Consider the following 112,369-nt stretch of genomic DNA (forward strand, 5'->3'; position numbering starts at 1 on the left):
CGTACGGTCCCTGCCGGCGGCGGGCGAGGCCGTTGCCGACGGCGAGCGCCTGCGTGAACCCGGTCTCCCGCACCGCGACGCGCACCCGGCGGCTGGAGTAGCCGTAGGGATACGCGAACGAGACGGGTACCGCGCCGAGTTCGTCGGCGACGATCTCCATGCACCGGACCAGCTCCGCGCGCAGGCTGTCGTCGTCGAGCTGGTCGAGCTGCGGGTGGGTGTGGCTGTGGCCGCCGATCTCGACGTCGGCGTCCGCGAGTCGGCGGATCTGGTCCCAGTCGAGCATGGTGTCCAGGCCGCCCCCGGTGTCGTGGGCGCCCCGGATCCAGCCGGTGGAGACGAACAGGGTGGACGCGAAGCCGTGTTGGGCGAGTGCGGGCAGCGCGTGCCGGTGCACGCCCTCGTAGCCGTCGTCGAAGGTGATCAGGACCGGACGCTCCGGCAGCGGCTTGCCCGAGCGCCAACTGGCCGCCAGATCGGCGGTGTTGATCGGGGTGAAGTGCAAGTCCCCGAGCAGCGCCATCTGTTCGGCGAACGCCTCCGGCGCGACGGACAGGGCGCGGGTGGCGTCGTTCGGGGCGGCGGCGACGGAGTGGTACATGAGGATCGGCACCGGTGTGTCACTCATGTGTGTCCCCCCGCTCGATCCCGGCCACCACGAACGTGGCCCCGCCCCGCCGTGCCCGCACGCTCCCGACGACATACCCGCCCGCCGCCGTGAACACCCCGGCGACGATCGCGCCCGCCCGGCCCGCGCCGCCCGGCCGGGCGAACACGAAGTCCCGCAGCCCGCGCGCCACCCCGGCCGGCAGGACCCGGGTGGTGTAGCGGCGCTCCGACTCAAGTCCCTTGTCGGCGCCGACACTTCGGGCCACCAGCGCCTTCGACAGGCCCTCGGCATAGGCGCGCGTACGGAAATACCCGAAGTGCTCGCGCACCTCCGGCACCCGGTGGTGGATCACCGCCCGGTCGTCGATCAGCAGCACCGCGTCCGGTCTGGCCCGCGTGAGCCGGATGCACAACTCCGTCTCCTCGCAGCCCAGCGGACGCTTGTCGCCGTCCCGCCCGATACCGGTCGCGAACCCCCCGGCCGCGTCGAACGCCGTACGCCGGAACGAGGCGTTGCCGCCCAGGACGTTGCGCACCCGCACCCGGCCCGGCGGCAGGCCCCTGTACGTGCAGCCCACCACCCAGTCGAACTCCTCGGGGAACCAGGCCGGCCGGCGGCCCGACGCCCAGATCGGCATCGTACGGCCGCCGACGGCCATGACCCTGGGGTCGGCGTACGCCTCGGCGAAGTGCCGCAGCCACTCCCGCTCGGCCACGGCGTCGTCGTCGAGGAAGGCGACGACCTCGCCGCGCGAGACGGCGATGCCCGTGTTGCGGCCGGCGGACAGCCCGCGGGGGCCCGCGTTCGCCAGCACGCGGACCTCGCCGCTCTCCGCGAAGTCCTTGTACTCCCTGGTGAGTCGGTCCAGGAGAGCGGGGTTGTGGTCGACGACCAGCAACGTCTCCAGCGCGGGCCGCGACTGCGCCCGCACCGAGGAGACCGCCGCGAGGATGTCCTCCCAGCGGTCCTCGGTGTAGACGCAGATCACGACAGAGATGCCGGGACCGCTCAAGACACCTCTCCCCGGACCGAGGTGGGCTGCGGGTCGAGACCGTCGATCATCGTGGAGTGCGAACGGCTGCGCAGCGCACGCCGGTTGGAGCGCTCCTTGAGGATCACCTTGAGCACCCGGATCCCGTCCCGCACGGCGCGCAGATTGCTTGTGCCGTGGATGCGGAGGTACTCGTGGCTGGGGATCTCCTGCACCTTGAGGCCGGCCTTGACCACCCGGATGTTGATCAGGGTCTCGATCTCGAAGCCGGTGCAGTCGAGGTCGATCTTGTCGAGGCAGTGCCGCCAGAACGCGTTGTATCCGTAGCAGAGATCGGTGTAGCGGGCGCCGAACTTGCGGTTGACGATCGTGCACAGCGCCCAGTTGCCGAGCTTGCGGATGAACGTCATGTCGTCCGTGCCGCCGCCGTTGGCGAAGCGGGAACCCTTGGCGAAGTCCGCGCCCGAGACGAGGGCGGAGACATAACTGACGATCTCGTGGCCGTCGGCCGAGCCGTCCGCGTCGACCATCACGATGATGTCGCCGCTGCACGCCTCGAACCCGGTGATCAGGGCATCCCCCTTGCCCTTTCCCTGCTGTTCGACGACCTTCACCCCGGGCCACAGTTCGCGGGCCACTTCCACGGTGTTGTCGGTGGAATTGCCGTCCACAAGAACCACTTCGTGTATCCACGCGGGCAGTGTCTTGAAGACGTACGGGAGATTCTCCGCCTCATTCATGGCGGGAATCACCACACTCACCGGCGGTGCGATGGCCAGGTGAGAAGAGATCGGCCGGTATTTGGCCGACATTAATGGATCTTGGCCCGATGTGGCTGGGCGCAGAACAGAACTCACGAGTCTGGTCCCTCTCGTCCGGCGGACCGCCCGCCCCTGGGCGGCCCGGCTCTGTGCTCCGGTTCGAAAGGGGGGTTCTCACAGGCGCCACGGACAAAGGAATCTCCGTGCACGCGTGGTGAGCTGGCAAAGCTGGTCGACCCCCGAAAGGCGTGAAAGCCGGCCGCGCGGCACGACTCGGTCACACGTACGGTCACCGAGCACGGCACCCCCCTACCGCGCCCCGCTCCGGTTCATCGCGGTCCTTGAGCCCTCCCCTAGAGCCGCTCGATGATGGACCGGTGCGGGTGAGATTACGACGGTATTGATGATTGAACCCGTATGGCAAGGCCTGAAACGTGGCCTCACGTTTTTGTTGGTTTGACCGTTACACTCCTTTGTCATCCGTTGTACGGCGGCGCATATGCCGCACGAATACCGATAGTGCGGTCAGGCCACTGATCACCGCCACCGCGACGATTCCCCCGTCGACCGACCACCGGTGCACGGCCAGCATTCCCTGGGCGACCAGCATGTCGACGACCACCGCGCCCGCGACCGACGCGAGAAGGCGGCCGTAGGGATCAAGTCCGCGCAACGCCGCCGCGATCGCCGAGGCCGGCGCGGAGAAAAGGAAGAACAGCGCGAACGGTCCGCGCAGCGGTGATCCGGAGCCGGTGAGCGCGTACGCCGCGCCGACCGCCCCGACGGTCACGGCCGCACCGGCGAAAAGCGCTGACAGGTCCCTCCCTGGTCCTGGTCGCGCCCGCTCGGTGTCGGCGGTGGATGTTCTCTTGATACCTATGGTCTGCATTGGCGACTTTGCCCCCCAGCGCGCCGGATGCCGGGTTTCAATGTGGCGCAGCCCGACCGGGCACGTCAAGGTGCGGAAGGCGCTTGCACCGGTTCTCGTGCATCTCCGAATAGGTGTTCCCCGGAGGCGCCTGCTGCCTCCGGGGAACACCTGTTCAGCTGGGACGGACGGGTTTTACGGGACGATCTTCAGCAGCTTGTTCGGTGAACCGGTGCCCGCGCTGGTCACGACATTCGACGTGGCGCCGTTCACCAGGGCCGTGGCGACCTGGGCCGGAGTCGACGAGGTGTGGCCCGCGAGATAGACGGCCGCGGCGCCCGCCACGTGCGGGGTCGCCATCGAGGTGCCCGACAGGGTCGCGGTGGCGGTGTCACTCGTGTTGTAGCCCGCCAGGATCGAGGACCCGGGCGCGAAGATGTCCAGCACCGAACCGTAGTTGGAGTAACTGGCCTTGGCGTCCGTGCTGGTGGTCGCGCCGACCGTGATCGCGGTGGCGACCCGGGCGGGGGAGTAGGAGGAGGCGTTGGCGGAGCTGTTGCCCGCCGCGACCGCGTAAGTCACGCCGCTGGATATGGAGTTGGCGACCGCCGTGTCGAGCGAGGTGGAGGCGGAGCCGCCGAGCGACATGTTGGCGACCGCCGGGGTGGTGTGGTTCGAGGTCACCCAGTCGATGCCCGCGATCACACCGGCCGTCGTTCCCGAGCCGCTGTTGTCGAGCACCCGGACCGCCACGATGTTCGCCTTCTTGGCGACGCCGTACGTCGAACCCGCGATCGTCGTGGCCACATGGGTGCCGTGGCCGTTGCCGTCGGAGGCGGTGGTGTCGCCGTCGACCGCGTCGTAGCCGTAGGAGGCACGGCCGCTGATCTGGGTGTGGGTGATCCGCACACCGGTGTCGATGACGTACACGGTCACGCCGCTGCCGGCGGTGTCGGGGTAGGTGTACGTCCCCGAGAGCGGCAGCGCGGCCTGGTCGATGCGGTCCAGGCCCCAGGGCGCGCTGGACTGGGTGGTGTCGGTCAGGTGGACGCGCTGGTTCTGCTCCACCGCGGCGATCGCCGGGTCGGCGGCGAGTCTCGCGGCCTCGGCCGCGGAGAGGCTGGCCGTGTAGCCGTTCAGCACCGTGCCGAACGTCTTCGTGACCGTGCCGCCGTACTCCTTGACCAGCCCCTTGCCCGCGGCCGAGGACGCCTTGAGGCCGGCGCTCTTCTTGAGGGTGACGATGTAGCTGCCGTCGACGGCTGTGGGGGAGCCGGCGGCCAGAACCGTGCCCGTGGCCGGGGCGGCCTGGGCGGGGAGTGCGGTGAGCCCGCCGACGAGGGCGGCCGTGGCCGCGCCGGTCATCGCGGCGAGCCGGAGCTTCTTGCTACGCAGGAGTGCCATTGCGAGGGAGTCCTCCTCCAGGCGGCGCGCCCGGGTCGGCGCGCGTGTGTGGGGGTGCGCGCGTCGTCGTGCGCACAGCCGTGGAGCGTTGCGTTCCGCACCAAGGCTAAGTAAAGAATGGGTCATGTACCGGTGTGGTTCAAGGGAGTTGACGGCCTGTCACACACCTGTCATGAACACGCAATCAATGACTCGGGTGGCCTCTCTATTGGCATGGACACTTCCCGTCAATGCGCGTAGTTGGTACGACAGTTGTGGCAGAGATCCTGCTAAGGGAGGTTCCATGAGACGTTCCCGATTTACGGCATACGTGACCTCGCTCCTCCTCGCCGCCGGACTCGCCCTCACCGGGGCGATGACGGCGCAGGCGTCCCAACTCGCCGCCACCGGCGGCTATGTGGCCCTCGGCGACTCCTACTCCTCGGGCGTCGGCGCGGGCAGCTACATCGGCTCCAGCGGCTCCTGTGACCGCAGCACCAAGGCCTACCCCTACCTCTGGGCAGCCGCCCACTCACCCTCGACGTTCGACTTCACCGCTTGCTCAGGCGCCCGAACGGGTGATGTTCTGGCGAGTCAACTCGGCCCGCTCACCTCGGCCACGTCCCTCGTCTCGATCTCCATCGGCGGCAACGACGCCGGCTTCGCCGACGTCATGACGACCTGCGTCCTCCAGTCCGACAGCTCCTGCCTGACCCGGATCGCCACCGCCAAGGCGTACGTCGACTCGACGCTTCCCGCCCAACTCGACAAGGTCTACTCGGCGATCAGCGCCAAAGCCCCCGCCGCGCACGTGGTCGTGCTCGGCTACCCGCGCTTCTACAAGCTCGGCACCACCTGCCTCGGCCTCTCCGCGACCAAGCGCAGCGCCATCAACGGCGCGGCCGACTACCTCGACGCGGCCCTCGCCAAGCGCGCCGCCGACCACGGCTTCACCTTCGGCGACGTACGCACCACGTTCACCGGCCACGAGATCTGCTCCGGCAGCTCCTGGCTGCACAGCCTCAACCTGCTGAACATCACCGAGTCGTACCACCCGACCGCGGCCGGCCAGTCCGGCGGCTACCTGCCCGTGTTCGCCGGCGCCGCCTGACGGATCACCCGCCAGAAGGCGACGCCGAGTCCGACGCGGAGGCCCCGTCCGACGGGGTCTCCGTCAGGCAGGTCACCGAGAACGGCACCGAGTTGGACGTCTTCTCCACCGGGCTGCGGACCTCGACACTGATCTCGTTCCTGAACGTCCCGCTGGTCGAGTACGTCGTCAGGAACACCCGGTCCTGCTTGGTCTTCCCGCCGCCCGACGGGAACGAGAGCGTCTTCCAGCCGGGGTCCGAGACCGAACCGCTCTTCAGCACCCACCGGTAGGACACCTCCGCGGGCAGCTTCCCCACCGTGAAACTCGCCGTGAAGGTCGGCGCGTCCGTGTTCGACGGCGGACAGCTCCCGGAGTAGTCGGTGTTGGACCCCGCCACGGACACCTGCACCGACTGCGGCGCCGACGAGGACTTGCTCGCGCTCGGGCTCGGCGTCTCACTGGCGGCCGTGGTCTCGCTGCTCGCGCTGGGCGAAGTCCCGTCCGAGGGCTGGCTCTTGGGGGTGCTGGTGCCCTTGCCCGCGTTGTTGTTGTCCCCGTTGTCCCGGTTCAACAGCGCGTACGTCAGTCCGCCGATCGCCAGGGCCAGCGCGATCACTCCCGCGATGATCACGACGGCCGCCCGCCGGTTGCGGTGCGGTTCGTCCGCGGCCGTCGGCGTCGAGTAGGAGGTGGGCGGCGGCCCGAAGCCCTGCACGGGCTGTGGCGGCGTCCGCGACTCCTGGTGGGAGAACGGGTCCTGCGGGTACCCCGCCATCGTCTGCGTGTACGGCGTCGTGGGCGCGGTGCTCGCGCGCGGCGTACCGCCCGCCGCGACCAACCGCAGGTCCTGTTCCGCCTGTTCGGCCGTCAGCCGCTCGGCCGGGTCCTTGCGCAGCAGCCCCTCGATGACCGGGGTGAGCGGTCCCGCCCGCCGCGGCGTCGGCAACTCCTCGTCGACGATCGCGCGCAGCGTGCTCAGCGGGGTGTTCTGCCGGAACGGCGAACTGCCCTCGACCGCCGCGTACAACAGCACACCCAGCGCCCACAGATCGGACTCGGGCCCCGGTGTACGGCCCAACGCCCGCTCCGGTGCGAGGAATTCGGGCGAACCGATGACCTCGCCGGTCATGGTGAGCGCCGAACTGCCCTCGACCATCGCGATACCGAAGTCCGTCAGCACGACCCGGCCGTCGTTCGACATCAGCACATTGGCCGGTTTCACATCGCGGTGCAGCACCCCGGCGTCGTGCGCGGCCCGCAGCGCGGCGAGCACCTCGGCACCGATGTGCGCGGCCCGCTGCGGTGTCAACGGGCCCTCGGCGTCCAGGAGATCGGCCAAGGACACGCCCCGCACCAGCTCCATGACGATCCAGGGGCGGCCCTCCTCCATGGCCACGTCGTACACCGTCACCACATTGCGGTTGGCGACCCGCGCCGCCGCCCACGCCTCGCGCTCCAGCCGGGCGTACATCCGCTCCACGTCACCGGAGGCCAGTCCGGCCGGCGCGCGCACCTCCTTGACGGCGACCTCGCGCTGCAAGACCTCGTCGCGGGCCCGCCACACCGTTCCCATACCGCCCTCGCCGAGGGGCGACAGGAGTCGGTAGCGGTCCGCGATCACACGTTCAGTGCCCGGTTCTTCGGGCATGGGCGCTCCCCATTCGCATCCGGGCCAATCCTCCACAAACGTAGCTCAGCCGAGTGCGGATGCCGCCCCCTTGAGCACCAAACCCACCCCAAGGGCCACGACGACGAGCGCCGATGCCAACGGCAGGGTCCTGCGGACCAGGGCTGCCATGGGGCTGGTGGTCCAGCGGGGGCGCCGGTCCAGCACCCGGTTCATCCCTGTACCCAGCTTGACGACGGCGAATCCGGCGGCGGTGAGGGTGAGGGCGAGCCCGACGCCGTAGGCGACGACCAGCAGCAGCCCGAACCAGGCCTGACCGAGCGCGGCGGCCCCCACGAGGACGACCACGGCGGACGGGCTCGGCACCAGACCGCCGGCGAAGCCGAGCAGGATCGTGCCGCGCAGGGTGGGCGCGGTGGAGTGGGTGTGCGTGAAGCCGCCGTGCGTGTGTTCCAGGGCGTGGTCGTGGTCGTGCGTGTGGCCGTGCTCGTGCTCGTGCTCGTGGTCATGGGGGTGGGGGTGGTCATGGCCGTGGTCGTGACCGTGGGCATGGTCGTCGTCGTGGCTGTGGGGGTGCGGGTGGGCCTCGGTGAGCGTGTGCGTGGCACCGGCCTCGGTGTGCGCGGACGCGAGGACCAGGGAGCGCTGGGGGGACTTGGCGGTCTCGTGACTGTGATCGTGATCGTGACTGTGGGGATGGGGATGGGGATGGGGATGGGGATGGGGATGGGGGTGCGGGTGTTCGTGCGAAGTGGCCTGTGGGCGTGGGCGGTTGCGCCAGGCGCGGCGGAGGAGGTTGCCGCCCGCGAAGAGGACCAGGACGCCGCTCGCGATGCCCAGCCAGGCGATCACCGAGGGCGTCGCGGCGGAACCGGCCGTGACCAGGAGGCCCAGGGCGATCACGCCGAGGGTGTGGGTGACCGTGACCGAGGCGGCGAGCGGGAGCACGTCCTTGAGACGGGCGCGACCGCCCCGGGCCGCCGCCGTGGCCGCCATCAACGTCTTGCCGTGGCCGGGGGCGAGCGCGTGCATCGCGCCCAGGGCGATCGCGATGAGCAGGGAGAGGGCCGCGAAGCCGACACTGAGGTGGTGGCGGGCGACCATGTTGGTCAGGGCCTCCGTCCAACGGTCCACGCCGCGCGGCAGGATGGCGGACGCGGTCGAGTCCGCCTGCGACTGGTCGTCGTCGGTGAGGGCCGGGCCGCCGGGACGCGCGCGCAGCGACGCCTTCGTGATGTCGGCGGGCGAGGAGAGCAAGTCCTTCGGATAGCTGGTCAGTTCGTGCGACACCGACTTCTTCGGTACGTCCGTCCCGGTCAGCGTCATCCGGTCGGCGCGCGCGGTGATCTCCCGCCAGCCGGGCCCGGTGGTCAGGCCCGCGCTGTGGAAGCCCAGGGCGACCGTGCTGCCCTTGGGGAGCGGTGCCGTCGAACTGCACTCCAGCCGGAGGGTGTTGAGCCCCGCCTGCCCCGGGCGCAGCCGCGCGGTGCTGGTGCCGGTCGTGAGCGCGACGGTACGTCCGTCGACGGTGACCTTGCTGCCCTCGGCGGCCTTGTCGCACCGCTGTCGGGCCCACTCGGTCATGCCGAGCCGCTTGATGTCCGGCTTGGCCTGGGTCGCCGGGATCTCCGCGAGGTCCTCTATGTGAGTGACGCGCAGGACGCCCGGAGCGACGACGAGACCGTCGTAGCGGTTGACCGTGAAGTTGCCCAGCGGGTGCGCGCTCGCTGCCGCCGTGGGGACGAGCAGGAGCGCGCCGGTGGCCGTGAAGACGGCCGCGGCGGACGCGAACAGACGGCGGACGGGCCTCACTTGGTCGCCTCCAGTGCCTTACGGGCCTTGGCCGCACCCAGCGGTGAGAAGCCCGGGTTCAGCTTCAGGGCCTTGGTCAGGTGGGCCCGGCCGTCCGCCGTGTGACCGGTGGCGAGCTCGATCATGCCGAGGTGGTAGATGAACGAGGCGTTGTGGTAGTTGGTCGCCGTGGCCTGACGGGCGTACTGAAGGGCCTCCGCGTCGCGGCCGTTGACGTGCAGGGCCCAGGCCAGCGCGTCCGCCGTGTGCACGGTGTGCCGGCGGGCCCACTCGGCGCGGGCCGCCTTCAGGGCCGACTTGATGTCGCCGTGGTCGGCGGCGGCGAGCGCGGTGTCGAGGTCGGCGTTGACGCCGTTGGCGCGGGCGAGCGCGATCCAGGCGTCGACGAGGGCGTACTGGTCGTCGGCCTTCGCCTTGTCGCCCGCGGCGCCCCGGCTCTCGTACAACTCACCGAGTTCCACGAGGGGTTGGGGCAGCGGATAGCGGGAGACGACCAGCTCCAGGCCCTTGATGGCGTCGGCGCGGTCGCCCAGGGCGGCCTGGGCGCGGGCGCGGCCCTCCAGGGCGGGGAGGTAGTTCTCGTCGGCGGCGAGCGCACGGCCGTAGTAGTCCAGCGCGGTCTTGTAGTCGCCCTGGTTCCAGGCGAGTTGGCCGAGCGTGCCGGCCACGTACGAGATGTCGCCGGGGGAGGTCGCGGCGGCGAGCGCCTGCTCCAGCACGGTGCGGGCCGTCTTGACGTCGCCGCGCAGCTCGTGGACGTAGGCGTAGCGGGTGAACACCGGGACGCCGGGCTTGCGGGCGTCGGCCAGGTCGGCGGCCTTCGACGCCTCGTCGTAGCGGCCGAGTTCGACGAGCGCGTCGATACGGGAGCACAGGGCGCGCTCGCTGTAGGGGTTCTCTTTGAGGACCTTGTCCGCGTAGCTCAGGGCCTCCGCGAACTCGTGCCGGGCGGCGGCCAGCGCGGCCCGTCCCTCAAGGGCGTTCTCGTTGTTCGGCGATATCTTCAGCGACCGCGTGAAAGCGGCCTGCGCCTGCGGGTAGCGGGAGGGGTCGCCCTTGGTCCTGGCCTGCTCCACATAGGCGAGACCGAGCGTCGCCCAACCGTCGAAGTCCTTCGGCTGGCCGCGGAGATGGGCCTGGAGCGCGGCGATGCTCGCGTCCAGGCTCCCGCTGGCCAGCAGGTCGGGCGACACGGCGCTGGAGACGTTCGTGACGCCGGTGGCACCGCTGTCCCTCGCCGCGCCGATCGCGATCGCCCCGGCGGTCATCGCCACGGCCAACAGGGCGGCGCACCCGGCGAGTTGCACGACCCGCCAGCGACGGCCCGCGGCGCCCAACCGGCGTACGGCGGCGATGCGTTCATCGGCCGCCGCGTCTCCGGGCGTGCCGGGGTGGGGGGCGTGATCGTCGTGGTCGTGAGCGTGGGGGTGGGGGTGGTCGTGGGAGTGCGGGTGCGGGTGCGGGTGGGGGTGGTCGTGCCCAGGCGATGGGGCTGCGGCTTCGGTCGGTCCTGCTTCGGGCTCGATCTCGGGCGCGGGGGCGATCTCGGCCTCGGGCTCGATCTCGGGGTCGGCCTCGGCGCCGGAGTCGGTCGTGCTCTCGGAGTCGGCCCCGACATCGGAGTCGGCCTCGGCTTCGGAACTGACTTTGGTGTCCCTGGAGTTGGCCTCGGCCTCGGAACTGGCCCTGACATCACCAGAGTTGCTCTCGGTCCCGGAACTGACCTCGGCCTCGGAACTGATCTTGGTGTCACCGATGTTGGCCTCGGCCTCGGAACTGGCCCTGACGTTGCCGGAGTTGGCCTCGACGTCGGAACGGACCTTGACGTCCCGGGAGTTGGTCTTGGCGTTGGAACTGGCCCTGACGTCCCCGGAGTTGGTCTTGGTCTTGGAACTGACCTCGGCTGCCTGGGGGTCGGCCTCGTGCTCAGGGCCGGTCCCGGCCTCGGCGTCGGTCTCGTCCTGTGCCCACACGCGTTCCCACTCGCGTTCCCGCTCCGCCGCCACCGGCGTCTCGCCGGGCTCGCCCTCCGTCGGCTTGTTGTCGTGCTCGCGCGGGGCCATGCCGTTCCTCCATCGCCTGGGGTGATTCAAGTGCCGTATTGCCGTGGGGGGTTGTCACGCAGGGGTGGCGCGGCCCGCACCGTGGGGGAAGAAGCTGTGCGGGCCGCGCCAGTCGGTGGGGGTTTAGTACGGGCGGTGGGTCATCCGGCGGCGCCACCACGCGACGCCCGCGCCGATCAGCAGGACGCCGGCCACACCCGAGGCCGCCGACGCGGTGATCAGCATCATGTTGTTGCTGGAGGACGAGCCCGCCGGCTGGAGCGCGTCGCCCAGCTGGTTCTTGACGTCACTGCCGCTGCTCGTGCCCTTGGCGAGCGGACCGCGCGAACCCGAGGTCGGCTCGGCGACGTAGGGGAAGTACTTCTCGAAGCCCTTGTCGTTCTTGTCGACCGCGTCGCCCAAGTCGTTCTTGGAACCGACGAGTTCACCCTCCATGACCTGGAGCGCCTCGTCGATCACGTCGTCGGTGAGCCGACGCCCGTTCGGGAAGCCCGCGTTGTCGCCGTCCAGGACACCGAGCCGCTTGGGGTGCGCGGTCGGCGGGATCGACGTGTTGAGGCGCAGCATCTCCGACGGCTTCGTGTACGGCTGAAGCGTGTTGAGGTCCTTGACGCCGGTGAGGAACACGCTGACGAGGTCGTTGCGCGGCTCCTTCGGCGCCTTGATCTTGTAGATCGACTCGATCAGCTTCGGCAGCTCCGGGTTGGTCACGTTCTTCAGGAACTGCGCGTCGTCCTTGGGCTCGGACGCGTTGAACTTGTCCTTGTCCTTCTGCGGGTTGACGACCTCGTTGACCAGCGGGTTGCCCAGGCGCGAGACCTGCGTGTAGTAACCCTTGGCGTTCTTGCGCTGGGTCGTCGAGTAGATGCCGACGGTCGGGTGGTTCTTCGACTGCCGGATCAGGTCGTTCGGCACCTGGAGGGCGATGGTGTTGACGTTGTAGCCCTTGAGCGTGTCGTTGCCGACCTCGCTGAGGTTGCCGCCGTAGAGCAGGTCGAAGACGCGCAGGTCGGCGAAGAACGGGTCGTCGGCCTGGCCCGCGAAGGTCGCGCCGCCGTTCGCCGTCTTGTAGATCGCCTGCGAACGCAGCTTGGCGTAGTCCGGCATCGACGCGTCGCCGACGTCCGAGGGCGCCGCGGGGATGTCGTCGGCGATCTTGGTCTTGTAGACCGCCTTGCCCTTCTTGAGCTTGATCAGCTCGACGTCGTACGACTGCGTGACGTTCAGGTCGGGGTCGGTGAGGCTGGTGACCGCGCCCGTGTTGTACAGGAACGTCTTCTTGTTCTTGATCTGGGTGTTGAAGGTGTAGCGGAAGATGAAGTCGTCCAGTGCGTCACCGTTGTTGTCGATGTGGATGTCGTACTGGGCGTCGTCCGCGAACTGGTAGAAGTTCGGGCCGCCGGCGGGCTCCTCGAACGGTATCCAGTTCGCCACGATCGTCGTGGTGTTCGGCTTGTCCGGGCTGACGAACGCGTACAGGTCCGTGTTGTCGTACTGGGGGGTCCCCGAGATGAGGGGCGCCTCCCGGTGGGAGGAGGCCGAGGCCACTCCCGGTTCCAGCGCGGCCGTGCCCGCGGCAGCGAGCCCCCCGGCGGCCAGTGCGCCACATACGAGGGCCGCAAGCTTCTTGCGTCCCGCACCGCTCCTGGAGATAGGTGTCATGCCGTCCGTCCTCGTTGCCAACTTGCCTGACGCTCGGGGATTCGGAGCTGGTGCCGGGCCGGATTGGTCGAACCTGAAAAGTTTTTTTGGGGGACTCCAATCCGGCTCGTGACCCGCGTTTTAAGTCCGCTGATCCGTAACCCATCCTTGGAGGCATCCGCTTCGAATGCCTCGTGTGACGGGATGCGAAGTGACTGACCGCGTGCGGTCGAGGAGGAGGGGCCGCGTGCGGTCGACGAGAGGGGGACGGGTGGGGGCGGACGAACTCCTGGTGCAGGTCGCCGGAGGGGACCAGCAGGCCTTCGAGGAGCTCTACGGACTGGTGTCCGGGCCCGTGTTCGGACTGGTGCGCCGGGTGGTGCGCGACCCCGCGCAGTCCGAGGAGGTGTCCCAGGAGGTGCTGCTCGAACTGTGGCGGTCCGCCGCCCGCTTCGATCCCGGCCGCGGCAGCGCCCTGTCCTGGGTCCTGACCCTCGCCCACCGCCGGGCCGTCGACCGGGTGCGCAGTGCCCGCGCGGCCGTCGACCGCGAGCAGCGCGAGGCCCGCCGCTCCCACAACCCGGCCTTCGACCAGGTGACCGAGGAGGTCGAGGCAGGCCTGGAGCGCCAGTTGGTGCGCCGCTGCCTGGACCGGCTCACCGCCCTTCAGCGGCAGTCCGTGACCCTCGCCTATTACGACGGCTATACGTACCGTGAAGTGGCCGAGCGGCTCTCGCTGCCGCTGGGCACGGTCAAGACCCGTATGCGTGACGGACTCACCCGGCTGCGCGACTGCCTGGGAGGTGCCGCATGAGCGTCCTCGCCCGACTCTTCCGCCGGGGCGATCTCCACTCGCTCGCCGCCCCCTACGCCCTCGACGCCCTCGAACCCGGCGAGCGCGCCCAGTTCGAGAAGCACCTCAAGAAGTGCGAGCGCTGTGCCTTCGAGGTCCGCGGCCTGACCGAGGGCGCGGCCCGCCTCGCCAGGTCCATGGCCGCCCAGCCGCCGCCCGCGATGCGCGACCGGGTGCTGTCCGCGATCCGCAACACCCCGCAGGAGCCCGGCCCGCTGCGCGAGCGCGGGCGGGAGACGCGGGAGTACACGCCCCGGCTGCCGGCCCATGTGTGGGGCGCGGAGCCGCAGGCGTCACGCGCCCGCGTGCCCCAACGGCGGCCGTTCTTCGTGCCGTTCGCCACCGCGACGGCCGCCGCGGCCCTCGTCGTGGCCTCGCTCTTCGCCGTGCAGGCGAACCGGACACAGGACAAGCTGGACGCCGCCCAGGCGCAGTCGCGTGAGATCGCACACGTTCTCGCGGCTCCCGACGCCCGTGCGACCACCGGCGCGGACACCGCGGGCCGGAGCATCGGCGTGATCGCCTCCGCGTCGGAGGGGCGCGCGGTCGTCACCCTGAGCGGATACGGCGCACTGCCCAGCGGGCGAGTGCGTCAACTGTGGCTGATGCGCCCCAATGTGCAACCGCGCTCCCTCGGGCTCTTCAAGGACGACACGCCCTTGGTCACCACCGGACTCGACAAATCAGCAACATCACTCGCAGTGACCGTCGAGCCCGACGGGGGCTCACCACAGCCCACAACGCAGCCAGTTGTCCAACTCGCCCTGAAATCGGTTGGATTCGGAGAGTAATCAAGGAGGGGTCGTCAACCCCCTTACGGGGAAGGTGAATCCTGAGACCTCGATACACGAGTGCCCGGTTGGGGCGATAGGGTTACCCTGCCCGGGCCGGGTGGACTCGTACGGGTGGGGAGTGACATGGAACAGATAGTGCGCAGTAGGGCAAGGGTCCCTGCGATCACGTGCGGGAGCAGCGCGACGAGTTCGCGCCTCGACCGCCATCTCTCGGTGCTAGGCGGCCCCGTCGTCCCGCAGCGCGAGACGGCAGAGGCGACCTCGCTGATGCGCGAGCTCACCTCGCGCGACACCACGCAGGAACGCAGCGCCAGGGGCGCGCGAGTGAGCAGGGTCTCGCTCTTCGCACCGCTGCGCAGGCTGCGCCGTTCGCTGTTCGGCGGGCGCTGAGCAAGTCCTCGGCGTCCCCGGGGAGTTCCCGGGGGCCCGCGCTCAGGACGCCACACCGTCCCGGCGCAGTGCTGCGATCTCCACGTCCGCCATCCCCACGGCACGCAGCAGCGCCACGGTGTGCTCCCCGAGCGCGGGCACGTCACCCATCCGCGCCTCGCCTCCGCCCGGCAAGGTGATCGGAGGCAGCAGCGCCCGCAACGGCCCGACCGGCGAACCCACTTCCCGCCACCGCTCCCGGGCCGCCAACTGCGGGTGCTCCGCCACCTCTTGTACGTTCCTCAGGTGCGCGCAGGCCACGCCCGCGCGCTCCAGCCGCGAGACGGCCTCGTCGGTGGCCAGCCCACCCAGCACCGCACCGACGAGGGCGTCCGTCCGCTCCCGGTTCACCACCCGCTCCGCGTTGGTCGAGAAGTCCGGATCCGTCCCCAACTCCGGCCGCCCCAGCAGCTGTTCGGCCAGCCGCTGCCACTCCCGGTCGTTCTGCACCGCGAGCAGCACCTGCCCGCCGTCCGCCGTGGGATAGACGTCGTACGGCGCGATGACGGCGTGCGCAAGTCCCGTGCGCGCCGGGGGAGTTCCGCCGTGCATCGTGTGATGCAGCGGATGCCCCATCCACTCCACGACCGCGTCCAGCATCGAGACCTCGACGGGTCCGCCCCGCCCGGTGGTGCCGCGCCGCACGAGCGCCGCGAGCACGCCGGAGAACGCGTACATCCCCGCCGCGATGTCGGCCACCGGGATCCCCGCCTTCACCGGCCGCTGAGGCGTCCCGGTCACCGACACCAGCCCCGCCTCGCACTGCACGAGCATGTCGTAGGCCCGCTTGTCCGCGTACGGCCCCGACGCCCCGTACCCCGAGATGTCCACCGCGACCAGCCGGGGATGCGCGGCGCACAGCGTCGCCGCGTCCAGCCCGAGCCGGGCGGCGGCCCCGTGCGCGAGGTTCTGCACGAACACGTCCGCGTCCGCGACCAGCCGCCGTACGACATCCAGTCCCCGCGGGTCCTTCAGGTCCAGCGCGATCGACTCCTTGCCCCGGTTGCACCACACGAAGTGCGAGGCCAGCCCGCCTGCCGCGGTGTCGTAGCCGCGCGCGAAGTCACCGCCGTCGATCCGCTCGACCTTGATCACCCGGGCGCCCAGATCGGCGAGCTGCCGGGTGGCGAAGGGCGCGGCGACGGCCTGTTCCACGGCGATGACGGTGACGCCCTCAAGGGGCAGCGGCATGGGCTCCATGCGAGGGATCATGTCCCGCGCCCGGCGCCTTTGTCATGCGGGGCTTCAGCGCTCGCCGCGCGCGTACCGGCGTACGGCGAGCGGCGCGAACACAGCGATCAGCGCCGTGCACCACGCCAGCGACCCGGCGATCGGATGGGCCACCGGCCAGGCGGCGCCCTCGGGCACGGGCGAGTTGCCGAACAGATGTCGCAGAGCCGTGGTCACCGCACTGATCGGGTTCCACTCGGCCAGAGTGCGCAGCCAGCCCGGCAGCCGGTCGGTAGGGATGTACGCGTTGGACAGCAGCGGCAGCATGAAGGTCGCGCTGCCGAGCTGGCCGGCCGCCTCCTCGCTGCGCGAGGCCAGCCCGAGCAGGATGCCGACCCAGGCACAGGCGAACCGGAACAGCAGCAACAGGCCCACAGCGGCGGCGGCTTGGGCCGCCGACCCCTCTACCCGCCACCCCACCGCGAGACCGACCAGCAGGAACGGCACGGTCCCGGCCGCCGTGACGACCAGATCGGCACTCGCCTGCCCGAGCGGTACGGCCGCCCTGCTCATCGGCAGGGTGCGGAAGCGGTCGCTGACACCCCGGTGCGAGTCCTGGGCGGCCTGGAACATGCCGGTCATGATGCCGTTCGCGGCGGTCGCGACCAGCAACCCCGGTACCAGGTACGAACGGTAGGCGTCGCCCGGCATCGCCAGCGCGCTGCCGAAGACGTAACCGAAGAACAGCAGCATGGTGATCGGCATGGTCTGGGTGAGGATCGCCAGCGCCGGACTGTTCCGCACCCGCCGCAGCTGCCGGCCGAGCATCGCGGTGCCGTCGTACGCCAACGCGCTCATGCCGCTCGCTCCTTACGGTCCGTCAGGCGCAGGAACACGTCGTCGAGCGTCGGCGGCCGCATGCTCGCGTCGAGCAACGGCACGCCCGCCGCGTCGAGTTCGCGGACTAGCCGGGGCAGGGTGAGGGTCGGGTCGCCGGTGACCGCGCCGACGGTGTTCCGCTCGTGGTCGAACGACGGCTCGGTGCCCGTGAGTCGGTCGAGGACACCGGCCGCCTTCGCGAGCGCGTCCGGGTGTGCGACGACGACCTCGGCGTACGTGCCGATGAGCGCTTTGAGTTGGGACGGCGACCCGCTGTGCGCGACCCGCCCCCGGTCCACCAGGGCGATGTCGTCGGCCAGTTGGTCGGCCTCCTCCAGGTACTGCGTGGTCAGCAGCACGGTCGTACCCTCCCTCTTCAGGTCCCGTACGGCGTCCCAGATCCGGTTCCGGCTGGCCGGGTCGAGGCCGGTCGTCGGTTCGTCCAGGAAGAGCACCTCGGGGCGTCGTATCAGGCTCGCCGCCAGGTCGAGGCGGCGGCGCATCCCGCCGGAGTAGGTGGACGCGGCGCGGTCGGCGGCCTCGGTGAGACCGAACCGGTCCAGCAGCTCACCGGCCCGCTCGGCCGGCCCCCGCACCCGGTGCAGCCGCGCGAACAGGCGCAGGTTCTGCCGGCCGGTGAGGTCGCCGTCGACCGACGCGTACTGCCCGGTGACGCCGATGCCGCGCCGTACGGCCGCAGCCTCCCGGACCAGATCGTGTCCGGCGATCCGCGCGGAGCCCGCGTCGGGCCGCAGCAGCGTGGTGAGCAGCCGGACGGCCGTGGTCTTGCCCGCGCCGTTGGGCCCGAGCACCCCGCAGACCGTGCCCCGCGCCACCGCCAGGTCCAGCCCGCGCACGGCGTGCACGGCGCCGAAGCGCTTCTCCAGACCTTCACTAAGTACAGCGTACGTAGTAGTCATGGGTCGACCATAGCGCACTACGTACGGTGTACGTAACTAGGATGGTGGTCGAGGTGATGATCAATGGCGGACCGGGCGGCCGTACCCGAAGTGATCTGGGCGCGCCCCGAGCGGGCGGGGCGCGGGCCCAGGCCCGCGTACAGCCGCGCGGACATCGCGGCGGCGGCGGTGCGGATCGCCGACGGCGGGGGGCTGGACGCCGTGTCCATGCGGCATGTCGCGGCCGAGTTGGGGTGCGGCACGATGTCGCTCTACAACTACGTTCCCCGCAAGGAGGATCTGTACGAGCTGATGGTCGACGCGGTCAGCGGGGAGCACGAGGAGTGGGAGCCGTCGGGGGACTGGCGGGCCGACATGGTCCGGGTGGCCCATCAGACGCGGACGTTGATGCATCGGCATGCCTGGCTGCCGCGGCTGATGTCACCGGTGTACGGGTTCAGTCCGAACGCGCTGAAGTATCTGGAGCACTGCCTCGCCTGTCTCGATCCGGTCGAGGCGACGTACGGCACGAAGATGCAGCTTGTCGGGATGCTCAACGGGGTCGTGACCATGTACGTGAGCAATGAGTTGGCGACTGCTGAGCGGTCGCGGTCGTTGCCGTGGTCGGAGGAGCAGGAACACGCGGTGCGGATCGCGTACTTGGGGAGTCAGATCGCGGGTGGGGCGTATCCGCGGATGGCTGCGGCGTTCTTGGAGGACCCGGGGCCCATTGATCTGGACGCGATTTTTGATGTGGCGGTGGGGAAGGTTTTGGATGCGTTTGCGCCGTAGTTGGGTGCGGGTGCGTTGGGGCTGGTCGCGCAGTTCCCCGCGCCCCTGGGGAGTTGCAGGTGACCTAGATTAGAGCGAACTGTCCCTCTGGGCCTTCCTCGTGGTGGTCCAGGACCGAGGCCGGGTGGCGCGACCACTCCGGGGCCGGGAGGACGCCCGCCTTCCGAAGCTCGGCGGAGGTGATGGGGTCGGTCACCGTCAACTCCTCCTGCTGTGGGCCCAGTTCCGCGAGCAGTGCCAACACCGTGATCAGCTCCAGCAGTTCCGACGTCCATGTCTGTTGCCATGTCGGCGGGCGGATCGCCGCCAGTGTGCCCGGTTCGGCGGACTCCGACGTCCGGGACGTGAACCACTCCTCCAGGACGCGTACCCCGCTCACCTCGAAGTCCCAGGACTCGGGCGGTACCGGGGAGATGCGGCCCTCGTCGAGGTGGAGGGTCTCCTCGTCGCGGTCGTAGTGGAGGGTGAGGGGGAGGGGCGGAAGCGGGGCGCGGACGTAGGGGCGTCGGCCGCCGGGGAGTTTGGGGCGGTCGCCGTCGCGGCGGGTCAGCCAGAGGATGCGGTGGCCCAACTCGACGCCGTGGGACCAGAGTTCAGTGTCCGCCGTCAGGGGGACGGTCGGGCCGGGGCGTACCGTCGCCACCGTCCAGGCGAGGACGTCCACAGCGGTGGGGGAGTGGCCCAGGCGGTCGGCGAGGTGTTCCAGCAGGCCCGGTGCCAGGTTCGGTTCCTCACCGCCGGGGCGGCGGTACAGGGGGCGGACGCGGCCGGGACGGAGGACCGGGAGGAGAGATGACGTGAGGACGGGGGGTCCGGCGGTGTTCGGGGACGTCTCCACCACGAAGACCTGGTGTTCGTCCGCGACCCGCCACAACTCCGGGCGGGCCACGTCGATCAGGCGGTGGTCGGGGATCAGCCACTGCTCGTCGAAGGGGGCGTGGAGGACGCGGACCGGTTCCGGGCAGGGGCCGGTGGCGCGGACCAGTTTCTCCGTGCCGCTGGACTGGCCCGGGAGTTGGGTCACCGCGGAGTGGAGGGTGCGGGAGCGGGTCGGCTCGAACAGGGTTTCCCGGTCCGGGACTTCGGCCTTCATCAGGGCGTCCCAGCGGGCTCTCAGGGTTGCCGCGTCAGGAGCCGTCGGCCACCCCCGGCCGAGCCGGATCGGTGCGACGGACCACGGCATGAGGTCCGCGAGCAACGGAGCGTCGTCGTGCGTCACGCTCGGCATCGTACGACGACCTCAGTTCGCGACGTCGAGCGTGACAGAGAAGGAGAATCGATCCCCCCGGTAGTGGATGACGGCCACGTCCAGGACTCTGCCCCGTGTGTCGTAGGTGATGCCCGTGTAGTGCAGGATCGGGCTGAGCAGCGGGACCTGGAGGAGGCGGGCGGTCTCCGGGTCGGCGAGCCGCGCCTCCACCGTGTCCGTGATGCGGCTGATGTCCGCGCCCACGACGTCCCGCAGCACCTTGGTCATCGGCCGGCGGATCAGGTCGTCCGGGTCGAGGCGGGCGGCCAGCTCGGGGCGGATGTGGTTGCGGGCGTGGTTCGTGGGCTCGCCGGTCTTCTCGTCGCAGCGGAGGCGGTGGTACGCCGCGACCTCGGTCAAGTCCGGGAAGTGCTCGGCCAGTTCGGGCGGCACCTGCACCGCACCATGCTCCAGGAGCTCGGTCGTCATGCCGGACTGCTGGGCCACGATCGCGTCGACCGAGCCCAACAGCCGGACCGGCGTGGCCCGTCGGACGTCCGGCTCGATGAACGTGCCCCGGCGGCGGTGCCGGGTGATCAGCCCTTCGTCCTCCAGTTCCTTCAGCGCCTGCCGCATGGTGAGCACGCTGACGCCGTAGTGCCCCGCGAGCTGCTCCTCCGTGGGCAGCCGCAGCGGGTCCTGGGGCGAGCGGCCGAGTATCGAGGCGCGCAGGGACTGCGACACCTGGTACCAGAGCGGCAGCTTGCGGTTCAGGACGATCGAATCCGGGGCGAAGGAGGTCACGGGGCCATCCGTACCGGTAGGGAGGGATCGGTGCAAGGGCCGTGGGCCGGTGGGGAGTTGTCAGTGTGTGGGGCGGAAGTGGCGCTGGAGGCCCTGCCAGACGTCGTCGTAACCCTCCTGGAGGTGGTCGGCGTGCGCCGCCTGGGCCGTGGCCGTCACCGGCCAGCGGGTCTCGAACATGAACGCCAGGCCGTCGTCGATCTTCTGCGGGCGCAGTTCGGCGGCGCTCGCGCGGTCGAAGGTCTCCCGGTCCGGGCCGTGCGCCGACATCATGTTGTGCAGCGAGCCGCCCCCGGGCACGAAGCCCTCGGCCTTCGCGTCGTAGGCGCCCTCGATGAGCCCCATGTACTCGCTCATCACGTTCCGGTGGAAGTACGGCGGCCGGAACGTGTCCTCGCCCACCAGCCAGCGCGGGGCGAACACCACGAAGTCCACGCCGGCCAGGCCCGGGGTGTCCGACGGGGACGTCAGCACCGTGAAGATCGAGGGGTCGGGGTGGTCGTAGGAGATGGAGCCGAGCACATTGAAGCGGCGCAGGTCGTAGGCGTACGGCACATGGTTGCCGTGCCAGGCGACGACATCGAGCGGGGAGTGGTCGTAGGTCGCGGTCCAGAGGTTGCCGCAGAACTTGTTCACCACCTCCACCGGGCCCTCGACGTCCTCGTAGGCGGCGACCGGCGCGTGGAAGTCCCGTGCGTTGGCGAGTCCGTTGGCGCCGATCGGGCCGAGGTCGGGGAGCTGGAAGGGCGCCCCATAGTTCTCGCACACATATCCGCGGGCTGAAGCATCCAGCAGCTCCACACGGAAGCGCACCCCACGGGGGATCAACGCCACCTGTCCCGGCTCCACATGGAGGAGCCCGAACTCCGTGCGCAGCAGCAGCCCGCCGCGCTCCGGGACGATCAGCAGCTCGCCGTCCGCGTCGCTGAAGACCCGGTCCATGGAGGCGTCGGCGTGGTAGAGGTGCACGGCCATGCCGGTGCGCTGGGTCGCGTCGCCGTTGCCGCCCAGGGTCCACAGGCCGGCCAGGAAGTCGGTGCCGGGTGCGGGTACGGGCAGCGGGTTCCAGCGCAGCCGGTTCGGGTCGGGCACCGACTCCGTGAAGGGCGCCGTACGGATCGCGCCGTTGTCGACGCGGGTGAAGGGCGGGTGCGCGGCGGAGGGGCGCACGCGGTAGAGCCACGAGCGGCGGTTGTGCGCCCTCGGCTCGGTGAAGGCCGAACCGCTGAGCTGCTCGGCGTAGAGGCCGAGCGGTGCGCGCTGCGGGGCGTTGCGGCCCTCGGGCAGGGCGCCCGGCACCGCCTCCGAGCTGTGTTCATTTCCGAAACCGGTGAGGTAGGTCAGTCCCTCGGCGGTCTTGCGGACTTCCCCGCTCATCTCTGCTCCTCGCCATCCGAGCCGTCTCATTCCTATGTATCACCGTAGGATTGCGGTTTCGCGGGCGCAAGGGGACGACGAAGGTCCCGCCGAAATCCGACCTTCGGAGGCGAAGAACCAGCCTCAAGGGGGATCCGGCTGTCAGACCGGTGTTCTAGTCTCCCCGGCATGTCGTGGTCGCGCGCACTTCTCACCGCGCTCGCGGTCTGTGCCCTGCTGCTGGCCGGATCGGCGGGCTGCGGTTCCGGTGATGCCCGGGCGCGGAAGGGCGACCGGGTGTCGCCGTCCCCCGTGGGCAAGGTGCTCGACGACACGGACGAGCAGGGCCGGCACTACCGCGAGGTGGGCAAGAAGGGCGCGCCCGAGGTCGGTATCGAGGTGGAGCCCGACGCCTCCGACGACAGCTGGGACGTCCGGCTGACCGTCCACGACTTCCGCTTCTCGCCCGCCGGCGTCAAGCCGGTCGCGGTCGCGGGCCGCGGCACCGTCCGCCTCCTGGTGGACGGCCGTACCGTCGCGCGGCTCCGCGTCCCCGAGTACCGGCTCGCGTCCGACCTCGTCCCGCACGGCACCCACCACGTCACCGCGCGCCTGTACGCCGACGACGGCACCGTGTGGGCCGTACACGGCAAACCGGTGGAGAGCACGGCGGACATCACGGAGTCGGCGGTGCAGGCCACGCCCGACGGCAGCAAGACGCCAGGTTCCGCGCCGACGCGGGGGCCGGAATGAGTGCTATGGGCACCCAGTTCCGTACTGAGGTGCGAGCTTCTCCTGGCCGCGACGGAAAGGCATCATGAAGCCCGTGCCCCACACGACATCGCTCCGTCGTGCGCCCGTGCAGCGGCGCAGCGCCGAACGGCTGACCAGGATTCTCGACGCCTGCGCCGACCTCCTCGACGAGGTCGGCTACGACGCGCTGAGCACCCGGGCCGTGGCCGTGCGCGCCGGCGTCCCCATCGGCTCGGTGTACCGCTTCTTCGGGAACAAGCGCGCGATGGCCGACGCCCTCGCCCAGCGGAACCTGGAGCGCTATACGGAGCGCGTCACCGAGCGCCTCAAGGAGGCCGGTGGCGGGGAAGGGTGGCGGGCGGCGGTGGACGCCGTCCTGGACGAGTACATCGCCATGAAGCGCACCGCGCCCGGCTTCTCCCTCGTCGACTTCGGCAACCAGATCCCGGTCGGCTCGGGCCACGCGGAACCCAACCACCGCGTCGCCGACCGCCTCACCGACCTGCTCTCCGGCTATCTCTCGCGCGAGCCCGACGAGGACCTCCGCCGCACCTTCCTCATCGCGGTGGAGACCGCCGACTCCCTCGTGCATCTCGCCTTCCGGGTCGCTCCGGAGGGCGACGAGAAGGTCATCGAGGAGACCCGGGCCCTGCTGCGGGCGTATCTGGCGCGGGTGCTGGACTGACCCACGGTCCGACAGTCGGGTGGCCCGGCAACCCGGCAGCGGCCGGGCGCCGAGGTCTTGCGGGTATCCGACCTCACCCCGCCACCCCCTCGCCACCATCCGTACCGGTCGGTATGCTCACCGCAAGAGGCAACGACGCCCTTGGGAGGCCCCGTGTCCCGCACCGCCCTGCGTATCTGCCCCCTGTGCGAAGCCACCTGCGGGCTGACCCTCACCATCGAGGGCACCCGGGTGACCGGCGCCCGTGGCGACCGCGAGGACGTGTTCAGCAAGGGGTTCATCTGCCCCAAGGGCGCGTCCTTCGGTGCCGTCGACGGCGACCCCGACCGGCTGCGCACCCCCCTCGTCCGCCGTGACGGCGAGCTGCGCGAGGCCACCTGGGAGGAGGCGTTCGACGCGGTCGCGGCCGGCCTGCGCCCGGTCGTCGAGCGGTACGGCCCCAGCGCCGTCGGTGTCGTCCTCGGCAACCCGAACGTGCACACCATGGCCGGCGCCCTCTACCCGCAGGTCCTGCTCGGCGCCCTCGGCACCCGCAGCGTCTTCACCGCCTCCACGGTCGACCAGATGCCCAAACACGTCTCCTGCGGCCTGCTCTACGGCGACGCCAACGCGATCCCGGTGCCCGACCTCGACCACACCGACCATCTGCTCCTCATCGGCGCCAACCCCCTTGAGTCCAACGGGAGTCTGTGCACCGCCGCCGACTTCCCCGGCAAGCTCAAGGCGCTCAGGGCCCGCGGCGGCACCCTCACCGTCATCGACCCGCGCCGCACCCGCACCGCCAAGCTCGCCGACCGGCACATCGCGGTCCGCCCCGGCACCGACGCCCTGCTGCTCGCGGCGATGACGTACGTGCTCTTCGAGGAACACCTGGTGGACCTGGGGGAGTTGGCCCCGCATGTGCAGGGTGTCGATGAAGTCCGGCATCAGGTAAGGGAGTTCACCCCGGAGGCCGTGGCCGAGGCGTGCGACGTGGACGCCGACGAGATCCGAGCCCTCGCCCGTGAACTCGCCGCTGCCCCAACTGCCGCCGTCTACGGCCGCATCGGCAGCTGCACGGTCCCGCACGGCACCCTCGCCAGCTGGCTCGTCGACGTCCTCAACATCCTCACCGGCAACCTCGACCGGCCCGGCGGCGCCCTCTTCCCGCAGGCCGCGACCGACCGGACACCCCGGCCCGCCGGACCGGGCCGCGGCTTCGCGCTCGGGCGCTGGCACTCCCGGGTGAGCCAATACCCGGAAGCGAAGGGCGAGTTGCCGCTCTCCGCGCTCGCCGAGGAGATCGACACCGCGACCGCCGAGGGCGAACCGATCCGCGCGCTGATCGCCGTAGCCTCCAATCCGGTGCTCTCCGCACCGGACGGCGCCCGCCTCGACAAGGCCCTCGACTCGCTCGACTTCATGGTCAGCGTCGACCCGTACCTCAACGAGACCGCGCGCCACGCCGATGTCGTCCTGCCGCCGCCCCCGCCCTCCCAAAGCCCGCACCACGACTTCGCGTTCAACACCCTCGCCGTCCGCAACCAGGTCCGCTACTCCCGCCCCGCGGTCCCGCTGGAGCCCGGCCGGATGGCCGAGACCGAGATCCTGGCCCGGCTGATCCTCGCCGCGACCGGCATGCACGGCGCCGACCCGGCCGCCGTCGACACGATGGTCGTCGACCAGACCCTCGCCAAGGCCGTCGAGGACCCCAACTCGCCCGTCCACGGCCGCGATCCGCACGAGGTCGCCGCTCAACTCACCGGCGACACCGGCCCCGAGCGCCGGCTCGACATGATGCTGCGCCTGGGCCCCTACGGCGACGGCTTCGGCGTACGACCGGACGGGCTCACCCTCCAGCAACTGCTCGCGCACCCGCACGGCATCGATCTGGGCCCATTGACGTCGCGCCTGCCGCAGCCGTTGAAGACCCGTAGCGGGAAGGTCGAACTGCTGCCGCAGCCGATCGCCGACGACCTGCCCCGGCTCCGGCAGGCCATGAGCGAGCGCGCGGACGGGCTGGTCCTCGTCGGGCGGCGCCACCTCCGCTCCAACAACAGCTGGATGCACAACGTCCCCGCCCTCACCGGCGGCACCAACCGCTGCACCCTGCACATCCACCCCGAGGACGCGGAACGCCTCGGCGTGACCGACGGAGCGCCGGTCCGGGTGAAGGGCGCCGGGGGAGAGGTGACCGCCCCGGCCGAGATCACGGACGGTCTGCGGCGCGGAGTGGTGAGCCTTCCGCACGGCTGGGGACACGACCGCCCCGGCACCCGGCTGGGCCACGCGTCCGCCGATCCGGGCGTCAACGTGAACCAGCTGCTCGACGGCAGTCTCCTCGACCCGCTGTCGGGCAACGCGGTGCTCAACGGAGTGCCCGTGGAGGTCGCCGCGCTCAGCGCACCGCTGTGACCTGGAGTTTTGCGCTTATTGCTCGCGCGTCAACATCTTGTTAACGCAGCTTTGCGCGACCTAACGTCATCGCACTGCCGTCCCTGGTGGGAGTTCAAAGGCGAACGTTAGGTGTTCCACTCATGCTGACCATCCTCGGCTTCACCATGATCGCGACCTTCCTGGTCCTGATCATGCTGAAGAAGATGTCGCCGATCGCGGCGCTCGTCCTGATACCGGCGCTGTTCTGCGTCTTCGTCGGAAAGGGCGCCAGGCTCGGCGACTACGTCATCGACGGCGTCACCAGCCTCGCGCCCACCGCGGCGATGCTCATGTTCGCGATCGTCTACTTCGGTGTGATGATCGATGTCGGCCTGTTCGACCCGATCGTCCGGGGGATCCTGAAGTTCTGCAAGGCGGATCCGCTGCGCATCGTGGTCGGTACGGCGGTCCTCGCCGCGATCGTCTCCCTGGACGGCGACGGCTCGACCACCTTCATGATCACCGTCTCGGCGATGTACCCGCTGTACAAACGCCTGAAGATGAGCCTGGTCGTGATGACCGGTGTCGCCGCGATGGCCAACGGCGTGATGAACACGCTCCCCTGGGGCGGCCCGACCGCCCGCGCCGCGACCGCCCTCAAGCTCAACGCCAGCGACATCTTCGTCCCGATGATCCCGGCCCTCGCCGTGGGCCTGCTGGGCGTCCTCGTCCTCGCCTACGTCCTCGGCCGCCGCGAGCGCAAGCGGCTCGGGGTGCTGACGCTGGACGAGGTCCTGGTCGAGCAGCCCGCCGAGTCGGAGACGGTGCTCGTGGGAGCCGGCGGCGGAGAGGGCAACAAGCGGGCGCGGACCGGCGGTTCGGGCTCCGGCACGGACGCGGAGGCCGAACTGCCCGACGAGGACGACGGTTTCCGGGGCCTCGACCCCAACAGGGCGACCCTGCGCCCCAAGCTCTACTGGTTCAACGCGCTGCTCACGGTCACCCTGCTCACCGCCATGATCATGGAGTGGCTGCCGATCCCGGTCCTGTTCCTGCTCGGTGCCGCGCTCGCCCTGACCGTCAACTTCCCCCACATGCCCGACCAGAAGGCCCGCCTCGGTGCCCACGCGGAGAACGTCCTCAACGTCTCCGGCATGGTCTTCGCCGCCGCCGTCTTCACCGGCGTCCTCCAGGGCACGGGCATGGTCGACCACATGGCGACCTGGCTCGTCGACAACATCCCCGACGGCATGGGCCCGCACATGGCCTTCGTCACCGGTGTGCTCAGCATCCCGCTCACGTACTTCATGTCGAACGACGGCTTCTACTTCGGCATCCTCCCGGTGCTCGCCGAGGCGGGCCAGGCCCACGGCGTCTCCTCGCTGGAGATCGCCCGCGCCTCCCTCGTCGGCCAGCCCCTGCACATGTCGAGCCCGCTGGTGCCCGCCGTGTACGTCCTGGTCGGCATGGCCAAGGTGGAGTTCGGCGACCACACCAGGTTCGTGGTCAAGTGGGCGGCCCTGACATCGCTCGTCGTCCTCGGGGCAGGAATCCTGTTCGGCATCATCTGACTTACACGACAAGGGACTTGACCATGACGCCCGGCAGGAACCGCGGCTGGCTGCTGCGCCTCGTCATCGCCTTCGGCTTCGCGCAGGGGGCGGTGTCGATGGCCCGCCCCGCGGTGTCCTACCGGGCCCTCGCCCTCGGCGCGGACGAGCGGGCGATCGGTGTCATCGCGGGCGTGTACGCGCTGCTCCCGCTCTTCGCCGCCGTACCGCTCGGCCGCCGCACCGACCACGGCCGCTGCGCACCCCTGCTGCCCGTCGGCGTGGTCCTGATCTCCGGCGGCTGCGCACTGAGCGGACTGGCCGACTCCCTCTGGGCGATGGCCATGTGGAGCGGGGTGATGGGCCTGGGTCACCTCTGCTTCGTGATCGGCGCCCAGTCGCTTGTCGCCCGTCAGTCCGCGCCGCACGAACAGGACCGCAACTTCGGCCACTTCACCATCGGCGCCTCGCTCGGCCAACTCGTCGGCCCCATCGCCGCGGGCGCCCTGATCGGCGGCTCCGACATGGCCGGCACCAGCGCCCTCGCCCTGCTCGTCGCGGGCGCGGGCGCCGCCGTGTCGTTCACGTCCCTGTGGCGCATCGAGGACCGTACGGCCGTCAAGTCCCGTACGGCACAAGGCGATCGCGTGCCCATGCGGAGCATCCTCGGCGCCCGGGGTGTCCCCGCGGGCATCTTCGTCAGCCTCTCCGTGCTGTCCGCGACCGACATCCTCACCGCCTACCTCCCGGTGGTCGGCGAACACCGGGGCATCGCGCCCTCGGTGATCGGTGTGCTGCTCAGCATCCGCGCGGCGGCCACCATCGCGTGCCGCCTCGTCCTCACCCCGCTCCTCCAACTCCTCGGCAGGGCAGCCCTGTTGACGGCGACCTGCCTTCTCGCGGGCATCCTGTGCGCGGGCATCGCGCTGCCGGTTCCCGTGTGGGCGATCGGCCTGATGCTCGCCGTGCTCGGCTTCTGTCTCGGCGTCGGCCAGCCGCTCTCCATGACGACGGTCGTCCAGGCGGCTCCCGACGGTGCCCGTTCCACCGCGCTCGCGCTGCGCCTCACCGGCAACCGGCTCGGCCAGGTCGCCGCGCCAGCCGGCGCGGGCCTCGTCGCCGGGGTCGCGGGCGTGGCGGCGCCGTTCGTGATGCTCGGCGCGCTGCTGGTGCTCTCGGCGGGCGCCGCGCTGCGGTCGCCGGGCGGTGCCGTCCGAGAGCGGACGGCGACCGGCGGCGAGCGGCGCGGGCGGCCGTCCTTGAGCCGGAAGGGCGATATCTAGGGCTGTCTGACGGCGCGTACGGCGCTGCGCACACATTCGGCGGGCCGGATGTGAGAGGGAATCAGGCTAAAGAGTAATTCGTACGATAATCGCCTGATTCGGAGGGCTGTTCATGCCGACCTCATTCCTGCCCCGTCGAGCCGCCGCCTGGACGGTGCTCGCCGCCGCGGCGACCGTCGTCTCCGGCGCGCCCGCCGCGGTCGCCGCCCCCGGTGACAACGGAGACGTCAAGATCCACGAGGTGGGCACGCCCTTCGACGACCAGCGCAACGAGCCGAAGGTCTGCGACTTCTACCTCGACGCGTTCAACTTCGACACGGTCCAGCAGGTCACCTGGTCCATCGAGACCCAGCCGCCGGTCCTGGGCGGCGCGACCCGTACCGGCTCCATCACGCTCACGACCGGCACCGGCCACACCATGCCCATCGCGACGCTCCCGAACGGCATGTACAAGCTGACCTGGAACTTCGTCGGCGAGCACGGCGCGGGCAAGCACAAGGTCTTCAAGGTCGACTGCCCGACGCCACCGCCCGGCGGCGGTCCCGGCGGTGGCACGGGTGGTGGCACAGGCGGCCCCGGTGGCGGCACCGGCGGACCGGGTGGCGGACCCGGCGGTCCCAACGGCGGCCCGCCGGCCGGTGGCGGCGGCCTGGCCCGGGAAGCGGCCCTGACCCCGCTCGCGGGCGCCGCCGCGGTGGGCCTGACCGCGGTCGGCGGAGTGGTCTGGTTCCGGCTTCGCCGCCGTCCCCACGGTGCGTCCTGAGCGGATGCGATGAATCCGAGTCCCACCCCGCGCCCCACCCGGGCGCGGGGCGCCGACACCGTGCGCCTGCGCCAGGGGCCGCGACCGTCCGTCCAGGGTCGGCGGCCCCCTGAGCGCGCCTTCCGCCAGGTACCGGGCCGCACCGCCACCCGCGGGACACCGGGCCGATCCACCACCCACATGGTGCGGCGTCGCCGTCCCTGGTATCGGACGCGTGCCTACCGGCTCGCGCGGACCGTCGTGCTGGCCGTTGTGGTGATGGTCGGCGGTGCCCGGTGCGCCGGGGGCGTGGGCCCCAGCGGCCAGGCCCGGGCGACGCCGTCTGTCACGGACGCCTCAGGCCCGGACCGGGAGGCCGCGTCGGCCATGGGCGCTTCCGGTCCCGCCCCGGCGGCTGCATCACCCACGGGCACCCCCGGTCCACCCGGGGTGGCTCCCTCGGTCCCGGACACCCGCACCGACGCGCGCGGCGGGCAACACCCGCCCCCGGCGCACCCCGTGACCCGCCCCGGCCGCCCGGCATCATCGCCGGGCCCCCTCCCGCGCTCGGCCGCGACCGGTCTCGTCATCCCCTACCTCGATGTCGACGCCCCGGTCGTCCCGCTCCGGCTCGGCAGCGGACGACGCATGTCCGCGCCGCCGGACGACGACTCCAAGCAGGTGGGCTGGTACGCGGACGGGCCCGCCCCGGGCGAACAGGGCACCGCCGTCGCCGTCGGGCATCTCGACACCATGACCGGCCCCGCCGTCTTCGCGGGCCTCGGCGAACTCAGGCCCGGCCGGCTGATCGAGGCCCGCCGCGCCGACGGCCGGACCGCCGTGTACACGGTCGACGCGGTGAAGACGTACGAGAAGGCGCACTTCCCCGACCGGGAGGTGTACGGCGCCCGCGGCCGGCCCGAGCTCCGCCTGATCACCTGCGGTGGCAGCTTCGACCACCGGACCGGCTACTCGGGCAACACCGTCGTGTTCGCCCACCTCACCGCGACCCGCGAACACGGCCGTACGCGCTGAACGTGATCGTCCGTTTTCTCACCACCCGGACCGACCCGCCCGATCCCGTCCGGTCTCTTCCCCCGGGCGCGCACATTCCGTTAACTTCCGTGACTCACAAGCCTCGTACGACCCGTACGGGGCGGTCCGACCGCGGAGCCCCCGGGGGCACTCGTCATGACACGCGCCATCTCCCTGCACGACGTGAGCAAGGCCTACCAGCGAGGCGCCCGCGTGGTGGACCGGCTGTCGCTGGACATCGCGCCGGGGGAGTTCCTCGTGCTGCTCGGGCCGTCCGGGTGCGGCAAGTCGACCGTGCTGCGCATGATCGCGGGCCTGGAGGAGATAACGGAGGGCGAGTTGCGGCTCGACGGCGAGTACTCCAACGAACTCGCCCCCTCCGAACGGGACATGGCGATGGTCTTCCAGAACTTCGCCCTCTACCCGAGCATGACCAGCCGCGACAACATCGGCTTCCCGCTGCGCATCGAGGCCCCCGGCACCGACCCGCGCCCGCGCGTGGACGCCACCGCCCGCATGCTCGGCATCGAGGAACTCCTCGACCGCTTCCCCAGCCAGCTCTCCGGCGGCGAACGCCAGCGCGTCGCGATGGGCCGGGCCATCGCCCGCCACCCCTCCGCGTTCCTGATGGACGAACCGCTCTCCAACCTCGACGCCAAACTCCGCAACCACCTGCGCGCAGAAATCTCCTCCCTCACCCGCGAGTTGGGCGTCACCACGGTCTACGTCACCCACGACCAGGCCGAGGCCATGTCGCTCGGCGACCGGGTCGCCGTCCTGCGCGGCGGAGTCCTCCAGCAGGTCGGCAGCCCCCGCTCGGTGTACGCGCTGCCCCGCAACGTCTTCGTCGCCGCCTTCATCGGCACCCCCCGCATCAACCTCCTGCGCGGCCTGGTCCGGGCCCCGTTGGACGGCGCGATGACCATCAGCCTCGGCAAGCAGTACCTCAGACTGCCCGAACCCCTGTGCCTGGACCACCAGTTGCTCCGCGTCCAGCAGGGCCGCGAGGTCATCGTCGGCCTGCGCTCCGAGGCGATCCGGATCGCCAAGCCCGCCGCCGCCCGCCCCGGCGAGGTGGCGATCAGCGGCCTGGTCGAGCACGTGGAGTTCCAGGGCCACGAGGTCCTCGTCCACTTCAACACCGGCTCCCGGCCCGCCGTCGTACCGGAGTTGGAGGCCCCGCGCCCCAACCGCCCGGCCCGGCGCCGCCGACGCGAGGGTGGTGTCCTGGGCCGGCTGCGGGAGCGCGCAGGCGTGCTGCGCGCCGGGCCGGTCGTCGTACTCGACCACCCCACGGACAGGGAACCCGAGCTCGTACCGCCCGAGGGCCGCCTCCCCGGCGACCTCGTCGTCCGCACCACCCCGGACATCCAGCTCCGCCACGGCATGCAGGTCCCGCTCCTCGTCGACATCGCCCACCTGTTCGTCTTCGACCAGCACGGCGAACGGATCTCGCCCGCCCCGGCGCGGCTGCCCGACCTGGACGAGTGAGGACCGGTACGGATGGGCGCATGAACGTGCACCTCACCCGAAACCGGGCAGCCCTCGCGATCGCCGGCCTCCTCCTGGCCGCGGCAGCCCCGACCGCCTACGCGGGCTTCGACACGGAGACCGCCCCCGCGCCGACGCGCGGAACGCCGTACGTCGAGACGCAGCTCTTCTTCGGCACCGACCGGCCGGACGGTGGACCGGCCGTCACCGACCGGCAGTTCATGGCCTTCGTCGACAAGGAGGTCACGCCGGACTTCCCGGACGGGCTCACCGTGCAGAGCGGGCGCGGGCAGTGGCGGGACGCGAACGGGCGGATCGAGAAGGAGCGGTCGTACGAGCTCATCCTGCTGTATCCGGTGACGGCGGCGGGTGCCGGCGACCGGAAGATCGAGGAGATCCGGCGGGCGTACGAGAAGGCCTTCGCGCAGGAGTCGGTGGGGAGGGTGGACGACCGGACCCGGGCCGATTTCTGACCCGGCCGCGCGCCCGTGACCGGGGACCTCCGGACACTCGTGACCGGGGTCTCTGGCGCCGGAAAACTAACACCGCTAGTTTGTGGGGCGGACGACGCAGCCACGCCCGGGAGGCAGCACGATGAAGGCACACGACGGCATGTACATCGACGGCGCCTGGCGCCCCGCCGCGAGCGAGGACACCATCGACGTGGTGAACCCGGTCGACGAGCAGGTGATCGACCGCGTCCCGGCCGGCACCGCCGCCGACATCGACACCGCCGTACGCGCCGCCCGTGCCGCCCTCCCGGGCTGGGCCGCCACCCCGCCCGCCCAACGCGCCGCAGTCTTGGGGGCGTTGAGGGACGCGCTCGTCTCCCGCAAGGACGAGATCGCCGAGACGGTCACCGCCGAACTGGGTTCCCCGCTCGCCTTCTCGCGGGCCGTCCACGCGAGCGTGCCGATCGCGGTCGCGGGCTCCTACGCCGAACTCGCCGCGACCCACGCCTTCGAGGAGAAGGTGGGCAACTCGACGATCTACCAGGAGCCGATCGGCGTGGTCGGCGCGATCACCCCCTGGAACTACCCGCTGCACCAGATCGTCGCCAAGGTCGCCCCGGCGCTCGCGGCGGGCTGCACCGTCGTACTCAAGCCCGCCGAGGACACCCCGCTCACCGCCCAGTTGTTCGCCGAAGCGGTCGACGAGGCGGGTATCCCGGCGGGTGTCTTCAACCTCGTCACCGGCCTCGGCCCGGTCGTGGGACAGGCCCTCGCCGAGCACCCGGACGTCGACCTGGTCTCCTTCACCGGCTCCACGGCGGTGGGCCGCCAGATCGCCGTCACGGCGGGCGCCGCGATCAAGAAGGTCGCCCTCGAACTCGGCGGCAAGTCCGCCAACGTCATCCTCCCGAGCGCCGACCTCGCCAAAGCCGTCAACGTCGGCGTAGCCAACGTGATGTCCAACTCCGGCCAGACATGCAGCGCCTGGACCCGGATGCTGGTCCACCGCGACCAGTACGACGAGGCGGTGGAGCTGGCCGCGACCGCCGCCGCCAAGTACGGCGACCGCATCGGCCCGGTCGTGAACGCCAAACAGCGGGCTCGGGTGCGGAGTTACATCGAGAAGGGCGTGGCCGAGGGCGCGCGCCTGGTGGCGGGCGGGCCGGAACACCCGTCCCCGCAGGGCTACTTCGTCGCCCCGACCGTCTTCGCCGACGTGACCCCGGACATGACGATCGCGCAGGAGGAGATCTTCGGCCCGGTCCTCTCCGTCCTCCGCTACGACGACGAGGACGACGCCGCGCGCATCGCCAACGGCACGGTCTACGGCCTGGCCGGTGCCGTATGGGCCGGCGAGGAGGCGGAAGCGGTCGCGTTCGCACGGAGGCTGGACACCGGGCAGGTGGACATCAACGGCGGACGCTTCAACCCCCGTGCCCCGTTCGGGGGTTACAAGCAGTCGGGCGTGGGCCGGGAACTCGGTGCGCACGGGCTGTCCGAGTACCTCCAGACCAAGTCCCTTCAGTTCTAGCTCTTTCAGGAGTCCTCGCATGGTCCGCGCAGCCGTACTGCCCGCCGTGGGCGCTCCGCTGGAGATCGCCGAGATCGACCTTCCGGACCCCGGCCCCGGCCAGGTCCGCATCCGCCTCGCAGCCGCCGGGGTCTGCCACTCCGACCTGTCCCTGAGCGACGGCACCATGCGCGTGCCGGTCCCGGCGGTCCTCGGCCACGAGGGCGCGGGCACGGTGCTGGCCGTGGGGGAGGAGGTCACCCACATCGCACCCGGCGACCGCGTCGTCCTCAATTGGGCCCCGTCCTGCGGCACTTGCCACGCCTGCACCCTCGGCGAGGTCTGGCTCTGCGCCAACGCGCTGGGCGGCGCCGCCGACGTCTACGCCCATCGCGCCTCCGACGGCACCGATCTCCACCCCGGCCTGAACGTGGCGGCGTTCGCCGAGGAGACGGTCGTGTCCGCGGCCTGTGTCCTGCCCCTCCCGGACGGAATTCCCTTGACGGACGCGGCACTTCTGGGTTGCGCGGTCCTCACCGGCTACGGCGCCGTGCACCACTCGGCGCAGGTGCGGGAGGGCGAGACGGTCGCGGTGTTCGGTGTCGGCGGAGTGGGGTTGTCGACGCTCCAGGCGGCCCGGATCGCGGGCGCCACGAAGATCGTCGCCGTCGATGTCTCCCCGGAGAAGGAGGAGTTGGCGCGCGCGGCCGGAGCGACGGACTACGTGGTCGCCTCCGAGAACACGGCCCGCGAGATCCGCGCCCTGACCGGCAAACAGGGTGTCGACGTCGCCGTGGAGTGCGTGGGCCGGGCGGTCACCATCCGCACCGCCTGGGAGTCCACCCGCCGCGGCGGCCGCACCACGGTCGTCGGCATCGGCGGCAAGGACCAGCAGGTCACCTTCAACGCCCTCGAACTCTTCCACTGGGGCCGGACGTTGAGCGGCTGCGTCTACGGCAACTCCGACCCGGCGAAGGACCTGCCGGTACTCGCCGAACACGTGCGGGCCGGACGCCTGGACCTGGGCGCGCTGGTGACGGAACGGATCGAACTGGCCGGGATTCCGGCTGCGTTCGAGAACATGGTGGCGGGGAAGGGCGGCCGGGCGCTGGTGGTGTTCTGAACCGCCTTGCCTACGGCACCTGTTCGGGCTGCGGCTCCGTGGGGGTCGCAGCCCCCTCCGCCCTCGCGCGCGGCCGGGACCGCGACACCGCCACACCCGCGAGACACAGCACCCCGCCCGCCAGCGTGAGCAGCCCCGGCACCTCGCCGAGCGCCAGCCACGACATCAGGACGACCAGTGCGGGCACGGCGTACGTCGTCGCGCCCATGCGGCTGGCCGTCGTACGGGCGAGGGCGTAGGCCCAGGTGGTGAAGGCGAGGGCGGTCGGGAAGATGCCCAGGTAGACCATGTTGAGCGTGGCGGAGACGGGCGCGTCGGCCGCGTCGTGGACGAGCTGCCCCGCGAACGGCAGGCACAGCACCGCCCCGATGAGACACCCGAACGTCGTCACCTGGAGCGCGCCGGCACGGCCGAGGGCCGGTTTCTGGGCGACGACACCGCCGGCGTAGGCGACCGCCGCGAGGAGACACAGCACCACACCGAGTACGGACGAACCGCCGTTGCCCGACATCGACAGTCCCACGGTCACCGCACCGGCGAAGGACACCGCCATGCCCGCGAGCAGCCGTGGCGGCATCGCGTCACCGAGCAGCCGTGAGCCGAGCAGGGCGATGAGGATCGGCCCGATGTTCACGACGAGGGCGGCCGTACCGGCGTCGACCTGCTGCTCGCCCCAGTTCAGGACGACCATGTAGAACCCGAACCACAGCGCCCCCGAGATCGCGATCCCCCGCCACGCGGACCGCGGCGGCACTCCTTCCCGCCGTACGAGACAGAGCACTCCGAGTGCCAGCGCCCCGCTCGCGAGCCGGCCGAGCGCCAGCGCGCCCGGTGAGTAGGCGGCGCCCGCACTCCGGATGGACACGAACGCGGAGGCCCACAGCATGACGGTGACGACGGCGGCTGCCGCGGGGCGGAGGGAGTTGTTCATGGCCCGAGGTTAGGCGGGAGCGGGGCGGTGCGGCTGGCGGAAATCGGACGTCAGGGCTCGCGTTGTGTGCCGGGTGCGGGTGCCACGTGGCCGGTCGCGCAGTTTTCCGCGCCCCTGCGGAGCGTGTCCCACGTGCACCTGCCGAGTCACGTTCCGGCCACCCCCTTACCTGCCTACCAGCTCCTCGAACTGCCCCGCCAACCCATCCAGCAACGCAGCCAACCCCACCTCAAATGCCCGCTCGTCAACCTTCTCCTGCTGCTCGGCCAGAAGATGCGCCTGTCCGAGATGCGGATAGTCGGCAGGGTCGTACGCACTCTCGTCGTCCACGAACCCCCCGGCGAACGACCCCAACGCCGACCCCATGACGAAGTACCGCATCAACGCCCCGATCGACGTGGCCTGCGCCGGCGGCCACCCCGCCTCCACCATCCCGCCGTACACCGCGTCAGCGAGCCGCAGCCCGGCCGGCCGCCGCCCGGGCCCGGTCGCGAGCACCGGCACGATGTTCGGGTGATCCCGCAGCGCGGACCGGTAGGACACGGCCCAGTCGTGCAGCGCGGTACGCCAGTCGCGGCCGTCCTCGAACATCGACAGATCGACCTGCGCGCTCACCGAGTCCGCGACCGCCTCCAGGATCTGGTCCTTCGTGCGGAAGTGGTTGTAGAGGGACGGCCCGCTCACCCCCAGCTCGGCGGCGAGCCGACGCGTGGAGACGGCCGCCAGCCCTTCGGAGTCCACCAGCAGACGAGCCGTCTCGACGATCCGGTCGGTGCTGAGGAGGGGCTTGCGCGGTCGGGCCATGGCGCACATAGTAGGGCTGCAACCAAGAAACTAGCAGTGCTAATTTAAATGTGGGGTGATCGCGGGTGGACCTGGGACTCAGCGAGGAGCAGACCGCCGTACGGCAGCTCGCCAAGGACTTCGTCGAGCGCGAGATCGCCCCGCACGTCATCGCCTGGGACCGCGCCGAGGAAGTCGACAGGGCGATCGTGAAGAAGCTCGGCGGGGTCGGCTTCCTGGGACTGACCATCGACGAGGAGTACGGCGGCTCGGGCGGCGACCATCTCGCGTACTGCCTGGTCACCGAGGAACTCGGCCGCGGCGACTCCTCCGTGCGCGGCATCGTCTCCGTGTCGCTCGGCCTGGTCGCCAAGTCGATCGCGGCCTGGGGGAGCGAGGAGCAGAAGCGGCGCTGGCTGCCGGGGCTCACCTCCGGCGAGTACGTCGGCTGCTTCGGCCTCACCGAACCCGGCACCGGTTCCGACGCCGGCAACCTCACCACGCGCGCGGTCCGCGACGGCGACGACTACGTCGTCAACGGCACCAAGATGTTCATCACGAACGGCAGTTGGGCCGATGTGGTGCTGCTCTTCGCGCGCTCGACCGACGCCCCGGGGCACAAGGGCGTCTCCGCCTTCCTCGTGCCCACCGACACCCTCGGCCTGACCCGCCGCACCATCCACGGCAAGCTCGGCCTGCGCGGCCAGGCCACCGCCGAGCTGGTCCTCGACAACGTCCGTGTCCCCGCCTCCGCGATGCTGGCCCCCGAGGGCAAGGGCTTCTCCGTCGCCATGTCGGCGCTGGCCAAGGGGCGGATGTCGGTCGCGGCGGGCTGCGTCGGCATCGCCCAGGCCGCGCTGGACGTGGCGGTCCGCTACGCCGGTGAACGCGAGCAGTTCGGCAGGCCCATCGCTCACCACCAGCTCGTCCAGGAACTCATCAGCGACATCGCCGTGGACGTCGACGCGGCCCGGCTGCTGACCTGGCGGGTCGCCGACCTCATAGAGCGGGGGCTTCCCTTCGCCACCGAGTCCTCCAAGGCCAAGCTCTTCGCCTCGGAGGCCGCCGTGCGCGCCGCGAACAACGCGCTCCAGGTCTTCGGCGGCTACGGCTACATCGACGAGTACCCGGCCGGGAAGCTGCTGCGCGACGCCCGTGTGATGACCCTCTACGAGGGCACCAGCCAGATCCAGAAACTGCTCATCGGGCGTGCGCTGACGGGCGTTTCGGCTTTCTGAGTACGGGAGTTGAGTATCCGTACGGATACCGGGACGGCCGTATGGGCGGACGCTTGTCCCCATGAGCGAAGCATCGGGCAAACCGCAGAACACGGCCGCCTTCTACGGCCAGGCCGTCGCGTCCTTCTCCGTCGCCATCGCGGCGACCGCCATCGGCATCTTCAAGTTGCAGGCCGACGCCTGGGTGCGGGCCTTCCTCGCGATCGCCGTCCTGTACCTGGTCACCTCCTCCTTCACCCTCGCCAAGGTGATCCGCGACCGGCAGGAGGGCGCGCGCGGCACCTACAACCCGTTCGAAAAGCTCTGAGCGGGGAGACTAAGCGCTCGCTCAGGTTCGGCGGTATGGTGGAGCCCTTGTCATCGAGAGGGGCTTACGAGCGATGAGTACGGCGGAGGAGACGACCGCGGGCGACCCGCAGGCCTGGGCAGAGGTCACGCCCGACGCGGCCCGGCGACTGCTGATCGCCGCCGTGGAGGCCTTCGCCGAGCGCGGCTACCACGCGACGACCACCCGGGACATCGCCGGCCGCGCCGGGATGAGCCCGGCCGCGCTCTACATCCACTACAAGACCAAGGAAGAGCTGCTCCACCGGATCAGCAGGATCGGCCACGAGAAGGCCCTCGACATCCTGCGGACGGCGGCGGCGCGCGAGGGCAGCGCCGCCGAGCGGCTCGCGGACGCCGTGAGCTCCTTCGTGCGCTGGCACGCGGGCGGCCGCACCACCGCGCGGGTCGTGCAGTACGAACTCGACTCGCTCGGCCCGGACGCCCGCGCCGAGATCCTCGCGCTGCGCCGGCAGGTCGACGCCGAGGTGCGCGGGATCGTCGAGGACGGAGTCGCGGACGGCTCCTTCGACGTGCCGGACGTGAAGGGCACGACCCTCGCGATCCTGTCGCTGTGCATCGACGTGGCGCGCTGGTTCAGCCTCGACGGACCCCGGACGCCCGACGAGGTCGGCGCGCTCTACGCCGACCTCGTGCTGCGGATGGTGGGGGCCAACTAGCCTCTGCCGTACGGGAGTCGGCTGCTCAGAGGTAGTAGCGCGACACCGACTCGGCCACGCACACCGGCTTGTCGCCGCCCTCGCGCTCCACGGTGAACGCGACGGTCACCTGGACGCCGCCCGGCACGTCGTCGACGCCGGTGATCGTCGCGGTGGCGCGCAGCCGGGAGTCGACCGGGACCGGGGCGGGGAAACGGACCTTGTTCGTCCCGTAGTTGACGCCCATCTTCACGCCCTCGACCTTGATGAGCTGCGGTCCGAAGAGCGGGAGCAGCGACAGGGTCAGATAGCCGTGCGCGATGGTCGTCCCGAACGGTCCCGCCGCCGCCTTCTCCGGGTCCACGTGGATCCACTGGTGGTCGCCCGTCGCGTCCGCGAACAGGTCGATCCGCTTCTGGTCCACCTCCAGCCAGTCGGTGTGCCCCAACTGCTCCCCGACCGCCGCCCGCAGGTCGTCGACGGAGGTGAAGATCCTCGGCTCTGCCATGTCCCGGCCTCTCACGTCATCCAGCATCACGCGTCTCGAAATGTCTAAGCAACTGCTTAGCATGGTCGTATGCCGGGCCGCTGTCAACGGAACACCCGTGCCGGTGGATGGGTAGGGTTCGAGGGGTGCCCCAGATTCCCGAGAAGATCCACGAGCTGACCGTCGGCCAACTCGCCGCGCGCAGCGGCGCCGCCGTCTCCGCCCTGCACTTCTACGAGGCCAAGGGTCTGATCAGCAGCCGCCGCACCACGGGCAACCAGCGCCGGTACACCCGTGACACCCTGCGCCGGGTCGCCTTCGTACGGGCCGCCCAGCGCGTCGGCATCCCGCTGGCCACCATCCGCGAGGCGCTCGCCGAACTCCCCGAGGAACGCACTCCGACCCGCGAGGACTGGGCCCACCTCTCCGAGGCCTGGCGCTCCGAACTCGACGAACGCATCAAGCAGCTCAACCGCCTCCGCGACCACCTCACCGACTGCATCGCCTGCGGCTGCCTCTCCCTGGCGACCTGCGTCCTGTCCAACCCTGACGACGTGATCGGCGAACGCGGCGCGGGCTCCCGCCTGATGCCCGAACCGGGCACCCGCAGGCCTCGGGGCCGGGGGACGGGACCCGGCCCCGAGGAGCGCGACTGAGGGCACCGCCGGCGGGGGGCGTCACTCGTACTCCGTGCCGCCCTTCCGCGTCAGGTACGCCGGACTCACCGCCTTGGCGATCGTCCGGCCGCCGGTGACGGGGCTGTAGCGCTCCACGGCGGGGCGGATCACGACGCCCTCCCGGAGGTGCAGTTCCCGTCCCGACACGGTCTCCCGGCCGCTCGCGACCTCCAGCACTCGCCCGATGTCGTACGGCCCCTCGTACAGCCGTGGCACCAACGGCAGCTCCCCGTCGAGGAGTTCGGCCGGGTCCAGCCAGCGCACCGCTCCGTCGATCTCGGCGGAGACGTCGAACACCGCGTAGCCGATCGTGCTGCGTTGCCCGTCGGCGCCGTAGGTGAGGTCCTGTACGCCCGCGCCGAACACCTCGCCGAAGATGCCGACCCGGCGCGCGCCGAGTCGTTCGGCGAGGCGGGCGGCGGTCTCGGGGACGCCGTGGCCGAGGACGGCCCGCCAGTACAGATTGCGCGGATCCTCCTTCAGGGCGAGGGACTTGGCGCCGAAGCCCTTCGAGGAGACCTGGACGCGGCCGTCCTCGGCGAAGTACGTGAGCAGGCAGGCCGAGCCGTGCAGTTTCTCGGTCAGGACCACAGCCTCGCCCGGTTCGAATATCCCGGGAAACCGCTGGATGTTCTCGATGTCCACCCAGGGCAGCAGATCGGGCGCGGACTCGACATCCCCGTCCATGGTGGGCGGGATCGGCGGCACCCACTTGACGATGCCGAGCAGTTCCGCGAAGTCGATGCCGTCCAGGGCGGCCCGGGCCAGATCCACGTCCGCGAGCGCCTTGGGCCGGCACACGATGCCCTGCGACAGCTCACCGCGCAGGCGCACCGCCCTGACCCGGTCGGAGTTGCTCCCCGCGAGGCGTCCGGTCAGCCCCAACTCCTCGATCAGCGCGGCCGGGAGCACGGACTGCTCGGGGATGTAGACGGCGGTGTCACCGGTGCGGTACGCGCCCTTGGCGACGACGGCCCGGTACAGACCGACCTGGGCCAGTTCGAGGGCGTCGGCGTTCGGGTGTTCGTGGACGGTCAGCACTTCGGCGGTGACGCGCAGCGTCGACATCGGGACTCCTCGGGTTCCTCAGTTCGGTTTCATCGCCCTCAACTGTCCTGATACGAAATCGGGTTGAGCGAGCGGAATATCGGCTGCTTGACTTCATGGCCTGTGTTTCCATTCCGGAGTGAACATTCGGGAGAGGGCCGACGGCGATGTCGCGCAGTGCGTGCGGATCCTCGCGGACGTGCACGCGCACGACGGCTATCCGGTCAACTGGCCCGACCGGCCCGGTGAGTGGCTGACACACGGCCCCTCGCTGGGCGCTTGGGTCGCCGAGCTCGACGGCCGCCTCGTCGGGCACGTCGGTCTGTCGCGGGTCGGCGAAGGCGATCTGGCACCGGTGTTGTGGGGCGAGCGGACGGGGGTGCCGCCGGGTACGGCCGCCGTCGTCGGCAGACTGTTCGTCGCCCCGCAGGCGAGGGGACATCGGATCGGCGCACTGCTGATCGGCCGGGCCGTCCAGGAGGCGCGGCGGCACGGACTGCACCCGGTGCTCGACGTCGTCACCACCGACACCGCCGCGGCAGCCCTGTACGAACGGCTGGGCTGGGAACTGCTGGCCACGGTCGAGCAGCGATGGAGCGCCCAGCAGACGGTGGCCGTCAGTTGTTACGCGGCGCCCTCCTGACGTCCGTACTGCACCAGCGCCTCGGCGACCAACTGGGCGTTGGACAGGGCGCGTTCGCCGTCCGGCAGGAACAGCGTGTCCTCCAGACCCATTCGGGTCGCGAGCCCCAGCCGCCCCGCGAGCCGGAGCACCGGCCAGGCGCCACCCTCCTCACCGTGCAGCAGTACCGGGCGGCCGTGACCGGTGCCGAGTTCGGAAAGAAGCGCTCGCGCGGACGCTTCCGCCGTGTCCGCGTCCGGGTCGGTCACCTCTGCCAGGACCCGCAGCACCTTCGTGCGGAGCGGTGAGACGGCGAACCGGGCCGCCCCGTCCGTACCGGACCAGATGCCGGCCTCCACACCGACGCCCCGGTCCAGCAGCACCGCCGCGACCTCCTCGGCGCCCGGCTCGTGCCAGTTGACCGAGGCGTGGTCGGGCAGCACGGTCCAGCCGCGCACCCGCTCCAGCCGGGCGGCGGGATCCGGCTCGGCCCAGGCGCCGGTGGTGACACCGACCGGTACGGCCACCCGCGCCCGTATCACGTCGAGCGTCACCGCGAGGACGCGCGGCGACAACGTGTCGTCCCCGCAAGGGGACTTGGGGTGGACGTGTACGTCCGTGGCCCCCACCGCGACGGCCTCGGCCGCGGCGTTGGCCATCGCCCCCGGCGAGACCGGCACCATCACCCCGTCGACGGCCCCACGGACCCCGTTGAGACAGACCTGCACCATGCCTCGATGGTGCCACCCGCCACTGACAACGCCCGCCCGCCGGCCGACGACGCCTGCCCGTCACGGATGACGCCTGCCCCTCGGCCGACGACGCCCGCTGGTCAAGTGGCGACGCCCATCCCTCGGCGATCACGCCCCCTCGGCCGATGACGCCTGTCCCTCGGGCGACGACGCCGCTGGTCAAGTGGCGACGCCCGTCCCTCGGCGATCACGCCCCCCTCGGCCGATGACGCTTGTCCCTCGGGCGACGACGCCCGCTGGTCAAGTGGCGACGCCCGTCCCTCGGCCGACGAAGCCTTTTCGTCCACCGACCAAGCCCACCCCTCGGCCGACGAAGCCCGCCCCTCAGCCGCCGGGCCCCCTCACCCCCTCATCCCCTCACCCCCACACCCACCGAATCCCCACCCGGCAGGGCCCCACCCCCAACGCCACCGCGTGCACCGACCCCGACGCGTCCACCCGCAGCCGCTGCTCCCTGGGTCGCGAGGAACCGGCGTGGGCGTCGAGGCCGTTCGTGCGGAACGAGTAACACGCGCGCGGGAGTGCCCCCTTCGCGAACCGGACCTCCAGGAGGTGTTCGCGCATCGGCACGTGAATGGTCGTCTCGGCGCGCAGGGAGTACGGGGGCGGGTCCCGGTGCTCGACCGTGTAGTCGACGATCACGGTCTCGCCGCGGGCCAGCGGGCGGTCGAAGAGCAGCTCGGCCGCGACGAGTCCCTCGGCGGGCAGTTCGACCACGGTGCCCAGCCGGGCCGGGGCCGCCGGGCGGAACCGCGGCAGCGGGCCGGGGGCGTCGAGGCGGTACAGGGCGATCCAGCGGTCGGCGCCGTCCGCCTCGGCGCGCAGCAGCCGGCGGCTGGTCATCGAGCGGACGCTGCGGTCGGCGTCGACGTCGACCCGGTTGTGGCAGCTGAGCCGGGTCAGGCTGTCGTCCCAGCGGGTGTCCAGCGCGGCGAGGACCGCGGTGAGGTCGCCGTGGTCCGACCAGACCCGGGCCAGATCCGGGTGGTCGCCGACCGGTGGCAGCCAGCGGCCTCGTGGCCGGGGCGGGCCGAGCAGTCCGGTGAGCGCGCCGGGCGGCAGTCGCAGGACGTCCTCCAGTACGGTCAGCGCCGCCAACGACCGTTGCCGTTCGGGCTGGTAGCGCCCGGACTGCCAGGAGCTGAGCGTCGCCGACGCCACCGGCGTACCGCGCCGCAGCAGCCGGTCCTGGATCCGGTCCAGGCTCAGCCCGCTGGCCGCGATGGCCGCGCGCAGCGCCTCGTGGAACGGCATCGCCCCGGTGCCGGGCGTCGCGTACTCCGGTCTGGAAGTCACGCACTCCAGCTCAGGTCAGCGCGGCCGTGGGGCGGAAGACCGTTGCCCCGAAGTTTGGTCAGTCTTGCCCGGCGGTTGATCAAATTTGAATGAACCTGTCAGATTTCTCAGTTGTTGCGCCGTCAATTCCCTCAAGACTGAAGGGCCTTGACCGTCTTGCCATGCTCATGAGGCCTCGCGGAAGCTGCTGTCCACTGCCGTCACGGCAGTCCCCCCACCCCCTCGAATGACGGAGAGTCATGTCCCCGAGATCTTCCGCCGGGTTCGTTCTCGTCACCGCCGCAGCCCTCACCGCCGCCCTGGCCACACCTTCGCTCGCCGCCTCGAACACCCCTGCCCAGCTCACCCAGTCCATAGCGAGCCACGAGAGCCACGCACTGCACGGGCTCGCGCAGCCGGGCAAGGCCAACGCCACCGTCTCGTCGACCAACTGGTCCGGTTACGCGGCCACCGGCTCGACCGGCGCCTACACGTCCGTGACCTCGGCGTGGACCCAGCCGACCGTGACCTGCGGCTCGGCCACCACGTACTCCTCGTTCTGGGTCGGCCTCGACGGCTACAGCAACTCCGCGCTGGAGCAGACCGGTACGGAGGCCGACTGCATCGGCGGCAAGGCCACCTACGGCGCCTGGTGGGAGGTGCTGCCCGCCTCCGAGAGCGCGTACTCCGGAGTCACCGTCAAGGGCGGCGACAAGTTCACCGCGACCGTGACCTACACCGGCTCCACCTTCACCATGACCCTCGCCGACTCCACCGAGGGCTGGACCAAGACCACCACGCACGCCGGCTCGTCCGGCTTCAAGAACGCTTCCGCCGAAGTGATCGCCGAGGCCCCCGAGGTGGGCGGCTCGGTCGCGAGCCTCGCCAACTTCGGCACCGTGACCTTCACCGGCGCCAAGGCCGACGGCAGCAACCTGGACACCTTCTCGCCGAACGAGATCGTCATGACGAAGAGCAGCAGCTCCGCCGTACGGGCCCAGCCGGGCGCGATCTCCGGCGGAAGTTTCGCCGACGTCTGGAAGGCCAGCTGACTCCTGCCGGCACCTGCGGCGCACCACTCGGGGGCTGTCGACGGATCGCCGTCGGCAGCCTCGGCCGTTGCGGGAGCAAGGGCAAACCGGCTTGCTCATAAGGGGGTGCGGCATCCCCGGCGCACCCCTGGCGCCCTTCTTCGATTGCCCCGGTTCAGGCCGACATCAGCAGCCGTCCGCGCCTGGCGTACGCCAGGGCCTCGGGCGTGAGCACCGGACGCGGGACGACGATGCCGCAGTCCGTGCAGACCGGGCCCGAGGAGGGTTCGTGGGCCAGGTCGTACTTCCACAGGAGGCGCTCCCCGGCGCACACCGGGCACACGGAACCCGGTTCGCGCTCCAGGGCGGCGATCAGCCGTCGCAGCACCTCGGCCAGTGGTTCATGGGGGTGGAGACGAGGGTCGTCGCACCAGGCGACACCGAAGCCGCCCCAGGTCAGCCGGTGCCAGTCGTCCACGCTGCCCGGGCGGCGCAGCCCGTCGTGCTTCTCCTTCTTGCGGCGCTCGGCGAACCCCGCCTCGTAGGCGAGCCAGACCTTGCGCGCCTCCTCCAGCTCGTCCAGTGCGGCCACGAGCCGCGCCGGGTCGGGGGAGCGGTCCTCGGGTCCGAACCCGGCCCGGGAGCTCAAGTGGTCCCAGGTCGCCCTGTGCCCATAAGGGGCGAACCGCTCAAGGCACTTGCGCAGCGAGTAGCGCCGCAGCGCCAGATCGCACCGAGGGTCTCGCACCTGTCTCGCCAGACTCCGGAAACCGGCCATCGCCCTGCACCTCCGTCACACCTGCACCTGTACTTCGGTCACCTCGGCGTCGTCGTACGGACGTCGCCGAATAGACGTATCGACAAGCGATTTGGCTCCATCCGATTTCCGATGGCCCCCATAAGCCGCTCCTGCTCATCCAAAACTTGACGCATGTTCATCTTCAATCCCGGGGATACCGGCGGTAACGTCCGGCCACACCCCCGTCGGTAGGAGCCGCCATGCCTCGGCGCACCCCACGTAACTTGCTCGACAGACTGAGAACTCCCGGCAGATTCCCCGGGTTCCTGAAGGCCGCATCCGTATGCGCCCTCATTGCCGCCCTTTTGTCTCCTCTTGCCCAGGGGACCGCCACGGCCGCGACCGCCTCGAACGACTACTGCGGCGGCCAGTGCTCGGACATCCTCCCGGCCGGCGAGAACGGCAACGCGACCCTCGCCCAGATCCTCCTGAACCAGGCCTTCGGTTCCCAGCCCGCGCACGCCGAGGACCAGCTCGGCCCCTACGCCAACCTGGCCACGGGCGCTTCCACGCTCACCGACGCGAAGATCAACACCTTCTTCAACGACGCCTCGTTCGGGGTCCCCGCCGCCAACGTCGCCTCGACCGAGAACCCCAGCGGCCGGACCGATGTGACCATCGTCCGCGACAAGGCGACCGGTGTGCCGCACATCACAGGCACCACGCGCTACGGCACCGAGTACGGCGCCGGCTACGCGGCGGCCGAGGACCGGCTCTGGCTGATGGACGTCTTCCGGCACGTCGGACGCGGCCAGCTGACCACCTTCGCCGGCGGCGCGAGCTCCAACCAGGGCCTTGAGCAGGAGTTCTACCGCAACGCCCCCTACTCCGAGGCCGAGCTCCAGTCCCAGATCGACAACGCCGTCGCCAACAACGGCGCCCGCGGCCAGCAGGCCCTCGCCGACGCCAACGCCTACCTGGCCGGCATCAACGCCTACATCGACGCCTCGGACAGCGGCCGTTACTTCCCCGGCGAGTACGTCCTCACCGGTCACAAGGACTCGATCACCAACGCCGGCACCATCGACCACTTCAAGATCACCGACCTGGTCGCGCTGGCCTCCGTCATCGGCTCGCTCTTCGGCTCCGGCGGCGGCGGCGAGGTCAACAACGCCATCTCGCTGCTCGCCGCCCAGGAGAAGTACGGCGTGACCGAGGGCACCAAGGTCTGGGAGTCCTTCCGCGAACGCAACGACCCCGAGGCCGTCCTCACCGTCCACAACGGCGAGAGCTTCCCCTACGGCACCAAGCCCACCACCGCGCTTGGCGAGGCCCTGCCGGACGCCGGTTCGGTGACGACCGAGCCGCTCGTCTACGACGCCACCGGCACCGGCGCCGACCAGAGCGCCTCCGCCGCCTCCGCCGCGGCGACCGCCACCGCCCTCAGCTCCGCCAAGCGCGGGATGTCCAACGCCCTTGTGGTGAGCGGCAAGTACACCGCGAGCGGCCACCCGATCGCCGTCTTCGGACCCCAGACCGGTTACTTCGCACCGCAGTTGCTGATGCTCCAGGAGATCCAGGGCCCGGGCATCAGCGCCCGCGGCGCGTCCTTCGCCGGCCTGAGCATGTACGTCGAACTCGGCCGCGGCCAGGACTACTCGTGGTCCGCCACCACCTCCGGCCAGGACATCATCGACACCTACGCCGTCGAACTCTGCACGGACGACTACCACTACCTCTTCCACGGCACCTGCACGGCCATGGACGAGATCGAGCAGAAGAACTCCTGGACGCCCACCACGGCCGACGGCACCGCGGCCGGGTCGTACACGATGAGAGTGTGGAAGACCAAGTACGGGCCCGTCGAATACAGAGCGACCGTCGGCGGGAAAAAGGTCGCCTACACCACCCTGCGCTCCTCCTACATGCACGAGGCCGACTCGATCATCGGCTTCCAGATGCTCAACGACCCGGACTACGTGAAGAGTCCACAGACCTTCCAGACCGCGGCCCAGCACATCAACTTCACGTTCAACTGGTTCTACGCCGACTCCCAGCACACCGCGTACTACAACAGCGGCAACAACCCGGTGCGGGCCAGCGGCGTCGACCCCGAGTTCCCGGTCTGGGGCCAGGCCGCCTACGAGTGGCAGAACTGGGACCCCACCACCAACACCTCCGACTACACCCCGGCCTCCGCGCACCCCAACTCCATCGACCAGGACTACTACATCTCCTGGAACAACAAACAGGCCCTCGACTACACGACGGCCAGCTGGGGCGACGGGTCCGTCCATCGCGGCAACCTCCTCGACGACCGGGTGAAGAAACTCGTCGCGGCCGGCGGCGTCACCAGATCCTCGCTGGTGAAGGCCATGTCGGACGCCTCGCTCACCGACCTGCGCGCCGAGGACGTCCTGCCCGACCTGCTGAAGGTCGTCAACAGCAGCACGGTCACCGACACCACCGCGGCGGCGGCCGTCACCAAGCTGCAGACCTGGCTGACCGCGGGCGGCAAACGCACGGAGACCTCGGCCGGGTCCAAGACCTACGCCAACTCCGACGCCATCCGGATCCTGGACGCCTGGTGGCCGCTGCTGGTGAAGGCCGAGTTCCAACCCGGCCTCGGTGACAGCCTGTACACCGCGTTCACCAACAACCTGTACATCGACGAGACCCCGTCCGCCGCCCACGGCCCGACCGGGTCGCACGCCGGCAGCTCCTTCCAGTACGGCTGGTGGAGCTACGTCGACAAGGACATCCGGTCGGTGCTCGGACAGACCGTGTCGGGACCGCTCGCCGAGCAGTACTGCGGCGGCGGCAGCCTCAGCGCCTGCCGGGACATCCTCATCAGCACCCTGAAGACGGCGGCCGGCACCAGCGCGTCCACCGTCTACCCCGGGGACTCCCTGTGCTCGGCGGGCGACCAGTGGTGCGCCGACTCGATCGTCCAGCGCACCCTGGGCGGCATCAAGCACTACAACATCAGTTGGCAGAACCGGCCCACCTTCCAGCAGGTGGTGGAGTACACGTCACACCGGTGACGCCGTAGCGGCGGTGGGCCGGCCGATCCGGCCCGCCGCCAGCACCACCCGGGCCAGCTCCGGGTGCACGATGTCGCTGTGCGCCCCACTCGGGGCGCCACCGTGGCACACCACCGCGCACGCGTCGACGTTCACACAACCCGACGTGGGCAGCGGCGAGTCGAGAGCCTCCGCCAAGGTCAGCGCCAGAGTGCCGGGCACCGCCTGCACCCCGTCATGACCCATCGCGCCCCACTTGTCGCCCAGCACCCGGCCGATGTCGAACGCGGCGAACGAGCGGTCGTCGTCCGCCATCCGCGAGGCCAGCGGATAGATCGTGCCGAGCGCCGAGTCGAAGTGCGAGTAGCAGCACACCAGCGGACCGTCGACCCGGTTCTGCTGCCCCTGGAGCACACCCCCGGTCCGCGCGTCGTCCGGCAGCCGGGACGCGAACGCGTAGTGCGAGAAGGCCCCTTGGAGCAGTGTCACCGACTTGACCGAGTGCACCCCCTCGGGCAGACCCCGCAGCGCGAACGACACCAGGCGCCCGCCGAAACTGTGCCCCACCAGATGCACTCGCACCTCCGGCGCCACCCCCGCGAGCCGCCCGATCGCCGGACCGAGCCCCCGCTCGCCGACCGTGCCCGCCCGCCGCTTCATCGCGTAGTACGCCGCCTGCCGCAGCAGCTCCCGCGCCCCCTTCCAGGGGTTCGGCAGCGTGAACTCCGCGGTGGCGCCCGGAGGTTGGGGCGCCGCGAGCTGCTCCAGGGCCTGCGCGAACTGGTCGCACACCTCGGCCGCGCAGCCGACGGCGAGCATCCGCAGCTCGTCCTGCGGCAGCCCACCCGCCAGCGTGTCCGCGCCGAACTGCGCCTGCGGTCCGGGCGGCACCACCTCCACCAGCGTCCGTACCAGCCGCCCGAACTCCTCCAACTCGGCGTCCTGGGGAGGCTGTTGGTCCAGCATGCGGGCGATCTGGTCGATCAATGTCGCGTTCCCCGGGAAGGCGTCCAGGAGGGTGTGCCGGGTGTCGTCGTCGAGCGCCGGAGCCGTCGCGGCCGCCGTCGGCCCGGCCACGGCGGCCGGTGTGTGCGGGAAGTCCGGGACCGGCTGGTCCGGGAACTCCATCGATGGCCAGATCACGCCCACGTACCCGATGCGGGCCTTCGGCGCGAGCTTCGGAATCGGTGCGAAGAAGCGGCTGTAGAGCTGCGTGGCACCGGCGCGTCGACTGTTCCAGCCGTGCGAGAACACGATCAGGTCACCGACCCCGCGCTGCCGCACTTCACGCAGCAGACGATCGCATTCCGCCTGGTCGACGTCCCCGTCGGCGTCGAAGGTCAACTCCCAGTACGGGCTCACACTCATCGCCGGATCCGCCATGACCGGCCTCCTCGTCCCCCGGAGCGGTTTGATGTGGGCGCATCGTCCCGCTACCGGTGAAGATTGGCCATACGTCACGAGTCACTTGTAGAGGAGGTATTCAGTTCGAATCCCCCGGAACACCCTCAACTCCTCCTGCCACTGCGCCACCACCTCGTCGGTGTCCGCGCCCGCGTCGATCGCCGTCCGCACCCGCGCCGACCCGGTGAGGTCGTCGATCCAGTGGTCCGAGCGCCAACCGAAGCCGCTCCAGACCTTCTTGGCGGTCACCAGCAGCGCGATCCCGGTCCGCACGGGGTCGTAGGCGGCCCGGTCGTGCACATGGATCTGTACCCCGCCGACCGTCTTCCCCTGGAACTTGGAGAACGTCGGCGCGAAGTACGCCTCCCTGAAGTGCACACCGGGCAGAGTGAGTTGGTTCACCGCCGCCGCCCATCGGCCGTCGATGCCCTCCGCACCCAGCAGTTCGAAGGGGCGGGTGGTGCCGCGCCCCTCGGACAGGTTCGTCCCCTCGAAGAGACACGTCCCCGAGTACACGAGCGCCGTGTCCGGCGTCGGCATGTTGGGGCTCGGCGGCACCCACGGCAGCGACCAGGCGTCGTAGAACTCCGACCGCTGCCAGCCCGTCATCGGTACGGTCTCCAGCTGGACGGGTGTCTTCAGGAACTCCCCGTTGAACAGCCCGGCCAGCTCCGCCACCGTCATCCCGTGCGCCTGCGCGATCGGCTGCCGGCCGATGAACGTCGCGAACTCCCGGTGCAGGACCGGGCCTTGGGCGGTGCGGCCGGTCACCGGGTTCGGGCGGTCGAGCACGACGAAGCGTTTGCCGGCGAGCCGGGCCGCCTCCATGCAGTCGTAGAGGGTCCAGATGTAGGTGTAGAAGCGGGCGCCCACGTCCTGGATGTCGAAGACCACGGTGTCCACGCCGGAGGTCGTGAAGATGTCGGCGAGGGGTTGGCCGCTCTTCAAGTACGTGTCGTAGACGGGGAGTCTGGTCGCCGGGTCGGTGTGGTGGCCCTCGGAGCCGCCCGCCTGCGCGGTGCCCCGGAAGCCGTGTTCGGGGCCGAAGACCGCGGTGAGGTTCACATGGGGGCTGGCGTGCATGACGTCGACGATGTGGTGGGCGTCTCTGGTGATGCCGGTGGGGTTGGTGACGATGCCGGTTCGCCGGCCGCCGAGCTGGGCGTAGTCGTGTGCGGCGAGTTGTTCGAAGCCGGTGCGCAGTGCTGTTTTCCTGGGTTGTGCTGGAGTGAGCGTCGCCGCCGGGGCCGCTGCCAGGAGAGCTCTTCTGGTGAGGGACATATCGGCACCGTAGGGGCCGCGGCCGGTTGAGAAGGCGCAAGACACCTGCCCTTCCGGTCCTACATACCGACCGGTTAGTCTGGCCATGCAGTGGAGCCGCAGTCGAAGGAGACCGATGGTGGAAGCCGTTCAGGGTGCCGGGGTAGTCGTCACGGGGGCCGGGGGTGGCATCGGCGCTGCGCTCGCGCGGCGGTTCGCCGCCGAGGGGGCTCGGGTCGTCGTCAATGACCTGGACGGTGACCGGGCGAAGGCCGTCGCCGACGAGATCGGCGGGATCGCCGTGCCGGGGGACGCCTCCGCCGTTGTCGGTGAAGCCCGGGACGCTCTCGGTGGGACCGTCGACATCTACTGCGCCAACGCCGGACTCGGCTCCGGTGGGTCCGAAGCCGCAGGTGAGCAGGTGTGGGCGCAGGCCTGGGACGTCAATGTGATGGCTCATGTGCGGGCCGCGGAGGCCTTGATCCCGGGGTGGCTGGAGCGGGGCGGCGGGCGGTTCGTGTCCACCGTGTCGGCCGCCGGGCTGCTCACCATGATCGGGGCCGCGCCCTACAGCGTCACCAAGCACGGTGCGTACGCCTTCGCCGAGTGGCTGTCGCTGACGTACCGGCACCGGGGGATCAAGGTCCACGCCATCTGTCCCCAGGGCGTCCGCACCGACATGCTGGCCGCCACCGGCAGCGCGGGCGACCTGGTGCTCCAGCCGACCGCGATCGAGCCCGACGCCGTGGCGGACGCTCTGATGGCCGGGATCGAGGAGGAGCGCTTCCTGATCCTGCCGCACCCCGAGGTCGCCGGGTACTACCAGCTCAGGGCCGCCGAACCGGACCGCTGGCTGACCACCATGAACCACATCCAGCAGAAGTGGGAGGCCGGAGAGTGACCGACTCCCGCTATGCCGCACGGCCCTGGATCGGGCTGCTCAACGAGGCCCAGAGCGGACCCGTCAGCCCCGACGACTCGCTGGTGCACGCCCTGCGGCGGATCGTCGCCGAGACGCCCGACCGCACCTTCCTCACCTACTTCGACGGCCGGCTCAGCTACCGCGAGGTCGACGAGCTGAGCGACTCCGTCGCCGGGTACCTGGCCGCGCGGGGTCTTGAGCACGGTGACCGCGTCGCCGTCCTGCTCCAGAACTCGCCGCACTTCGTGCTCGCGCTCCTCGGCGCCTGGAAGGCGGGCGCGATCGTCGTGCCGGTCAACCCGATGTACAAGTCGGGCGAGGTGACCCACGTCCTGCGGGACGGCGAGGTGGCCGCGCTGATCTGCTCGGACCGCGCGTGGGAGTCGTATCTGCGGGACACGGCGGCCGGGTCGCCGGTGCGGATCGTGCTCACCGCGTGCGAGTTGGACTTCCAGACTCGCGACGACGCGCGCGTGCTCACCTTCGAGCGGCTTCCGCGGGCCGAGGACGCGGCGGACCTGGTGGCCGTCGCGAAGGAGGGCCACCAGGCGCCCGACGTGCCCGCCCCGACGCCCTCCGGCATCGCGCTGATCAGCTACACCTCGGGGACCAGCGGCACCCCCAAGGGCGCGACCAACACCCACGGCAACATCCTCTACAACGCCGAACGGCAGCGCACCGGGCTCGGGCTGCCGGACTCGCCCGTGTACTTCGCGATGGCGCCGCTGTTCCACATCACCGGCATGGTGTGCCAGCTCGGTGCCTCGCTCGTCAGCGCGGGCTCGCTGGTGCTGGCGTACCGCTTCGAGAGCGGGGTGGTGCTCGACGCGTTCGCCGAGCACAGGCCGCAGTACACGGTCGGCCCGTCCACCGCCTTCATGGCGCTCGCCGCGCACCCGGGTGCCACCCGCGAGCACTTCGCGTCCTTCCGGAACATCTCCTCCGGCGGCGCGCCGGTACCGCCCGCCCTGGTGGAGAAGTTCCGGGCCGGCTTCGGGCCGTACATCCGCAACGGCTACGGCCTCACCGAGTGCACCGCGCCGTGCGCCTCGGTGCCGCCCCAGCTGGAGGCGCCCGTCGACCCGGCGTCCGGGACACTGGCCGTGGGCGTGCCGGGACCCGACACCGTCGTACGGATCCTCGACGACCAGGGCGACGAGGTCCCCTTCGGGGAGCAGGGCGAGATCGTCGTACGCGGGCCGCAGGTCGTGCCCGGGTACTGGCGGCGCCCCGAGGCCACCGCCGAGACCTTCCCGGACGGTGAACTGCGCACCGGCGACATCGGGTTCATGGATCCCGAGGGCTGGCTGTACGTCGTCGACCGCAAGAAGGACATGATCAACGCGTCCGGCTTCAAGGTGTGGCCGCGCGAGGTCGAGGACGTCCTCTACACCCACCCTGCGGTGCGCGAGGCGGCCGTCGTCGGGGTGCCCGACGGGTATCGCGGCGAGACCGTGAAGGCGTACATCAGTCTCCGCCCGGGCGCCGAAACCGACCCGGATGAATTCGCCGTGTACTGCAAGGAGAGACTGGCCGCCTACAAATACCCGCGCCAGGTGGAGATCCTGCCCGAGCTGCCGAAGACGGCAAGTGGGAAGATCCTCCGGCGGGAACTGCGTTCCCGGTCGCACGACAGCGAGTGAACACCTAGGAAAGGCAGGTGGCGGCAGTGCCCAGGACGACCGACGGAGACGGGGCTCCCGTCCCGCAGCGGCTGCTGGCCGCCGCCACCCGGCTCTTCGCCGAGCAGGGCTACGACCGCACCTCGGTGCAGGAGATCGTCGAGGCGGCGGGGGTCACCAAGGGGGCGCTGTACCACTACTTCGGCTCCAAGGACGACCTCCTGCACGAGGTGTACGCGCGCGTGCTGCGCCTTCAGCAGGAGCGCCTCGAGGTGTTCGCGGGCGCCGACGAGCCGGTGGAGAAGCGGCTGCGGGACGCCGCCGCGGATGTCGTGGTGACGACGATCGACAACCTCGACGACGCGGCGATCTTCTTCCGGTCCATGCACCATCTGAGCCCGGAGAAGAACAAGCAGGTGCGCGCCGAGCGCCGCCGCTACCACGAGCGCTTCCGCGGGCTCGTCGAGGAGGGCCAGCGCGAGGGCGTCTTCTCCACGGCGACCCCGGCTGACCTGGTCGTGGACTACCACTTCGGCTCGGTCCACCACCTGTCGACGTGGTACCGGCCGGGCGGCCCGCTCAGTCCGCAGGAGGTCGCCGACCACCTCGCGGACCTGCTGCTGCGGGCGCTGCGGCCGTAAGTCTACGGTTCGGGAGCCGGGCCCAGCCCCGCCTCCCGGGCCCAGGCCGCCGCCTCCGCGCGGTCCGCCACGCCCAGTTTGGCGAGGACAGCCGACATGTGGTTGCTGACCGTCTTGGGGGACAGGCCCAGCCGGGTGGCCACCGCCGAGTTGGGCTGGCCGTCGGCGATCAGGGCGAGTACGTCCCTCTCGCGCGGCGTGAGTGTCGGGCACGGGTCGGGCCGGTCCGGCGGTCGGCTGAGCTGGCCGAGCACGCGCCGGGCGACACCCGGGCCGAAGATGGCCTCACCGGCGGCCACCGCCCGGATCGCCCGGACGATCTCGTCCTGGCCCGCGCCCTTGAGGACATAGCCCAGGGCGCCCGCCCGCATCGCCGCGAACACCGAGTCGTCCTCCTCGACCATGGTGAGCATCAGCACGGCCACCCGGGGCGCCACCCGGCCGATCTCCCGGGTCGCCTCGATGCCGTTGAGGTCGGGCATCCGGATGTCCATCACCACCACGTGCGGACGCAGGGTCACCGCCGCCCGCACCGCCTCCCGGCCGCTCGCCGCGACCCCGACGACCCGCACCCGCGGGCTCCCGTCCCGCACGGACTCCAGCAGCGCGGCCAGCCCGGTGCGGACCACGGGGTGATCGTCGGCGAGTACGACCCGCAGCGCGTCGGTGTCCTCGTCGTCGCCGGGTGCCCGTCCCCGTCCCGGCACAGTGTCACCGGGTTCCCGTCCCGTCACAGCGCCCCTCCCAGCGGCAGCGTCGCCACCACCCGGCCCTGCCCCGCCACGCACCGGCCGCCCAGCTCCGCCGCGCGCTCCTGCATCGACGTGATGCCCACGCCAGGCGTCCACGCGGTCTCCTCGCCCGCCGGCGAACCGTCGTCGCACACCTCCAGGCGCAGCCCGTCGCCGATCTCGATGCGCAGGTCGACGCGGGAGGCGCGGGCGTGCCGGGCCGCGTTGGTCAGCGCCTCGATCGCGATGCGGTACGCGGCCACCTCGACCGCGGCGGGCAGCGCCGGCAGCCGCTCGGGTGCCTGGACCCGCACCTGGAGTGGGATGCCGTCCGCGCGCCAGGACAGCCGTACCGCGCGTTCCCGCAGCGCGCCCAGCAGCCCCAACTGGTCGAGATCGGGGGGCCGTAGCCCGTCCACCAGTCGGCGCACCTCGGCGACCGCGCCCCCGACCTCGGACCGCAGCTCGGCCAGCAGTACGGCCGCCCGTTCCGGATCGAACGTCAGCAGATTGCGTACCGCGTCCGCCTGGAAGGCCGCTCCGGCGAGGGTCGGTCCGAGCCCGTCGTGCAGATCGCGGCGGATCCGGCGCCGCTCCTCCTCGCGTGCGGCCACGATCCGCTCCCGGGAGTGCTGCAACTGCCGGGTGAGGTCGGTGGCGTGGAGCGCGGCGGCCAGTGGTACGGCGAGCAGTTCGAGTACGGCGAGGTCGGCGGGTGTTGGTTGTTGTTCGCCGGGGCGCAGTCCGATCACCAGGGCGCCTACGGTCCGGCCGTCGTAGTCGAGCGGTATGGCGTGAATGCGTTCGCCCGGCTCGCCCCAACTGCCGTCCGTCACGCCCGACTTCGACTCCACGCACACGTACGGCAGCCGCAGTGCCTCGCCGACCGCCTCGGGGATCGCGTTTACTCCGGTGCCGGCCAGCCGTTCGCCGATGCGGGAGACCGCGCGCACCGGGTCGTGCCGGTCGCCGTACAGGGCGTGGTCGACCGTGCGCTGGAGGAGGCGGCGGGCGGGAGCGAAGGCGAGGGCCAGGGTGACGGTGATCAACGCCGGGCCGAGAAGGGCGGGGTCGGGGTTGAGGAGGGCCTGTACGGAGGTGACGAGGCCGACGTAGGTGACGATCACGCCGACCGTGAGGGTGCCGTAGAGGAGGCTGCGGGAGACGACCAGGCGGATGTCGAGGAGTTCCTCGCGGACCACGGCGATCATGATGGCGGTGGGCAGGAACAGGGTGCAGCACGAGGTGTAGACGGCCGGGAAGCCGAGGATCTGGAGGGCCACGCTCAGTGCCAGCGGGAGCATGCCCGCTATGAGCCACAGGAGTCGGCGGCGGTCCTGTTCGCCGCCGCGCCGGTAGCGGACGGCCATCACGGCGAACACGGCGGCCAGTACCAGGCAGGCCTTGGCGGTCTCGACGTCCCGCAGGACGGGCATCCAGCCGGCCGGCACCGGGAGGTAGGAGGGCTGTGCGGGCGTGCCGCGGAACAGGCCCCAGTCGTCCCGCGCCCAGATCGCGAAGTCCAGGGGGGAGGACAGGAGTTGGGCGGCCAGCGCCCAGCGCCAGCGGCGGTCGGGCAGCCGGCCGTCGGGGAACAGGAAGAACACCAGCACGAACGCCGTGGAGCTGCCGAGGATCCAGGTGTGGCGGCCGACGGTCGTGACCGCGTGCAGGACGTCGGGTGGCCAGCCCAGCCTCAGTCCCTCGACGGCCAGTCCGATCGACATGCCGGTGAACGCGTGGCCCAGACCGTAGGCGATCAGCAGCCAGCCGATGGGGTTGCGGGGGCGGTGCAGCGCGATCACCGTGCCGCAGACCGGATAGGCGAGGCCGACCGCCAGGTCGACGACCATGTCGTAGTGGACCAGGTCCGCGACGGGGACGTCGGCCACCGCCAACGCGGCTGCCCCGACGGCCACTTGGAGTGCCGCCAGCCCCAACAGCGCGTACGCGGCGGCCGTGTGGGGCCGGGTGCGGGTGCGCCCGTCGCGGTCGTCCATGCGTCCCATCGTGGGGGCCCGGCACCCGGGTGTCATGGGAACGCTTCCCGGACCACCCGGGAGAGGTCCCCGGCGTTGCCCGGCGGCTTCCCCTCAACTCCCGGCCGCCGTCGCCGTGATGCTCGTAGCAGCGGAACGGCGGGCGCACCGCCGGGCTGGACGACAGGAAGCAACGGGGGAAACGCCATGTTGTCAACGAAGCGGCGCCTGACGGGTGTTGTGCTGGGATCCGTGCTCGCTCTCGGTGGTACGGCGGCGGTGCCGGCCGCCGCGCAGACACCGGCGCGGGCCGGGTGCGGTATCGCGGTGAACGAGCCGCACATCTACCAGCGTTGGAGCGCGCTCGGCGGGGGCGGTGGGTGGCTGGGCTGTCCGACCAGCTACACCAAGGACGTGTACCTGAACGGCGCCTACGCCGGGAAGCGCCAGTACTTCACCTACGGCACCGCCACCTGGTCGCCGCGCCAGGGCTCGAACATGGTCGTCGCCGCGTGGGAGGACCGCGGCTACGCCTACTTCAACTGGGGTACGACGGCTCCGGAGCACCACTACGACTCGTTCCTGGTCCGCTGGACGAGTGCCTCCGACCCCGGGGGTACCCAGCGGGAGTTCGGCGGGGGGACGGGCGGACGGATCCGGGTGCGGGAGCAGAACACCGGAGCCTATGTCTTCGTCGTCGAGGGCTGTGACATCGGCGTCTTCGGGCACAGCTGCAAGCAGGGCTGGACGCTGAGGGCGAGCACGCCCAACTGACCATCACCTCGGGGGGAATGGGCTGGAGGGGGTGCGTTCACCTCTTCCAGCCCATTCGTTGTGCTACAGGTACTTCTTCAACTCCCGGCGGGCGAGAGACCGTTGGTGCACCTCGTCCGGGCCGTCGGCCAGCATCAATGTGCGGGCGCTCGCGTACAGCTCCGCCAGCGGGAAGTCCTGGCTGACACCGCCCGCGCCGTGCAGCTGGATCGCCTTGTCGAGGATGCCGACGACCGTGCGGGGCGTGGCGATCTTGATGGCCTGGATCTCCGCGTGGGCGCCCTTGTTGCCGACGGTGTCCATCATCCAGGCCGTCTTCAGGACCAGCAGCCGCAGTTGCTCGACGGCTACCCGGGCGTCCGCGATCCAGTTGTGGACGACGCCCTGTTGGGCGAGTGCCTTGCCGAACGCGACGCGGGAGACGGCCCGTTGGCACATCAGCTCGATCGCCCGCTCGGCCATGCCGATCAGCCGCATGCAGTGGTGGATACGGCCCGGGCCCAGTCGCGCCTGGGCGATGGCGAAGCCGCCGCCCTCCTCGCCGATCAGGTTCGTCGCCGGCACGCGCGCGTGGTCGAAGACCACCTCGGCGTGGCCGCCGTGCGAGTGGTCCTCGTAGCCGAAGACCTGCATCGCGCGCTTGACCGTGACGCCGGGAGTGTCGCGCGGGACCAGGATCATCGACTGCTGGCGGCGGATGTCGGGCCCGTTCGGGTCTGTCTTGCCCATCACGATGAAGATCTTGCAGTCCGGGTTCATCGCCCCGGAGATGTACCACTTGCGGCCCGTGACGACGTAGTCGTCGCCGTCCCGCTCGATGAGCGTGGTGATGTTGGTGGCGTCCGAGGAGGCCACCTCGGGTTCCGTCATCGCGAATGCCGAGCGGATCTCGCCTGCCAGCAGCGGCTCCAGCCATTGCTTTTTCTGTTGTTCGTCGCCGAACTGGTGCAGCACCTCCATGTTGCCGGTGTCCGGCGCCGCGCAGTTCAGCGCGGTGGGCGCCAAGTGCGGGGAGCGGCCGGTGATTTCGGCGAGGGGGGCGTACTGGAGGTTGGTCAGGCCGGCGCCGTACTCGGCGTCCGGGAGGAACAGGTTCCAGAGGCCCTGGGTGCGGGCTTCTGCTTTCAACTCTCCTACTACCGCGGGGGTGTCCCAGGGGGAGGCGAGTCGGGCGCGTTGCTCCTCCGCCACCGGTTCGGCCGGGTAGACGTAGTCGTCCATGAAGGCCAGGAGCTTGGCGCGCAGTTCCTCGGTGTGTGCGTCGAACGCGAAGTCCATGGTGGATCAGCCTTCCTGAAGGGTGGTCAGGCCGTGCTCGATGAAGACGGGGACCAGCTCGCCGATGCGGTCGAAGCCTCGGCCGACCGTCTGGCCCAGGGTGTAGCGGTAGTGGATGCCCTCCAGGATCACGGCGAGCTTGAACCACGCGAACGCCGTGTACCAGGCGACCGACGACACGTCGCGCCCCGAGCGCGCGGCGTACCGCTCGACCAGCTCGGCCGGTGCGGGGTGGCCGGGGGCCGAAGCGGTGGTGGAGATCGGGGAGTTGGGCAGTTCCAGCGGGATGCTGTACATCACCAGCAGGCCCAGGTCCGTGAGGGGGTCGCCGAGTGTCGACATCTCCCAGTCGAGGATCGCCTTGATCTTGTCGTCCTTGCCGATGAGGACGTTGTCCAGGCGGTAGTCGCCGTGTACGACCGTGGGGGTGGGGGAGGTGGGGAGTCGGCGGCCGAGTGCCGCGTGCAGCTCCTCGACGCCGGGCAGCTCGCGGTTGCGGGATGCCGCCAACTGCTTGCCCCAGCGGCGGAGTTGGCGGTCCAGGAAGCCCTCGGGGCGGCCGAAGTCCGCGAGGCCGACCTCGGTGGGGTCCACCGCGTGCAACTCGACCAGGGTGTCGACCAGTTCGAGGACCGCGCCCCGGGTCCGCTCCGGGCCGAGCGGGAGCAGTTCGTCGGCGGTGCGGTACGGGGTGCCCTCGACGAACTCCATGACGTAGAAGGGCGCGCCGAGCACGTCGTCGTCCTCGCAGAGGAGTACGGGGTTCGGCACCGGTACGTCGGTGGGGTGGAGGGCGCTGATCACCCGGTGCTCGCGCTTCATGTCGTGCGCGGTGGCCAGGACGTGGCCCAGCGGGGGGCGTCGTACGACCCACTTGGTGGTGGAGTCGGTGACCGCGTAGGTGAGGTTCGACCGTCCGCCCTCGATCAGCCGGCCGGACAGGGGGCCGGTGACCAGACCGGGCCGCTCGCGGTCGAGCAGACCGCGCAGCCGGTCGAGATCGAGTCCGGGCGGGTGGTCGGGGCTCATACATCACTCCTGTGAATGGACGAACGGGTCGCACACCATCATGCCGACCGGTCGGTATGTCGTCCAGTGGGGGAGCGAAACGTGACCGGGGCCACGAGGGGTCATGAAGGGCCACGATAGGCCGACAGCTCCCCGCGTGGGGCGGCGGGGAGCTGTGTGGGACGCGTTCAGGCCGAGCGGGTCGGCTCAGTGGTCGTCCCAGTGGCCGTCGTGCAGGGCGTGGCGGTGGCCGTCGTGGACGTAGTCGACGTGGTCGCCGTGCAGCACGCTGTCGTGGCCGCAGTCCTGGCCGTGCTGGTGGGTGTGCTCCTGGTGGGCGACGTGGCCGCCCGGCTCGCACTCGTCCCAGTGGCCGCCGTGCTCGCGGTGCAGGTGACCGTCGTGCGCGTAGTCGACGTGGTCGCCGTGCGGGACCGGGGCGTGGCCGCAGTCCGGGCCGTGGGTGTGGGTGTGCGCGGAGTGCTCCAGGTGCAGGGTGGTCATGGTGCTCGCCTTCGGAAGTGCGGTCGATGCCGTCGCACAGGCTGCCATGTGAACGCCGCATATCTGGTCATTCCGGTCGCGTGGCGCCGGTGGTGGGTGTCGGGGGCGTGGCGGTACGGCGAGCCCGCCGCGGTTGCGCCCCTCTGGTGTTGTCACAGTGGACGGCGTTGGGACCAGCTAAGCGGCGGGCTCGCCGTACCGCCACGCCCCACTCCCGTTTCGTTGGCGGCTGCGGGTGCGTGGTCCATCCCTGTCGTTCAGTAGACGAGTACCGCCGCGCATACCGCCACGGCCACCGTGCACAGCACTGCCGCCGTGGCGTGTCGGGGGGCGAGGGGTGGGGGTGGTCCGCCTGCTGCGAGTGTGGTGATGCGGCGGTGGGCCACGGTCAGGAAGCCGAGCCAGAGTGCGCAGCAGAGGGAGCAGATGATGACGCCTTCCGCGCTGACTCCGTTGTGCAGTGCCGCCTTTACGGCGAGGACCGCGGCCACCGTGCTCGACAGGGTTGTGCGGCGCCAGGCCAGGCGGGTGCGTTCGGGTTGCAGGCCCGGGTCGCGGTCCGGGGGGCCGGTCATCCTTCCCATCCGGCCAGTACGACGATGACCATTGCTACGGCTACGATCGCCACCGCGATGCTGAGCAGTGCGGGGAAACGGGATACGGGCAGGTCCTTGCCCTGGCGCATCGCCCGTTCGCAGCGGACCCAGTGGTTGACCGCGCGCAATGAGCACAGGACGCCCGCCGCGAGGAGTGCGAGGGCCAGGCCTACGCGCCAGGCCCAGCGCAGGTCCGGCAGGAACTGGTCTACCGCGAAGCCTCCGCCGATCAGTGCGAGCGCGGTGCGCAGCCAGGCCAGGAAGGTGCGTTCGTTGGCCAGCGAGAAGCGGTAGTCGGGGGTGCCGCCCTCCTCGCTGATCTCCTGAGGCGCGAACCACAGCCGGACGTTCCGTGCGAAATCGATCACGGGAGCGAGCCTATCCGGCCGTCTTGGAGTGGTACTCCTTGAGTCGCTCGTAGGCTGCCAGGCCGTCCGGTACCCATTCCCGCTCGTGCAGGCGCCGTACGATCTCGCCCTCCTCCAGGAAGGCGTGCCAGTCGACCTCCTCTACCTGGGGGCTGACCGGGAGGTCGCAGCGCACCTCGTAGACCGCCGACCACCAGGTCTGGCCGGCGCCGTCGTCGTAGAGGAATTTGAAGAGGAAGCCTGGTTGGGGGAGGCCGGTGACGCCGAGTTCCTCTTCTGCCTCGCGCAGGGCCGCTTCGTCGTAGGACTCGCCCGCGCCCACTACTCCGCCTACGAACATGTCGTAGAGGGAGGGGAAGACCAGTTTGGTGGGGGTTCGGCGGTGGACGAAGACGCGGCCCTGGGCGTCTCGGGTCTGGATGAAGACCGCGCGGTGGCGTAGGCCCCGGGCGTAGGCCTCGCCTCTCGGGGATTGGGCGATGACCTGGTCGTGCTCGTCGACGATGTCCAGGATTTCGTCTGCTGCGCTCATGGCCCCATCCAAACAGAGGAGAGGAAGGGGTCAGCGGGGCTGGAGGTTGAGGGCCGGCTGCGGTTTCGTCGTGCCGCTCGGCATGGCGGGGTGCATGCCCAGGAGCAGGATGCCTACGACGATTCCGGCCAGGCCGACCGCCTCCCAGGCCAGTGCGCCGGTGTCGGTGCGCAACCGGTCGCCCAGGAAGCCCACCCCGCAGATGATCCCGGCCAGTGGCTGGGCCGCGGTGAGGGCGGGGAGCGACATGCGGAGGGGGGCCGTTTCGAATGCGCTCTGGACCAAGACCAGGCCGGTTACGCCGAGCGCCAGTACGCCGTACGGCTGCCAGCCGGTCACTAGTTCGGTGAGGCCGCCCTCCGTGAAGCGCTGGCCGCTGACCCTGGTCAGCGCGTCCTGGACGCCGTAGAGCAGGCCGGCGGCCAGGGCGAGGAGGACCGGGGCCGCGCTGAGGCGGGAGCGTTTGGCGTAGGTCGTGAGGAGGAGGGCGAGGCCCACCATCGCGCCGATGATCAGCCAGTGGCGGAAGGGGTCCGTCACTGGCGTGCCGCTGCGTGGTTCGCCCGCGACGATGAACGTCGTGACACCGCCGGCCAGGAGTGCGAGGCCCGTCCAGCCCTGGCGGCCCAGGGGTTGTCTCGTCTGCTTGCGGGAGAGGGCCAGGGCGAACAGGAGGTTCGTCGCGAGGAGCGGTTCGACCAGGGAGACCTCGCCCTGGGACAGGGCTATCGCGCCCAGCACCATGCCCGCGACCATCAGGGCGATGCCGCCGAGCCAGCGCGGCACCCTCATGAGGTCGAGGAGCAGTCTGGGGGAAAGGAAGTCGCTCAGGGGTGCCTGCTGGGCCGCGTTCTGCTGGAGTACGAACCCGAAGCCGAGGCAACAGGCCGCGCTCACCGAGAGCATCAGAACCAGAACCGACACGCTGCGTACCTCGATCGTTGGGCCGGGCTACGGGATGCGTTGGGGCGACTGTAGCGCCCCGGGGTCCGGCGTGCCCCTGGAAGTTCCCGGAAGCGGGACCGTGCTGCCATGGTCCGCCGCCGCGCGCCCGAGCGCCATGGCGTACGACACATCGGTTACCCGTGAACGCTTGGGAGCGTACCGTCCCGGGTAGGGGTTGTGGCCACAAGTGCCTTTTGCGTGAAGGTAGTTGACAGGAGTAACAGGCGTTCGGCACTTGACGTGAAGTGTTGGCTGGGGGTTTGCTGTGCGTGATCGGCCGATAGCGTGCCGATGTCCCGCAGCGTCGCGTGAGGATCGTGAGGAACTCCCGGGTGTCACCGCCCCCGCCACCCCTCGGACGCCGCCACAAACGAGCGGCCCAGGCATTCGACGCCGCCCTCGACGACGGAGAACTCGTCGCCGCGCGCGCCGCGTTGGCCCAGGGACGCTGGCAGGCGGTGCGCGGGCTGCTCGCCCAGACTGGCGACGAGTGGGATCTGCGCGCCCACCGGGTGACCGTCCTCGCCCTGGAGTCCTACACCGCCGCCTGGGCCCGTGACTGGCTGCTCGCCGAGCCCGAGTCCGCCGACGCCTCCGTCCTGCTCGCCGTCGCCCTCGTCCAGCGTGTGCTGGCGGGCAAGGAGAAGCCCGTCCGCGCCCGCGAGGCCTGCCGTACGGCGGCGGCCCGTGTGCCCGCCGATCCGACGCCCTGGCTCGGATTGCTCCTCCTGGAGCACAGCCTCGGCACCGACGAGGGCGTCGTCCAGCTCTTCGACGAGGTCCGGCACCGGCACGCCGACCATCACCACGCCCACCACCTGATGGTGGCCAGGCTGGCCGAGCGGCGGGCCACCGCGGGCCTCGACCCGCTGCACGAGGTCTACGACTTCGCCTACTGGGCCGCCGAACAGGCCCCGGCCGACTCCCCGCTCGCCATCCTGCCGGTCGTCGCGCACGCCGAGCGCTACCGCGTGCTGGCCGCCGCCGGCCTGGAACCCGCCGACCCGGCCGCCTCCGGGCACTGGGCGGGACGCCGGGCCCGGCAGGTGATGAAGGCCGCCTTCGACTGGTGGCTGGAGTGGGAGCACGAGGGCCATCCGCGCCGCCTGGTCGACCTCAACTTCCTTGCCCACGCGAAGTATTGCGAGGGTCGCAGCGCCGAGGCCGCCGCCCTCTTCCACCGCATCGGGGACCACCCGACCCCGGCCCCCTGGTCCTACCCGGACCGAGACCCGCTCACCGCTTTCCGCACCGCGCGCGACCACGCGCTCGGTACGACGTAACGCCCCCGTACGGACGTATTCGTATCAACGCGCACGTATCAACGCCTTCGTAGCGACCCCGAAAGGACGTTCCCGCCATGACGACGGGCAGTTCCAGTACGAGCAGCGCCACCGCGGACGGCGGCGGCAGCGGCATCAGCACGTTCAGAGGGCAGGAGCGTGCCCTGCGCGCCGACCGCCTCGGCACGGGGGGTCTGCTGCTCTCCGTGCTCGCGGCGACCGCGCCCCTCATGGTGGTCGCGGGTGTCATGCCCACCACATTCGCGGTGATGGGCATCGAAGGGCAGCCGCTGCTTTTCGTTCTCCTCGGCGTTGTCCTGGTCCTGTTCAGCGTCGGCTACGCCGAGATGAGCCGGCACGTCCACAACGCCGGTGCCTTCTACGCCTATATCTCCCGGGGTCTCGGCGGCACCGCCGGTGCGAGCGCGGCCCTGGTGGCGCTCGTCGCGTACAACGCCCTCCAGGTCGGCATCTACGGCATCTTCGGCTTCGAGGTCTCCGGGCTCTTCTCCACCTACGCCGACCTCCAAGTGGCCTGGTGGATACCGGCGTTGGTCGCCGTGGTCGTTGTCGGCGGGCTGGGCTGGCTGAAGATCGACGTCAACGCGCGTGTGCTCGGCGTGCTGCTGATCGTCGAGGTCGCGCTCGTCGTCATTTTTGACATCGCGGCCGTCGCCGACCCGGCCAAGGAGGGACTGTCCCTGCACGCCTTCAACCCCGACACCCTCAGCGGCGCCGGCGTCGGCACCGCCCTGTGCTTCTGCATCGCCGCCTTCCTCGGCTTCGAACAGGCCCCGGTGTACGCCGAGGAGACCAGCCGCCCGCACATCCTGGTGCCGCGCGTGATGTTCCTGGCCGTCAGCGGCGTCGCCGTCTTCTTCGCGCTGAGTTGCTGGGCGATCACTGTCGCGACCGGGCCCTCCCAGGTCGTCGGTGTGTCCCAGAAGCAGAGCGCGGGTCTGCTCTTCTATCTGACCGAGTCCCGGCTCGGCGGCACCTTCACCGACGTGCTCCACGTCCTGTTCGTCACCGGCATGTTCGCGGCCATGCTCAGCTTCCACAACGTCGTCGCCCGCTACGCCTTCGCCATGGGCCGCGAGGGCCTGCTGCCGTCCGCCTTCGGCCGTACGACGGGCTCCAGCGGCGCCCCCGGCACCGGCTCGCTGCTCCAGACCGCCGTCTCCGCCGTGATCGTCATCGTCTTCGCGGTCGCCGACGACAAGCCGACCGGCGACCCGACCGAACCGGTCCTGCACCTGTTCACCTGGTTCGGCAACATCGGCGCCCTCGGCGTGATCCTGCTGATGGCCGCTGCCTCTCTGTCGGTGATCGTCTTCTTCGCCCGCCGCGGCTCCGCCGGTGCCCAGGCCTGGCGGCTGGTCACCTCCGCGCTGTCCGGCATCGCGCTGGTCGTGATCGCCGTCTACACCGTCAAGGACTTCGACGTCCTGGTCGGCGCGGGCCCCGGCTCGTCCCTGAGCTGGATCCTGCCCGGCATCGTCGGCCTCGCCCTGCTCGTCGGCCTGGCCCAGGGGCTGTTCCTGCGCGCCCGCAACCCCGAGGCACACGCCCGCATCGGGCTCGGCAACGAGGCGTTCCAGCTGGACAAGGCGGCCACGGAGGCGCCGTAGGAACCTGTGGCCGAGCTGTCGTTGCTGAGAAGCACGTAAGAAGTGGTTACGGAAGTCTGACGAGCATCCGCGATCCCTGGCCGCGCCGGGGTCGCGGGTGTTCGAATGAATGCGTGAACTCCGAACCAACCGAGTCGCCCGAGCCACCCGGGGAGGAGAAGGAAGCGCAGGGCCGGCCCATCGGCCGCCGTGTCCTTCTCGGCACCCTTGGCCTGGGCGCCCTCGGTGTCGTGTCCGCGCCTGTTCTGCAGAAGGGTATGGACGGGTTCCTGGGCGCCGTCTCCGGCAAGGACCCCACGGGACTGACCGGACTGCTCCCGAACGGCGGCGGCTTCCGCTACTACTCCGTCACCGCGTCCGTGCCGAACCGGAACGCCCAGAACTACCGGCTGACCGTCGACGGCCTGGTCGACAAGCCGGCCACCTACACCCTGGCCGACCTGCGCGCGATGCCGCAGACCCGGCTGGTCAAGGACGTCCAGTGCGTCACCGGCTGGCGGGTCCCCGGGACGCCCTTCGAGGGGGTGCGACTGTCCCGGCTGCTGGACGCCGCGGGAGTGCGCGCCAAGGCCGGGGCGGTCCGCTTCACCTGCTTCGACGGCGCCTACACGGAGAGCCTCACCCTCGACCAGGCCCGGCGCTCCGACATCCTGGTCGCGCTGCGCATGCAGGACAAACCCCTGGGCCACGACCACGGCGGCCCCGTCCGCCTCTACGTCGCCCCCATGTACTTCTACAAGTCCGCGAAGTGGCTCTCCGGCATCACGGTCACCGAGCACGTGAAGCCCGGCTACTGGGAGGACCGGGGCTACGACGTTGACGCCTGGGTCGGCAAGTCGAACGGACGCGACGATGACCCTACGAGCTGAAGCCCACGCCCCCGCCACGGAGCCCTCGTCCAGCGTCCGCCGCTTCGGCCGCACCGAGCGCTGGGTGCACCGGACCACGGCCGCGCTGATGGGCATCTGCGTGGCCACCGCGGCCTGCCTCTACATCCCGGAGTTCGCCGAACTCGTCGGCCGCCGCCAACTCGTCGTCCGCATCCACGAGTTGGCCGGTGTCGCGCTTCCCGTACCCGTCCTCTTCGGCCTCTTCTCCCGGGGCTTCCGCGTCAACCTCGGCTTCCTCAACCGCTTCGGCCCGCACGACCGGGTCTGGCTGCGCGGCGCCCTGATGCGCGACAAACGCCGCTCGGCCCGCCCGGCCGACAAGTTCAACGCCGGCCAGAAGATCTACGCCAACTGGATCGCCGGCGCCAGCCTGGTGATGCTCGGCACGGGTTTGATGATGTGGTTCACCCACCTCACCCCGATCATGTGGCGCACCAGCGCGACCTTCGTCCACGACTGGCTCGCCCTCACCATCGGCATCGTGCTGGGCGGCCACATCGGCATGGCGCTCGGCGACCCGGAGGCGCGGGCGGGACTGCGTACGGGGAAGGTGAGCAGGGAGTGGGCCAAGCGGGAACATCCGCTGTGGAAGCCGTAGGGGGAGAGGGAGTTGATTCCTCGGGGGCTCTGGTTTCGGGCGGCCTGCGGCTGCGGGGTGGTGGGGCTGGCCAGGGGTGAGCGCCCCTGTGCCGGGAACGGCCGGTCCGAGGCGCCGAGGGCGGTGAGGAGGCCGAGTGCCGGCATCGGTCGTAGACGCTCCGCGTCGACTCCCTCCTCCGCCTTGTGCGGTGCCACTGCTGTCCTCCGACCTGATCCGCCGGACAGGCCCGGGGCCCCGGACCGGGGCGGCGGCGTTCACCGCCCCGGTCCGATGACCCCGCTCAGTCTCCGAAGTCCAGCAGCACCTTGCAGGACCGGCTCCGGTCCGCCGCCAGGGCGAATGCCGACTCCGCGTCGCGGACGGGTACCACCGAGCTGACGAGCGCGTCGAACGACGGCTCCACCGCGAGGAGTTGGAGGGCGTCGTCGAACTCCGTGTCGAAGCGGAACGCGCCCCGCAGCTCGATCTCCCGGCTGACGACCAGATTCCCCGCGAAGGGACTCTGTCCCGGCGGCAGCATCCCGAGCTGCACGACCACTCCGCCCCGGCGCACCAGCCGGAGACAGGTGTCGAGTCCGGCCGCCACCCCGGACGCCTCGATGGCCACGTCGACCTCGGACGGCCACCCGGCGTCGTCCGGATCATCGGCCCGTACGGCGGTGTCGGCACCGGCCGCCGTCGCGTAACTCAGCGCCGCCGGAAGGAGATCGGTGACCGTGACGTGTGCCGCGCCGGCCGCCTTCGCCGCCGCGACGACCAGACAGCCGATCGGTCCCGCACCGGTGACCAGCACCCGGCGTCCGGCCACGTCCCCGGCCCGGCGTACGGCGTGCAGGGCGACGGAGAGCGGTTCGGCAAGGGCGGCCCGGCGCAGGTCGAGGCCCGCCGGGACCGGCCTCAACTGGTCTGCGGGGACGGTGACTTGGGCCGCGAAACCGCCCTGTACGTGCGGGAAGCGGGCCGCGCTGCCCAGATACGCGGTGTCCCGGCAGACGTTGCGCCGGCCGTCCGCGCACTCGGGGCAGACCCCGCACGGAGTGGCCGGGTGCACCGCAACCGCCGTACCGGGGGCGGGACCTGAGCCTTCGGGGCCGTAGGACAGGACCGTGCCGACGACCTCGTGGCCGAGCAGCATCGGTTCCTTGAGGCGGAAGTCGCCGACGCCGCCGTGGCGCCAGTAGTGGAGGTCGGAGCCGCAGACGCCGCCGTAGCGGACGGCGACCAGGGCCTGGCCTGGGCCGGGCTCCGGGACCGTCAACTCCTCGACCCTCAGGTCGTCCTGACCATGAATCACACAACCCAGCATGTTCCGGACTCCCGTTCTCTACAGCACGCTCGTCATACCGCCGTCGACGTACAGCACCTGTCCGCTCACGAAGTCCGCGGCGGGGGAGGCCAGGAACAGCACTCCGCCGACCAGGTCCCGTGTGGTGCCCCAGCGTCCGGCCGGGGTCCGCTTGCGCACCCAGGCGCTGAACTCCTCGTCCTGGACGAGAGGTTGGGTCAGTTCCGTCTCGATGTAGCCGGGGCCCAGGCCGTTGACCTGGACGCCGGACGGGCCCCAGTCGGCGCACATGCCCTTGGTGAGCATCTTCAACGCGCCCTTGGTGGCCGCGTACGGCGCGATGCCCGGGCGGACCACCTCGCTCTGCAACGAGCAGATGTTGATGATCTTCCCGTGGCCGCGTTCCGTCATCCGCCGGGCCGCCTCACGGCCGACCAGGAACGCGCTGGTGAGGTTGGTGTCGATGATCCGGTGCCAGTCGGAGTCGGTGAACTCCAGCAGCGGGGCGCGCAGTTGCATGCCCGCGTTGTTGACCAGGATGTCCAGCGGGCCGACCCGGTCTTCGACGTCCTTGATTCCGGCGGCTACTGACGGACCGTCGGTCACGTCGAAGGCCGCCGTGTGGACGTCGCCGGAGAGCTCGGCGGCGGCCTTGGTGAGGCGTTCGCCGTCCCGTCCGTTCAGGACGACCGTGCAGCCGGCCTCCAACAGGCCCTGCGCGAGGGCGAGTCCGATGCCCCGGCTGGAGCCGGTGACCAGGGCCGTACGGCCGCTGATGTCGAAGAGAGGATGACTCATTCCCGTACCCCTAGATCACGAGCGAGAGGAGGAGGACCAGGCCGCCGGCGACCACCGAGATGATCGTCTCCATGACGGACCAGGTCTTGAGGGTCTGGCCGACGCTCAGGCCGAAGTACTCCTTCACCAGCCAGAATCCGGCGTCGTTGACATGGCTGAAGAAGACCGAGCCCGCGCCGATCGCCAGCACGAGGAGGGCGGTGTGGGTCGAGGACATGTCGGCGGCCAGCGGGGCGACCAGACCGGCCGCCGAGATCGTGGCCACCGTCGCCGAACCGGTCGCCAGCCGGATCGCCACCGCGATCAGCCAGGCCAGCAGGAGCGCCGGGATCGACCAGTCCTTGGAGATGTCCAGGATCATCTGGCCGACGCCGGAGTCGATCAGCGTCTGCTTGAAGCCGCCGCCCGCGCCGACGATGAGCAGGATGCCCGCGATCGGCATCAGGCCCTTCTCGACGGTCGAGGACAGCCGTTCCTTGGTGAAGCCGGCCGGGCGGCCCAGCGTGAACATGCCGACGATGACGGCCGCGAGCAGTGCGATCAGTGGGGAGCCGATGACGTCGAAGACGCGCTGCACGGTGTGCGTGGGGTCGTCCACGACGATGTCCACCAGCGCCTTGGAGAGCATCAGCACGACCGGCAGCAGGATCGTGGCGAGGGTCGCGCCGAAGCCGGGACGGTTCTCCAGGTCCTCGGAGGGGCGCTGCGGGAGCATCCGCTCGGGGGCCTGTACGTCCACCCAGCGGGCCGCGACCTTCGAGAACAGCGGGCCCGCGATGATCACGGTCGGGATCGCGACCAGCACGCCGAGCGCGAGGGTCAGACCGAGGTTGGCCTTGACGGCGTCGACGGCGACCAGCGGCCCCGGGTGCGGCGGAATGAGCCCGTGCATGACCGACAGACCGGCCAGCGCCGGGATACCGATGCGCATGAGGGAGTAGTTGCCGCGCTTGGCGACCATCAGCACGACCGGGATCAGCAGCACGATGCCGACCTCGAAGAACAGCGGCAGCCCGATCACCGAGGCGATCAGCACCATCGCCCACGGCATCGACCGGGGGCTCGCCTTCGCGAGGATCGTGTCGACGATCTGGTCCGCGCCGCCGGAGTCGGCGAGCAGCTTGCCGAGGATCGCGCCCAGCGCGATCAGCACACCCACACCGGCGACCGTCGAACCGAGCCCGGTGGTGAAGCTGGTGATGGCCTTGTCCAGCGGCGCCCCGGCGAACGCGCCGAGCGCGAGCGAGCCGATGGTCAGCGCCAGGAAGGCGTGCATCTTGAACTTGGTGATGAGCAGGACGATGACGGCGATGCCCGCCAGTACGGCGATGCCCAGCTGAGCGTGGCCGGCCGACGTGATGGGCTCGACCGGGTCTGCTGCCAGCAACTCGACGCTGAGTCTGGTCACGGTGGATTCCTTGCGGATACGGGGAGGGATTGGGGGTGTCAGACGGTGGGCTCGGGGACCTGCTCCAGCGCGGTCGTCGCCCGCTCGGCGATCTGCTCCGGGCCGCCGCTGACGTCCACGGCGACACCCGCCTCGTCCGGCTCCAGCGGCTGGAGCGTGGCGAACTGCGAGTCGAGCAGCGCGGTCGGCATGAAGTGGCCGTGCCGGTGCGCCATCCGGTCCTCGATGAGCGCGCGGTCGCCGGTGAGGTGCACGAAGACGACCCCGGGGGCGGCGGCCCGCAGCCGGTCGCGGTACGACCGCTTCAGCGCCGAGCTGCTGATCACCCCGCCGAGCCCCGCGCGCCCGTGCGCCCAGGAACCGATGGCGTCCAGCCAGGGCCACCGGTCTCTCTCTCTCTCTCTCTCTCTCTCTCTCTCTCTCTCTCTCTCTCTCTCTCTCCTCTCTCTCTCTCTCTCTCTCTCTCTCTCTCTCTCTCTCTCTCTCTCTCTCTCTCTCTCTCTCTCTCTCTCTCTCTCTCTCTCTCTCTCTCTCTCTCTCTCTCTCTCTCTCTCTCTCTCTCTCTCTCTCTCTCTCTCTCTCTCTCTCTCTCTCTCTCTCTCTCTCTCTCTCTCTCTCTCTCTCTCTCTCTCTCTCTCTCTCTCTCTCTCTCTCTCTCTCTCTCTCTCTCTCTCTCTCTCTCTCTCTCTCTCTCTCTCTCTCTCTCTCTCTCTCTCTCTCTCTCTCTCTCTCTCTCTCTCTCTCTCTCTCTCTCTCTCTCTCTCTCTCTCTCTCTCTCTCTCTCTCTCTCTCTCTCTCTCTCTCTCTCTCTCTCTCTCTCTCTCTCTCTCTCTCTCTCTCTCTCTCTCTCTCTCTCTCTCTCTCTCTCTCTCTCTCTCTCTCTCTCTTCCTCGTCCGTCAGCGGGTGCCCGGCCGACATCTTGGCGATGTTGGCCTGCGGGTGGAAGTCGTCGCCCTCGGCGTACGGCACACCGAGCCGGGCCGCGAGCAGGGGACCGATGGTGGTCTTCCCGGTGCCCGCTACGCCCATCACCACGACGACATGGGGGGTACGCATCGCTGCCTCACTGTCTCCGTCGACACCTGATGTCGATCCCACTGAAACCGATTAGGTACGACGAATTCAAGAGTCTGTGACATATAAGTCTGACTTTTTGGTTCCGTGACGCGCCCCGTACGCTGAGTGCATGACCACTCCGGGCCGCGGGTTGCACGGCCGCGTACTCGACTCCCTCGGCCCCGCCATCACCGCGGGCGAGTACCCGCCGGGCAGCGTCCTGCGCACGGACGAGCTCGCCAAGGACTTCGAGGTGTCCCGCTCCGTGATGCGTGAGGCGGTCCGCGTCCTCGAATCCATGCACCTGGTCGAGTCCCGCCGCCGGGTCGGCGTCACCGTCCGCCCCAAGGCCGAGTGGAACGTCTACGACCCGCAGGTCATCCGCTGGCGCCTGGCCGGCGCGGACCGCCCGCAGCAGCTGCGCTCCCTCACGGTGCTGCGCTCCGCGGTCGAGCCGATCGCGGCGGGCCTGGCCGCCAAGTTCGCCACGGCGGAGCAGTGCGCGGAACTCACCGAGTGCGCGATCGGCATGGTGGCCAACTCACGCGGCCACAAACTGGAGGCCTACCTCGTCCATGACGTGGCCTTCCACCGGGTGATCCTCGCCGCCTCCGGCAACGAGATGTTCGCCCGCCTCGGCGACGTCGTCACCGAGGTCCTCGCCGGCCGCACCCACCACGAGGTCATGTTCGAGGACCCCGACCCGGCCGCCGTCACCCTCCACGTCCAGGTCGCGGAGGCGGTCCGCGAGGGCGACGCGGTCCGCGCGGAGACCCTGACCCGCGAGATCACGATCGGCGCACTTCAGGAACTCGACATCCTGGCGCCGTAGGCCTCAGTCCTCGATGAACTCCCCGTCGAGGTACACCCAGGCCCCGTCGACGCGCTCGAACCGACTCCGCTCGTGGATGGCCCCACCCCGGTAGGACGCCCGGAACGTCACGGTCCCCGCGGAGTGGAACGCCGACCCGCCGCTCGTGTCGAGGATCTCCAGCCCGGTCCATCGCATCCCCGGGTCGAGTTCGAGCGGTTCGGCCGGCCGCGTCCTCGGATGCCAACTGCGCAGCAGATACGGCCCGTCCAACCGCACGAAGGCGCTGTAGCGCGAGCGCATCAACGCCTCGGCGGTGGGGGCGGCGGCGGTGCCGGAGTGGTAGCGGCCGCAGCAGGTGTCGTAGGGGGTGGGGAGGCCGCAGGGGCAGGGGGTGGGTCGGGGCATGGGGACCATTGTGCCGGGGCTACGTTCGCGGGCGCTCGGGGGCGACACGGAGCGGCAGCCGGACGTAGTCGTCCTCGGGCAGCCTCACCTCCTTGTCACGGGTGAGAGTCGCGCAGGCCAGTAGTGGTAGCGGCTCGCCGCCCGGAGGGTCAGTGTCCTCGTACGCGGGTGCCGCGCCGATGAACTCCACGAGGAGGGCGCCGGTGATCCGACTTCCTATCTGCTGGACGAAGTTCGCCGGGAGCGTCCACTCGACTCCCTGGTGCAGGGTCCCGCCGGGGCTGTGGTGCACTCTCCTGACGAACCACTCCTCGTCCCGCATCTGGGGCGCACTGCGCGCCCTGAGGTGGGCCGCGGCGGACATCATCGCGTTGATCTCCGGAAAGCCGACCAGGTCCGCCGTGAGCTTGCCGGCGGCCTCCAGGACGGGCCTGGCCGCCCGCAGGTCCCTGGCCAGTGTGGTCCGCCACGCCCGTTCGTCCGCCACCGGCGGCAGGTGGTACACGACGGCCTGGACGTCCTTCACCCGCCAGCCGCTCATGGCCGGGAACAGCACCGTGACCGATACGGACGGCGCGTCGTCCCCCGTGTACCCGAGCGACCAGACGTAGAGGTATCCGGTGAAAGGGCGTGCGGTGTCCGATCTCGTGGCGAACATCTGCTCCAGCGGGACGGACTGCGGCTCGGTCTCCCCGTAGACCTCCAGCCACTCACCCGACTCCGCGAACCCCCGACTCCACGCGGCTGCCATGGAGCCACTTGATACTCCGTCAGTTCCCCACCCGCAATGGAACCGACGGCTCAGACCGCGATCCCCGTCTCCGCCGAAGGCATCGGCGGCAGTCGCGTCCCGTACACCCACGCCTCGAAGAGCTGGTCCAGCGGCTCGGAAGTGAACCGGGACGCGTGGGACGTGAACGTCGCTGTCGTCACTGTGCCGTTGCGGTGGACGCTTGCCCAGCTCCGGAGCATGCGGAAGAACGCGATGTCGCCCAGGGCGCAGCGCACCGCGTGGACGGTGACGCCGCCGCGTTCGTAGAGGCGGTCGTCGAACATGGACTTGCGGCCGGGGTCGGCGAGGCGCAGGTCCTGGGGGAGCGTGGAGAGCAACCGGTGTGCGGCGGCGGCGTGTTGGTGGGCCGTGCGGCCGCCGGAGCGCTCGGACCACAGCCACTCCGCGTACTTGGCGAGGCCCTCGTTCAGCCAGATGTGCCGCCAGTCGGCGATGGAGACGCTGTTGCCGAACCACTGGTGGGCCAGCTCGTGCGCGACCAGCCGTTCCGAACCCCGGGCCCCGTCCACGTGGTTGGCGCCGAACAGCGACAACCCCTGTGCCTCGACGGGGACATCGAGTTCCTCCTCGGTCACCACGACCGCGTACTCGTCGAAGGGGTACGGGCCGAAGAGGTCCTGGAAGAGTTCCATCATCGCGGGCTGGCGCGCGAAGTCCCTTGAGAATTCCGGGAGCAGGTCCGACGGGATGTGCCCGTGCTGCGGGACACCGCCGAGGCCCGGGTCGCCCAGCAGCACCGTCTGGTACTTGCCGATCGACAGGCCGACGAGGTAACTCGACGTCGGCGCCGACTGCTCGTACACCCAAGTGGTCGTAGAGGCCTTGGTCGTTCGGGTCAGGAGTCGGCCGCCCGCCACCACCGAGTACGCCGACGGCGTCGTGATCGAGATCTGGTACGACGCCTTGTCCGCGGGGCGGTCGTTGCACGGGTACCAGGACGGCGCCCCGATCGGCTGGCTCGCCACCAGCGCGCCGTCCGTCAGTTCCTCCCAGCCGAGGCCGCCCCAGGGGCTGGCGACCGGCTTGGGGTTGCCCGACCAGTGCACCTCCACGGTGAACGCGGCACCGGCCCGCAGCGGCTTCGCGGGCCGGATGCGCAGCCGGCCGCCGCGGTGCGTGTAGTGCGGCTGGCGGCCGTCCACCCGGATCCGGCCGATCTTGAAGTCGCCCAGGTTCAGCTGGAATTCGGGCAGCGGAGCACGGCCCGCGATGGCGTTGATACGCGCCGTGCCGGCGAGACGGTTCGGGCCGGGGCGGTAGTCCAGCGTTAGCTCATAGCGGTGCACCCGGTAGCGGGCATCGCCGTTTGCCGGGAAATACGGGTCCGGACCCGCCGCCTGCTGAACGGTCACTGCTGCGTCTGCTCCCTGCGCTGTGCTCGTATCTCGTACCCGTGCACCGCCCTCCGAAGCCGACGCCGCGTGACCTGTGTTCAGGATCGCCATGACTCGATCGGATTGCCCAGCCAGCGGGTGTCGTCCGGGACGGACTCCGCCGCCATCACGAGCGATGCGGGGCCCAGAGTGGTGCGCGCCCCGACCTCGCTGCCGGGCAGGACGATTCCGCCAGGACCCAGCGTCGCGCCCTCACGGAGGACCACAGTATCCGTCCGCAAGATCCGGTCGTGGAAGAGGTGGGTCTGGAGCACACAGCCGCGGTTCACCGTGGAGGCGTCCTCCAGGGTCACCAGGTCGGTCTCCGGCAGCCAGTAGCTCTCCACCCAGACGCCCCTGCCGATGTGCGCGCCGAGCCCGCGCAGCCAGGCCGTCAGTACCGGAGTACCCGGCACGGAACCGGCCAGCCACGGCACCGCGACGACCTCGACGAAGGTGTCCGCCAGCTCGTTGCGCCACACGTAACCGCTCCACAGCGGGTGCTCGGCACCGTGGTGCCGCCCCACGAGGGCCCACTTGGCCACGATCGAGATCAGCCCGGCGAGCGCGCCCACGGCCAGCAGCACGAGCCCCGACAGCAGCGGCGCCCACGCCCCCAGCGCGCACAGCGCGGCCACCGTCAGCAGGGCCAGCGCCGCCGAGCAGAACACCGGCACGATCCGGCACAGCTCCACCAGCCCGCGCGCCCACAGCAGCCGGGCCGGCGGGTCGTACGTCCGGCTCTGGTCGCCCCCGCTCGTGCTGCGCGGCAGCTTCACCGGCGGCAGCCCCAGGTACGACGTGCCCTTCTTCGCCTTCTTCGGCGTCGCCGACAGCACCCCGACGAGCCCGCCGTCCGGCACGCTCCGCCCGGGCGCGGTCATCCCGGAGTTCCCGAGGAACGCCCGCCGCCCGATCTCGGCCCGCCCGATGTGCACCCAGCCGCCACCGAGTTCGTACGGCGCGGTCAGCGTGTCGTCGGCCAGGAACGCGCCCTCACCGACGGTCGTCAGGCTCGGCAGCGCGAGCACGGTCGACACCTCGGCGCCCCGCCCGATCCGCATCCCGAGCAGCCGCAGCCACACCGGCGTGACCAGCCCGGCGTACAGCGGGAACAGGGTCTCGCGGGAGAGGTCCATCAGCTGTGTCACGGTCCACGCCTGCCAGCCGATGCGGCTGTGCGTGGGGTGCGTGCCCTCGCGCAGCCCGAGGCTGAGGAGCCGTACTCCGATCAGGATCAGCAGGGCGTACGTCAGTCCGAAGGCGAGCGTCGCCGGGACCAGGGCCAGGGACGCGCCCCGCAGGGCCGCGCCGAGACCGTCGCCCGGCGCCACGAACAGGCCGGTCACCAGCAGCGCGACCGCGCCCGCGACCACCGGGAGCATGGTGAGCGCGAAGCCCGTCATGCCGTACATCGCGCGCCAGTACGTGCCGCGCTGCGGGCGCTCCTTGGGCCAGTTGCGCTTGGCCTTGCCGAGCTTGACGGCGGGTGCGCCCGCCCAGCGCTGGCCGGTCGGGACCGTGCCGGTGACGGCCGAACCCGGCGCGACCTCGGCCCGCTTGCCCACCCGGGCGCCGGGGAACAGCATGCTGCGCGTGCCGACGACGGCGTGCGCGCCGACCTTGACCGGGCCGATCTCCAGACGGTCGCCGTCCAGCCAGTAGCCGGACAGGTCCACCTCGGACTCGACCGCGGCACCGCGGCCCAGCTTGAGCATGCCGGTGACCGGGGGGAGGGAGTGGAGGTCGACGTCCGGGCCGACCTTGGCGCCGAGGGCGCGTGCGTACCGCTCCAGCCAGGAGCCGGTCAGCGCGGTCGCGCCGCTGAACTCGGCCAGCCGCTCCGCCGCCCACAGCCGCAGGTGGACGCTCCCGCCACGGTCGTAGCGTCCGGGCTTCACGCCGCGCAGCAGCAGGCGTGCGCCGCCCGCGGCGATCGCGAGGCGGCCGGGCGGGCTGAAGAGGAGCAGCGCGCCTGCGGCGACCAGCCACCAGGAGGCGGTGGGCAGCCACGCGTAGCCGCCCAGTACGTTGCCGAGCGCGGCCAGGGCCACTGTCCAGCGCAGACCGGCGAGGGTGAACAGGGGGACCAGCGCGAGGAGTTGGATCACCTTGGCGCGGGTCGGGACCGGCGCGATCACACGCGCCGTGCCGTCGCCCTGCGCCGAGTCCTCCAGGTGCCGGGCCAGCTTGCGGAGGGTGGGCTGTTGGTAGATGTCGAGGACGGCCGCGCTCGGGTAGCGGGTGCGCAGCCGGGTGGTGAGCTGGGCGGCGGCCAGGCTGCCGCCGCCGATCGCGAAGAAGTCGTCGGAGGCGCTGCTCACGGGGATGCCCAGGACCTCGGCCCACTGCTCGGCGAGCCAGGCCTCCGTGCCGTAGAGCTGCTCCTTGGCGCCGCCGGTCTCCAGGCCTTCGAGCGGCCAGGGGAGCGCGTTGCGGTCGACCTTGCCGGAGGTGCGGGTCGGGAGGTCCTCGACCGGGGCGATCAACGGGACGAGGGCGGCGGGCAGTTCGGCCCGGAGCTTCTCGACGGCGGCGGCCTGGTCCCAGCCCTCCTGGGTGACGACATAGCCGACGAGAAGTTGGTTGCCGCTGCGGGCAGTTCGTACGGCGGCCGCCGCGCCCGCGACTCCGGGCAGTGCCTGGAGGGCGGCGTCCACCTCGCCCAACTCGATCCGGCGTCCGCCGAGTTTGATCTGCTCGTCTGCACGGCCGAGAAAGATCAGGCCCTCGGGCTCGGCCTTGACCAAGTCGCCGCTGCGGTACGCCCGTTCCCAGCCGAGCGATTCGAGGGGCGCGTACTTCTCCGCGTCCTTCTCGGGGTCGAGGTAGCGGGCGAGACCGACCCCGCCGATCACCAACTGGCCGCTGCCGCCCATCGGTACGGGCACCCCGGCCTCGTCGACGACGGCCAACTCCCAGCCGTTCAGCGGGAGTCCGATGCGGATCGGCTCGTCGCCGGTCATCAGGGAGGCGCAGGCCACGACGGTCGCCTCGGTCGGGCCGTAGGTGTTCCAGACCTCGCGGCCCTCGGTCACGAGGCGCTGCACGAGCTCGGGCGGGCAGGCCTCGCCGCCGAAGATCAGCAGGCGTACGTCGTTCAGCGCCTCGGGCTCCCACAGGGAGGCCAGGGTCGGCACGGTCGAGACGACGCTGATGTCCTGCTCGACCAGCCACGGGCCGAGGTCGGCGCCGCTGCGGACCTGGGAGCGCGGCACGGGCACCAGGCAGGCGCCGTAGCGCCAGGCGAGCCACATCTCCTCGCAGGACGCGTCGAAGGCCACGGACAGGCCCGCCATGACCCTGTCACCCGGACCGATCGGGTCGTCGGTGAGGAACAGCGCCGCCTCGGCGTCGACGAAGGCCGCCGCGCTGCGGTGGGTGACGGCGACGCCCTTGGGCCTGCCGGTGGAGCCGGAGGTGAAGATGATCCACGCGTCCTGCTCGGTGCCGGGCCGGGCGGCCGGGGCGTCACTGTGCCCGAGCACGGTCAGCGCGTGCTCGGCGCCGATCACGGCACGGACGTCGGCCTCGCCGAACACCAGCTCGGCCCGCTCGTCCGGGTCCTCGGCGTCGACGGGGACGTAGGCGGCGCCGGCGGCGAGGACGGCGAGGATCGCGATGTAGAGGTCGTTGGTCCCGGACGGGACGCGCACGCCGACCCGGTCGCCGAGGCCGACACCGGCGGCGGCCAGGGTGCGGCGCAGGGTCTCGACCTCGACGGCGAGTGCGCGGTAGGTGAGGCGGACGGTGCCGTCGTCCAGGGCGAGTTCGTCGGGATACGAGCGCACCGACGCGTCGAAGATGTCGACGAGCGTGCGGGGCGAGGCGGCGGGTGCCGCGGAGAAACGTGCCGTATCGCCGAACTGGGTGCGGATCTCTTCGTCGAGCAGGCCGAGAGCACTGCTCTCGTGTATGGCTGCCATCGGTCCTCGCGTCTCAAGCCCGGTAACTTCCGGGGCGCTGGCGGGCCCGCAGGTCTGCCTGGGGTTGTCCAGCTCCAGCTCCGTTCCGTAACAAGCCGGAAATTTTAGTACGACGCTAGGCCTCCGGTCTTCCGACGGCCACTCGGGGGAGCCGAACGGGGGCGCTCCGTGAGCACTCGACAACGCTCTGACCTGCTGATCTTCGGATCGGGGGAGACATCCCCCACAAATGCGGCGAGGGCCGCGACCTTGGTGGTCGCGGCCCTCGCCTGCGATGTGTCCGAGGGGGGACTTGAACCCCCACGCCCGATAAAGGGCACTAGCACCTCAAGCTAGCGCGTCTGCCATTCCGCCACCCGGACAAGGTGTCTGTCGCGCGTGGTTTCCCCCGCGGCGACGAAGGAAACATTACCAGGCTTCCAGGGGTGGCCGATCACCCCCTGTTCCCGCCCGCCTCCCGCGTGAACGCCGTGTGACGGGCGCGGACCGCCCTTGGGGTGCGGGCCGGGGAGAGAGAGGATGAGGGACAGGACCACCAGCAGTGACAGTGGGAGGAAGCAGCGTGAGCGACACGGACACGGCCAAGGGCGTCACCGGCGAGGACGAGGTCGTGGACCTCTGCCGCGAGCTGATCCGGTTCGACACCAGCAACTACGGCGACCACTCGGGCCCGGGTGAGCGCAAGGCGGCCGAGTACGTCGCCGAGCAGCTCGCCGAGGTGGGCCTCGAACCCCAGATCTTCGAGTCGCACCCGGGACGCGCCTCCACGGTCGCCCGGATCGAGGGCACGGACCCCTCCCGGCCCGCGCTCCTCATCCACGGCCACCTGGACGTCGTACCGGCGAACGCGGCGGACTGGACCCACCACCCCTTCTCCGGCGAGGTCGCCGACGGGTGCGTGTGGGGGCGCGGCGCGGTCGACATGAAGGACATGGACGCGATGACCCTGGCGGTCGTCCGCGACCGGCTGCGCAGCGGGCGCCGGCCGCCGCGCGACATCGTGGTCGCCTTCCTCGCGGACGAGGAGGCGGGCGGTACGTACGGGGCGCGGCACCTCGTCGACAACCACCCCGAGCTGTTCGACGGCGTGACCGAGGGCATCAGCGAGGTCGGCGGGTTCTCGTTCACGGTGAGCGAGGAACGGCGGCTCTATCTGATCCAGACGGCAGAGAAGGGCATGCACTGGCTGAAGCTGACCGTCGCCGGTACGGCGGGGCACGGGTCGATGATCCACCGGGACAACGCGATCACCGAGCTGTCCGAGGCCGTCGCGCGGGTGGGCCGGCACAAGTTCCCGGTGCGGGTCACCAAGACGACCCGGGCCTTCCTCGACGAACTCGGCGACGCGCTCGGCACTCCGCTCGACCCCGAGGACATGGAGTCGACCCTCAAGCGGCTCGGCGGCATCGCCAAGCTGATCGGCGCGACCCTCAGCAACACCGCCAACCCGACGCAGCTGAACGCCGGTTACAAGGTCAACGTCATCCCCGGCGAGGCCACCGCGAACATCGACGGGCGGTTCCTGCCGGGCCACGAGGAGGAGTTTCTCGCCGACCTCGACCGGATCCTCGGCCCCAAGGTCAAGCGCGAGGACGTGCACTCCGACAAGGCGCTGGAGACCTCCTTCGACGGCCCGCTGGTCGAGGCCATGCAGTCCTCGCTGCTCGCCGAGGACCCGACCGCGAAGGCGATCCCCTACATGCTCTCCGGCGGTACGGACGCCAAGTCCTTCGACGACCTCGGCATCCGAGGCTTCGGCTTCGCCCCGCTCAAGCTGCCGCCGGAGCTGGACTTCGCGGGCATGTTCCACGGCGTCGACGAGCGGGTGCCGGTGGAGGGGCTGAAGTTCGGGGTGCGGGTGCTGGACCGGTTCATCGACGCGTCGTGAGACGCCGGTCGATACCCGTTGACACCGGTTGACGCCGGTTGACGCCTGGATTCGACCGTGCGTGCGGGAGGCGACTGGGACGAGTGAATGTGCTCATAAGCTCGTAGCTCCATTACTCCCTCCTCGTTACAGGTGATGCGATCGGCAACACGAGATCGCTTTTGCCAACAAGGAGGAACAATGATCAAGAAGGTCGTCGCCGCTGCGGCTGCCACCGGTGGCCTGGTTCTCGCGGGAGCGGGCCTGGCCGTCGCCGACTCGGGCGCTCAGGGTGCCGCCGTGCACTCCCCGGGTGTCGTTTCCGGCAACGTCATCCAGGTTCCCGTGCACGTCCCGGTGAACGTGTGCGGCAACACGATCTCGGTGATCGGTCTGCTGAACCCCGCCTTCGGCAACACCTGCATCAACAAGTGACGTCGCCCCACTGAGGGGTGACCACGTCCTCGGCCCCGGAGCGCGCGCCATGTGCTCCGGGGCCGACGGTCTTTGCGCGAGAAATCGACCGGGAAATCGACCGGGAAGCGACCGAGAAATCGAGCGAAAGGTCGATCGGTCAGTCGCGCGAGGAATTTCAGTCAGGAATGAAGGCAGGGGGGAATTCAGCAATGCGACAGGTCACTCGAAAGAGCTTGATGACCATGGCGGCCGCGACCGGGGTGATCGCCGCGGCGGGCGGTGTCGCCCACGCCGACTCGGGCGCGAGCGGCTCCGCCTCGGGCTCGCCCGGCGTACTGTCCGGCAACACCGTGCAGGCACCGGTGCATGTGCCGGTCAACGTCTGCGGCAACACCGTGAACGTGGTCGGGATCCTCAACCCGGCGGTCGGCAACAAGTGCGCCAACCAGGGCGGGGGCAGCGGGTACGGCCACGGCCACGGGGGTTCGGGGGGTCACGGCTCGTCCGGCGGTTACGGCGACTCGGGGGGCTACGGCAACTCCGGAGGCCACGACGGTAACGGCGGCTCGGGCGGGCACGGGGGCTCCGGCGGCCACGGCGCGCACGGCGGCTCAGGGGGCTCGCACGCCGGTGGACACACCTCCGGCTCGCCCGGTGTCGGCTCGGGCAACCACGTCCAGGTACCGATCGACGTGCCGGTGAACGTGTGCGGCAACAGCGTGGACGTCATCGGCATCGGCAACGCCGCCACCGGCAACGACTGCGCCAACGGCGGCGGTTGGCACGACGGCGGCCACGACCACGGGACGCCTCCGGGCGGCGGCGGGCACCACGGTGGTGGGGGTCACCACGGTGGCGGCCACGAGGGGGGCGGCCACGGCGGAGGAGGCCATCACGGTGGCGGCGGAGGTCACCACGGGGGTGGCCACGAGGGTGGCGGTCACCATGGGGGTGGCGGTCACCACGGTGGCGGTGGCCACCACGGCACGCCTCCGGGTGGCGGTCACGGGACGACCCCTCCGGGGACGCCGGGTCACCCCGGAACCCCCGTCCACCCCGGAACCCCCGGTCAGCCGGGCCACCCCGGCACTCCCGGCCACCCCGGTACCCCGATCACCTCGCCGGTCAAGGGCGGCCACACGCCGACCGGTTCCGCGCACGTGAACCAGCCCGGTGCGCAGTCCGCCGTCCAGTCCCAGGGCGGCCCCCAGCTCGCGCACACCGGCAGCGAGCTGCCGCTCGGTCTCGCGCTGCCGGTCGGAGCGGGCGCGCTGCTCGCGGGCGCGGTGCTCTACCGCAAGGCGAAGGCCATGGCGTAGCGCCTGGGATCAAGTACCCGGGAACCGGGAACAGGTGCCCGGGAACATGTGATCTGCGCAACGGAGGGGCCCCGCACAGCCGGGGCCCGCTCCGTTTCGCCAGACTCAGCTCACCACGTGGCTCGCACCTGGCGGATGATCCGCCGGCGCAGCCGCACCCTGCGGCTGCCGTCGCGCAGCAGGCTCAGTCGGTCCAATTCCCAGTGTCCGTACTCGGCGTGGTCCGTCAGCAGACGTGTGGCGTCCTTGCGGGAGACCCCGCGCGGTACGTACACGTCGACAAATTCGTATTCCGGCATCGCATCTATTGTGCGGGCAGAGCCCCGGTACGGATAGCGTCTGCACTATGTCTGATGCTGCGCAGCCCACCGCTGCCGAGGTACGCGCCGCCGCCGAGGCGGTCAAGACCGCGCTCGACCGCCACCTGGCCGCGGTCGAAGGCCGGTCGGGGGAGGACGACCCGGCCGTCTACGAGGCGTTCAACCAGCTCGCCGCGGCCGCCGAGGTCTACGACGAGCTGCTCTACGACCGTTATGACGAGGTCACGCCTTTCGAGATCCCCGGTACCGACGACTCCCTGCCGCCGTACACCGGCCCCGAGGAGCCGAACGCGGTGAGCGTGCTGATCCGTCGCGACTACGCGGTGGCGGAGCCGCAGCGGCTGCTCGCCCAAGCGCAGCGGGTCGAGGCGGCGGTCGGCGACGGCACCGGCACGGAGGCCTCCGGCACGATCCACGGCGCGCTCGGCATCCTCTTCGACGAGTTCGAGGCCGACGAGATCGCCTCCCGGCCCAAGGAGTTCGGCCTCGAAGAGGGCGACTCCACGCTGTGGGTGACCGCGGCCGACGAAGCGGCCGAGCCCGGCGCCTGGCTGGAGGCCCCCTTCGAGCAGGTCGACCCCCAGCGGGTGGTGTGCCGCTTCGACGTCAGCGCCGTCTTCGACGACGAGATCGACGACGAACTGGACGACCTCGACGAGGTGGACGAGCCCGGGGCGGAGATCGAGGACGGCATCGAGGACGAACTCGATCCCGACCTCGACGCGGATCTCGACGAGGACGAGGACCTGGAGGCGCTCGAAGCGGACCGCTGAGCCGCGCCTCGCCGACCGAGACGAACGACGACGACGGCGGCGGCGGTCACGGAGGAATTCCCCTCCGCGACCGCCGCCGTCGTCGTGCGCCCCGATCAGCCCCCTACCGGGACCTGCGGTCGCAGCAGCACCGGCAACCGGGTCGTGCGCGGCTTGGCCGGGATCTCGGCGACGGCCCGGGGCAGCGCCTGATCCACGCCGTGCACCACGGAGAGATGACGGTCCGCCCGGCTGAACGCCGTGTACACCCAGGGCCGGCTGAGGGCCTGCGCCGCGTCCCCGGGCAGCACCACGACCACCGCGGGCCACCGCGCCCCGACCGCCTGATGCGCGGTCAGCGCCCACCCGTGCCGCACGGACTGCTCCACCCGCTCCTTCGGTACGACGACGGGCTCGCCCGCGCACGACAGGTGCAGCCCCTCGGCGTCGGCCTTCACCACCTGGCCGACGACGGTACGGCCCGGGGCGGGGGAGTACGCGACCCGGTCACCTGGGTCGAAGCCGCCGAACCGGCCGGGGCCGGGATTGAGCCGCTCCTTCAGCGCCACGTTGAGGGCACGGGTGCCGGCCGCGCTGCCGTGGCCCGGCGTGATCACCACGGTCTGTTCGGCGGGGACACCGATCACGCGCGGCACCGAGTCGGCGACGAGCTGCACGGTCCGGTGCACGGCCTCGCCCGCGTCCCGCACCGGCACGATCACGACCTCCTTGCCGGGGGCCTCCACCTGGTTCAGCTCGCCGATGCCGATGCCGGAGACCAGCTCGCCCACGGGGCCGAGGTCGGGGCGGCGCGAGACGACGTGGGGGCAGGCCCGCGCGGCGAGCAGGTCGGCGAAGACCCGCCCGGGGCCCGCCGACCACAGCACCGCCGGGTCCCCGGCCAGCACCAGCCGGGCGCCGTCCGGCAGCGACTCGGTGAGCAACGCCGCCGTCTCGACGTCCAGTTGAGGCGCGTCGAGCACGACGAGGAGATCCAGATCGAGGGCACCGTCCGTGTCCCGTCCGGGACCCTCGGCGCCGGCCAAGAGCCCGGCCACGGTCGCCACTCGGGGTCCGTCCCCGTCCCCGTCCCCGGGCTCGGCGCCCTCCGACCCGTGCGTCCCGTCGGACCGCGTCAGCAGCGCGGCGAACCGGTCCCTGCCCACCGGGCTGTGCGCGGCGGCCCAGGCGCGCAGGCCGAAGCCCGCCGCCGCGTGCAGCAGCGCGGCCGGTTCTTCGAGGGACGCCTCGCCGCCGGTGTGCAGCACCAGTCCGTGTCCGGCGACCGCGCGGATCAGCTCGCCGGTGGACCCCTTGGCGGCACCCGCCTGCTCCCACTCCGCCGCCGAACCGTCCTCCTTCGGCACCGAGTTGATCAGCCTGGCCAGTCCGTCGGCGAGGCTCTCCTCGGCGAGCGCGTACCGCTCCAGGCCGATCAGCACCCGCACCGGACGCTCCGCGTCCTCTTCTGCTTCCGCCTCGTCGTCCGTGCGCTGCACCGGGACCGCGGGCTCGTCCAACGCGTCCTGGAACACCAGCACTTCGCCCTCCGCGATGGCGCTCTGCGTCGCCGCGTCCGGGTCGGGCACGCCCTGCTTGGCCAGCGCGGCCGTCAACGCCGAGGCCTCCAGGGCCGTATGCCCGGCCAGGGCCGCCTGCTCCAGGAGCCAGCCGGTGACCGACCGGCCCCGGCGCTCGTCGTCCGGCGCGCACTCGGCGCCGAGCAGCGCCCGCGCGAACCCGTCGGCCTGCTCGGGCCGCACCCCCGGGACGCGCAGCAACTGCCAGGGATCCTCGCGGAGTTGATCGTCCGCGCCCTCGCCGAGCGCCGCGGCGACCTGGGCCGCGAGCGTCTCGGGCGCGCCGCCCTCGACCAGTACCTGCCGTACGGACGCGACGGTCTCGCCGGCCGGGGCGCCGGGCTCGGCCGCGACGGGCTGTGGCCGCCGTACGGCTTCGGGAGTGGCGGCGCGGCGCGGGGTGGGCTCCGGTCCGGTGAACGCGGTGGCCACGGGCTTCTCGCCGCTCTCCACGGCCCGGACGGCCGCGAGCAGATCGGCGGCCGTACCGCTCAGCTTGGTCCCGGCCGCGATGGGTCCGGCCTTCTCTGCCTTCCGCCGCTCGATCCGCTCCCGCTCCAGCCGCTGCGCGAGCAACTCGGCGGCGGCTTCGGACAGTTCGGGAGCGGCGGCGGTTTCGGTGGCGGCCTCACCGGCGGCTTCGGTGCCTTCGGTGCCCTCGGCGGTCGCGGCTTGGCCGGCTTCCGCGCCTCCGGTGCCCTCTGCGGTCGTGGCCTCGCCCGTGTCCTGCGGGGCCGCGGTTTCCCCCGTGTCCCCGGTGTCCTCCACCGCATCCGTGCCCGGCTCCTCGGCCGTGTCGTCCGGCAGGCCGGGCTCGACGGGCTCCGTGGTGTCCGGGGCCGTGGTCTCCGGGTCCGTGCTCACAGCGTGCTCCAGTCGTGATCGGGATAGCGGTGCAGAGGCGCCGACACATCGTCGAGCGCTCGGCAGATCTCGTCAGGAAGACTAAGGGCCTCCACTGACAATGCGGCCGTGAGCTGCTGCGCGTTGCGCGCGCCGACGATCGGTGCGGCCACCCCGGGCCGGTCGCGGACCCAGGCCAGGGCGACCTGGAGGGGTGTCACGGCGAGCCCGTCCGCGGCCGTGGTCACCGCGTCCACGATGCGGCTCGCCGTGTCGTCGAGGTAGGGCGCGACGAAGAGCCCCATGTGCTCCGAGGCACCGCGCGAGTCGGCCGGTGTGCCGTTGCGGTACTTCCCGGTGAGCACCCCGCGGCCGAGCGGCGAGGAGGGCAGCAGCCCGATGCCCAGGTCGAGCGCGGCCGGCAGCACCTCGCGCTCCACGCCCCGCTGGAGCAGCGAGTACTCCAGCTGGGTGCTCGCCAGCCGCGTCCGTGAACCCGGCGCCGCCAGCTGCCAGGTCGCGGCCTTGGCGAGCTGCCAGCCGCAGTAGTTGGAGACGCCCGCGTAGCGCGCCCGGCCGCTGCTGACCGCCAGGTCGAGGGCCTGGAGGGTCTCCTCCAGCGGCGTGAACGGGTCGAAGGCGTGGATGTGCCACAGGTCGACGTAGTCCGTGCCGAGCCGGGCCAGCGAGGCGTCCAGCGCGGCGAGCAGATGGCCGCGCGAGCCGTCGAAGCGGCGGTCGGGGTCGGGCACGCTCCCCGCCTTCGTCGAGATGACCAGGTCCCGGCGCGGCACGAGCCCCTCTATGAGCTGTCCGAGCAGATACTCGGCCTCCCCGTCGCCGTACACGTCCGCCGTGTCGACGAGGGTGCCGCCGGCCTCCCAGAACGCCTTCAACAGGTCCGCGGCGTCGTGCTCGTCGGTGTCGCGCCCCCACGTGAGGGTGCCGAGTCCGATCCGGGACACACGAAGGCCGGTACGGCCGAGATGCCTCTGCTCCATGAACGCCGAGATTACTGGCCTGAACCTGGCCTGTGGTTGCCTGTGGACAACCGACTTCCACGATGATCCACAGTGGGTCGCACGGCACGCTCCGTGACCACTCACCGGCACCCGTCCTGTCCGCCCGGACCACCTCGCGCTAGGGTCGGCACAACAGCGACGTTACTGATCGGTAAGGGGTCTGCCATGCAGCTCGGGATCAACCTCGGCTACTGGGGTGCCGGAATGGACGGCGACAATCTGGCCGTGGCCCAGGAGGCCGACCGCCTCGGCTACGCCGTGTGCTGGGCCGCCGAGGCCTACGGCTCCGACGCGGCCACCGTCCTCACCTGGGTCGCCGCGCAGACCGAGCGCATCGACGTCGGCTCGGCCATCTTCCAGATCCCGGCCCGCCAGCCCGCGATGACCGCGATGACCGCCGCGACCCTCGACTCCCTCTCCGGGGGCCGCTTCCGCCTCGGCCTCGGCGTCTCGGGCCCGCAGGTCTCCGAGGGCTGGTACGGCGTCAAGTTCGACAAGCCGCTGGCACGCACGCGTGAGTACGTCGAGATCGTCCGCAAGGCGATGACCCGCGAGCGGCTGTCCTACGACGGCGAGCACTGGACGCTGCCGCTGCCCGACGGCCCGGGCAAGCCGCTCAAGCTGACCGTGCACCCGCAGCGCGAGCACATCCCGCTGTACATCGCGGCGATCGGCCCGAAGAACCTGGAGCAGACCGGCGAGATCGCCGACGGCGCGCTGCTCATCTTCCCGTCCGCCGAGCACCTGGAGGACACCGCCGTACGGCACTTGAGGGCCGGGCGCGAGAAGTCGGGCAAGACCCTCGAAGGCTTCGACATCGTCCCGACGCTCCCGCTCGCCTTCGGCGAGGACAAGGACGTCGAGAAGCTCGCCGACACCTTCCGCCCGTACACCGCGCTCTACGTCGGCGGCATGGGGAGCCGGCAGCAGAACTTCTACAACAAGCAGGCCCGTCGCATGGGCTTCGAGGAGGCGGCGACCGAGATCCAGGACAAGTACCTGGCCGGCGACAAGGACGGTGCAGCCGCCGCCATCCCGCACGACCTGATCGACAAGACGACGCTCCTGGGCTCCGTGGACCGCATCGCGGACCGGATGAAGGAGTACGCGGCGGCCGGTGTCACCACCCTCACGCTCGCCCCGGCGGGCTGGACCCTGGACGAGCGGATCGCCGCGCTCCGCGCCGGGACCGAGGCGCTGGAGCGCGCGGGTCTCGCGTAACGCGGCCCTGTCGTACGGAAGTTTTCTACGGCCGTGGTGGGGGCTCGGGGGGTCTTCCCCGCCACGGCCGTCACGGGGAACAACGCGCGGCGGCCCGCGCGGTTACGCCCCCGTAGGGACATCCGCGGTCCTCCTTTTGGCGGAGTTGTCCGACACAGCTGTTGCAGCACCTCTGGCGCCGCATTTGACTCGTTCTTTGCGGAATGCGGCGAAATCCTGCATGGAGGGACCTTCAGATGCTTTCGGCCAAGAGCCTGTTCCAGGAGATCCTCGACAACGACGAGTCCTTCCGGCTGTTCTGCTCCATCGCGGCCAGCGGGGAGTCCCAGGGCGGCTGGGAGAACGGGCGCATCGCCGCCCTCGTCCCGCCGGACGAACGCGGTCTCGCCCCCAAGATCAGCCGGCACGGCGCCGACGAGGACAAGCACGGGCGCATTTTCAACGCCCTCATGAAGAAGCGCGGCCTCGAACCCGTCCCGGTGCCCCCGGACACCGACTACACGATGCTCCTGGAGCGGCGCGGCATCGGTCTCGCGCACGAGAAGCTCAAGGGCGAGACGCCGCTCACCGTCCAGGACATCGTCACCTACCTCGCGCACAGCCGGGTCACCGAACAGCGCGCCTCCGAGGAGATGGAGCTGCTGCGCAGGCACTTCGCCGACCATCCCGACCTCGGCCGCGCGGTGCGGATGATCTCGAACGACGAGGACAACCATCTCGCCTACTGCCACGAGGAGTTGCTGCGCTTCGCCGCCGCCGGACACGGCCGCGCGATCCAGCGGACCCTGCGGGAGTGCGCGCTCGCCGAGATCCGGATCTACCGGGACGTCAGCCTCGCCGTGATGGCCCACATGGGACGCGTCCTCGGCTGGCCGCGCGCCAAGTCGGCGCTCCTGGCCGCGGGCATCCACGCCGTGTACGCCTACGAACGGCTCGGTGGCTGGCGGCGGATGGTGTCCCTGAGGATGCCGGAACGACGCGACGCGCTCGGCGGACCGGCGACCACGGCACCCGAGTTCGCGTGAGCGCTACAGCCAGCCGCGCCGCTTGAACGTCCGGTACAGCAGCACCTCCAGGGCGACCATCAGCAGGATCACCGCCGGGTACCCCCACAGCCAGTGCAGCTCCGGCATGTGGTCGAAGTTCATGCCGTAGACGCCCGCGATCATCGTGGGCACCGCGGCCATGGCCGCCCACCCGGAGATCTTCCGCATGTCGTCGTTCTGCCGGACGCCGGTCTGCGCGAGATGCGCCGCCAGGACGTCCGACACCAGCCGGTCCAGGCCCTCCACGGACTCGTTGACCTTCAGAAGGTGGTCGTTCACGTCCCGGAAGAACGGCCGCGACTTGTCGTTCACGAACGGCACCCGGTCACCGGCGAGACCCACACCCGCGAGCCGGGACAGCGGCTGCGCGAGCGGCCCGGTGGCCCGCCGGAACTCCAGGATCTGCCGCTTGAATGCGTAGATCCGCGAGGCCGTGGTCCGCGAGCCGCCGCCGGTCGGCGAGAACACCGCCGCCTCCAGCTCCTCCAGGTCGGTCCCCAACTCGCCCGCCACGTCCACGTAGTGGTCGACCACGGCGTCCGCGATCGAGTACAGCACCGCCGTAGGACCGTGCCGCAGCATCGCCGGCTCCTCCTCGAGGCGGTGCCGTACGGCCGCCAGGGGGGCCTCCTCGCCGTGCCGGACGGTCACCACGAAGGAGTCGCCCACGAAGACCATGACCTCGCCGGAGGTGACCATGTCGCTGTCCGCCTCGTAGCCCACCGGCTTGAGGACCATGAACAGCGAGTCGTCGTAGACCTCCAGCTTGGGCCGCTGATGGGCGGTCAGGGCGTCCTCGACGGCCAGCGGATGCAGCGCGAACTCCTCGGTGACCTTGTCGAACTCGTCCTCGGTGGGCTCGTAGAGACCGATCCAGACGAACGCGTCACCCATCCGACGGCAGTGGTCCAGGCCGTCGGAGAAATCGCCGGGCCCCTCGGTCCGGCGTCCGTCACGGTAGATGGCGTAGTCGACGATCACGGTGCGTATTCTCCCGCCGTCCGCCCAAAGTCGCACCCTGGGGTGCGCCTACCCTTGGCCGCATGCCCACGTTGATCCTTGTCCGGCACGGACGTTCGACCGCCAACACCGGGGGAGTGCTCGCCGGCTGGACGCCCGGTGTCGCCCTCGACGAGCGGGGCAGCGCGCAGGCCGCCGCGCTCCCTGGACGGCTCGCCGCGCTGCCGATCGCCGAAGTGGTCGCCAGCCCGCTGCAACGCTGCCAGGAGACCCTCCAGCCCCTCCTGGACGCCCGCCCCGAGCTGCGCGCGCACACCGACGAGCGGATCGGGGAGTGCCACTACGGCGACTGGTCCGGCCGCAAGCTCGCCGAGCTGTCGGGCGAGCCCCTGATGGAGGTCGTCCAGGCGCACCCCTCGGCCGCCGCGTTCCCCGGCGGCGAGTCGATGCGGGCGATGCAGACCCGCGCGGCCGAGGCCGTACGCGAGTGGAACGCGCGCGTGGAGCGCGATCACGGCGCCGACGCCGTCTACCTGATGTGCTCGCACGGCGACATCATCAAGTCCCTCGTCGCGGACGCACTCGGACTTCATCTCGATCTCTTCCAGCGGATCTCCGTAGAACCGTGTTCCATCACCGCGATCCGCTACACCCGTCTCAGGCCCTTTCTCGTACGGCTCGGGGACACCGGCGATCTCGCCTCCCTGGCGCCGCGCGAGGAGCCCCCGGGCGACGAGGCCACGGTCGGGGGCGGCGCGGGCGCACCGTGATCGTCGGCCGCAGTAGGGTGAAGCGGTCGCAGTAGCGCCGCACTTGTCAGCAGTCGATCCCAATGGAGACAGGACGTGTCCCGTCAGGTGTTCCTCTACGACCCGCCGGACCGCTTCGTAGCCGGTACGGTCGGTCTGCCCGGGCGCCGTACGTTCTTCCTCCAGGCCGCCGCCGGCCCTCGGGTGACCAGCGTGGCCCTGGAGAAGACGCAGGTCGCCGCGCTCGCCGAGCGCATGGACGAGCTTCTGGACGAGGTCGTACGGCGCAGCGGCGGCAGCGCGGCCGTCCCCGCCGTCACCCCCACCGAGATCTCCGACACCCGCCCCCTGGAGACCCCCGTCGAGGAGGAGTTCCGCGTCGGGACCATGGCGCTCGCCTGGGACGGCGAGGAACAGCGCATGATCGTCGAGGCGCAGGCCCTCGTGGAGCTCGACGCGGAGTCCGAGGAGGACCTCGCCGAGGCCGAGGAGCGCCTGCTCCAGGACGAGGAGAACGGACCCCCGATGCTGCGGGTCCGCCTCACCGGGGCCCAGGCCCGCGCCTTCGCCAAGCGCGCCCTGGACGTCGTCAACGCCGGCCGCCCGCCCTGCCCGCTGTGCAGCCTCCCGCTCGACCCGGAAGGACACGTATGTCCGCGCCAGAACGGATACCGCCGCGGAGCGTGACCACGGCCGAGCTGCTCGCCAAGGGCGAGCTGAAGGTACGCGGACGCATCCGCGAGGCGTCGAACGCGGTGCTGTTCTGCTCCGTGACGTACGAGGGCCGTGAGGCGTCCTGCGTCTACAAACCGGTCGCCGGGGAGCGCCCCCTGTGGGACTTCCCGGACGGCAACCTGGCCCGGCGCGAGGTCGCCGCCTACGAGGTCTCCGAGGCGACCGGCTGGGGGCTCGTGCCGACCACCGTGCTGCGCGACGGGCCGTACGGCGAGGGCATGTGCCAGCTGTGGATCGAGGCGGCGGCCGAGTCGGAGCTGCTGGCCCTGGTCGACGCCGAGGAGCCCGACGAGGGGTGGAAGGCCATCGGCTTCGCCGAGGTCGGCGAGGGGAAGACCGCCCTCCTGGTGCACGCCGACGACGAGCGGCTGCGCCGGCTCGCCGTCCTCGACGCCGTGATCAACAACGCCGACCGCAAGGGCGGCCATCTGCTGCCCGCCGACGAGGGGCGCCTCTACGGCATCGACCACGGAGTCACCTTCAACGCCGAGAACAAGCTGCGCACCCTCTTGTGGGGCTGGGCGGGCGAGTCCCTGACCCAGGAGTCGATCGAGGTCCTCCAGGGGCTCAGAGAGGCGCTCAGGGACGGTGCCGGGCTCGCCGGGAAGCTCGCCGAGCTGATCACCGCCGTCGAACTCGACGCCACGCGCGCGCGGGTCGACGCGCTGCTCGCGGCCGGAAGGCATCCCGAGCCGAGCGGGGAGTGGCCGGCCATTCCGTGGCCGCCCGTGTAGCTGCATACCGGCGGGGACCGCGCAAGAGCGCCCAACCGGCCATCCGACCTGGTCCGGTTCGTATGCGAAACATCCGTCCGGTTACGCTCATGACATGTATGCCTGGCCCGCTTCTGAGGTCCCCGCCCTGCCCGGCAAGGGCCGCGACCTCCGGATCCACGACACCGCGACCGGCGGTCTGGTCACCCCGGACACCGGTCCCGTCGCCCGTCTCTACGTGTGCGGCATCACGCCGTACGACGCCACCCACATGGGGCACGCGGCGACCTACAACGCGTTCGACCTCGTGCAGCGCGTGTGGCTCGACACCAAGCGGCAGGTTCACTACGTCCAGAACGTGACCGACGTCGACGACCCGCTCCTGGAGCGCGCGGTGCGCGACGGCGTCGACTGGGTGGCCCTCGCCGAGAAGGAGACGGCCCTCTTCCGCGAGGACATGACCGCCCTGCGCATGCTGCCCCCGAAGCACTACATCGGCGCGGTCGAGGCGATACCCGGCATCGTGCCGCTCGTCGAGCGCCTCAGGGAGGCCGGTGCCGCCTACGAACTCGAGGGCGACATCTACTTCTCCGTCGGGTCCGACCCCAACTTCGGCAAGGTCTCGAACCTCGACGCCGCCGCGATGCGCCTGCTGTCCGCCGAGCGCGGCGGCGACCCGGACCGCCCGGGCAAGAAGAACCCCCTCGACCCGATCCTGTGGCTCGCCGCCCGCGAGGGCGAACCGAGCTGGGACGGCGGCTCGTTGGGCGCCGGCCGCCCCGGCTGGCACATCGAGTGCGTGGCCATCGCCCTCGACCACCTCGGCATGGGCTTCGATGTGCAGGGCGGCGGCTCCGACCTCGCCTTCCCGCACCACGAGATGGGCGCCTCGCACGCCCAGGTGCTGACCGGCGAGTTCCCCATGGCCAAGGCGTACGTCCACGCCGGCATGGTGGCCCTGGACGGCGAGAAGATGTCGAAGTCCAAGGGCAACCTGGTCTTCGTCTCGGCGCTGCGCCGCGAGGGCGTCGACCCGGCCGCGATCCGGCTGGCGCTGCTCGCCCACCACTACCGCTCCGACTGGGAGTGGACCGACGGGGTGCTCGCGGACGCGGTCGCCCGGCTCGGCCGCTGGCGTGCCGCCGTCTCCCGGCCCGACGGCCCCTCCGCCGTACGGCTCGTCGAGGAGATGCGCGAGGCCCTCGCGAACGACCTCGACGCCCCCGCCGCACTCGCCGCGGTGGACCGCTGGGCCGCCGTCCAGCGCGACCGGGGCGGCAGCGACGAGGGCGCCCCCGGCGTCGTCTCCCGTGCCGTGGACGCCCTGTTGGGCGTGGCCCTCTAGCAACAGCCGACAGAACAGGGGCGGTTCCTCCCGGGTGGGAGGAACCGCCCCTGTTTCACGCCCTGTTGACCGACGGACTCACTCCTCGGAGGAATCCTCGTCGTCCGCCTCGGTGTCGGGCCCGGTCCCGGGCTCGGTCTCCGGCTTCGTGGGCCTCGTCGGCTTCGCGCGGCCGGGGTTGTCCCGGAGATACGACGCGCTGTCGCTGCCGTCCGCCGTGGCGTGCCCACCGGGCGGCGGGCTGCCGCCGCCGTCCCGCCTGCGCAGGTAGCGCTCAAACTCGCGGGCAATTGCCTCGCCCGACGCCTCCGGCAGCTCCGCGGTGTCGCGGGCCTCCTCCAGCGTCTGGACGTACTCGGCGACCTCGCTGTCCTCGGCGGCCAGCTGGTCCACGCCGACCTGCCAGGCGCGCGCGTCCTCGGGCAGTTCGCCCAGCGGGATGCGCACGTCGATCAGGTCCTCCAGGCGGTTCAGCAGCGCCAGGGTGGCCTTCGGGTTGGGCGGCTGCGACACGTAGTGCGGCACCGCCGCCCACAGCGACACGGCCGGTACGCCCGCGTGCGTGCACGCCTCCTGGAGGATGCCGACGATCCCGGTGGGACCCTCGTACTTGGTCTCCTCCAGGTCCATCCGCTGCGCCAGGTCCGCGTCGGACGTGGTCCCGCTGATCGGTACCGGACGTGTGTGCGGGGTGTCACCGAGCAGCGCGCCCAGGATCACCACCAGCTCCACGCCGAGCTCGTGCGCGAAGCCCAGCAGCTCGTTGCAGAACGAGCGCCAGCGCATCGACGGTTCGATACCTCGGACGAGTACGAGATCGCGTGGCTTCTCACCGCCGACCCGGACCACCGAGAGGCGGGTCGTCGGCCAAGTGATCTTTCGCACACCGGAATCCATCCACACCGTGGGCCGGTTCACCTGGAAGTCGTAGTAGTCCTCGGCGTCCAGGGCCGCGAACACCTCGCCCTTCCACTCCCTGTCCAGATGCGCGACCGCGGTGGAGGCGGCGTCGCCGGCGTCGTTCCAGCCCTCGAACGCGGCCACCATCACTGGGTCGATCAGCTCGGGAACCCCCTCCAGCTCGATCACCCAGCGCCTCCTTCCGATCTGCCCTCGCGTACGCCCCAACCTTACGGCGTCCGACGGGGGCGCCCGCAGCCCCCTTGCACGGGGGAGTGACCCCATGCCTGCCCCGTCCGAACCGGTCGAACACACAAGATCGCCATCCTGTGCGGACGCGGACCGGCCGGTCACTCCTCCGAGGGGTCGGCGGGCGCACCCACTCGTTCACAGGGTCGAACGCAGCCACTGCTCCACGCTCGCGATGTGCACCGTCGCCCACGACCGCGCCGCCTCCGCGTCCCGGTCGCGCAGCGCGCCCAGGATCGCCCGGTGCTCGTGCAGGGTCCGGCTCACCGCGTCCTCCTGCGTCAGACCGCGCCAGATCCTCGCCCGTGTGGTGGGACCCGACAGACCGTCGAGGAGCGAGCAGAGCACCGAGTTGCCGGAACTCTGCACGATGCCCCGGTGGAACTCCAGGTCGCAGGCGACCAGTTCCTCCACCGAGGGGGCACCGCCGAGCGCGTCCAACTGGAGTGTGAGCGCGTCGAGTTGCTGCTCGCTGATCCGCAGGGCCGCCATCCCGGTGGCCGCGGGTTCCAGAATGCGCCGCACCGCCAGGAATTCGAGCACCGTGTCGTCGCGGTGGAAGTCCACGACGAAACTCAGCGCCTCCAGCAGGAGTTGGGGATCCAGACTCGTGACGTAGGTGCCGTCGCCCTGCCGCACGTCCAGGATGCGGATCAGCGACAGCGCGCGCACGGCCTCCCGCAGGGAGTTGCGGGACAGGCCGAGTTCGGCGGCGAGCTCGCTCTCCTTGGGCAGCCGGTCCCCGGGACGCAGCGCGCCGGAGACGATCATTCCCTTGATTTTCTCGATCGCCTCATCGGTGACTGCCATGGCCGGCCTCCCTGTTGCTCAGACATCCGATGTATCAGGCATATTATGGGGGTTCAGTGGGCTGAACGGGAGGGAAATCCACAGCTCAGGCAAGTGATTCGAGCTCCGCGATCACGGCTTCCTCGTCCAGCGTGGCCAATGTCCGGTTCCGCATCAGCACCCGGCCGTCCACCACCGTGTCCCGCACGTCCGCCGAGTGCGCCGCGTACGCGAGCGTCGACCACGGGTCGTGCAGCGGCCGCAGATGCGAAGCGCCCAGGTCCAGCACGATCAGGTCGGCCCGCTTGCCGGCCTCCAGGGACCCCAGGTGCTCCGCGAGCCCCAGCGCCCGCGCACCCTCGATCGTCGCCATCCGTACGGCCTGCTCGGCACCGACCGCCGTCGGGTCACCATTCGCCTTGTGCACCAACGCCGCCTGTCGTACGGCGCCCAGCAGGTCCAGCGTGTTCGAGCTGACGGCCCCGTCCGTGCCCAGCCCGACGGTGACACCCGCGCTGAGCAGCCGCGGCACCGGCGCGATCCCGCAGCCCAACTTCAGGTTGGACACCGGACAGTGGGCCACCGACGTACCCGTGCGGGCCAGCGCCGCGATCTCCGGGCCGGTCAGGTCCACGGCGTGCGCGAGCAGCAGATCGGGACCGAGCAGCCCCAGAGAGTCGAGCAACTCCACAGGCCGCTTGCCGTACTTGACCTCGACGGTCGCGACCTCGGTCGCGTTCTCCGCCGCGTGGATGTGCAGCAGCGCCCCGAACTCCCGCGCCAGGGCGGCGATGTCGACCAGCTGGTCGGGGGAGAGGGTGTAGGTCGAGTGCGCGAACAGGACCGGCCGCCGACCGGGGCGTGCCGCACCCCTCGCGGCCAAGTCCCCGCGCGCCCAGTCGAGTCGGTCCTCGTACGGCATACCGTCCGGCGGCTGCGGTACGTCCATGAAGGTCGGCCCGGAGTGCAGCCGCCAGCCCGCCTCACGGGCCGCCTGCTCGGCCGCCTCGTGGAACCAGTACATGTCGAGCGCCGAGGTCACCCCGGCCCGCACGCTCTCGGCCACCGCGAGCCGCACCGCAGCCGCCACGTTCTTCGGCGCCAGCAGCTCGGCCTCCCACTTCAACACCCGCTCCAGGAAGCCCTGGAGAGTGACGTCGTCGGCGCGACCGCGCAGCAGTGTCATCGCGAGGTGGGTGTGCGTGTTGATGAGCCCGGGCAGGACGAGACAGCCCGAGGCGTCGATGGACTCCGCAGCCGTGAACCGTGCCTTCAGTTCCCCGGCGGGTCCTACGGCGACGATCTCGCCCTCGTGGACGGCAACTGCCCCGTCCGGTACGACAGTTCCGGCCTCGTCGACGGTCAGGACATCCCCGCCGTGCACCAACAGGTCGATGCTCACGCCTCGTTCCCCTCCGCCAGCAGCCGCAGTGCCTCCAGCGAGACCACCGCACCGCGCTCGACACCGGCCGCGACGACGTCCCGGTGCGGGTCGTACCCGCCGGTGGCTTCCTCGTCGACGAGTTCATCGGCGTTGGCACCGTCGATGACGAGCACTCCGCCCGCGACCAGCCCCCGCAGCGAGGCGGTGACCAGCAGTGCCGACAGCTCCATCTCGATCGCCGCGAGCCCGGCGCCGTCGTAGGAGAAGAGGGGGATGAGGCCGGGCTGGAAGGCCGCCCGGGTCCACACGATGCCCCGGTGGTGCGGGGCGCCTGCCTCGCGGGCCGCGCGCTGGAGGGCGAGGACCGCCTCGGGCGCGGCGACCGCCGGGTACTCGGGCGGGAGCAACTGCTGCGTCACACCGTCGTCGCGCACGGCCGCCTCCGCGATGACGAGGTCGCCGTCCCCGATGCCGGGCTTCATCGCGCCCGCCGTGCCGAAGCGCAGGAAGGTGCGGACCCCCGCGTCCGCCAGCTCCTGGAACAGCAGGATCGCGCCAGGACCGCCCACCCCGTGCGAGGCGACGGTGACCGGCAGGCCCTTCCAACTCCCGCTGAACACCCGGTATTCGCGGTGGTACGACACCTCCTCGGCACCGTCCAGCAGCGCGGCGACGGCGGCTGCGCGCGCCGGGTCGCCGACGACGACCGCGTGCGCCGGGAGCCCGGTGCGCGGTATTCGGGTGATGGGCAGCAGGTCCTGCGTCATGTGGTGGCTCCGGAAGGGGAGTTGGCGGTACGGCGACGGCGGCGGGCCGTCGAGAGGAAGAGGGCGACGAGCGTCACGACGTACGGCGCGGCATCGGTGGCCTGTTGGGGCAGGCCGACGCCCTGGAGGCGGAAGCCGGCGGCCTCGGCGAGGCCGAAGAGCAGCGCGGCGAGCAGCACGCCGACCGGTGCCGCGCGGCCGAGCATCACCGCGACGACCGCGATCCAGCCCCGGCCCGCCGTCATGTTCTCGGAGAACAACGTGACGTTCCCGAGGGCGAGTTGGGCCCCCGCGAGCCCGCACAGCACACCGGAGACCAGCACGGCCGCGTACTTGTACTTCGCCGGGCTCACCCCCAGCGTCGCCGCCGCGTCCGGCGCCTCGCCGACCCCGCGCAGCCGCAGCCCCCACACATGCCGGGACAGCATCACCGCGGCCACCGCGACCGCGACGAACGCCAGATACGCGAGCGGGGTGAACCCACCGATCAACGGCAGCCCGGCGAGTGACGGATCGTCGAAAGTGCCCTGCACACCGAAGACCGTACGCAGGAGGAAGCTGGTGAGGCCAACTGCCAGGAGATTCATGGCGATTCCGAGAACGACCGCGTCCCCGCGCAGAGTCACCGCACCGACGGCGAGGATGAGGGAGTAGGCGGCCGCCGCGAGCGCTGCCGCGAGGACGCCGAGCCAGGCGCTGCCCGTGAACCAACTCGTGGCCACCGAAGTGAAGCAGCCCATCAGCATCATGCCTTCGAGGCCGATGTTGAAGACCCCCGCGCGCTCGCACAGGGCACCGCCCAGCGCGGCCAGCAGGATCGGGGTCAGCGCGCGCAGCGCCGACATCAGGAGATCGGAGTCGAAGAACATCACGCGGCCCCGCTTTCCTGAGTACGCCTGCTGAACCACTTGGTGGGGAAGCGGAGTCGGGCCGCGAGGAACACGATCACGATGGCCTGGAGCACCTGGGTCAGTTCGCGCGGCACCTCGGTCGTCCGCTCCATCGCCAGTCCGCCGACCGCGAGGACGGCGAAGAAGAAGGAGGCGACGACCGTGCCGAGCGGGGCTGCCGCTGCGAGCAGGGCCGCCGTAAGTCCCGTCCAGGTGTAGCCGGGTGCGGTGAGCGAGCCGTCGACGAAGCGGTACGGGAAGCTCAACACCCCTATGGCGCCCACGAGTCCGGCCAGCGCGCCGGACACGGACATCAACTTGAGCGTCAGGCCCCGGCGTTCGACGCCCGCGTAGGCGGCGAAACGGGAGTTGAGGCCCGTCATGCGGATCTCGTAGCCGAAGGCCGTGCGCTTGTCGGTGAACCAGTACCCGGCCGCCGCGAGGACGACAAGGATCAGCCCGACGGTGACCGTCGAGTCGCCGAACGCGGGCAGCGCGACACCGTCCGGCATCGCGCGGGTCTGGGGGAGGCTGGAGCCGGGTTCCTTGAGCGGGTAGCGCGCGAGGTAGGAGGCCAGCGAGACCGCCGGGTAGCTCAGCAGCAGGCTGCTGACCAGCAGCGGGACGCCGAGGCTGTTCTCGCACAGGGCGGCCAGCGCGGCGTACGCGGCGCCCACGGCCATGCCCGCGAGCAGTGCCAGTACGACGGTGAGCGGTGCCGGCAGCGGGGAGTAGAGGCCGGTCACGGCCGCCGTGATGCCGCCGAGGACCATCTGTCCGTCGCCGCCGAGGTTGATCAGCCCGGCGCGCAGCGGGATCGCCAGCGCGAGGGCCATGCCGAGCACGCTGGTGCCGGTGCTCAGCGTGGAGCCGATGCCGTCCGCGCCGAGCGAACCGGTGAGGACGGCGCCGTAGGCGGCGAGCGGGTCCGCGCCGGTACCGACCAGGAACAGCGCGCCGATGACCAGGCCCGCGAGCACGGAGAAGGTGATGGGGGAGCGCAGCGCTCCGGAGATACGGGTGAGTGTCATGTCAGTCGACGGCCTCCGTCGGCGCCACGGCCCCGCCCGCCATGGCGAGCCCCAGAGCCCGTTCGTCGGCCTCGTCCTTCGTGTACGTCGCCGTGACCCGGCCCTCGTACATCACGAGGACCCGGTCCGCGAGGCCCCGGATCTCGCTCAGTTCGGCGGAGACGAGGAGGACGGCGTGACCGGCGTCGCGGTGGGCGACGATCTGGTCGTGGATGTTCTGGATGGCGCCGATGTCGACTCCGCGCGTGGGCTGCTCGACGAGCAACAGCGGTGCCTCGTGGGCGAGTTCGCGGCCGATCAGCAGCTTCTGCAAGTTGCCGCCGGACAGCGCGGAGGCGGGCACCTCGGGGGTGGCCGCCTTGATGCCGAAGCGCTCGATGAGCCGTCCGGCGTGGGCGCGCACGGACGCGGGCGGCAGAAGTCCCTTCGCGGACAGGGAGGTTCGGTGGTGGCCCATCGCGAGGTTGTCCGCGACGGAGGCCGCCGGTGCCGTACCGACCGCGTGCCGGTCCTCCGGGACGTAGGCGAGGCCCTGCGCCCGGCGCTCGGTGGCCGAGGCGTGGGTGATGTCCAGCCCCTTGAGACGCACCTGTCCGGAGGCGACGGTTCGTAGCCCGGCCAGGGCCTCGATCAGCTCGCTCTGGCCGTTGCCCGCGACGCCGGCGATCCCGACGATCTCTCCGGCGCGGACGGTGAGTCCCACATCGTGGACGGCGTCCGTGGTGAGGTCTCTCACGTCCAGGACCACGTCACCGGGAGTCCCGGGCGCGTGCACGCGGTCCAGTTCGACCGCTCGGCCGGTCATCGCGGCGGCGATCTCGTCGGCGGATGTCTCGGCGGTGACCAGGCGGGCGACCACCCGGCCGTCCCGCAGCACGGTCACGTTGTCGCTGCCTTCGAGGACCTCGCGCAGCTTGTGCGTGACAAGGATCACCGTACGGCCCTGCGCGGCCAGCGACTTGAGGACCGCGAAGAGGGCGTCCGCCTCGGCGGGGGTGAGCACGGCGGTCGGTTCGTCGAGGATCAGCGTGCGGGCGCCCCGGTGCAGGAGCTTCAGGATCTCGACGCGCTGCCGCAGCCCGACCGGCAGCTCCCCGACCCGGGCGTCCGGATCGACGGCGAGACCGTGCTCCTCGGCCAGTTCACGCACTCGGCGGCGGGCGGCGGCCCGGTCCACCAGGCCGAAGCGGCGCGGCTCGGCGGCGTAGACGACGTTCTCGGCGACCGGCAGCGAGTCGAACAGCTTGAAGCTCTGGTGGACCATGCCGAGCCCGGCGGCCATCGCGGCGCTCGGGTCGCCGAAGGTCACCTCGCGGCCGTCGATCCGTATGGAGCCCGCGTCGGCGCGCTCCATGCCGTAGAGGATCGACATGAGGGTGGACTTGCCGGCGCCGTTCTCGCCCATCAGGGCGTGGATCTCGCCGCGCCCGACGGTCAGGTCGACGTCGTCGTTGGCGAGCGTGCCGGGGAACCGCTTCGTGATTCCCCGGAGCTCGACCGCTGGGTCAACCGGCGGCGGGGTCATCGACCTTGAGCTCTCCGGAGACGATCTGGTCGCGCAGCGCCTTGACCTTCGCGAGGACGTCCTTGTGCTGGGCGATCACGCACTTCGACGAGTCGACGCCCGCCTCCAGACCGGTGAGGCTGATGCCACCCTCCTTCAGGCCGTACGACACCGAGGTGCCCGTCTTGCCCGCGAGGACCTGCTCGACGCCCTTCTCGACGGCGACGTCCGTCTTCTTGATCACGTTGTCGACGACCGTGCCGGGAGAGGAGACGCACTGGTTGACGTCGACGCCGTACGCGAACGCGCCCTTGGCCTTCGCGGCCTCGAACACGCCGTAGTTGCCGGCCGCGGCGGCCGCCATGATCTGGTCGGTGCCCTTGGAGAGCAGGGAGTTGGCCTGCTCCTTGGCGCGCGCCGAGTCGTCGAACGGGGACTGGCCGCCGACGAAGCGCGTCGACGCGGAGGTCTTCGCGGCGACCTTCTTGGCGCCGGCCGCGAACGGGTCGCTGTAGCGCCGGAATTGGGGAGTGTCGAGCACGTCCACCGCGCCGACCTTGCCGCTCTTGCTGAGCAACCCGGCCTCGGCGCCCGCGAGATAGACACCCTCGTGCTCACGGAAGACCGCGCAGGTGACGTTCGGATACGTCTTGGTGGTGCACGCGTCGATCATCAGGAACTGCTGCTTGGGGTGCGCCTTGGCCTGCTGCGCGACGATGTCGGCGAACTCGAAGCCGACCAGCACGATCACGTTCGGGCTCGCGTCCACGGCGGCCTGCACGTTCTGCTGCTGGGACGCGGTGTCCGTCGACTCGTAGACCTTCTCGGTCCCGTCGTGCGTCTTCGCGGCGGCCTTCACACCGGTGACGGCGAGCTTCAGGAACTCGTTCTGACCGACCGCGTCGGGTGTGACCAGCGTGAACGACTTTCCGCTGCTGCCGCTCGCGCTGTCCGAGGCGTCGGTCTTGGCGGCGGCGTTGCAGGCGGTGGCGGCGGTGACCATGAGCGTGGTGGCGGCGACGAGCTGAAGGGTGCGACGTGATCTGCGGAGCATGGGGACCTTCCGGGGTACGGCAAGGCGCGCTCCGGCGGGAGCGCGTGCGACCAGATGGTGAGACGGGGAGACGAGGGGCGGACGCGAGAGGGACAGGTCAGCGTCGACAGCAGTCGCTCGCGCAGCGGCCGTGATCGAGGAAACGGCGCATCGTCAACAGCACACGTCCTCCTTCGTCTCGGCCTTCGGGCTGCGGGTGCTGGACTTTAACATTCGTTTTGAGACACCTGCTCGACTGTCTCGAACTGTGGTTCTTCGAGGTCATGTACGGTGTCCGACACCATCGGAACAGCAGGAGTGTCCCGTTATGCCCCAGGAATTGCGCGCGGTCGACTGGACCGGCGGCGGCCTCGCGCTCATCGACCAGACCCTGCTCCCGCACCGCCACGAGACGGTGACTGTCCACGATGTGGACACGCTCGTCGACGCGATCCAGCGCCTCGTCGTGCGCGGGGCGCCCGCGATCGGGGCGGCCGGCGCGTACGGGGTCGCGCTCGCGATCATCGAGGGCGAGCGGGAGGGCTGGACCGAGGCCGAGGTGCGTGCCGCCGTCGCCCGCGTCCGTGAGGCCCGGCCCACCGCGGTCAACCTCATGGCGGGCGTGGACCGGGTCATGACGCGCTTCGCCGAGGGCCTCGACGCGGTCCTCGAAGAAGCCGTCGCAGTGCAGCGCGAGGACGTCGCGGCCAACCGCGCGATGGGCGTGTTCGGCGCGGACTGGCTGGTCCGACGGGTGCGCGTGGAACGGCCGTTGAGGCTCCTGACGCACTGCAACACCGGCGCGCTGGCGACCGCCGGGTGGGGCACCGCGCTCGGTGTCGTCCGCGAACTGCACGCGCGTGGGCTGGTGGAGGTCGTCTACGCCGACGAGACGCGCCCCCTCCTCCAGGGATCACGCCTGACCGCCTGGGAGTTGGTGCAGGAAGGCATCCCGCACTACGTCCAGGCCGACGGCGCGGCCGCCGGCACCATCCTGCGCGGCGAGGTCGACGCGGCCATCGTCGGCGCCGACCGCATCGCGGCCAACGGCGACACCGCGAACAAGGTCGGCACGGTCGGCGTCGCTCTCGCCTGCGCGGACGCCGGCATCCCGTTCCTGGTCGCGGCCCCGACGACCACGGTCGATCTGGCCACCAAGACCGGCGACGAGATCCACATCGAACTCCGTGGCGAGGCCGAGGTGTTGGAGTGGGCGGGGGTCCGGACGGCTCCCGCCGAGTCGCGCGGCCACAACCCCGCCTTCGACGTGACCCCGGGCCGCCTGGTCACCGGACTGGTCACGGAGCGGGGCGTGTTGGAGGTGTCGGCCGGCGAACTCCCCGGAGACCGGCTGAACCTGGGACGGTCCGTGAGTGTCCAGGAGCTCCGCTGAGCCCCTGGGCCTGCGGCCAGGAGTTATTTCCTCGTCCCGTCCGGCCGGTTCTGTCATTCTGCGTGCCATGTCCGCACGCAATCGAAGACTGCCCCGGCACCGTGCCTGGCCGCTGACCACCACCGACATCGGCGAGTGTCTCGGCCCCTTCATGACCCGAGTCACGGACCTGCGGTTCCTCACCGGACAGGACGGCGGGACCATCGTGCTGGGCGCGGAGTGGATTGCTCCGGTCACCCGCAATTACGGCCGCGGCATGCACCCGGACATGGTCGGCTTCCGGATAGACGTCCACCCGGTCGATGCCGCCGAACGTGCCGCCACCCGCGCCGTTCTCCGGGCGCACGCCCTCCCGCAACTGCACGAATGGGTCACGCGGGCGATCGACGCCGACGAGACCTGGCGACTGACCCCGCATCAGCACTACTGGCGGCTCACCGACGGCCACCTCACCCACCGCGACGAAGCGTGAACCCGGTCCGGACGACAGGGCGCCCGGCCCTCAGCCCGTGAGGGCGGTGAGCCAGTCGGTCAGTAGACGGTTGACCTCCTCGGGGCGTTCCTGCTGGATCCAGTGGCCGCAGCCGTCCAGCAGGTGGGACGCGGTCAGGCCGGGGAGGGTGGTCGGGAAGGCGGCGATCGCGTCGGACATCCAGGTGGTGGAGGCGTCCGAGGTACCGCCGATGAACAGGGACGGCTGCTTGATCGGGGCCCCGCGATGGGGAGCGAGATCCTCCCAGTCGCGGTCCATGCAGCGGTAGCGGTTGAGGGCGCCGGTCAGGCCGGTGCGCTCGAACTCCCCGGCGTAGACATCGAGTTCGTCCTCGGTCAACCAGGCCGGGAGAGCGCCGACGGGAAAGCGGTCGCGCAACAGGCCGCCACGGGCGACGAAGTGCGGGTCGGGCTCGCCCGGGGCGGGCATGGTGTCGGCGGACAGGGCCGCGTAGAAACCGGCGAGCCAGCCCCGTACATCCGGTTCGATCTCCGCCTCGGCGCGGCCCGGCTCCTGGAAGTAGGAGACGTAGAACTCCTGCTCGGGGCCGCCGATCCGGCCGAAGACCTCGGTGGGGCGGGGTCCTCCCGGCGGTGCGTACGGGACGCTCAGCAGGCCGACCGCGCGGAACACCCCGGGGTGGAGCAGGGCGGAGGCGGCGGCGATGTTGGAGCCCCAGTCGTGGCCGACCACCACCGCGTCCTCCTCGCCGAGGGCACGTACGACGGCGACGTTGTCCTCCACCAGGTCGAGCATCCGGTACGCGCCGGTCGCCGCGGGCCTGGAGGAGCGGCCGTAGCCGCGCACGTCGATCGCCACCGCCCGGTAGCCGGCCGCGGCGAGGGCCGGGAGCTGTCGGCGCCAGGAGTACCAGGACTCGGGGAAGCCGTGCACGAGCAGGACCAGCGGGCCGGTGCCCTGCTCGACCAGGTGCAGACGCCCGGCCGGGCCCTCGACGGTGCGGTGGCGGAGTGCGGCGGGCGGCTCGGACTGCATGGGGCTTCTCCTCGGTTCGCCGGTGGTCGCGGGTACCCATCGATCATGCGGTGCGGCGACCGCCCGACGCGAAGAGCGTTGCCAATCTGGCAAACTCGCAGGACAGGGCGGTGCGGAACCGTGTTCGGGAGGTGCAGGGGCGGTGGCGGGCGACGGCTTGGCCGAGACACTCGCGGCGATGGGCCCCCGGCTGCGGGCCGCACGCGAGCGACGCGGCGCCACACTCACCGGCGTCGGCCGCGCGACCGGCATCTCGCCGAGCACGCTGTCACGGATCGAGACCGGCCGCCGCAAGCCCACCCTGGAGGTGCTGCTGCGACTGGCGAAGGAGTACGGCGTCTCCCTGGACGAGCTGGCCGGCACCGCCCCCGCGGCCGAGCGCCGCACCCCGGTGCCACTGAGCTTCGGCGACGACAAGGCGGTCCTGCCGCTGACCCGCTACGTCGGCGGACTGCACGCCCACAAGCACGTCCTGCCCGCCGTCGGGGAACCGCCGACGCGCCCGCGGCAGGTCTCGCACGACGGCTACGAGTGGCTGTGCGTCCTGTACGGGCGGCTGTGGCTCGCGCTCGGCGACCAGGACCTCGTCCTGACCGCCGGGGACGTGGCCGAGTTCGACACCCGCACCCCGCACGGGGTCGCGAACGCCGGCTCCGGCGGGCCGGTCGAGTACCTGATCATGTTCGGGCCGCAGGGAGAGCGCCTGCGACCGCGCACGTCCCCGGCGTCGGTCAGCGCTGGGTGAGCTCCAACTCCAGCAGCCATTCCACGACTTCGGTGTGATGCCGCGCTTGACGCGGGTCGGCACCCCACACATAGAGCCCGTGCCCGGCGACGACAACGGCCGGCATCCGAGGATCCCGGGCCGCCTCCAGGCGGTCGCCCAGCACCTTCATGTCCTGGCTGTTGGCGATGACCGGCAGCGTCACCTCGACGTCGTGCGCGGGCTGTCCGACACCCTTGAGCATCTCGACGTCCTTGAACACGATCCCGCCCGGCTCACGCCGCCCCATCGCGACGGACGCCACGGTGTGCACGTGGACCACCGCACCCGCACCGGTCAACGCGGCGACACGGGCGTGGAGTTCGGCCTCGGCTGACGGCTTGCCGCCGCGCACGGCGGCACCGTTCCCGTCCACCAACACCACGTCGGCGGGCGTCAGTTCACCCTTGTCGTGCCCGCTGGCCGTCACCGCCAGCCGCAGCGGATCCCGGGACAGCACCACGGACAGGTTCCCGGAGGTCCCCCGCATCCAGCCGAACGAGGCGAACCGGGCGGACTCGGCGGCGAGTTGGGCCCCCGCCTGCTCAAGGTCGAGTGCGGTGGGCTCGGTGGTCACGTGGTGCTCCTTGAACTGGTGATGCCGATCTCGTCGAACGCCCCCGCCGATGCGTGGTCGCCGACGCCTTGCTCGAAGTACGGCTCTCCCGGCCGCCGTACGCCCACCGCGTGCCAGCCCGCGGCCACGGCCGCGTCCAGCTCGCCGGGCCGGTCGGAGAGGAAGAGCAGCCGGGACGGCTCGGTGCCGGTCGCCGCCGCGATACGGCGGTACGACTCCGGCTCCTGCTTGGGACCGGCGTTCTCCGTGTCGTAGAGACCGGAGACGAGGGGGAGGAGGTCGCCCTCCGGGCTCGATGTGAACCACGCGCGCTGCGCGGCCACCGAGCCGGACGAGTAGACGTACAGCCGCAGGCCCGCCGAGTGCCAGACGCGCAGGGCCGGTACGACGTCGTCGTAGAAGTGCGAGACGAGGTCGCCGCGGGCGAAGCCCTCGGACCAGATGATGCCCTGGAGGGTCTTCAGGGGCGTGGCCTTGCGGTCCTCGTCGAGCCAGGTGCCCAGGGTCTTCTCGATCTGTACGGCGTCGGCGTCCGGGTCGCCGGTCAGCTCGCGCACCTGCGCGACCGCCCTGGCCACCTCGGGATTGTCGCCGCCCTCGGTGAGCAGCGCGGCGAAGCGCGAGCGCGAGTACGGGTAGAGGACGTCGACGACGAAACCCGTGGCGCTGGTGGTGCCCTCGATGTCGAGCACCACGGCGTCCACGTCGTACCGCAAACTCACGCGGCGGCCTTGTCCTGCTGGTAGCCCGCGTCGATCGTGTCGTAGTCCGGGAAGCGCGAGGCGATGGTCGAGCCGGTGAAGTTGCCGACCCAGCCGTCCTCCTCGTGGAAGAAGCGGATCGCGGTGAAGGCGGGCTCGGTGCCCATGTCGAACCAGTGGGTGGTGCCGCGCGGCACGCCCAGCAGGTCGCCCTTCTCGCAGTAGACGGCGTGCACTTCGCCGTTCACGTGCAGATAGAAGATGCCGGAGCCGGAGACGAAGAAGCGGACCTCGTCATCGTCGTCGTGCGTGTGCTCCTGGAGGAACTTCGCGCGGGCGCCGGCCGCCTTCGCCGGGTACTCCGGGTCGTCGCTGGGGTGCAGACCGAGGACGTCGACGGTGGTGAAGCCCTCCTCGGCGTTCAGCTTGTCGATCTCCGGGCCGTAGGCGGCGAAGACGGTGTCGCTGTCGGCGTCGGCCGGGACGTCCTCGCGGATCGGCCACTGCTCGTAGCGCACACCGAGAGGCGCGAGCGCGGCGGCGATCTCGACGGGGTCGGCGGTACGGCGCACGAGGTTCTCGGGACCGGACTCGGGCCAGGTGGTGAGCAGGGTCATGGGAACAACTCCGAAAAAGTGGGCGTGATGTCCGGATACCGAGACGGACACCGGACCGGTGGGGGGCGGAAAGCGGCTGCGGGGCGGCCCGTTGTACTGCGTCGGGACCGGTTATGTGATGGTAACCGCCGCCGGTGAACAGGCCTGATGTGACGTAGTCGTTGTCTCACCAGCTGAGAAACCGCTTCCACCCCTTTGACCAATGGCTGGAATCATTCTCATGATCTCCCTATGAAGACGCTGCTGCTCGTGCGGCGGCTGTACGTGGACTTGCTCCGGTCGACCACAGCCAGCTGTCGCTGACCACATCCGGAGCCCCGCGAGCCTTTCGTGCCGCGGTCCACCACCCGTTCCGCGGTGGCTGATTCCCTTTCCCACGCTCCGGGACACGCACGCCCGTCCTTCACCCCTTCTGCACCACCTTGCACCTGGAGCCCCTCATGTCCCGCACCCGTGTCCCCCTCGCCGCGCTCTCGCTGGCCTCCGCCTCGGCCCTCCTCCTCGCGGGCTGCTCCCAGTCCACCGACGCGTCGAAGAGCACCGCCGACACCGCCGCCTCGGCCTCGGCCGCCACGGGCAAGAAGCCGACCCCCTTCAACAAGGGCACGGTCAAGATCGCGCTCGTACGGCAGAGCGGCGCCGGCGACTACTTCGAGCAGTGGGGCAACGGCGCCAAGGCGCAGGCCAAGGCGCTCGGCGTCGACCTGACCGTGTACGACGCCCAGGCCGACAACGCCAAGCAGGCCACCGACCTGTCCTCGGCCATCAACTCCGGCGCGCAGGCGATCATCGTCGACCACGGCTTCCCGTCCACGATCCAGCCCGAGATCGACCAGGCGGTGAAGAAGGGCATCAAGGTCGTCGTCTACGACGTCGACCAGACCAACAAGTCCGTGATCAGCACCGAGCAGGACGACGCCAGCATGGCGCAGGCAGTCCTCGACGTGATGGCCCAGACGGTCGGCAAGAACGCCAAGGTCGGCTACGTCAACGTGGCTGGCTACGCGGCCCTCGACAAGCGCAACACCGTCTGGGCGAAGGAGGTCGCGGCCCAGGGCTGGAAGCAGCAGTTCAAGGTCGGCAAGGTCACCGACTCCACGGCCACCGACAACGTTCCCCTGGTCTCCGCCGCGCTCACCCAGCACTCCGACGTGGTGGGCGTGTTCGCCCCCTACGACGAGCTGGCCAAGGGCACCGTCCTCGCCGTCCAGAACAAGAAGCTCCAGAGCAAGGTGAAGGTCTTCGGCGCAGACGTCTCCAACGCCGACATCCAGAACATGACCGCGGCGAACAGCCCGTGGGTCGCCACCGCCGGCACCGACCCGTCCGCCGTCGGCGCGGCCGTGGTCCGCACGGCGGCACTGGAGTTGGCCGGTCAGCTGAACAAGACCTCCGTCGACTTCCCGGCCGTCGCCATCACCCAGGACTTCCTGCGCAAGAACAAGATCGAGAACATGGACCAGCTGCGCGCGGCCCTGCCCGCCCTGAACCTCTCCAAGGTGAGCACCGCCGACTGGATCCCCAATGTCGCCCACTGACACGGCCGTCGACGCCGCGGGCGCCGGTGTGGCGGTCGGTCTCCGCGACGTCAGCATGGCCTTCGGCGGCAAGACGGTACTGGCCTCCGTATCGCTCGACATCGCACCGGGCAGCGTGGTCGCGCTGCTCGGCGCGAACGGCGCCGGAAAGTCCACGCTGATCAAGATCCTGTCGGGCGTGCACACCGACCACGGCGGAGAGGTGCGGGTCGCCGGGGAACCCGCAGCTCTCCAATCTCCGTCCGCCGCCCGGCAGTTGGGCATCCAGACGGTCCACCAGCGGATCGGCGAGGGCATCGTGCCCGGCCTCTCCGTCGCCGAGAACCTGGTCTTCGAGGAGCTGGCCCAGCGCCGCGGCAACCCGTTCCTCAACGGCCGCCGCGTGCTGGCCCGCGCCCGCGAGATCCAGGCCGCGCTGGAACTCGACTGGAGCGACGCCGTGTTGCGCCGCGACGTCACCGAACTCGGCATCTCCGACCGCCAGTTGCTCATCCTGGCCCGCGCGCTGGCCACCCGCCCCCGGCTGCTGATCCTCGACGAACCGACCTCCGCCCTCTCCGCCGCCGAGGCGCAGCGGCTCTTCGCCCTCGTCGAGAAGATGCGCGACGACGGCATCGCGGTCCTCTACGTCTCCCACCGCCTCGGCGAGATCGACGCCCTCGCCGACCGCCTGGTCGTCCTGCGGGACGGCGGTCTCACCGACGACCAGGTCAAGCCCTTCGACTGGGACGGCGCCCTGCGCGCGATGCTCGCCCAGGCCCACGAGGTGACGACGGCCCGCCCGCAGCACTCCGGCGAGCACGGGGACGCCGTCCTCGCGCTGCACGGCGTCCGGCTCTTCGAGGGGCGGGCACCCCTGGACCTCGACCTCCGCGCCGGCGAAGTCACCGGTGTCGTAGGCCTGTTGGGGGCGGGCAAGACGGAACTCGCCCGCGGCCTCTTCGGCGCCGAGCCCTTCGCCACCGGCACGGTCACGCTGGACGGCAAGCCGTATGCGCCCCGCCGTCCGGCCGACGCGATCCGCGCCGGCGTCCACCTCGTGCCCGAGGACCGGCACGCCGACGCGCTCGTCCCCGGCTGGTCGGTGGCGCAGAACGTCTCGCTGCCGTTCCTCAAGTCCCTGTCCCGGGGCGGACTCGTGAACACGGGCAAGGAGGACGCCCTCGGCCGCGAGACCATCGGCGCCCTCGGGGTCGTCGCCCGCGACGAGCACAGCACGGTGGAGGAACTCTCCGGCGGCAACCAGCAGAAGGTCGTCGTCGGCCGCTGGCTCGCGCACACCCCGCGTGTCCTCATCCTGGACGAGCCGTTCCGAGGCGTGGACATCGGCGCGCGGCGCGACATCGGCGGCCGGGCGCGTGCGCTGGCCGCGGAGGGTGCGGCCGTACTCGTACTGTCGGCCGACGTCGACGAGGTGCTCGAGATCGCCGACCGGGTCGTAGTGCTGGCGGCCGGCGAGGTCCACCTCGACGCCTACGGCGAAGACGCGGAACGCGACCGCGTGATCCAGACCATCTCGGCGTCCGTGTGATGCCGGCCGACCAGTCCGGCGTCCGCGTGATGCCCGCCCCGCACGAAGCCACGGCAGGAAGTACGCCATGACCACCACCCAGAGCCCCGAGGCCGCACCGAAGACGACGGGGGCGCCCGCCGTCTCCACCGCCGTGCTCGTGCAGAACGCCGTCATCAAGTACGGCTTCATCTTCGTCACGGTCGCGCTGTTCCTGTACTTCGCGCTGACCGAGGGCTCCTTCCGGGAGTCGGCGACCCTCCTCGACACCCTCCGGTACGTCTCCGTCGCCGCGATCCTCGGCCTCGGCGTCACCCTCACCATGGCCGTCGGCGGAATGGACATGTCCGTCGGCGCGGTCGCCGGACTCGGTGTCACCGTCGCCGCGAAGACGATGGTGACGTACAACCAGGTCGGCACGGTCGCGATCCTCGCCGTCATCGCGGCGGGCGCGCTCGCCGGACTCCTCAACGCCCTCCTCATCGTCGTGATGAAGATCCCGGACATGCTGGCCACCCTCGGCACCATGTTCGTCATCCAGGGCACCAAACTCATCCTGGTCGACGGCCAGTCGATCTCCGCCGGGATGACCCAGTCGGACGGCACCACCGCCCCCGGCAAGTTCACCGCCGGCTTCCTCCGCATCGACCGCGGCACGCTGTTCGGCATCCCCATCTCGGTGGTGATCTTCGGCGCGCTGACGGTGATCGCCTGGGTGTTCCTCGCCCGCACCCGCTGGGGCCGCGTCCTGTACGCCATCGGCGCCAACCCGGAGGCCTCCCGCCTGGCGGGCATCCGCGTCGGCGCGTACCGGGCCCTCGCCTACGTCCTCTCCGGCGTCCTCGCCTCCATCGGCGGCCTCATCCTGGCGTCGCGCATCGGACAGGGTGATGTGAGCGCGGGCACGTCGCAGCTGCTGGAGGCGGTGGCGGTCGC

The 112,369-nt window shown here is 70.9% G+C and carries 104 protein-coding genes, 1 tRNA gene and 2 pseudogenes (2 of these 107 cut by a window edge); 48 read left to right on the forward strand and 59 right to left on the reverse strand.

Annotation, left to right across the window (positions count from 1 at the left end):
* From ACQHII_RS37430 to ACQHII_RS37450, 5 genes are all read right to left on the reverse strand, one after another.
* Nucleotides 1-628, reverse strand: the 5' portion of a protein-coding gene (locus ACQHII_RS37430) for a polysaccharide deacetylase family protein (protein ID WP_427923418.1). Its footprint begins 173 nt before the window's first position; only the first 628 of its 801 coding nucleotides appear in the window; it begins with the start codon at nt 626-628; its stop codon lies beyond the left edge, outside the window.
* Nucleotides 621-1,622, reverse strand: coding sequence for a glycosyltransferase family 2 protein (locus tag ACQHII_RS37435; protein ID WP_427923419.1), 1,002 nt, complete (start codon nt 1,620-1,622; stop codon nt 621-623). Before ACQHII_RS37435 ends, ACQHII_RS37430 begins: the two co-directional genes overlap by 8 nt.
* Entirely contained in the window at nt 1,619-2,458 is an 840-nt protein-coding gene (locus ACQHII_RS37440; protein WP_200713379.1) for a glycosyltransferase family 2 protein, read from the reverse strand. Before ACQHII_RS37440 ends, ACQHII_RS37435 begins: the two co-directional genes overlap by 4 nt.
* A 367-nt stretch (nt 2,459-2,825) precedes the next feature.
* Nucleotides 2,826-3,152 (reverse strand): hypothetical protein, encoded by a 327-nt coding sequence (locus tag ACQHII_RS37445; protein WP_427923420.1) that lies wholly within the window; start codon nt 3,150-3,152, stop codon nt 2,826-2,828.
* A 273-nt stretch (nt 3,153-3,425) separates the two neighbouring features.
* The gene (locus ACQHII_RS37450) at nt 3,426-4,634 is read right to left on the reverse strand and encodes a S8 family serine peptidase (protein ID WP_427923421.1); all 1,209 of its coding nucleotides are present in this window, start codon (nt 4,632-4,634) and stop codon (nt 3,426-3,428) included.
* Nucleotides 4,635-4,917: 283 nt separating this feature from the next.
* Here ACQHII_RS37450 and ACQHII_RS37455 point away from each other — a divergent pair, with 283 nt between their 5' ends.
* Nucleotides 4,918-5,724: an SGNH/GDSL hydrolase family protein gene (locus ACQHII_RS37455; protein ID WP_427923422.1), complete on the forward strand. Its 807-nt coding sequence runs from the start codon at nt 4,918-4,920 to the stop codon at nt 5,722-5,724.
* A 4-nt stretch (nt 5,725-5,728) separates the two neighbouring features.
* Here ACQHII_RS37455 and ACQHII_RS37460 read toward each other — a convergent pair whose 3' ends face one another.
* The 4 genes from ACQHII_RS37460 to ACQHII_RS37475 form a co-directional block, all read right to left on the reverse strand.
* Entirely contained in the window at nt 5,729-7,354 is a 1,626-nt protein-coding gene (locus ACQHII_RS37460; RefSeq protein WP_427923423.1) for a protein kinase domain-containing protein, read from the reverse strand.
* A 45-nt stretch (nt 7,355-7,399) separates the two neighbouring features.
* Entirely contained in the window at nt 7,400-9,145 is a 1,746-nt protein-coding gene (locus ACQHII_RS37465) for a sulfite exporter TauE/SafE family protein (RefSeq protein ID WP_427923424.1), read from the reverse strand.
* Entirely contained in the window at nt 9,142-11,208 is a 2,067-nt protein-coding gene (locus ACQHII_RS37470) for a tetratricopeptide repeat protein (protein WP_427923425.1), read from the reverse strand. Before ACQHII_RS37470 ends, ACQHII_RS37465 begins: the two co-directional genes overlap by 4 nt.
* A gap of 123 nt (nt 11,209-11,331) precedes the next feature.
* Nucleotides 11,332-12,870, reverse strand: a complete 1,539-nt coding sequence (locus tag ACQHII_RS37475; RefSeq protein WP_427923426.1) for a DUF4331 domain-containing protein — start codon at nt 12,868-12,870, stop codon at nt 11,332-11,334.
* Nucleotides 12,871-13,120: 250 nt separating this feature from the next.
* Between ACQHII_RS37475 and ACQHII_RS37480 the strand changes: the two genes are divergently transcribed.
* From ACQHII_RS37480 to ACQHII_RS37490, 3 genes are all read left to right on the forward strand, one after another.
* Complete coding sequence (locus tag ACQHII_RS37480) at nt 13,121-13,663, forward strand: sigma-70 family RNA polymerase sigma factor (protein ID WP_093624915.1); 543 nt, start codon at nt 13,121-13,123, stop codon at nt 13,661-13,663.
* A complete protein-coding gene (locus ACQHII_RS37485) occupies nt 13,660-14,493 on the forward strand; it encodes an anti-sigma factor (RefSeq protein ID WP_427923427.1) in 834 nt (277 codons plus the stop codon). The genes ACQHII_RS37480 and ACQHII_RS37485 overlap by 4 nt, the downstream gene beginning before the upstream one ends.
* Nucleotides 14,494-14,619: 126 nt before the next feature.
* Nucleotides 14,620-14,886 carry a hypothetical protein gene (locus tag ACQHII_RS37490; RefSeq protein ID WP_019066227.1) on the forward strand — a complete coding sequence of 89 codons (267 nt, stop codon included), beginning with the start codon at nt 14,620-14,622 and terminating at the stop codon, nt 14,884-14,886.
* Between the two features lie 42 nt (nt 14,887-14,928).
* Here the strand turns inward: ACQHII_RS37490 and ACQHII_RS37495 are convergent, their stop codons facing one another.
* From ACQHII_RS37495 to ACQHII_RS37505, 3 genes are read right to left on the reverse strand one after another with little or no spacing between them, the layout of a single operon-like run.
* Nucleotides 14,929-16,125: a CaiB/BaiF CoA transferase family protein gene (locus tag ACQHII_RS37495; RefSeq protein ID WP_427923428.1), complete on the reverse strand. Its 1,197-nt coding sequence runs from the start codon at nt 16,123-16,125 to the stop codon at nt 14,929-14,931.
* A gap of 45 nt (nt 16,126-16,170) precedes the next feature.
* Nucleotides 16,171-16,953, reverse strand: a complete 783-nt coding sequence (locus ACQHII_RS37500) for an ABC transporter permease (RefSeq protein WP_427923429.1) — start codon at nt 16,951-16,953, stop codon at nt 16,171-16,173.
* Nucleotides 16,950-17,894, reverse strand: coding sequence for an ATP-binding cassette domain-containing protein (locus ACQHII_RS37505; RefSeq protein WP_427923430.1), 945 nt, complete (start codon nt 17,892-17,894; stop codon nt 16,950-16,952). The genes ACQHII_RS37500 and ACQHII_RS37505 overlap by 4 nt, the downstream gene beginning before the upstream one ends.
* 63 nt (nt 17,895-17,957) lie before the next feature.
* Between ACQHII_RS37505 and ACQHII_RS37510 the strand changes: the two genes are divergently transcribed.
* Nucleotides 17,958-18,665 carry a TetR/AcrR family transcriptional regulator gene (locus ACQHII_RS37510; protein ID WP_427923431.1) on the forward strand — a complete coding sequence of 236 codons (708 nt, stop codon included), beginning with the start codon at nt 17,958-17,960 and terminating at the stop codon, nt 18,663-18,665.
* A 64-nt stretch (nt 18,666-18,729) separates the two neighbouring features.
* Here the strand turns inward: ACQHII_RS37510 and ACQHII_RS37515 are convergent, their stop codons facing one another.
* Genes ACQHII_RS37515 through hmgA form a run of 3 tightly spaced genes read right to left on the reverse strand, consistent with a single transcriptional unit; the run spans nt 18,730 to nt 22,035 of the window.
* Nucleotides 18,730-19,893, reverse strand: a complete 1,164-nt coding sequence (locus tag ACQHII_RS37515; protein ID WP_427923432.1) for a type ISP restriction/modification enzyme — start codon at nt 19,891-19,893, stop codon at nt 18,730-18,732.
* Nucleotides 19,894-19,905: 12 nt separating this feature from the next.
* A complete protein-coding gene (locus ACQHII_RS37520; RefSeq protein WP_427923433.1) occupies nt 19,906-20,658 on the reverse strand; it encodes a GntR family transcriptional regulator in 753 nt (250 codons plus the stop codon).
* A 60-nt stretch (nt 20,659-20,718) separates the two neighbouring features.
* Complete coding sequence (hmgA, locus tag ACQHII_RS37525; RefSeq protein ID WP_427923434.1) at nt 20,719-22,035, reverse strand: homogentisate 1,2-dioxygenase; 1,317 nt, start codon at nt 22,033-22,035, stop codon at nt 20,719-20,721.
* A gap of 168 nt (nt 22,036-22,203) precedes the next feature.
* On the opposite strand from hmgA, the gene ACQHII_RS37530 reads away from it, so the two are divergent.
* The 11 genes from ACQHII_RS37530 (at nt 22,204) to ACQHII_RS37580 (ending at nt 34,993) form a co-directional block, all read left to right on the forward strand.
* The gene (locus ACQHII_RS37530; RefSeq protein WP_427923435.1) at nt 22,204-22,767 is read left to right on the forward strand and encodes a hypothetical protein; all 564 of its coding nucleotides are present in this window, start codon (nt 22,204-22,206) and stop codon (nt 22,765-22,767) included.
* Between the two features lie 64 nt (nt 22,768-22,831).
* Nucleotides 22,832-23,452: a TetR family transcriptional regulator gene (locus tag ACQHII_RS37535; protein WP_427923436.1), complete on the forward strand. Its 621-nt coding sequence runs from the start codon at nt 22,832-22,834 to the stop codon at nt 23,450-23,452.
* A 153-nt stretch (nt 23,453-23,605) separates the two neighbouring features.
* Nucleotides 23,606-25,846 (forward strand): molybdopterin oxidoreductase family protein, encoded by a 2,241-nt coding sequence (locus ACQHII_RS37540; RefSeq protein WP_427923437.1) that lies wholly within the window; start codon nt 23,606-23,608, stop codon nt 25,844-25,846.
* Between the two features lie 122 nt (nt 25,847-25,968).
* Nucleotides 25,969-27,378, forward strand: coding sequence for a CitMHS family transporter (locus tag ACQHII_RS37545; protein WP_427923438.1), 1,410 nt, complete (start codon nt 25,969-25,971; stop codon nt 27,376-27,378).
* Between the two features lie 23 nt (nt 27,379-27,401).
* Nucleotides 27,402-28,640, forward strand: a complete 1,239-nt coding sequence (locus tag ACQHII_RS37550) for an MFS transporter (protein ID WP_427923439.1) — start codon at nt 27,402-27,404, stop codon at nt 28,638-28,640.
* Nucleotides 28,641-28,752: 112 nt separating this feature from the next.
* On the forward strand, nt 28,753-29,403 hold the full coding sequence (locus ACQHII_RS37555; RefSeq protein ID WP_427923440.1) for a hypothetical protein: 651 nt from the start codon (nt 28,753-28,755) through the stop codon (nt 29,401-29,403).
* Between the two features lie 9 nt (nt 29,404-29,412).
* Nucleotides 29,413-30,417 (forward strand): class F sortase, encoded by a 1,005-nt coding sequence (locus ACQHII_RS37560; protein ID WP_427923441.1) that lies wholly within the window; start codon nt 29,413-29,415, stop codon nt 30,415-30,417.
* A 156-nt stretch (nt 30,418-30,573) separates the two neighbouring features.
* On the forward strand, nt 30,574-31,908 hold the full coding sequence (locus tag ACQHII_RS37565; protein WP_427923442.1) for an ABC transporter ATP-binding protein: 1,335 nt from the start codon (nt 30,574-30,576) through the stop codon (nt 31,906-31,908).
* 20 nt (nt 31,909-31,928) lie between these two features.
* Nucleotides 31,929-32,381 (forward strand): DUF3574 domain-containing protein, encoded by a 453-nt coding sequence (locus tag ACQHII_RS37570; protein ID WP_427923443.1) that lies wholly within the window; start codon nt 31,929-31,931, stop codon nt 32,379-32,381.
* A gap of 121 nt (nt 32,382-32,502) precedes the next feature.
* Nucleotides 32,503-33,891: an aldehyde dehydrogenase family protein gene (locus tag ACQHII_RS37575; RefSeq protein ID WP_427923444.1), complete on the forward strand. Its 1,389-nt coding sequence runs from the start codon at nt 32,503-32,505 to the stop codon at nt 33,889-33,891.
* Nucleotides 33,892-33,910: 19 nt separating this feature from the next.
* Nucleotides 33,911-34,993, forward strand: a complete 1,083-nt coding sequence (locus ACQHII_RS37580) for a Zn-dependent alcohol dehydrogenase (protein ID WP_427923445.1) — start codon at nt 33,911-33,913, stop codon at nt 34,991-34,993.
* A gap of 10 nt (nt 34,994-35,003) precedes the next feature.
* On the opposite strand, the gene ACQHII_RS37585 is transcribed toward ACQHII_RS37580, so the two are convergent.
* Both ACQHII_RS37585 and ACQHII_RS37590 read right to left on the reverse strand, forming a co-directional pair.
* Nucleotides 35,004-35,924: a DMT family transporter gene (locus ACQHII_RS37585; protein WP_427923446.1), complete on the reverse strand. Its 921-nt coding sequence runs from the start codon at nt 35,922-35,924 to the stop codon at nt 35,004-35,006.
* A gap of 165 nt (nt 35,925-36,089) precedes the next feature.
* A complete protein-coding gene (locus ACQHII_RS37590) occupies nt 36,090-36,728 on the reverse strand; it encodes a TetR/AcrR family transcriptional regulator (protein ID WP_427923447.1) in 639 nt (212 codons plus the stop codon).
* A gap of 65 nt (nt 36,729-36,793) precedes the next feature.
* On the opposite strand from ACQHII_RS37590, the gene ACQHII_RS37595 reads away from it, so the two are divergent.
* The 3 genes from ACQHII_RS37595 (at nt 36,794) to ACQHII_RS37605 (ending at nt 38,949) form a co-directional block, all read left to right on the forward strand.
* Complete coding sequence (locus tag ACQHII_RS37595) at nt 36,794-37,945, forward strand: acyl-CoA dehydrogenase family protein (protein ID WP_427923448.1); 1,152 nt, start codon at nt 36,794-36,796, stop codon at nt 37,943-37,945.
* Nucleotides 37,946-38,006: 61 nt separating this feature from the next.
* Nucleotides 38,007-38,252: a YiaA/YiaB family inner membrane protein gene (locus ACQHII_RS37600; RefSeq protein ID WP_019066249.1), complete on the forward strand. Its 246-nt coding sequence runs from the start codon at nt 38,007-38,009 to the stop codon at nt 38,250-38,252.
* 73 nt (nt 38,253-38,325) lie between these two features.
* On the forward strand, nt 38,326-38,949 hold the full coding sequence (locus tag ACQHII_RS37605; RefSeq protein ID WP_093624869.1) for a TetR/AcrR family transcriptional regulator: 624 nt from the start codon (nt 38,326-38,328) through the stop codon (nt 38,947-38,949).
* 25 nt (nt 38,950-38,974) lie between these two features.
* Here the strand turns inward: ACQHII_RS37605 and ACQHII_RS37610 are convergent, their stop codons facing one another.
* On the reverse strand, nt 38,975-39,436 hold the full coding sequence (locus tag ACQHII_RS37610; protein WP_427923449.1) for a MaoC family dehydratase: 462 nt from the start codon (nt 39,434-39,436) through the stop codon (nt 38,975-38,977).
* A gap of 125 nt (nt 39,437-39,561) precedes the next feature.
* Here ACQHII_RS37610 and soxR point away from each other — a divergent pair, with 125 nt between their 5' ends.
* The gene (gene soxR / locus ACQHII_RS37615) at nt 39,562-40,071 is read left to right on the forward strand and encodes a redox-sensitive transcriptional activator SoxR (RefSeq protein WP_427923450.1); all 510 of its coding nucleotides are present in this window, start codon (nt 39,562-39,564) and stop codon (nt 40,069-40,071) included.
* 21 nt (nt 40,072-40,092) lie between these two features.
* Here soxR and ACQHII_RS37620 read toward each other — a convergent pair whose 3' ends face one another.
* The gene (locus tag ACQHII_RS37620; protein WP_427923451.1) at nt 40,093-41,160 is read right to left on the reverse strand and encodes an RNA ligase (ATP); all 1,068 of its coding nucleotides are present in this window, start codon (nt 41,158-41,160) and stop codon (nt 40,093-40,095) included.
* Nucleotides 41,161-41,320: 160 nt separating this feature from the next.
* On the opposite strand from ACQHII_RS37620, the gene ACQHII_RS37625 reads away from it, so the two are divergent.
* The gene (locus ACQHII_RS37625; protein ID WP_427925500.1) at nt 41,321-41,782 is read left to right on the forward strand and encodes a GNAT family N-acetyltransferase; all 462 of its coding nucleotides are present in this window, start codon (nt 41,321-41,323) and stop codon (nt 41,780-41,782) included.
* On the opposite strand, the gene ACQHII_RS37630 is transcribed toward ACQHII_RS37625, so the two are convergent.
* Nucleotides 41,764-42,492, reverse strand: coding sequence for a 3-keto-5-aminohexanoate cleavage protein (locus ACQHII_RS37630; protein WP_427923452.1), 729 nt, complete (start codon nt 42,490-42,492; stop codon nt 41,764-41,766). The genes ACQHII_RS37625 and ACQHII_RS37630 overlap by 19 nt on opposite strands.
* 378 nt (nt 42,493-42,870) lie before the next feature.
* The gene (locus tag ACQHII_RS37635) at nt 42,871-43,809 is read right to left on the reverse strand and encodes a hypothetical protein (protein ID WP_427923453.1); all 939 of its coding nucleotides are present in this window, start codon (nt 43,807-43,809) and stop codon (nt 42,871-42,873) included.
* Between the two features lie 239 nt (nt 43,810-44,048).
* Here ACQHII_RS37635 and ACQHII_RS37640 point away from each other — a divergent pair, with 239 nt between their 5' ends.
* A complete protein-coding gene (locus ACQHII_RS37640; protein ID WP_427923454.1) occupies nt 44,049-44,840 on the forward strand; it encodes a G1 family glutamic endopeptidase in 792 nt (263 codons plus the stop codon).
* A 154-nt stretch (nt 44,841-44,994) separates the two neighbouring features.
* Here the strand turns inward: ACQHII_RS37640 and ACQHII_RS37645 are convergent, their stop codons facing one another.
* Nucleotides 44,995-45,597 (reverse strand): hypothetical protein, encoded by a 603-nt coding sequence (locus ACQHII_RS37645; protein ID WP_381245756.1) that lies wholly within the window; start codon nt 45,595-45,597, stop codon nt 44,995-44,997.
* Nucleotides 45,598-45,818: 221 nt separating this feature from the next.
* Here ACQHII_RS37645 and ACQHII_RS37650 point away from each other — a divergent pair, with 221 nt between their 5' ends.
* Nucleotides 45,819-48,602, forward strand: a complete 2,784-nt coding sequence (locus ACQHII_RS37650; protein WP_427923455.1) for a penicillin acylase family protein — start codon at nt 45,819-45,821, stop codon at nt 48,600-48,602.
* Here the strand turns inward: ACQHII_RS37650 and ACQHII_RS37655 are convergent.
* Together ACQHII_RS37655 and ACQHII_RS37660 are read right to left on the reverse strand one after the other, a co-directional pair.
* Entirely contained in the window at nt 48,591-49,964 is a 1,374-nt protein-coding gene (locus ACQHII_RS37655) for a serine-threonine protein kinase (RefSeq protein ID WP_427923456.1), read from the reverse strand. The two genes, ACQHII_RS37650 and ACQHII_RS37655, sit on opposite strands and share 12 nt — an antisense overlap.
* A gap of 81 nt (nt 49,965-50,045) precedes the next feature.
* Nucleotides 50,046-51,266 carry an exo-beta-N-acetylmuramidase NamZ family protein gene (locus ACQHII_RS37660; protein ID WP_427923457.1) on the reverse strand — a complete coding sequence of 407 codons (1,221 nt, stop codon included), beginning with the start codon at nt 51,264-51,266 and terminating at the stop codon, nt 50,046-50,048.
* Between the two features lie 115 nt (nt 51,267-51,381).
* On the opposite strand from ACQHII_RS37660, the gene ACQHII_RS37665 reads away from it, so the two are divergent.
* Genes ACQHII_RS37665 through ACQHII_RS37675 form a run of 3 tightly spaced genes read left to right on the forward strand, consistent with a single transcriptional unit; the run spans nt 51,382 to nt 54,430 of the window.
* Nucleotides 51,382-52,146: an SDR family oxidoreductase gene (locus tag ACQHII_RS37665; RefSeq protein ID WP_427923458.1), complete on the forward strand. Its 765-nt coding sequence runs from the start codon at nt 51,382-51,384 to the stop codon at nt 52,144-52,146.
* Complete coding sequence (locus ACQHII_RS37670; protein WP_427923459.1) at nt 52,143-53,810, forward strand: class I adenylate-forming enzyme family protein; 1,668 nt, start codon at nt 52,143-52,145, stop codon at nt 53,808-53,810. Before ACQHII_RS37665 ends, ACQHII_RS37670 begins: the two co-directional genes overlap by 4 nt.
* A gap of 26 nt (nt 53,811-53,836) precedes the next feature.
* On the forward strand, nt 53,837-54,430 hold the full coding sequence (locus ACQHII_RS37675; protein WP_427923460.1) for a TetR/AcrR family transcriptional regulator: 594 nt from the start codon (nt 53,837-53,839) through the stop codon (nt 54,428-54,430).
* Between the two features lie 2 nt (nt 54,431-54,432).
* Here ACQHII_RS37675 and ACQHII_RS37680 read toward each other — a convergent pair whose 3' ends face one another.
* On the reverse strand, nt 54,433-55,164 hold the full coding sequence (locus ACQHII_RS37680; RefSeq protein ID WP_427923461.1) for a response regulator transcription factor: 732 nt from the start codon (nt 55,162-55,164) through the stop codon (nt 54,433-54,435).
* On the reverse strand, nt 55,161-57,161 hold the full coding sequence (locus tag ACQHII_RS37685; protein ID WP_427923462.1) for a sensor histidine kinase: 2,001 nt from the start codon (nt 57,159-57,161) through the stop codon (nt 55,161-55,163). The genes ACQHII_RS37680 and ACQHII_RS37685 overlap by 4 nt, the downstream gene beginning before the upstream one ends.
* Nucleotides 57,162-57,392: 231 nt before the next feature.
* Here ACQHII_RS37685 and ACQHII_RS37690 point away from each other — a divergent pair, with 231 nt between their 5' ends.
* Nucleotides 57,393-57,914, forward strand: coding sequence for a hypothetical protein (locus ACQHII_RS37690; RefSeq protein ID WP_427923463.1), 522 nt, complete (start codon nt 57,393-57,395; stop codon nt 57,912-57,914).
* Between the two features lie 63 nt (nt 57,915-57,977).
* On the opposite strand, the gene ACQHII_RS37695 is transcribed toward ACQHII_RS37690, so the two are convergent.
* From ACQHII_RS37695 to ACQHII_RS37725, 7 genes are all read right to left on the reverse strand, one after another.
* Nucleotides 57,978-59,192 carry an acyl-CoA dehydrogenase family protein gene (locus ACQHII_RS37695; protein ID WP_427923464.1) on the reverse strand — a complete coding sequence of 405 codons (1,215 nt, stop codon included), beginning with the start codon at nt 59,190-59,192 and terminating at the stop codon, nt 57,978-57,980.
* A gap of 6 nt (nt 59,193-59,198) precedes the next feature.
* Nucleotides 59,199-60,221 carry a phosphotransferase family protein gene (locus ACQHII_RS37700; RefSeq protein WP_427923465.1) on the reverse strand — a complete coding sequence of 341 codons (1,023 nt, stop codon included), beginning with the start codon at nt 60,219-60,221 and terminating at the stop codon, nt 59,199-59,201.
* A 186-nt stretch (nt 60,222-60,407) separates the two neighbouring features.
* Nucleotides 60,408-60,704, reverse strand: coding sequence for a hypothetical protein (locus ACQHII_RS37705; RefSeq protein ID WP_427923466.1), 297 nt, complete (start codon nt 60,702-60,704; stop codon nt 60,408-60,410).
* Nucleotides 60,705-60,961: 257 nt separating this feature from the next.
* The gene (locus ACQHII_RS37710; RefSeq protein WP_427923467.1) at nt 60,962-61,279 is read right to left on the reverse strand and encodes a DUF202 domain-containing protein; all 318 of its coding nucleotides are present in this window, start codon (nt 61,277-61,279) and stop codon (nt 60,962-60,964) included.
* The gene (locus tag ACQHII_RS37715; protein WP_359608301.1) at nt 61,276-61,668 is read right to left on the reverse strand and encodes a YidH family protein; all 393 of its coding nucleotides are present in this window, start codon (nt 61,666-61,668) and stop codon (nt 61,276-61,278) included. Before ACQHII_RS37715 ends, ACQHII_RS37710 begins: the two co-directional genes overlap by 4 nt.
* A gap of 10 nt (nt 61,669-61,678) precedes the next feature.
* On the reverse strand, nt 61,679-62,200 hold the full coding sequence (locus tag ACQHII_RS37720; protein ID WP_427923468.1) for an NUDIX domain-containing protein: 522 nt from the start codon (nt 62,198-62,200) through the stop codon (nt 61,679-61,681).
* A gap of 30 nt (nt 62,201-62,230) precedes the next feature.
* The gene (locus ACQHII_RS37725; RefSeq protein ID WP_427923469.1) at nt 62,231-63,124 is read right to left on the reverse strand and encodes a DMT family transporter; all 894 of its coding nucleotides are present in this window, start codon (nt 63,122-63,124) and stop codon (nt 62,231-62,233) included.
* 353 nt (nt 63,125-63,477) lie between these two features.
* On the opposite strand from ACQHII_RS37725, the gene ACQHII_RS37730 reads away from it, so the two are divergent.
* The 4 genes from ACQHII_RS37730 (at nt 63,478) to ACQHII_RS37745 (ending at nt 67,547) form a co-directional block, all read left to right on the forward strand.
* Nucleotides 63,478-64,428: a hypothetical protein gene (locus ACQHII_RS37730; protein ID WP_427923470.1), complete on the forward strand. Its 951-nt coding sequence runs from the start codon at nt 63,478-63,480 to the stop codon at nt 64,426-64,428.
* Between the two features lie 77 nt (nt 64,429-64,505).
* Nucleotides 64,506-66,059, forward strand: coding sequence for an APC family permease (locus ACQHII_RS37735; protein WP_427923471.1), 1,554 nt, complete (start codon nt 64,506-64,508; stop codon nt 66,057-66,059).
* Between the two features lie 113 nt (nt 66,060-66,172).
* Nucleotides 66,173-66,928: a molybdopterin-dependent oxidoreductase gene (locus ACQHII_RS37740; protein WP_427923472.1), complete on the forward strand. Its 756-nt coding sequence runs from the start codon at nt 66,173-66,175 to the stop codon at nt 66,926-66,928.
* Complete coding sequence (locus ACQHII_RS37745) at nt 66,912-67,547, forward strand: cytochrome b/b6 domain-containing protein (protein WP_427923473.1); 636 nt, start codon at nt 66,912-66,914, stop codon at nt 67,545-67,547. Before ACQHII_RS37740 ends, ACQHII_RS37745 begins: the two co-directional genes overlap by 17 nt.
* Before the next feature lie 283 nt (nt 67,548-67,830).
* Here the strand turns inward: ACQHII_RS37745 and ACQHII_RS37750 are convergent, their stop codons facing one another.
* The 5 genes and pseudogenes from ACQHII_RS37750 to ACQHII_RS37770 all read right to left on the reverse strand — a co-directional run.
* Complete coding sequence (locus tag ACQHII_RS37750) at nt 67,831-68,856, reverse strand: L-idonate 5-dehydrogenase (RefSeq protein WP_427923474.1); 1,026 nt, start codon at nt 68,854-68,856, stop codon at nt 67,831-67,833.
* A gap of 18 nt (nt 68,857-68,874) precedes the next feature.
* The gene (locus tag ACQHII_RS37755) at nt 68,875-69,633 is read right to left on the reverse strand and encodes an SDR family oxidoreductase (protein WP_427923475.1); all 759 of its coding nucleotides are present in this window, start codon (nt 69,631-69,633) and stop codon (nt 68,875-68,877) included.
* 10 nt (nt 69,634-69,643) lie between these two features.
* The gene (locus ACQHII_RS37760; RefSeq protein WP_427923476.1) at nt 69,644-71,041 is read right to left on the reverse strand and encodes a gluconate:H+ symporter; all 1,398 of its coding nucleotides are present in this window, start codon (nt 71,039-71,041) and stop codon (nt 69,644-69,646) included.
* A gap of 38 nt (nt 71,042-71,079) precedes the next feature.
* Nucleotides 71,080-71,436, reverse strand: a pseudogene (locus ACQHII_RS37765) (gluconokinase); the annotation flags it as partial.
* 491 nt (nt 71,437-71,927) lie between these two features.
* Nucleotides 71,928-72,098, reverse strand: a pseudogene (locus ACQHII_RS37770) (shikimate kinase); the annotation flags it as partial.
* Nucleotides 72,099-72,228: 130 nt separating this feature from the next.
* Here ACQHII_RS37770 and ACQHII_RS37775 point away from each other — a divergent pair.
* Entirely contained in the window at nt 72,229-72,930 is a 702-nt protein-coding gene (locus ACQHII_RS37775) for a FadR/GntR family transcriptional regulator (RefSeq protein ID WP_093624811.1), read from the forward strand.
* Between the two features lie 3 nt (nt 72,931-72,933).
* Here the strand turns inward: ACQHII_RS37775 and ACQHII_RS37780 are convergent, their stop codons facing one another.
* The 5 genes from ACQHII_RS37780 to ACQHII_RS37800 form a co-directional block, all read right to left on the reverse strand.
* A complete protein-coding gene (locus ACQHII_RS37780; protein ID WP_427923477.1) occupies nt 72,934-73,317 on the reverse strand; it encodes a YchJ family protein in 384 nt (127 codons plus the stop codon).
* Between the two features lie 19 nt (nt 73,318-73,336).
* Entirely contained in the window at nt 73,337-74,068 is a 732-nt protein-coding gene (locus ACQHII_RS37785; protein ID WP_427923478.1) for a hypothetical protein, read from the reverse strand.
* A gap of 50 nt (nt 74,069-74,118) precedes the next feature.
* Complete coding sequence (locus ACQHII_RS37790; RefSeq protein ID WP_427923479.1) at nt 74,119-75,462, reverse strand: M1 family metallopeptidase; 1,344 nt, start codon at nt 75,460-75,462, stop codon at nt 74,119-74,121.
* An 80-nt stretch (nt 75,463-75,542) separates the two neighbouring features.
* Entirely contained in the window at nt 75,543-79,409 is a 3,867-nt protein-coding gene (locus tag ACQHII_RS37795) for a Pls/PosA family non-ribosomal peptide synthetase (RefSeq protein ID WP_427923480.1), read from the reverse strand.
* Between the two features lie 277 nt (nt 79,410-79,686).
* Nucleotides 79,687-79,771: transfer RNA gene (locus ACQHII_RS37800), tRNA-Leu, on the reverse strand.
* Nucleotides 79,772-79,971: 200 nt separating this feature from the next.
* Between ACQHII_RS37800 and ACQHII_RS37805 the strand changes: the two genes are divergently transcribed.
* From ACQHII_RS37805 to ACQHII_RS37815, 3 genes are all read left to right on the forward strand, one after another.
* Nucleotides 79,972-81,297: a M20/M25/M40 family metallo-hydrolase gene (locus ACQHII_RS37805; RefSeq protein WP_427923481.1), complete on the forward strand. Its 1,326-nt coding sequence runs from the start codon at nt 79,972-79,974 to the stop codon at nt 81,295-81,297.
* 180 nt (nt 81,298-81,477) lie between these two features.
* Nucleotides 81,478-81,711, forward strand: coding sequence for a chaplin ChpH (chpH, locus tag ACQHII_RS37810; protein ID WP_019066065.1), 234 nt, complete (start codon nt 81,478-81,480; stop codon nt 81,709-81,711).
* A 191-nt stretch (nt 81,712-81,902) separates the two neighbouring features.
* Complete coding sequence (locus tag ACQHII_RS37815) at nt 81,903-83,012, forward strand: chaplin (protein WP_427923482.1); 1,110 nt, start codon at nt 81,903-81,905, stop codon at nt 83,010-83,012.
* A gap of 110 nt (nt 83,013-83,122) precedes the next feature.
* On the opposite strand, the gene ACQHII_RS37820 is transcribed toward ACQHII_RS37815, so the two are convergent.
* Nucleotides 83,123-83,311, reverse strand: a complete 189-nt coding sequence (locus ACQHII_RS37820; protein WP_005485166.1) for a DUF5703 family protein — start codon at nt 83,309-83,311, stop codon at nt 83,123-83,125.
* Nucleotides 83,312-83,358: 47 nt separating this feature from the next.
* On the opposite strand from ACQHII_RS37820, the gene ACQHII_RS37825 reads away from it, so the two are divergent.
* Nucleotides 83,359-84,105, forward strand: coding sequence for a hypothetical protein (locus tag ACQHII_RS37825; protein ID WP_427923483.1), 747 nt, complete (start codon nt 83,359-83,361; stop codon nt 84,103-84,105).
* A 95-nt stretch (nt 84,106-84,200) separates the two neighbouring features.
* Here the strand turns inward: ACQHII_RS37825 and ACQHII_RS37830 are convergent, their stop codons facing one another.
* Both ACQHII_RS37830 and ACQHII_RS37835 read right to left on the reverse strand, forming a co-directional pair.
* On the reverse strand, nt 84,201-86,528 hold the full coding sequence (locus tag ACQHII_RS37830) for a helix-hairpin-helix domain-containing protein (protein WP_427923484.1): 2,328 nt from the start codon (nt 86,526-86,528) through the stop codon (nt 84,201-84,203).
* Nucleotides 86,525-87,508, reverse strand: coding sequence for an aldo/keto reductase (locus ACQHII_RS37835; protein ID WP_427923485.1), 984 nt, complete (start codon nt 87,506-87,508; stop codon nt 86,525-86,527). The genes ACQHII_RS37830 and ACQHII_RS37835 overlap by 4 nt, the downstream gene beginning before the upstream one ends.
* Nucleotides 87,509-87,694: 186 nt before the next feature.
* Here ACQHII_RS37835 and ACQHII_RS37840 point away from each other — a divergent pair, with 186 nt between their 5' ends.
* Together ACQHII_RS37840 and ACQHII_RS37845 are read left to right on the forward strand one after the other, a co-directional pair.
* Nucleotides 87,695-88,750 carry an LLM class F420-dependent oxidoreductase gene (locus ACQHII_RS37840; protein ID WP_427923486.1) on the forward strand — a complete coding sequence of 352 codons (1,056 nt, stop codon included), beginning with the start codon at nt 87,695-87,697 and terminating at the stop codon, nt 88,748-88,750.
* A 236-nt stretch (nt 88,751-88,986) separates the two neighbouring features.
* Complete coding sequence (locus tag ACQHII_RS37845; RefSeq protein WP_427923487.1) at nt 88,987-89,775, forward strand: ferritin-like domain-containing protein; 789 nt, start codon at nt 88,987-88,989, stop codon at nt 89,773-89,775.
* Nucleotides 89,776-89,778: 3 nt separating this feature from the next.
* Here ACQHII_RS37845 and corA read toward each other — a convergent pair whose 3' ends face one another.
* Nucleotides 89,779-90,777, reverse strand: coding sequence for a magnesium/cobalt transporter CorA (gene corA, locus ACQHII_RS37850; RefSeq protein WP_427923488.1), 999 nt, complete (start codon nt 90,775-90,777; stop codon nt 89,779-89,781).
* 62 nt (nt 90,778-90,839) lie between these two features.
* On the opposite strand from corA, the gene ACQHII_RS37855 reads away from it, so the two are divergent.
* The 4 genes from ACQHII_RS37855 (at nt 90,840) to mshC (ending at nt 94,298) form a co-directional block, all read left to right on the forward strand.
* The gene (locus ACQHII_RS37855) at nt 90,840-91,526 is read left to right on the forward strand and encodes a histidine phosphatase family protein (protein ID WP_427923489.1); all 687 of its coding nucleotides are present in this window, start codon (nt 90,840-90,842) and stop codon (nt 91,524-91,526) included.
* 75 nt (nt 91,527-91,601) lie between these two features.
* Entirely contained in the window at nt 91,602-92,192 is a 591-nt protein-coding gene (locus ACQHII_RS37860) for a DUF3090 domain-containing protein (protein ID WP_019066074.1), read from the forward strand.
* The gene (locus tag ACQHII_RS37865) at nt 92,156-92,974 is read left to right on the forward strand and encodes an SCO1664 family protein (protein ID WP_427923490.1); all 819 of its coding nucleotides are present in this window, start codon (nt 92,156-92,158) and stop codon (nt 92,972-92,974) included. Before ACQHII_RS37860 ends, ACQHII_RS37865 begins: the two co-directional genes overlap by 37 nt.
* Nucleotides 92,975-93,068: 94 nt before the next feature.
* On the forward strand, nt 93,069-94,298 hold the full coding sequence (gene mshC / locus ACQHII_RS37870; protein ID WP_427923491.1) for a cysteine--1-D-myo-inosityl 2-amino-2-deoxy-alpha-D-glucopyranoside ligase: 1,230 nt from the start codon (nt 93,069-93,071) through the stop codon (nt 94,296-94,298).
* A 78-nt stretch (nt 94,299-94,376) separates the two neighbouring features.
* On the opposite strand, the gene ACQHII_RS37875 is transcribed toward mshC, so the two are convergent.
* The 8 genes from ACQHII_RS37875 to ACQHII_RS37910 all read right to left on the reverse strand — a co-directional run bounded on the left by ACQHII_RS37875 (nt 94,377) and on the right by ACQHII_RS37910 (nt 102,866).
* On the reverse strand, nt 94,377-95,387 hold the full coding sequence (locus tag ACQHII_RS37875; RefSeq protein WP_427923492.1) for a PAC2 family protein: 1,011 nt from the start codon (nt 95,385-95,387) through the stop codon (nt 94,377-94,379).
* Between the two features lie 198 nt (nt 95,388-95,585).
* Complete coding sequence (locus ACQHII_RS37880; RefSeq protein ID WP_019066078.1) at nt 95,586-96,257, reverse strand: FadR/GntR family transcriptional regulator; 672 nt, start codon at nt 96,255-96,257, stop codon at nt 95,586-95,588.
* Between the two features lie 85 nt (nt 96,258-96,342).
* Nucleotides 96,343-97,638, reverse strand: a complete 1,296-nt coding sequence (locus ACQHII_RS37885; protein WP_427923493.1) for an amidohydrolase — start codon at nt 97,636-97,638, stop codon at nt 96,343-96,345.
* On the reverse strand, nt 97,635-98,387 hold the full coding sequence (locus ACQHII_RS37890; protein WP_427923494.1) for a nucleoside phosphorylase: 753 nt from the start codon (nt 98,385-98,387) through the stop codon (nt 97,635-97,637). The genes ACQHII_RS37885 and ACQHII_RS37890 overlap by 4 nt, the downstream gene beginning before the upstream one ends.
* Nucleotides 98,384-99,256, reverse strand: a complete 873-nt coding sequence (locus tag ACQHII_RS37895) for an ABC transporter permease (RefSeq protein WP_093624785.1) — start codon at nt 99,254-99,256, stop codon at nt 98,384-98,386. The genes ACQHII_RS37890 and ACQHII_RS37895 overlap by 4 nt, the downstream gene beginning before the upstream one ends.
* A complete protein-coding gene (locus tag ACQHII_RS37900; RefSeq protein WP_427923495.1) occupies nt 99,256-100,308 on the reverse strand; it encodes an ABC transporter permease in 1,053 nt (350 codons plus the stop codon). The genes ACQHII_RS37895 and ACQHII_RS37900 overlap by 1 nt, the downstream gene beginning before the upstream one ends.
* A 1-nt stretch (nt 100,309) precedes the next feature.
* Complete coding sequence (locus ACQHII_RS37905) at nt 100,310-101,833, reverse strand: ABC transporter ATP-binding protein (RefSeq protein WP_427923496.1); 1,524 nt, start codon at nt 101,831-101,833, stop codon at nt 100,310-100,312.
* Entirely contained in the window at nt 101,814-102,866 is a 1,053-nt protein-coding gene (locus tag ACQHII_RS37910; RefSeq protein WP_427923497.1) for a BMP family ABC transporter substrate-binding protein, read from the reverse strand. The genes ACQHII_RS37905 and ACQHII_RS37910 overlap by 20 nt, the downstream gene beginning before the upstream one ends.
* 307 nt (nt 102,867-103,173) lie before the next feature.
* Here ACQHII_RS37910 and mtnA point away from each other — a divergent pair, with 307 nt between their 5' ends.
* Nucleotides 103,174-104,238, forward strand: a complete 1,065-nt coding sequence (gene mtnA, locus ACQHII_RS37915; protein WP_427923498.1) for an S-methyl-5-thioribose-1-phosphate isomerase — start codon at nt 103,174-103,176, stop codon at nt 104,236-104,238.
* A gap of 67 nt (nt 104,239-104,305) precedes the next feature.
* On the forward strand, nt 104,306-104,710 hold the full coding sequence (locus tag ACQHII_RS37920) for a hypothetical protein (RefSeq protein ID WP_427923499.1): 405 nt from the start codon (nt 104,306-104,308) through the stop codon (nt 104,708-104,710).
* A gap of 30 nt (nt 104,711-104,740) precedes the next feature.
* Here ACQHII_RS37920 and ACQHII_RS37925 read toward each other — a convergent pair whose 3' ends face one another.
* Nucleotides 104,741-105,727 (reverse strand): alpha/beta fold hydrolase, encoded by a 987-nt coding sequence (locus ACQHII_RS37925; RefSeq protein ID WP_427923500.1) that lies wholly within the window; start codon nt 105,725-105,727, stop codon nt 104,741-104,743.
* A gap of 142 nt (nt 105,728-105,869) precedes the next feature.
* Here ACQHII_RS37925 and ACQHII_RS37930 point away from each other — a divergent pair, with 142 nt between their 5' ends.
* The gene (locus ACQHII_RS37930) at nt 105,870-106,472 is read left to right on the forward strand and encodes a helix-turn-helix domain-containing protein (protein WP_427923501.1); all 603 of its coding nucleotides are present in this window, start codon (nt 105,870-105,872) and stop codon (nt 106,470-106,472) included.
* Here ACQHII_RS37930 and mtnB read toward each other — a convergent pair.
* Genes mtnB through ACQHII_RS37945 form a run of 3 tightly spaced genes read right to left on the reverse strand, consistent with a single transcriptional unit; the run spans nt 106,459 to nt 108,385 of the window.
* Nucleotides 106,459-107,067 (reverse strand): methylthioribulose 1-phosphate dehydratase, encoded by a 609-nt coding sequence (mtnB, locus tag ACQHII_RS37935; RefSeq protein ID WP_427923502.1) that lies wholly within the window; start codon nt 107,065-107,067, stop codon nt 106,459-106,461. The two genes, ACQHII_RS37930 and mtnB, sit on opposite strands and share 14 nt — an antisense overlap.
* Nucleotides 107,064-107,789, reverse strand: coding sequence for an acireductone synthase (gene mtnC / locus ACQHII_RS37940; protein ID WP_427923503.1), 726 nt, complete (start codon nt 107,787-107,789; stop codon nt 107,064-107,066). The genes mtnB and mtnC overlap by 4 nt, the downstream gene beginning before the upstream one ends.
* On the reverse strand, nt 107,786-108,385 hold the full coding sequence (locus ACQHII_RS37945; RefSeq protein WP_427923504.1) for a 1,2-dihydroxy-3-keto-5-methylthiopentene dioxygenase: 600 nt from the start codon (nt 108,383-108,385) through the stop codon (nt 107,786-107,788). Before ACQHII_RS37945 ends, mtnC begins: the two co-directional genes overlap by 4 nt.
* A gap of 440 nt (nt 108,386-108,825) precedes the next feature.
* Here ACQHII_RS37945 and ACQHII_RS37950 point away from each other — a divergent pair, with 440 nt between their 5' ends.
* The 3 genes from ACQHII_RS37950 to ACQHII_RS37960 form a co-directional block, all read left to right on the forward strand.
* Complete coding sequence (locus ACQHII_RS37950) at nt 108,826-109,923, forward strand: substrate-binding domain-containing protein (RefSeq protein WP_427923505.1); 1,098 nt, start codon at nt 108,826-108,828, stop codon at nt 109,921-109,923.
* Nucleotides 109,910-111,454 carry a sugar ABC transporter ATP-binding protein gene (locus ACQHII_RS37955; protein WP_427923506.1) on the forward strand — a complete coding sequence of 515 codons (1,545 nt, stop codon included), beginning with the start codon at nt 109,910-109,912 and terminating at the stop codon, nt 111,452-111,454. Before ACQHII_RS37950 ends, ACQHII_RS37955 begins: the two co-directional genes overlap by 14 nt.
* A gap of 67 nt (nt 111,455-111,521) precedes the next feature.
* A protein-coding gene (locus ACQHII_RS37960) for an ABC transporter permease (RefSeq protein WP_427923507.1) crosses the window boundary here: on the forward strand, nt 111,522-112,369 show its 5' portion. It continues 199 nt past the right edge of the window; only the first 848 of its 1,047 coding nucleotides appear in the window; it begins with the start codon at nt 111,522-111,524; its stop codon lies off the right edge, out of view.

This window comes from Streptomyces sp. cg40 (assembly GCF_050320165.1).
In the GTDB taxonomy this organism is placed as follows: domain Bacteria; phylum Actinomycetota; class Actinomycetes; order Streptomycetales; family Streptomycetaceae; genus Streptomyces; species Streptomyces hokutonensis.

What these genes read in the sequence shown, in the direction of transcription:
- ACQHII_RS37450 (WP_427923421.1), bottom strand. Translation starts at nt 4,634, where the DNA reads ATGGCACTCCTGCGTAGCAAGAAGCTCCGGCTCGCCGCGATGACCGGC.
- ACQHII_RS37455 (WP_427923422.1), top strand. Translation starts at nt 4,918, where the DNA reads ATGAGACGTTCCCGATTTACGGCATACGTGACCTCGCTCCTCCTCGCC.
- ACQHII_RS37460 (WP_427923423.1), bottom strand. Translation starts at nt 7,354, where the DNA reads ATGCCCGAAGAACCGGGCACTGAACGTGTGATCGCGGACCGCTACCGA.
- ACQHII_RS37470 (WP_427923425.1), bottom strand. Translation starts at nt 11,208, where the DNA reads ATGGCCCCGCGCGAGCACGACAACAAGCCGACGGAGGGCGAGCCCGGC.
- ACQHII_RS37475 (WP_427923426.1), bottom strand. Translation starts at nt 12,870, where the DNA reads ATGACACCTATCTCCAGGAGCGGTGCGGGACGCAAGAAGCTTGCGGCC.
- ACQHII_RS37485 (WP_427923427.1), top strand. Translation starts at nt 13,660, where the DNA reads ATGAGCGTCCTCGCCCGACTCTTCCGCCGGGGCGATCTCCACTCGCTC.
- ACQHII_RS37490 (WP_019066227.1), top strand. Translation starts at nt 14,620, where the DNA reads ATGGAACAGATAGTGCGCAGTAGGGCAAGGGTCCCTGCGATCACGTGC.
- ACQHII_RS37495 (WP_427923428.1), bottom strand. Translation starts at nt 16,125, where the DNA reads ATGGAGCCCATGCCGCTGCCCCTTGAGGGCGTCACCGTCATCGCCGTG.
- ACQHII_RS37500 (WP_427923429.1), bottom strand. Translation starts at nt 16,953, where the DNA reads ATGAGCGCGTTGGCGTACGACGGCACCGCGATGCTCGGCCGGCAGCTG.
- ACQHII_RS37505 (WP_427923430.1), bottom strand. Translation starts at nt 17,894, where the DNA reads ATGACTACTACGTACGCTGTACTTAGTGAAGGTCTGGAGAAGCGCTTC.
- ACQHII_RS37510 (WP_427923431.1), top strand. Translation starts at nt 17,958, where the DNA reads ATGGCGGACCGGGCGGCCGTACCCGAAGTGATCTGGGCGCGCCCCGAG.
- ACQHII_RS37515 (WP_427923432.1), bottom strand. Translation starts at nt 19,893, where the DNA reads ATGCCGAGCGTGACGCACGACGACGCTCCGTTGCTCGCGGACCTCATG.
- hmgA (WP_427923434.1), bottom strand. Translation starts at nt 22,035, where the DNA reads ATGAGCGGGGAAGTCCGCAAGACCGCCGAGGGACTGACCTACCTCACC.
- ACQHII_RS37530 (WP_427923435.1), top strand. Translation starts at nt 22,204, where the DNA reads ATGTCGTGGTCGCGCGCACTTCTCACCGCGCTCGCGGTCTGTGCCCTG.
- ACQHII_RS37535 (WP_427923436.1), top strand. Translation starts at nt 22,832, where the DNA reads ATGAAGCCCGTGCCCCACACGACATCGCTCCGTCGTGCGCCCGTGCAG.
- ACQHII_RS37545 (WP_427923438.1), top strand. Translation starts at nt 25,969, where the DNA reads ATGCTGACCATCCTCGGCTTCACCATGATCGCGACCTTCCTGGTCCTG.
- ACQHII_RS37550 (WP_427923439.1), top strand. Translation starts at nt 27,402, where the DNA reads ATGACGCCCGGCAGGAACCGCGGCTGGCTGCTGCGCCTCGTCATCGCC.
- ACQHII_RS37555 (WP_427923440.1), top strand. Translation starts at nt 28,753, where the DNA reads ATGCCGACCTCATTCCTGCCCCGTCGAGCCGCCGCCTGGACGGTGCTC.
- ACQHII_RS37560 (WP_427923441.1), top strand. Translation starts at nt 29,413, where the DNA reads ATGAATCCGAGTCCCACCCCGCGCCCCACCCGGGCGCGGGGCGCCGAC.
- ACQHII_RS37565 (WP_427923442.1), top strand. Translation starts at nt 30,574, where the DNA reads ATGACACGCGCCATCTCCCTGCACGACGTGAGCAAGGCCTACCAGCGA.
- ACQHII_RS37570 (WP_427923443.1), top strand. Translation starts at nt 31,929, where the DNA reads ATGAACGTGCACCTCACCCGAAACCGGGCAGCCCTCGCGATCGCCGGC.
- ACQHII_RS37575 (WP_427923444.1), top strand. Translation starts at nt 32,503, where the DNA reads ATGAAGGCACACGACGGCATGTACATCGACGGCGCCTGGCGCCCCGCC.
- ACQHII_RS37580 (WP_427923445.1), top strand. Translation starts at nt 33,911, where the DNA reads ATGGTCCGCGCAGCCGTACTGCCCGCCGTGGGCGCTCCGCTGGAGATC.
- ACQHII_RS37585 (WP_427923446.1), bottom strand. Translation starts at nt 35,924, where the DNA reads ATGAACAACTCCCTCCGCCCCGCGGCAGCCGCCGTCGTCACCGTCATG.
- ACQHII_RS37590 (WP_427923447.1), bottom strand. Translation starts at nt 36,728, where the DNA reads ATGGCCCGACCGCGCAAGCCCCTCCTCAGCACCGACCGGATCGTCGAG.
- ACQHII_RS37600 (WP_019066249.1), top strand. Translation starts at nt 38,007, where the DNA reads ATGAGCGAAGCATCGGGCAAACCGCAGAACACGGCCGCCTTCTACGGC.
- ACQHII_RS37605 (WP_093624869.1), top strand. Translation starts at nt 38,326, where the DNA reads ATGAGTACGGCGGAGGAGACGACCGCGGGCGACCCGCAGGCCTGGGCA.
- ACQHII_RS37610 (WP_427923449.1), bottom strand. Translation starts at nt 39,436, where the DNA reads ATGGCAGAGCCGAGGATCTTCACCTCCGTCGACGACCTGCGGGCGGCG.
- ACQHII_RS37620 (WP_427923451.1), bottom strand. Translation starts at nt 41,160, where the DNA reads ATGTCGACGCTGCGCGTCACCGCCGAAGTGCTGACCGTCCACGAACAC.
- ACQHII_RS37630 (WP_427923452.1), bottom strand. Translation starts at nt 42,492, where the DNA reads ATGGTGCAGGTCTGTCTCAACGGGGTCCGTGGGGCCGTCGACGGGGTG.
- ACQHII_RS37640 (WP_427923454.1), top strand. Translation starts at nt 44,049, where the DNA reads ATGTCCCCGAGATCTTCCGCCGGGTTCGTTCTCGTCACCGCCGCAGCC.
- ACQHII_RS37645 (WP_381245756.1), bottom strand. Translation starts at nt 45,597, where the DNA reads ATGGCCGGTTTCCGGAGTCTGGCGAGACAGGTGCGAGACCCTCGGTGC.
- ACQHII_RS37650 (WP_427923455.1), top strand. Translation starts at nt 45,819, where the DNA reads ATGCCTCGGCGCACCCCACGTAACTTGCTCGACAGACTGAGAACTCCC.
- ACQHII_RS37655 (WP_427923456.1), bottom strand. Translation starts at nt 49,964, where the DNA reads ATGGCGGATCCGGCGATGAGTGTGAGCCCGTACTGGGAGTTGACCTTC.
- ACQHII_RS37660 (WP_427923457.1), bottom strand. Translation starts at nt 51,266, where the DNA reads ATGTCCCTCACCAGAAGAGCTCTCCTGGCAGCGGCCCCGGCGGCGACG.
- ACQHII_RS37665 (WP_427923458.1), top strand. Translation starts at nt 51,382, where the DNA reads ATGGTGGAAGCCGTTCAGGGTGCCGGGGTAGTCGTCACGGGGGCCGGG.
- ACQHII_RS37685 (WP_427923462.1), bottom strand. Translation starts at nt 57,161, where the DNA reads ATGGACGACCGCGACGGGCGCACCCGCACCCGGCCCCACACGGCCGCC.
- ACQHII_RS37695 (WP_427923464.1), bottom strand. Translation starts at nt 59,192, where the DNA reads ATGGACTTCGCGTTCGACGCACACACCGAGGAACTGCGCGCCAAGCTC.
- ACQHII_RS37700 (WP_427923465.1), bottom strand. Translation starts at nt 60,221, where the DNA reads ATGAGCCCCGACCACCCGCCCGGACTCGATCTCGACCGGCTGCGCGGT.
- ACQHII_RS37705 (WP_427923466.1), bottom strand. Translation starts at nt 60,704, where the DNA reads ATGACCACCCTGCACCTGGAGCACTCCGCGCACACCCACACCCACGGC.
- ACQHII_RS37710 (WP_427923467.1), bottom strand. Translation starts at nt 61,279, where the DNA reads ATGACCGGCCCCCCGGACCGCGACCCGGGCCTGCAACCCGAACGCACC.
- ACQHII_RS37720 (WP_427923468.1), bottom strand. Translation starts at nt 62,200, where the DNA reads ATGAGCGCAGCAGACGAAATCCTGGACATCGTCGACGAGCACGACCAG.
- ACQHII_RS37735 (WP_427923471.1), top strand. Translation starts at nt 64,506, where the DNA reads ATGACGACGGGCAGTTCCAGTACGAGCAGCGCCACCGCGGACGGCGGC.
- ACQHII_RS37745 (WP_427923473.1), top strand. Translation starts at nt 66,912, where the DNA reads ATGACCCTACGAGCTGAAGCCCACGCCCCCGCCACGGAGCCCTCGTCC.
- ACQHII_RS37750 (WP_427923474.1), bottom strand. Translation starts at nt 68,856, where the DNA reads ATGCTGGGTTGTGTGATTCATGGTCAGGACGACCTGAGGGTCGAGGAG.
- ACQHII_RS37755 (WP_427923475.1), bottom strand. Translation starts at nt 69,633, where the DNA reads ATGAGTCATCCTCTCTTCGACATCAGCGGCCGTACGGCCCTGGTCACC.
- ACQHII_RS37775 (WP_093624811.1), top strand. Translation starts at nt 72,229, where the DNA reads ATGACCACTCCGGGCCGCGGGTTGCACGGCCGCGTACTCGACTCCCTC.
- ACQHII_RS37780 (WP_427923477.1), bottom strand. Translation starts at nt 73,317, where the DNA reads ATGCCCCGACCCACCCCCTGCCCCTGCGGCCTCCCCACCCCCTACGAC.
- ACQHII_RS37785 (WP_427923478.1), bottom strand. Translation starts at nt 74,068, where the DNA reads ATGGCAGCCGCGTGGAGTCGGGGGTTCGCGGAGTCGGGTGAGTGGCTG.
- ACQHII_RS37795 (WP_427923480.1), bottom strand. Translation starts at nt 79,409, where the DNA reads ATGGCAGCCATACACGAGAGCAGTGCTCTCGGCCTGCTCGACGAAGAG.
- chpH (WP_019066065.1), top strand. Translation starts at nt 81,478, where the DNA reads ATGATCAAGAAGGTCGTCGCCGCTGCGGCTGCCACCGGTGGCCTGGTT.
- ACQHII_RS37815 (WP_427923482.1), top strand. Translation starts at nt 81,903, where the DNA reads ATGCGACAGGTCACTCGAAAGAGCTTGATGACCATGGCGGCCGCGACC.
- ACQHII_RS37820 (WP_005485166.1), bottom strand. Translation starts at nt 83,311, where the DNA reads ATGCCGGAATACGAATTTGTCGACGTGTACGTACCGCGCGGGGTCTCC.
- ACQHII_RS37825 (WP_427923483.1), top strand. Translation starts at nt 83,359, where the DNA reads ATGTCTGATGCTGCGCAGCCCACCGCTGCCGAGGTACGCGCCGCCGCC.
- ACQHII_RS37835 (WP_427923485.1), bottom strand. Translation starts at nt 87,508, where the DNA reads ATGGAGCAGAGGCATCTCGGCCGTACCGGCCTTCGTGTGTCCCGGATC.
- ACQHII_RS37840 (WP_427923486.1), top strand. Translation starts at nt 87,695, where the DNA reads ATGCAGCTCGGGATCAACCTCGGCTACTGGGGTGCCGGAATGGACGGC.
- ACQHII_RS37845 (WP_427923487.1), top strand. Translation starts at nt 88,987, where the DNA reads ATGCTTTCGGCCAAGAGCCTGTTCCAGGAGATCCTCGACAACGACGAG.
- ACQHII_RS37855 (WP_427923489.1), top strand. Translation starts at nt 90,840, where the DNA reads ATGCCCACGTTGATCCTTGTCCGGCACGGACGTTCGACCGCCAACACC.
- ACQHII_RS37865 (WP_427923490.1), top strand. Translation starts at nt 92,156, where the DNA reads ATGTCCGCGCCAGAACGGATACCGCCGCGGAGCGTGACCACGGCCGAG.
- mshC (WP_427923491.1), top strand. Translation starts at nt 93,069, where the DNA reads ATGTATGCCTGGCCCGCTTCTGAGGTCCCCGCCCTGCCCGGCAAGGGC.
- ACQHII_RS37880 (WP_019066078.1), bottom strand. Translation starts at nt 96,257, where the DNA reads ATGGCAGTCACCGATGAGGCGATCGAGAAAATCAAGGGAATGATCGTC.
- ACQHII_RS37890 (WP_427923494.1), bottom strand. Translation starts at nt 98,387, where the DNA reads ATGACGCAGGACCTGCTGCCCATCACCCGAATACCGCGCACCGGGCTC.
- ACQHII_RS37895 (WP_093624785.1), bottom strand. Translation starts at nt 99,256, where the DNA reads ATGTTCTTCGACTCCGATCTCCTGATGTCGGCGCTGCGCGCGCTGACC.
- ACQHII_RS37900 (WP_427923495.1), bottom strand. Translation starts at nt 100,308, where the DNA reads ATGACACTCACCCGTATCTCCGGAGCGCTGCGCTCCCCCATCACCTTC.
- ACQHII_RS37905 (WP_427923496.1), bottom strand. Translation starts at nt 101,833, where the DNA reads ATGACCCCGCCGCCGGTTGACCCAGCGGTCGAGCTCCGGGGAATCACG.
- ACQHII_RS37910 (WP_427923497.1), bottom strand. Translation starts at nt 102,866, where the DNA reads ATGCTCCGCAGATCACGTCGCACCCTTCAGCTCGTCGCCGCCACCACG.
- mtnA (WP_427923498.1), top strand. Translation starts at nt 103,174, where the DNA reads ATGCCCCAGGAATTGCGCGCGGTCGACTGGACCGGCGGCGGCCTCGCG.
- ACQHII_RS37920 (WP_427923499.1), top strand. Translation starts at nt 104,306, where the DNA reads ATGTCCGCACGCAATCGAAGACTGCCCCGGCACCGTGCCTGGCCGCTG.
- ACQHII_RS37925 (WP_427923500.1), bottom strand. Translation starts at nt 105,727, where the DNA reads ATGCAGTCCGAGCCGCCCGCCGCACTCCGCCACCGCACCGTCGAGGGC.
- ACQHII_RS37945 (WP_427923504.1), bottom strand. Translation starts at nt 108,385, where the DNA reads ATGACCCTGCTCACCACCTGGCCCGAGTCCGGTCCCGAGAACCTCGTG.
- ACQHII_RS37950 (WP_427923505.1), top strand. Translation starts at nt 108,826, where the DNA reads ATGTCCCGCACCCGTGTCCCCCTCGCCGCGCTCTCGCTGGCCTCCGCC.
- ACQHII_RS37955 (WP_427923506.1), top strand. Translation starts at nt 109,910, where the DNA reads ATGTCGCCCACTGACACGGCCGTCGACGCCGCGGGCGCCGGTGTGGCG.